Raw genomic sequence first — 111379 nt, 5'->3', positions numbered from 1 at the left:
AAGGCGTTGCCGCTCGATGAGAAGATCTACTTCACCGGGGCGTTCATCGCCCAGGCAACACCAAAGGGGTCACGCAACTGGCCCCAACGGTCGCCCCAGAACATCACCTGCAGCGGCACCACTTCTGCGCAGCCGGCGTCGATGGCGCGCTGCCACCAGCTTTCGATGGTGTCGTCCTGGAGATGCAGCTGCATGGTGTAGCCCTGCGGGTTCTGATGCGGGTGGCCGTGCTCGGGATAGGCGTCGCCCAGCATAAGCGTCGAGCCATTGATGTAGAGATGGATGTGCATGGTGCGGCCTTTTTCATCCGGCGGATAGGCAAACACCTGCTCGGCGCCGAAGGCCTTCTTGTAGAATTCAGCCGCCTTGAAGGCGCCGTCCACCTGCAGATAGGGGGTCAATCCGCCGAGCACTTTCGGCGCGGGCTGAACGGGGGTCTGGTCAGTCATCTCTTGCTCCTCTTTGCGTTTGGCTTGGCCTTGCGGACCATAGGACGCATGAGGTGACGGCAATCCTACAGGGCCGCGAAATTTTTCTCGGCCGGGCCCGGAAAGGCCGGGCAACCGGCGGGGTCGAGCGCCAGTCGCATGGGTTGACTGGTCGCGCTCATATGACCTTGGCCGAGGACATGGCTGCACAACGGCTCTTCTGCGCGTCGAAGATTTCCGGAAAGCCGATGTCCTTGCGCAATTCGATCGGCAGAGAAAGCAGCTCGCGCTCGGAGCGGTAGCGGGCGCGGGCCGCCGCGTAACGGGTCGCGATGCGACCGATGGACGACAGGTTGAACATGATGCATTCTCCTTGCTTGAAGCCGGCATCATCGTGTCGGCATCCCAAGGACGTGGCGGGCTGAGGCGATCCGACAGATCGCCGGAACTTTTTTCGCGGCACCAGATTTGGTCGAAGAAGATTTCGTCGGACCTACGCAACCTTGAGCGTCGGGATCGCCGAAACATCAACTTCGCGCTCCGCATGCCAGGCGTCGAAAGCCGCCTGCATCCGAAGCCAGATCGCGGCGCCGTCGCCGAACAGCTTCCCAAGGCGGGCGGCCACAACCGGCGAAACCGGCTTCTTTTCGCGGATGATGTCGTAGAGTTGCTGCCGGGAGATCCCGAGCAGATTTGCAATTTCCACCTTGGTCTTTCCAGTTGCCGGGATAATGTCCTCAAGCAGCGCTCCCGGGTGGGAGGGGCAACGCTCAATCGGACGCGTCGGCTCGTGCACGGTCATAAGTCGAACTTCTCCAATCTGGCCGCCTCAGTGATATTGCTCCAAATCGACGCGGGCGGCGTCCTTGCCGTCGAATTCAAACGTAATGCACCACGGGCCATTGACGTGGACCGTGTAGCGGATGGGGTCGAAGCCTTTCAGCGGGTGGAAGTCGAAGCCAGGGAGATTCATCTCCTCCGGCTTTTCTGAAGCTTCCAGGCGGTCAAGCCGGACAAGAATGCGCTTGTGCATCTTTGCATCGATCTTGCCGGTTTTTCCGGTTTGAAAGAGGTCCGACAGCGCCTTGCTCTTGAACGACTTGATCATGATGTATGTAAACAGATTGCTTACATACGTCAAGAGTCTGTAAGCAAATAATTTACAGGCATAGTGCCCTTCAAAACGGACCAGGAATCGCGCTCGATACGTCGCCCTCAGCCGACTAGTTCGGCCACCGAGCGGAAGAAATCCTCGGGATCCTCGACTTCGGTCAACCGCCGCTTCTCGATCAACCAGAAGCGGTTGCCTACGGCGCGGATGAAGGAGCGGTCGTGCGAGGCGAGCACGCAGCTTGCCTGATGCGCCAGCAGCTCCGCTTCCAGGGCCTCCTGGCCGTCTATGTCGAGATGGTTGGTCGGCTCGTCGAGCAGATAGAAATTGGGGTTGGCGAGCCTGAGCGCCAGCATCATCAGCCGCGCCTTCTGACCGCCGGACAGCGCGCGGATCCGGCGCTCCTGCATATCGATGCCAACCCCGGCACCGGCGAGCAGCGAGCGGGCGCGCTGTTCGCCGACATCGTAGCGGCGCGAGACCATCGCCAGCGGCGTGTCGTCGCCGCCGATGCCGGACAGCGCCTGGTCGCTGTAGCCAAGTACGGTCGACGGCGTCACCTTCACGTTGTGCACCGTCTCAGGCTCGAGGATGGCGTTGCGGATCAGGGTGACGAAGCGCGACTTGCCGACGCCGTTGCGGCCGAGCAGGACAATGCGATCGCCCTGGCAGATGTGGCGCTTGCCGGTCCTGAACAGCAGCGTTCCATCAGGCGTTTCCACCGCGGCGTCCTCAAGCGTGATCAGCACCTTGGCATGGGTGCCGCGATTGGCGAGCCTGATCGCGCCGGCCGATTTCTCGCGATGCGCCGGGGCGGCCGCCTCTTCCAGGCGCTCCGCCCGCTGGTTGAGCTGCTTGGTCTTGACCGTCAGCAGGTCACTGCCGGAATTGATGCCGATGTTGTTGAGCTTGGCCGCCTGCCGGCGCAATTGCTGCGCCACCTTCATGTCGCGCTGGAACTTGCGCTCCGTCGAGGCGTCAACGTCGTCGAGAGCCTGCCTTGCCCTGGAGTAGGGCAGGGCAAACACTGGCGACTGTTCCGCGCGCAGGAACAACGTGCGGTTGGTGGTGGCGTCGAGGAAGGCGCGGTCATGGCTGGCGATGACGACGGGCACCTCGCGCGGCAGAGTGTTCAGCCAGCTTTCAAGCTGGCTGATCCTGGCCAGGTCGAGATGGTTGGTCGGCTCGTCGAGCAGCAGCACATCCGGATCGGTGACCCAGGCGCGGGCGATCAGGGCCAGCCGCTGCCAGCCGCCGCTGAGCGCCTGCATTTGCCGTTCGCGCATCGGCTCGGGCACGTCGAGCGAATCGAGAACGACGTCGACCCGCCACAGCTCGCTCCCGGCCTGTTCGGGCGGCAAGGCGTCGGCCGCCACCTGGTGGAACGTACGGTCGAGAAGGGCTGTGGCAACGGACTGTTCGACATGGCCGACGCGCAGGCCGCGCGTACGGGTGATGTCGCCAAAGGTCGGCTCCATCTCGCCGGTCAGGCACTTCAGCAGCGTCGACTTGCCACGGCCATTGGCGGCAACGATGCCGAGCCGGTCGCCGGTGCCGATGGTGAGGTCGAGATTGGCAAAGAGCGGCGCACTCTTGGTGACGCCGAGGGATTTGAGGCTGATCAGGGCCATTTTGATTTCTCTGGTCTTGCCGGAGGAAAACTCCGGTTCAATGCACTTTGACGGTGCGCGTGCCGGCCATCAGAACAGGCGTTGCAACACCACGAAGGGCAGACCAAACAATCGAAGCGGGAAAACCCGGACCGTCCCTGGTCAGCCCTGCAAGCTGGCTCGCAGGGCAGAAATCGGGCCACGCTGACGATGGTGACGAAAAAACGTAAACACGTGAGCCCTCCTTTCAAGACGTTCGAGTGCGGGAGATGACTACACCAAGGGCGAGACCGATGGCAAGGCTACCGCTTTCACCCGGCGCGGGAACGGATCGAGCACCAGCACGCAGCCGGCGATGATCGCCACCGCGCCGAAGGCCTGGATGATGGTAAGCGACTCGCCGAGCATGACCGTGCCGACCAGCACGGCGATCACGGTCACGGCGAACTCGACACTGATCGCCCTGGTGGCGCCGATGCTGGCGACCAGGCGGAAATAGACGACATAGGTCATCGCGCTCATGACGCAGGCAAGGATAGCGAGATAGAGGAAGTCGATGGCGCGCGGCATCGCCGGAACAGGCACGGCCAGCAGCAGCGGCAGCGTCATCAGCCCGCCGAACAGGAAGGCGGCGCTGGTGAGTTCGAGCGAGCCGGTCGAGCGCAGATGGCGGTTGGCGTAGTTGCTGCCGAAGGCTGCCGAGAAGGAACTGAACAGCGAAGCGGCACAGCCGAGCGCGAAGGACGCGGTGACGGGCACTGCCGGGAAGCCGACGAGAATGATGATACCGGCGGCGCCGAGCAGCAGCCCGGCCAGTCCGCGAACGGTGATGCGCTCGAGCCCCCACAACTGGCCGATGATCATCGAGAACAGCGGGATGGCGGCAACGAGGATGGCCGCCATCGCCGTGCCGATGCGCGGGGTGGCATAGGACAGGCCGATCAACTGTGCCGCGACCGTCGTCGCGCCGACCATGGCGAAGTGCGACCAGCCGGCGCTGAAGTCGAGCCGGCGCCTCGTTGCCGCCGCCAGCAGCAGAAGCGTGATGCCGGCGATCAGCGAACGCAAGGTGACCGCACCGATCCAGCCAAAGGCATGCACCACCTTGAGCAGCACCAGGAACGACAGCCCCCAGGTGATGGCCAGGAAGACGTAGGAAACGATGTCTTTGGACTTCATTGTGTGGGGCGCCGTCGGGCTTGCAGGTGGAAGCGGAGAAGCTGCCACGGCCCGTATCGTTTCGACCGGCAACTGACAAGGGCGGGCGCATGGTCCAGCCGTGCGGTTCGGAGATCAGACAGGTCTCAAGTGACCGCCGCTCAGTCCATATTCTTTGTTGAGGTCGACAAGGAAATGCCCGAACACCGTGCTTCTGCCAAGATCAACAACGATCGCCAGAAGGGCGTTGAACCTGCCGGTGCCAATCAAGACTTGATCAAACCGGTTTTGGGCGTCTCGGTAAACATAGTGAACGTCGTTCAAATAGGGCACGCCGATTTCGTCGAGATTTAGTGCCTCGACATAAGGCCATATGTCCACGATGGCATTCGCGGTAGCGGTGACATTGGTCATCGGCTCAGCGAAGCAAGCCCTGAACTCTTTTTCATCAAGTCTGCGAACGACAAGCATCACTTATTCTAGGTGATGGCTTTGGCAGTTCGCAACTGATTGAACCTGACGTTCAAACTGGCCTTACCGCCCCGGCCTGCCCGTCTTGCCCGGCCGGCGTTTTTCGCGGCGGGCGTCGCCTGGATCCTCATAGGAACCAATGCCGGCCCGCTCGCGCTTGACCGGCTTGTCGCCCTCGATCGGTGTTTCCGTGCGTCGCACGGTCATCTCATCGAGCGAGTTCTTCTTGAACAGCGGCTTGGTCGAGTCGCCGGGAATGCCGAAGTCGGAACCGTGCGCCTCTTCGGCCGATTGTTTCTTGAACAGCGAACGCGACACGGCGCCGGCAGGCGTCGGCATGTCGGTGCCCGGACCCATGGCGTCGAGCGACGGCTTGCGGAACAGGGCGGATTTGACGCGATCCTGTGCACTCTCTTTCGGCTTGCTGACCGCCGCAACAGGGATGTTTCCCGTGTCGTCGGCCGTGCGGTGGATGGCGCGGCCCTTGTTGTGCTTGCCCTTTTCGCGGCCCGAGACCGGGCTTTCCATGTCGGCATATTTGGCCAGCGGGTCTTCGGAGATCGACAGCTCCATCTCGCGCAGCCGCTTGATCTCGTCGCGGATGCGGGCCGCCTTCTCGAAGTCGAGATTGGCGGCGGCGTCGCGCATCTGCTTGTCCATGGCGTCGAGATGGGCCTTGAGATTGTTGCCCATCATCGCGCCGGCGCTGTCGGTGAACTGCGAGATGTCGGCGCGGACATGATCTTTCTCGTAGACCGAGTCCAGTATGTCCGAGATGCGCGACTTGACTGATTCTGGCGTGATGCCGTTGGCCGCGTTCCACTCCATCTGCTTTTCGCGGCGGCGGCCGGTTTCGGCCATCGCCCGTTCCATCGAGCCGGTGACCTGGTCGGCATAAAGGATGACCTTGCCGTCGACGTTTCTGGCGGCGCGGCCGATGGTCTGGATCAGCGAGGTTTCCGAACGCAGGAAACCTTCCTTGTCGGCGTCGAGAATGGCGACGAAGCCGCATTCGGGAATGTCGAGGCCCTCGCGCAAGAGGTTGATGCCGACCAGCACGTCGAAGGCGCCGAGGCGCAGGTCGCGCAGGATCTCGATGCGCTCCAGCGTGTCGATGTCGGAGTGCATGTAGCGCACGCGGATGCCTTGCTCGTGCAGATATTCGGTGAGGTCCTCGGCCATGCGCTTGGTCAGCACTGTCACCAGCGTGCGGTAGCCGGCCTTGGTGGTGTCGCGGATCTCGCCGACGACATCGTCGACCTGGGTCTTGGCCGGGCGCACTTCGACCGGCGGATCGATCAGCCCGGTCGGGCGGATGACCTGCTCGGCGAAGACGCCGCCGGCCTGTTCCATCTCCCAGCCGCCCGGCGTTGCCGAGACCGCGACGGAGAGCGGGCGCATGGCATCCCATTCCTCGAAGCGCAGCGGCCGGTTGTCCATGCAGGACGGCAGGCGGAAGCCATACTCCGCCAGCGTCGCCTTGCGCCTGAAGTCGCCGCGATACATGCCGCCGATCTGCGGCACGGTGACGTGGCTTTCATCGATGAAGACCAGCGCATTGTCGGGAATGTACTCAAACAGTGTTGGCGGCGGATCGCCCGGCTGGCGGCCGGTCAGATAGCGCGAATAGTTCTCGATGCCGGCGCAAGAGCCGGTAGCCTCGAGCATTTCCAGATCGAAACGGGTGCGCTGCTCCAGCCTTTGTGCTTCGAGCAGCCGGCCGGCGCGCTCAAGTTCCACCAGCCGGTGCTTGAGCTCTTCCTTGATCGACTTGATCGCCTGGTTGAGGGTCGGGCGCGGCGTCACATAGTGCGAGTTGGCGTAGATCTTGACGCTCTTCAACTCACCGGTCTTCTGGCCGGTCAGCGGGTCGAACTCGGTGATCGCCTCGATCTCGTCGCCGAACATCGAAATGCGCCAGGCGCGATCCTCAAGGTGGGCCGGAAAGATCTCGATCGTATCGCCTCGCACGCGGAACGAGCCGCGCACGAAGTTGACGTCCTGGCGCTTGTACTGCTGGGCGACAAGATCCGCGAGCAGCGCGCGCTGGTCGAGCCGGTCGCCGATCTGCATCTGGAAGGTCATCGCCGTGTAGGTCTCGACCGAGCCGATACCGTAGATGCAGGACACCGATGCGACGATGATGACGTCGTCGCGCTCGAGCAGCGAGCGGGTTGCCGAATGGCGCATGCGGTCGATCTGCTCGTTGATCGAGGATTCCTTCTCGATGAAGGTGTCGGTGCGCGGAACGTAGGCCTCCGGCTGGTAATAGTCGTAGTAGGAGACGAAATACTCGACGGCGTTCTCTGGGAAGAATTTCTTGAACTCGGAATAGAGCTGCGCGGCCAGCGTCTTGTTCGGCGCCAGGATCAGGGCAGGGCGCTGCGTCTCCTCGATCACCTTGGCCATGGTGAAGGTTTTTCCGGAGCCAGTGACGCCGAGCAGCACCTGCGTGCGATCGCTGTTGTCGACACCTTCGACCAGATCCTTGATGGCGGTCGGCTGGTCGCCGGCCGGCTCGAAATCCGACACCATCTTGATGGCGATGCCGCCTTCGGATTTTTCCGGGCGGGCAGGGCGGTGCGGCGTCCACAGCACGCCATCCTTGTGCAGCGGATTGCCGGATTCGATCAGCGCCGACAGCGCGGCCACGGTGGCAGTGACGCTGCCGGAGGCCATCGTCTCTGCGTCTTCCAGCGAGATGTCGAGGCCAGCGACCGGGTTAAGGCCGGCTGCGGTGCGTTCCCTGGCTGTCGCCGCGCCACCCATCGAGGTACCGCGCGCGGTACGGCCGGGCGACGACGAACGCTCGGGGATCCTTTTCGATGGCTTCGGCGATTTGCCGCCGTCGCCCTTGCCGACGAGACGTCCTTCCTTTTCGGCCTCCTGCTCGATCTGCTCGGCCCAATCGACGATCGAACCGGTCAGCGGCGTGCCCGACAGCTCTGCTTGTGGCATCTCGGCAAAGCCGCCTTTGTGCAGCGGCTCCGAGGCGTCGAGGAAATCGGTCAGCGGGCTGCGCCGCATCGGCGCGGCGCGGTCGTCACTCGCCGTCGGCGGCGTTTTTTTATCGGGGGATTTGGCCATGTCCCGAATATGGGATTTCCTGGCCAAAATGGAAAGAGCGCGGTGGGGAGAGGCGTATCGGACAACGCGGCTCCTGACAGCAGGCTGTCAGGAGCAGCGCAGAAAGTGCGGCCGAATGCTTCTTGGTATTACGCGCCCCTGGCGGCGGATGCGACCCGCGTCGGCGAAGACGACAGGCGCGGCACCACAACGAGGCGCTTGATTTTGCCCTTCTTGAAGGCGGCGAGGAAGCGCGCATAGTCCTTGAAGGCGACGCAACCGCTCGACTGGGCGTAGCGGCCCCGAAGCAGGTAGGTATGGGCCAGCAGGCCGTCGCGATTGTATTTGTTGCGGCCATCGACCGGTGTCAGGCGCAAAGCCTCCACACCATGAAAGCGCGACTCGCGCAGCGACAGATTGTAGGTGTTGGGCGGTGTCGGTCCGCGGTTCTTCTGATCGGCATAGCGCGGCTGGTCCGCCATGGCGCCAACGCCCGAATGCGCCTCGAGCCTCGAGCCGTCAGGCATGTAAACGGTCCCGGCGCTGATGTCGTAGACGGCGACGCCATTGCTGGGTCCACTGCTGGAGCCCGGCGAGTTGAACAGGTTTTTGAATGCCTGGCCAAGGCCGCCGGAAGGTGTGTCGGGCTTGGCATAGGCCAGCACGTCGCCCTCGCCGGGCCTGCCTTGCCGCGCCGGCCTGGAGGGCTGGGCCTGTTGAACCGTCTCACGGGCGGGCTTCTGCTGCTGGACGGGCTTCGACTGTTGCTGGATGGGTTTCGGCTGTTGCTGGATGGGTTTCGTCGACTGCTGTACGACCTTGGGCTGCTGCGGCGCGTCGAATTGCGGGCGCCGGGTCGGCAACGGCACGTCGTCGGTCAGCGCATCCGGCAGGGAAGCAGCATCGCCGGGCTGTTCCTGCTGGGTTTCGGCAGGCGAAACCGCGACATCGGCCGAGGATTCCTCAATCGGTAGCGGCGAGGCAAACGCCTCGTCGTCGACCGGCAGCGACTGGATGAGGGCAAGCGCCAACTGTGCGTTGTCTGGCGTCTGCGCGCCCGACTGGGCAAAGCCCATCGGCTGCGGTGCCGTCTGCACGACGACGGAGCCGGTATCCATCCGGGCGAAGCGTTCGGCCGCTGGAGCCGGCATGTCATCCGACAGGCTGGCCATGACCTTGACGGATGGGACCAGGGACGCTTCAGCAATTTGCGGCGCGACGGTGGAAATGACCGGGCGCGCGGATGCGTCGGCCGCGATGACAGGTTTTCCGGCGCCGGCAAAGGCAGCGGCGAGCTTGGCCGGCGACAAAGACGCCTCCATGCGCTCGAAACGCTCTTGCGATTTCGACTTTACAACCATCGGGGCAGGCTTTGCCTGCGCCACGAGGCGAGCGGATTTCTCAGCCTGCGGGCTTAACGCAGCCAGCTTGAAGCAACTCGCACCGCATTGCACGGCATGATCATGCAGCGCCTGCGTGCCGCCATGTGCATTGGCCAGCATGAACGGCGCCGAAGATGTCAGGATGCGCTGCTTCAACGGATCGGCAAGGGCAAGCGCCCTCGGCATCGAAAGCGTCTGCGGCAGGCCGCCCGATGTCGCCGACAGCGAGGCGCCGACGGAACTCAGGCCAGCCATGGTACCGACCAGCCACAGGCCAATGGCTGCGCTGACACTGGGCACCGCGACCCAGCGGACGATCCGTTCAGGGTTGAAGGAAGAGGACCGTGGCGCGTCGCAGGCGGTCTCGCCGTCCCAACGCTCGTCCCCGCCAATTTTTTTACTCAAGAACGCCATGCACCAATCTTGCTCCAATCGGCTCCCACGTCCGCGGCTGTGATAGCCGCGACGACCATTCTGTGAGTGATCCCAGGTGGTCCCCGACGCGTTTGTCGCGCCTGTCGTTAGTTGCCGATTGCTTCAAAATATGGACAAAGTTGGTTAACCAATCCCTCTCAAAACCAAACGAGCGACGTGGACTTTGTGCCTCAAAAGGCTTGTCCACGACCATGAACGCGGCATTGGAGCCCCTCCAATGCTGTTTTGCTGCCTGTTTTTGCCGCCCAAGTCAAGCAAAACAGCCTTTGCTAATTTACCAAAAAGGCCGTTCAGCGGGTCATGCGACAATGGCGCGCGCCCTTGAGTGTCGCTGAGCAGGTCGCCGGCACCGGCAAAACTGTTGCCCGCCTGCCACAAATTCATCGCCCGGACGGTCGCCCCTCGACGGCCATTGACTCGTTTTGGGAGGCAGTGCAATCGGATTGAAGTGCTTGGTTTGGGGTGGCAAAGCCCACTTTTGGAGGCTTTTTCCATGAAGCGTCGGGACTTCTTGGCGCTGTCGGCGGGGGCGGCGGCATTTTCCATTCTTCCGGGCGCCGTCAAGGCGAATGTTCCGGTGCCGTATGATCGCAACGCCGAAGTGCCGGTGAACGACAAGAAGGCGTTCATCGAGTGGATGGTGGCCAATCGCGGCGAGGACCCGAAGTTGCTGGCCGAGCGCTTCGATCGCTTCCAGATCATGGTCTACAACAAGGACGTGCTGGACGACCGCAACAAGCGCGCCTTCCTGTTGACGCCGCGCGAGGAGTTCGTCCTGCCGCAGAATCTAGCGCGCGCCTATGATCACGCCTTCCTCGACATCGGCTACGGCGTGACCATTTCCGGGCCGCATCTGGTCGGACGCATGACGACGGCCATCGACGTCAAGCCCGGCGAATCCGTGCTCGAGATCGGCACCGGCTCCGGCTACCAGTCGGCCTATCTGGCCAATCTGACCGACAAGGTGCACACGATCGAGATCATCAATCCGCTGGCGCAGCGCACCCGCCGCACCTATGACGCGCTGATCGAGCGCGGCTACAGCGAGTTCGGCTCGGTCACCAGCCGCAACGCCGATGGTTATTATGGCTGGGAAAGCGTCGGCTCGTTCGACAAGATCATCGTCACCTGCGGCATCGACCACATTCCGCCATCGCTGTTGCAGCAGCTCAAGCCGAATGGCGTCATGGTCATCCCGGTCGGTCCGCCAGGCGCCCAGCATGTGCTCAAGGTGATCAAGGAGCAGCTCGCCGACGGCACGTTCAACATCGTCCGCTCGGACATCTACAATGGCAAGGTGGTGCCTTTCGTCCCCTTCACCAAGCTGGAAGGCGACCAGATCGTCGGCACGCACAACAGCTGAGCTGGCCGTTTGGTAAGGCCTTGCTGAACCGCCAGATAAAAAGGCCCGCATGGCAGCCGTCGCACCGATCTCCCGACCAAGCATCGCCTCGCTGGAGGCGCCTGGTCTCGCGCATTACCTTGCAATCGGACTGATTGCCGGCGCTATTATCGCGCTGCAGATATCGGTCATGCGGGTGTTCGCCGTCGGCAGCTGGTCGCATTTCGGTTCGCTGGTGGTCAGCCTCGCAATGCTTGGCTTCTCGCTGTCCAGCGTCGTCATCTTCGCCGGCAAGGACTGGTTCGACCGGCACTGGCAAGGGGCCGCCACGGCGGCGCTGCTGCTGGTCGGCCCACTCGCCGTCGCCTCCAACCTCGCTGCCCAGACGGTGCCGTTCAACGCCATCTTCCTGGTCTCCGATCCCGGGCAGAAATGGCGGCTGCTGGCCAATTTCCTGCTCTATCTCCTGCCGTTCCTGGCCGGCGCATTCTTCCTCGGCATCGTCTTCCTGAAAAGCCGCACCGCCTTCAGTCGCGTCTATTTCGCCGACCTCACCGGCTCCGGGCTCGCTGGCCTCGTCGTGCTGGTGTCGATGTATCTGTTCTCGCCGGAAACCATCATCGTGGTGCCGCTGCTGTTGTGGGCCGCCGGTGCACTGCTGTGGTTCTTCGCCTTCGGCGCCTGGAAGCGTGTTGTCGCCGGCGCGGTCGTCGCGGCGCTATCGATCGCCGGGTACCTGATGCTGCCCGGCCTGCTCGGCATACCCGACATCGCGGTGTCGCAGTACAAGGGCGTCGCCTATGCCCGCAACTTCCCGGACGGCAAGCGGATCTACCGCAGCGTCTCGCCGTTCGGCGACCTGCAGGTCTATGCCAGCTCATACATGCATTTCGCGCCGGGCCTGAGCGACAATGCCGCCTTCGGCATGCCGGAAGTTCCAGCCAACACCTATGTCGGCATGTATCGCGACGGCGACGGGCCGGAAGGCATCATGCGCAATCTGGCGCCGGCCGACCAGGTCTATTTCCGCTACCTGCCGATGCACTATCCCTATGTCATCAAGAACAAGCCGAAGACCTCGTCGTGCAGTTCGGTGGCGGCATCTCCACGCAAGCCGCGCTCAACGCCGGGTCGACCTCGGTGACCGTCGCCGAGAGCAATCCGATGACATTGCGGGCGTTCCGCGACCCGGTGCTGAAGGATGTGACCGGCGATATCCTGGCCGAGCCGCGCCTCAAGGTGATCGACTATGACGGGCGTCTGTTTCTCGCCAACACCGGCGAGCGCTACGACGTCATCGACCTCAGCCTCGCCGACAGTGTCGGCCTGTCCAATCCGGGCGGCTTCGCCATCTCGGAGAAATACGCCTACACGCACGAGGCAATGCTGAGCTACATGCATGCGCTGGCCGATGGCGGCGTGCTGTCGGTGACCCTGTGGAACAAGGAAGAGCCGCCGAAATCGGTGCTGAAGCTCTATTCCACCATCGCCGAGGCGGCTCGAACGTTCGATCCTCAACGTGCCGCCGACGATATCTTCGCCGTGTCGAGCTATCTCTCGACAACCACGGTGTTGTTCAAGCGCGGCGGTTTCAGCGCGGCGGAAATCAAGACCTTGCGCGACTACACCAAGTCGATGTCGTGGGAAGAGGTCTACTACCCCGGCATGCCCTATGACGGCTCGACGGCGCAGAAGATCCTCGACGACTATCGCGCCTCGATCTTTGGCAGCGGACAGGATGCAACGCTGACCCAACCCGCCGCCGATGCGACGGCGCCGGCCGACCCGACCGCTCCCAACGCAGCCTGCGACCCGACAGCGCTGGCCGATCCGACCCTCGATGCCTGCGCCGATACTGGCGGCGATGCCGGCCCCGACGTGCTGCCGGCCACCGCGCTGCAGCGCATGACCTGGCACGCGCTTTTGACCGGCGGCTGGGCGAAGCTTGCCAGCGATTATGTCTTCGACGTGCGTCCGCTGAGGAACGACCAGCCCTACTTCGCCGCCTATGTGAAGGTCGCAGATTTGCCGCTGACGCTGGACCGGCTCGACCTGTTCCAGGACGACTGGGGCTATCTGCTGATCTGGGCGACGCTCGGCATCGCCTGCATCACGGCGGCGTCACTGGTGGTGCTGCCGGTCATCTTCGGCTGGCGCATCGTGTTCTCGCACTCGCGCGGCAAGCTCGGCACCATCCTTTATTTCGCTTGCCTCGGCCTCGGCTACATCATGGTCGAGGTCGGGCTGATCAGCCGTTTCACCGTGGCGCTCGCCAATCCGACCGTGTCGGCCTCGGTGCTGATCTCGTCGATGCTGGTGTTTTCCGGTCTCGGCAGCCTGTTCGCCGCGCGCATCTTCGACCGCGCCCGGACGCTGTTGCCTGTCGTGCTGTTGGCGATCTGCGTGCTGCTGCTGGCCTACGGCGTCACTCTGTCGCCGGTGCTCGACTGGATTGGCGCCTATCCCTATGCCGTCCGGCTGCTGCTCTGCTTCCTCCTGGTATCGCCGCCGGCCTTCCTGATGGGCATGCCGATGGCAACCGCTATGACCTGGCTGGCGCGGCTCGGCAAGGAGCACCTTTTCGTCTGGGCCTGGGGCATCAATGGCTGCTTCTCGGTGATTGGCTCGGCCGCCGTGCCGATCGTCGCCACCAGCTTCGGCCTCAGCGCCGTGCTGCAATGGGCGGCGATCGCCTATCTCGTCGCCATCCCGGCCTTCTTTACCGTGCTGTTGCCGTCGAAGGCGCCAGCAATCCGGCTGGTGACGGCCTGATGCCCGACCGGCGCGCCATCGTCGCCGGACTGCTGGCCGCGGCGGCGTTCCCGGCCGCGGGCGAGGGCGCGCGCTTGCGCAAGACCATATCGGCCATCGTACCGTTCAAGACATCGCCGTTTCCCTATCGCGGAAAGCTGCCTGATGGCTCCGGGCCATTTCTCGACGTGACGGCCAACGGCCGGCGCGGCCACACTTCGCCGCGTGGCGGCGTCTATTGGGAAGACGAGACCTATTCCGACCGTAGCACTCTGCTGGCGGCGCCACGAGGGTTCGATCCGGCCAGGCCGGCGGTCATCGTGGTGTTCTTCCACGGCAATGGTGCGACCTTGCAGCGCGATGTGGTCGGCCGCCAACGGGTTGTCGCGCAGGTCGAGGCGTCCGGCCTCAACGCCGTGCTGGTGGCGCCGCAATTCGCCAGCAACGCGCAGGATTCCAGCGCCGGCAATTTCTGGACGCCCGGTCATTTTGCGATGTTCCTGGCCGAAGCAGCGCAAGGACTGGGCAAGTTGACCGGCGCTAAGGCGGCAAAATTCGACGCCATGCCAGTGGTGCTCGTCGCCTATAGCGGCGGCTACAATCCTCCAGCCTTCGTGTTGGGGAATGGCGACATCGGCAATCGCCTGCTCGGCGTCATCCTGCTCGACGCCGTGTTCGACGAGGCCGACATTTTCGCCAACTGGGCCGCGCGCCACAGGAAGAGCTTCTTCGTCAGCGCCTATGGCCAATCCTCCGCCTCCGGCAATGCCGAGATCAGACAGTTGCTGGCAAGCCAGGGCATCGACGCCAGTTCGGACCCGCCGCGCCGCCTCGAAACCGGCACCGTCGCCCTCCTTGCCTCGGACGCTGCCCACGACAGTTTCGTCACGCGTGCTTTCGTCGGCAATCCATTGCAATGGTTGCTCGGCCGGCTGCACGGATTTGCGCGTTAGTTGAACCACAAGGCAAAGGTCAGGAACCCTGCGCCGCCGAACTGGCGCTGGATCTGGTCGAATTCCTCGCTGGTCAGGATCTTGCCGCTTTCGAGATAGGGCGCGATGGCCGGGCCGGTGATCGACAGCACCAGGTCGAAGGGTTTTGGCTCGTCGAAGAAGCGCTTCATATTGATGCCCTTGCCGGTGATGCGGAAATGCGGCAGCAGCACACGGCCTTCCAGGAGATCCTCGGCCATGGTCAAGGTGGCGAGCCAGGCCTCGACCTGCTCCTCGCCGACTTCGAGGCCGGTGAGATGGTTTTCGCCCTTCTGCTGCGGCCCGGGCAGCCATTCGCGATCGTTGTCGGTCTCGGCTCGGATCGCTTTCCAGTCCTCGCGCGACAGCCCGATCATTTCGAGCAGGTGGCGACGCGCCGCTTGCCGGCGCTCGGGTTCGACCACCGGCCAGTTGACCAGATGCACCAGCGAGATGAAATCGGCGATGCGCCATTCCGACGAGAAGATGCTGCTGCCCGTCTCGCTGCTCGGCGGCACGAGAATGTCCTGCAGCGGCAGTTCGGCGCGCGGGAACAGCATGTGGAAGGACCCGTCGAAGGTGCTCCTGAAATCATGCGCCAGCCAGAAATCGGCCTGCGCCATCAGGAATTCGGCATAGCCCTGCAGCCAATAGCCGTCGGCGCGGTCGAAACGGAAGGTAAGCGTGGGGGCTGCTCCGTCCGGCGCGCTGCCGCCGCGCGACAGCGAGGCCATGATGGCGGCCATGCTCTCTTCCGGCGTGATCGCGCCGTCCTCGTTGAGGTCGATGCCGACATGGGTGAGATCGAGCACCATGCCGATATCGGCATCGGCCGGGACCGAGCCCAGCGTGGCGGCGGATTTCTCCAGCCGGTCGCGGAAGCCGACCAGAATGGCGCGGAACTGCTCATAGGTCAGCGGCTCTGGGTTGGGATTGTCGGGCACCGGCAGCCGCATCAATGGCAGCATGAAGGATTGCGGGCTTTCGAAACCATGGCGATGCAGGCCGCTGGCCAGCAGCTCCAGCGCGGTGAAGAACTCGCCGGCGCCGGCCGCGTAGGCTGACGCCGGATCCTTTGGCGCGGCGGCCTCCAGCGTCGACAGGGCCGTGTCGCGCGCGGCCACGGTCTTGGCCTCGAACAAGGCGGTTGCCGCTTCGGGCGTGGCGGCGCGCGCGGACGACAAAGGCACAAGCAGAATGAAAGCGGATGCCAGCAGGCTTGCTATTCGTGTCATCTTTTACTCCCATCCGTTGGTCGCGCCAGGGACCATACACATATTTGCGGCGCCGCGCCTGTCAGCGCCGAGGCGGCCAGCCGCCATCGTTGCACGATTGTCGACGGATGCGCTTCAACCCTCGAGCCCGACGGTTTACACAGGGCAAACGATTGGGCTTGGGCGTGTCGAACTATCCGCTTTCCTACAAACTGTCGTGGCTGCCGCGCTTTCTGAAGCCCTCGCTCGGCGGTGATGCCTGTGGTTTCGCGCCTATTGCCGGGACGACGATGACACCGCCGCCGAAGCGGATGGTGCGGCTCGCCTTCATCGGCGACATCTCGGCGGTGGCCAACCGCGGCGCGCCGGACTGCGATCCGGCGATCAGGGCGTTGCTCGGCTCTGCCGATCTGGTGATCGGCAATTGCGAAAGCCCGATCGTTGACGGACCAAGTGCGGTGCTGGGGACAAAACTCGGCACGCACCATGCGATGAGCGAGCGCTTTCTGGCCGAGGCGTTGGCGGCGGTGGGTGTTGCTCGCGATAAGTTGGTGCTGTCGCTGGCCAACAATCATGTGCTCGACCAGGGCGTCGCCGGTTTCGACGCGACGGTGGCGGCGCTGAAGCGGCTGGGCATCCGCACCATCGGCCTGGCCGCTAATGATGCGGTGGTGCCTGTCACCGTCGGGCCGCTGAACGTCGGCTTCGCGGCCTTCACGCTATGGCGCAACGCCGATGAAAACCTGTTCGCTGGCCGCGTATCGATGGAAAGCGATCCAGCGCAGTGGCCGCGCGATGCCGTCGATCTTCTCTGCGCGGTGCCGCACTGGGACTGGGAGTTTCGGCATTTTCCCCGCGCCGAGACGCAGGCACTGGCCAGGCGGCTGGCCGGGCAGGGCGTCGGGCTGATCGCCGGCCATCACGCCCATGTCGTACAACCGGTGGACCGGATCAGCAGGACGATCGTCGCCTATGGGCTCGGCGACTTCCTCGGCACGGCCCATGCCCGCCAGCCATGGCCGGGGCGCATTGGAGGAATATTCATCGTCGATGTCAGTGCCGATGCCGGCACGCGCGGCTCGATCGCGTCTTACCAGCTGCATCCCTTTGTGCGGCTGCGCGCAGGTGATCATGAGCGGCTGCTGCCGGTGGAAGGGTTGAAGGGGCGAATGCGCGACAAGGTCAAAGGTCGGCTGAGCGCGATCTTTCCTTCTCCCACACGCGAGGAAGGGGTCTCCGCCTAACCCGCTGGCGGCCTCGGTAAAACCGACTATCATGCGCCGGCACTGGCACGCTTGCGGGGGATGGCGATGGAAACGGCGGATTTCATGCCGAGCGAGGCGGTCACGGCCGGCATCCGGAAAGACATCGAGACCTATGAGGCGGTGAGGGCTTCGGCGGTTCGGCAGGTGCGTTGGCGGGCGCCGCTTTTCGTCGGCCTAGTGCTGGTGTTCGTGGTGCTGGTCGCCTGGCTGTTCAACAAGGTCGCCGACCCCAACGAGCAATGGTTCTCGACGCCGCATGTGTTTCTCTACGTCATCGGCTTCGCGGCTTCGATCCTGCTCTACTTCCAGGCCATGAAACCGGCGACGCGGCTGCAGCAATCGTTCCGCGAAACGCTGCTGCCGATCATCTTCGGCTTCATCACGGATATGCGCTACCAGCATGGAGGCAGGCCGAACTCCTTCGACCGGCTGCCGCGCGAGGCGGTCGGGCCTTTCAACCGGCAGTCGTTCGACGATGTCGTTTCGGGGCGCTACGAAGAGTTTCCGTTCGAGCTTTACGAAGCAGAACTGCGGGAAGGGTCGGGCAAGGGTTCATCGACAGCCTTCAAGGGTGTCATCGTCGCTTTCGAAGCGATCGATCCGTTCCCGGGAATATTGGTGGCGACGCGGCGAACCAATGCGGTCGTCGGCTTCTTCCGCGGCATGTTCGCCAGCAAGATGCAGGACTTGTCGTCCGGTGTGCCCGAACTCGATGCCGCCTATGAATTCCGCACTGACAACATCGAGGCCGCACGGCCGCTGGTGACCGGCCGGCTGGCGCAGGCGCTGAAATGGCTGGGCGAAACCTGGCCGGACGATCCGGCCCGCGTCGCGCTCAACGGCAGCGATGGTTTCCTGCTGCTGCCGCAGACGAAGAATTTCTTCGAACTGCCGGCTATCTCGGTTCCGCTCGACTACACCAGGCATGTCGCGCCGATGATCGCGGACATGGGCGCCATGCTGGCGACGGCAGCGCTGGTGCGCAAGATCGGCGCGAAGGACGAGATCGGCTGATCGCTATCAGCAGTCGAAGCCGTATTTGTCGCGCATGTAATCCGCTTCTTCTTTCGACATTTTCTTGAACATCACACAGACAGTGAAGCTGCCGACCTGACGCCCGTCGCGTGTGTATCCCCAATCGGAAATGTCGTTCCTGGTGAATTCTATGTTCTGGCCGAGGACGACGCTCTGCACCTCTTCCGGCTGGTTCGCCAATATGCCGACAAAACCGGTCTCGGTGCGGCGGAACGGTATGACCCAGAAGTGTTCGGTGACATTCCCGTCCCGCACCTTGACCTTTAATTTGAACCGATCTGTGCCGGAGGGAGGAGCCTCGGACAAAGCCAGGAATTCATCTAGGCTGGCGAGTGCCTTCGCAGTCGCTGCCGCCATTTCGGGATCGCCGGGAGTAAAGATAACCGTCTTGTCGTCGTCGGGATCTATGCCTTGTGCGCCGGCCAATCCCGGAGCAAACGCCAGCACCAAGGATATCATGGTCCGGACTGCAAGCGTCATGGAAGGTCCCCTTCATCGCGACGGTCGACACCATCCTGCATCCATTCCCGGATTGCAACCGGAGCGCGAGTTTCATCCCGCATTTGGGGGCGGTTTGAACTGATCTCTGAAACAATATTTGTACCGATGATCGGCCAGCAGTCTGTTTCGTGATGCCGCACGAGGTGGATTGCGGCTGCCGCGTGGTGATCGAAAAGCCGCCGCCACAATCAGCCAAGTGACTCTTTTCATGGAGAAGTGCCCTTGTCAGGGGAAACCGAAGTGGCCAGAGTTTGCATCGACGGCAGGCAATGTGTCGGAATTAAGCCTATGATATTGTTTGCGAAAATACACCCAACGTGATTTGCGAAGGAGAGCTTTCCGTTCCAGTTTCAGGCCGTTCGGTGCTGTCGTTTCTCAAAATGGTGGCGCCGGAAAACCGAAACAGCACGGAGTGCTTACCGATGAAGAAGACCCTCGCAACCACCGCCGCTCTGCTCGCCTTCCTCGGCACGGCCTATGCCGCGACCGTTCAGGGCACCATCCAGTCGGTCGATCCGACTACCAAGTCGATTACTCTCGACGACGGCAAGATCTACCAGCTGTCGCCGGAAGCGACGGTCGGCAAACTGAAGGTCGGCGCCAAGGTGGCGGTGACGGTCGATGACAAGACCGGCATGGTGACATCGATCAAGAAGTCTTCGTAAGCCCAATCTTTAATGGGCAGGGCGCTGTCCCTCGTCGCCAAGCAGGCGGATGAGGGGCAGCGCAACTCTTCGAGATCACCTTTGTGACGCCTGAACCTCATCGCTGGCCGCTTTGATGCCGTAACAGCGCCTCGGCTCCGCCATGCAATGCTATGGTTTTTGCCAAAGCGCCGCGCTATCCCTTGGCCAACGGGGGGATATCGATGGCCGAGGAACAAAAAGGGTTTCGCCTGTCGCGGCGATTGCTGCTGGGTGCGGCTGTCTTCGGCGGCGCGGTGCTGTGGGGCGGCACCACGGTGGCGCGGCTGGCGCGAGGGCCTTCGGGACCGAAGAACGCCGGACGCATCGCCGATGTCGATGGCATCGCACTGCCGCTGAAGCCGATTGCCAGCCCGCCGGCCTTCGATCCTTCGCTGCCCTGGTCGGCAAAAGGTGGCGACATCAACGATGCCAGCGGCCTGTCGAAGACACCGGTCTATGGGGTGGTCGAGGTCAGCGAGGAAGAGCACATCGCCAAGGCGCTGGCCTTTGCGCGCGCCAACGGGCTGAAAGTCTCGTTGGCCGCCATCCGCCACTCTATGGGCGGACACGCCTTCGACGACAACGCGCTGGTGCTCGACCTGAGAAAGTTCAACAAGGTCACCGTGGATGCCGCGGCGAAGACCATGACCCTGCAGCCCGGCGCGCGCTGGCATGACATCCAGAACCTCTTGCATCCGCGCTTCGCGGTGAAGGCGATGCAGTCGACCGACATCTTCTCGGTCGGCGGCTCGCTGTCGGTCAATGCGCATGGCATGGACCACCAGGCGGGTTCGGTTGCCGGCTCGATCCGTTCGATGCAGGTGATGCTGGCGGATGGTTCGGTGATGACCTGCTCACCGAGCGAGAACATTGAACTGTTCCGCCATGTCGTCGGCGGCTACGGCCTGTTCGGCGTGGTGCTGGAGGCGACGCTCGATATCGTCGATAACACGGTCTACCGCACCTCGCGCGAGATCATCAAATCGGACGATTTCCCGAAATTCTTCGCCGACGTGCTGGAACCGAACAAGGAGATCGGCCTGTTCTACGGCCATCTGTCGACGGCGCCGGGCAATTTCCTCGAGGACATGATCATCTATCGTTATGACAAGGTGGCCGACCAGCCGCCGGCCGACCAGCCGGAGATCGGCGAGCCGGGTTCGGTGGGGCTGAAGCGGGTGCTCATCAATCTGGCGAAATGGGGCAGCCTGTTCCAGGAATTGAAGTGGTTCACCGAAAAGACGCTGGAACCGAAATTCGAAAGCTGCACTGTGGCGCGCACCTCAGCCATGGCCGAAGGCGAGGCCTGTCTCGTCACCCGCAACAACCCGATGCATGATTCGGTGCCCTATCTGTTCAACGACCTGATGGATGAGACCGATATCCTGCACGAATATTTTATTCCGCGCGCCGCCTATATCGAGTTCATCACCGAAGCGCGCGAAATCCTGCGCAACCAGACGCTGCCGGTGCTCAACGCCTCGGTGCGCATCGTCCACAAGGAGGATATCGCGCTGACCTACGCGCCGGAGCCGGCCTATTCCCTGGTGCTCTACATCAACCAGCCGACCGATGCCGACGGCAATGCGAAAATGCGGGCGCTGACACGGGCGCTGATCGACGTGACGATCAAGCATGGCGGGCGGTTCTTCCTGCCCTATCAGCTGCATTACACGGCCAGGGAATTGCTGGCCTCCTATCCCGAGTTGCCGGCCTTCCTGGCGGCCAAGCGGCAATATGACCCGACGGAACTGTTTTCCTCGACCTTCTACCGTGCCATCAAGGCGCTGAGCGGGATGGTATAGACGTCAGGAGAACAACCATGCGAATGGTATCAGCGGCGGCACTCACCCTCATCGCGCTGTGCGCTGGACCGGCCGGAGCCGAGGATCTCAAGGCTTTCAAGCTGACGATCGACGGTGTCTCGGTCGATATCGATCCGGGCGAAAGCACAGATGTGACGCTGCCCGGTGGCAAACAGAGCAAGGTGACGCTCGAGCGCAACGACTTCGCTACATTTTCCGGCGGCAGTTTCTCCTTCGTTCATCCAAGCGACATTTCGGTGACCAAGACCGATCTCGGCGAGAACATCACGCAGTATCTGATGGCGTCGGCGCTGGGCACGATCGTCGTCGTGCAGGAATACGGCAAGATGAATCCGGTGTCGCTCAACCAGCTGATGCTGCGGGAAATGACCAAGGAATCGGTTCAGGCTGGTGCGAAGCTGACGCAGGAGCCGACGACGCGCAAGCTCGCCGACGGCAAGGAACTGACCGGCATTCTCGCCAAGGTGAAGACGCGCACCGACACCGCCGATTTCGAGATCGTCGGCTTCGGCCTTGCCGATCAGGGGTTGCTGTTCATCACACGCGTTGCCGGCGAGGATGCGGCCGCCGAAAAGCCGCTGATCGACAAGTTCTGGCAGAGCCTCAAGGTCAAGTTGTAAGGGCGTTGTTTCGGCGCAATTCCCTGAGGGAAAGCGCTATGCGCTTTTCCCGAGAGAATCGCTCCACACTTGTCCTGGGATTGCTCTACAGCCCCTTCGGCACCAGTCCGGCCAGCCAGTTCGCCGACCGTTTCGCCATGTCGGCAGTCGCCGAGGCGGCGCGGCCAAGATCGGTCTTGACCACGGCATAGCCATTCTTCGTGCGGTAGAGCACGCCGGTTCCGCCATCGACCACTTGTTCATAGGCGACGGGCCGGGCGGCGGCGGCTTCCATGGCCGTCGTCGGCGAGCCAACCGGGACGCTCGGCCGACGGCTCAATTCCGGCGGCAGCGGGCTTTCGGTTTCAACGACCCTGCTGGCGGGCTTCAGGTCCGGGCGCGACGCGGTCGCGGTCAGTTGCGCCGCGGACGACGAGCCCTTGGCACGGCAGATGCCGGAGATGAGCGGATAGTTGAAATTGCGCTCGTGCAGCATCTGGCTCTTCATCGCCGCTTCGCATTCGGCAATCGTCGACCACTTGGCCGGCGTCTCGCCGATATATTCGCAAAGCCTGGCGTCGCAGTCGCAGCCGACAATGGTCATGGCGACAAGGGCGGTCTTGATCACGGTCTTGTCCCTTCCATATGCGCCCCCGACATGCAAACGATCCATCGCGCGCGAACAAGGCGGGATTTGGCCGCGATTGTGGAATGAGCGTGGCGGAGCGCCGAACCGTCGATCTATCGAGTGGCCGGCAAGATTCGTTTGAGGAAGTTCGCGATCAGCCGCACCACATCGTGCGGACGTTCGACCTGCGGGATGTGGTTGACGCCATCGAGAACCGCCAGTTCGGCGTGCGGAAACAGCGCAGCTATCTCTTCGCCCTGCTGGAGGGGCGTGGTCGTATCGTCTCGTCCCCAGATGACAAGAACGGGCGGCGTGAAGGTGCGATAGTTCGCGGGGTTGGCGGCAAGGGATTTTCGTTCGTCGTTGAAGAGGCCGCTGAACAGCCAATGGCCGACCGCATCGGTGGTGCCATCGACATTGAGGGGCCGTGCGTAGATCGCGATGCGTTCGGCGGTGACCACGTCGTCGTTGCCGATGAAGGAGCGCAGACCCGGCCCGACCATAAGAGGGTTGGTGAAGGTCGAGGCAGTCAGCAGTTCGCGAGGCCATCGCAGGTTCAGGAGAGCAGCAAACGGCATTGTCGGCGCTTCGGTCCGGCCGAGGCCAAGTGCCACGTCGAGCAGGATCAGCGAGTCGACGCGAGCCGGAGCCTCGAACGCGGCTTCGATCACGCCACCGCCGCCATAGGAATGGACACCGACGCTGAAATGGCGCAGGCCGAGCGCGTCGGCGAAACCGAGGACGCGTTTTGCATGGGCAGCGCGCGAATAATCCTGGTCGGCCGGTCTTTGCGAATAGCCAAAGGGAGGCATGTCGGGTGCTATGACGCGAAAGCCCTGTTCTCCCAATGGCGCGGCGACATCGCGGTAGGTCTCGGACCAGGAGGCCGTGCCGTGGAAAAGAAGCAGCGGCGGCCCGTCCTGCGGTCCCCAGACCTGGTAGTGGATCTCCAGGCCATCGACAGTGGCAAACAGCGCTCCCGCCGGGGCTGCCTCCTCGGGTGACAGGTTCTCCCGCAGCGCAGCCGCGCCGCGAAAGCCGACAGGCACGACCACAATCAGCACGACCAGCGTGAGCGCAAGCCAGCCGACGATGCGGATCAGTCTGCGCATTGCCTGGCTATCGTCTCAATAGTCATAGACATGTTCGAGCCTGGCGCCTGACTTGATCAGAGCCGGCAGCACGAGATGCAGCTTGCGCACGGCGACGGTCAGCCCGGTTCGGCGCGTGGCCGGGTCGGCCGGCAGCGGATAGCTGAACAGGATGCGGATGCCTTCGGGAACGGCGATCGAGTCGGTCGAAAGTACGGTGACCATGATCTCGTCATTGCCGCCGATTTCGACGAAGGAGACGCCCTTGTCGATCAGGCGCGGAATCATCTCGGTAAACACCTGGTAGCGCTTGGTGACGAAGACGGCGCCGTCGGCGCCGTAGTCGCGCTCAAGCAAGGTATCGGGCTCGTTGCGTGTCGCTTCGCCGACCGGCCCTTTGGCCCAGACATGGATGTCGAGGAAGGCTGGTGGGGACGTGGCCGCGAGTGCCTGCTTGATCAGGTCGGCGTAGCCCTGCTTGATGGTGTCGGCAAGGCCGAAGGCAAGCTTGCGTTCGCTGGTGCGGATGGAGCTGTCGCCCGGCGCCGGCTGCACGGCAAAGAGGCCGGCGCGCTTCTCGGCATAGGGAAATTGATACCACGGCACCTGGTCGAGGAAAGCGGCATAGTCGGCCGCCACCTTGGCCTGATAGATGTCGGCGGCGGTGCGCTTGCCGGCGGTCGCCTCGGTGATGCGGCCGACCGTGTTCTCATAGGCCCATTGCAGGATGTGTTCGATGCTGTGGCTGGTGCCGATGATGACCAGCATCTGGTGGTTTGCGAAGTTGAACTCGTAGCCAGAACTGGCGCGGATCACCATGGCGTAGTCCTGCCAGAAGCGACCGACATAGGACCAATAGGGAAAGCCGCTCGGCTGGTTCTTGTCGACGAAGCCGGCATATTCGCGCGCGGCGTAGACGATCGCCCATTCCGGGTAGGTGAGGAAGGTCGATTCCTCCGGCCGCTGGTAGCCGGGGATTTCGGCGCGAACCTTGTCGGCGAGCGCCTTGGGCGGCGCGCCGTCGGCGATGCCGGGCAGCGGCGCCTTGTCGAGTGACGACGTTGTCAGGAAGCCATAGCTCAGCCCGACGACCGGGATCAGGACGACCATGACAATCAGCCACAGAATCGCCTTGACGATGCGCTTCAGCCAGCGAAAGAGGATCATGGCCGATCAGGCCGTGGCGAAGTGGTCGTGTATTCGCTTCGACAGCCAGAAGCCGACATAGACTGCGAAGCCGCCAATGACGATGTGCGGCAGATTGGCGAAGAAGCGGGCCGGGAATTCGATATCATTGAGAGAGCGGAAGCCGTTGATGAAGATGCCGGCATCGAGGCAGCCGGAACCGGTGATCAGGCCAAGCACGCCGTCGAACAGATAGACCGAGCCGAACAGCTTGAAATAGAACACCGCCTGGCGGTGCGAGATGAAGGCGGCAGCCAGCGCCCAGACGCCGGAGAAGGCGTGCAGCAGGTCGTCGTACCATTGCAGCGAGAACAGGCCGAACAGATTGCCGCTGGCATCGTTGAACGCCGGTATGTAGCCGATGGCGACGACGCCGAAGAACAGGAACGCATAGGCAACGGCAAGCTTCTGGATCAACGTCATGAAGTATCCCCCTTCAGGGAGCCCATTCGCTAACGCTACTCTGCCGGACGCCTGACGCGGTTTTCTGCGCTTCCGATGCTCACGGACCCAAATGTCCGCTGCGCTTCGGTTCTCGAAACCCACGCCATACGCCTCTGCAGAGCGCGTTATCAAACGGACTCCGACGACGCCGGACGTTAGCTGATTTCAGCGCCGGTTGCAGCCATATCCGGAAACAGCGTAAAAATTGTAGGGGATAGCCAAAAGACAGTCGGCGCCGGGATCTCTCCCAGCGCCTCCCTGTCAGATCAGGACACGGTCGCGGCAGCAGCTTCCGTAAAGTCGTCGCGCCATGCCGGCCTTGATTTTGACGGTCCTGCCAGCCCGCCACCCGAGAGCAGCGCCCGTTCGGGACCACGCCGGTCTCCGCCCTTGCGGGCTTTGCCCTGCGCACCATCGAAGGTTTTTGCCGTCCTTCATGGCAGCATCGGTCCGCCGTCGGCGTTGGCACGCTTTCCGCGGCCCCGTAGGTCTCGGCATCCATCCCTCCAACAGGCAAGCCTGCTCTCGCTCAGGGCCGTACGGGCCTCAGGAAATCCGCCTTTCACTCCGCCTTTCGGCTGGGCGATCGGTAGCCGCCTGAGATGGGTTCAATGTACGCCGGGTAAGTGGTTGGCGAAACTGCGGCAGGCCTGTGGATAGTGGGATTATCGGGGATCAAGCAAGGACAACGGATTTTCCGGTCCGCCATGACGGGCGGCAGCGGTGGACATTCGCCCTTGCCCTGCCGGCGGGCGCGGGTTTCAATGCCGGCAAAGGAGTCGAGGCGCCGGGCGCCTTGATGTCCTTGCGGGAGGGTGTGCTTGAAAGTCGGGGTGGTCCTCAATCCGATTGCCGGTGGCGGCCGGCTGAAACGGCATTGGCCGGAGGTCGCCGCATCGCTGAGAAAGCATTTCGGCGAATTCGAGCTGCGCGAGACGCAGGCCGAAGGTGATGCCGAAAGGCTGGCGCTCGATCTCGCGGCAAACGGTTTCGACCTGGTGATCGCGGCCGGTGGCGACGGCACCGCCAGCGAGGTGGCCGATGGGCTGCTGCAGGCGTCCGAGGAAGGCCGCAGGACAACCGAGCTTGGTCTCTTGCCGTGCGGGACCGGTATCGATTTCGCGCGGGGGCTCGGGTTGCCGAAAGAGGTGGATGCGGTGCTGAAGCGGCTCGCGGAGGCCAAGCCCCGCAAGGTCGACGCCGGACGCATTTGCTACATCGACGACCATGGCGCGCTGGCCAGCCGGCATTTCATCAACATCGCCAGCCTCGGCCTGTCTGGCGCCACCGACCGCGCCGTCAACGCCGACAAGCGCAAGGGCAAGATGTCGGCGAAGTCACTGTTCCTGTGGCGCACCGTGGTCGAGTTCATCCGCTACCGCTTCCAGCATGTCAGGATCACGGTCGACGACGGCACGCCGGTCGAGGCGCGCATGGCGCTGGTGGCGGTCGCCAACGGCAAGTTCTTCGGCGGTGGCATGATGATCGCGCCGGATGCGGAACTGGCCGACGGGCAGTTCGACATCGTCATCCTGCGCGCCGCCGGCAAGCTGAAGCTGATCTGGGACATCCGGCTGCTCTACGGCGGTCGGCAACGCAATCATCCGGCGATCACCATCCTGCGGGGCAGGAAAGTGGTGGTCGAGCCGCTCGGCGATGTCGAGGCGAACGGCGCGCTGGTCGACATAGATGGCGAGTCGCCGGGACGCATACCGGCGACCTTCGAGATCCTGCCCGGCGCGCTGACGCTCAGATATTGAATCAAGTCGTTAACGGATCGATTCAGGTGAATCCGGCGATGGGTACAACCCACTGAAATCGCTAAATTTCTTGCCTGTGGTCAGACTTCGAGTTTGGCCGGGAAACCGGGAGCGCGTAGCTCCGTGCCAACGGCATCTTCCAGCAATTTGACGATCTGGGTGGACCAGGCGCTGCCGCCATAGGCAGCCTTGCCTTGCTCAAAGATCGCGTTGACCCGCGTGGCAAGCTCAAGCGGCACGCCGGATTGTTCGGCCATGGCGAGCGCGAAGCCGAGGTCCTTCAGCGCCAGGTCCATGGTGAAGCCGATGTCGTAGGAGCCGTTGAGAATGAGCTGGCTTTCGGTCTCATGGACGAAGCTGTTGCCGGAGGAGGCAACAATGGCGTGGTAGGATTGGGCGAGGTCGAGCCCGCCTTGCTTGGCCAGCATCAATGCCTCGCCGGCGGCGACAAGATGGATGAAGGCGAGCATGTTGGTGATCACCTTTATCACCGCCGCCGAGCCGACCGGTCCCATCAGGAACGACTTCGCGCACATCGCTTCGATGGCCGGGCGATGGCGTTCATAAAGTGCTGCATCGCCACCGACCAGTGCGGTGATTTTTCCGACCGCCGCCAGATGCACGCCGCCGGTGACCGGGCATTCCAATGTTTCGATGCTCTTGGCCGAGGCGAGGGCGGCCAGGCGCACGATCTCGTCGCGGCCGTTGGTCGACATCTCGATCCAGGTGCCGCGTTCGGGCAGGCCCTCGAGCAAGCCGCCTGGACCGGCCAAGACCGCTTCGCTGACCTTAGGCGAGGGCAGGCACGTGATGGCGTTGCCGGCTTTAGCAGCGGCTTTGGCGGGACTGTCGGCAGCGGTGGCGCCGAGCGCGACGAGGCGCTCGACGGCGGTGGGGTCGCGGTCGAAGACGGTGACCGCAAAACCGTTGCGGATCAGGCTGGCTGCAAGATTACCGCCGAGATGGCCAAGGCCGATGAAGGCATAGCTTTCGCTCACGGCATCAGCGGCGTCTGCATCATCTGCAGATGCAGTTCCTTGCCGGTGTAGGGATGCGCATCGCAGACCGCTTCGTTGAGCTCGACGCCGAGGCCGGGCTCCTTCGACGGGATGACATTGCCGTCCTGCCACTCGATCTTCTTCGTAAGCAGCGTCGCGTGGAACCCGTCCCACTGCTTCAGCGATTCCAGGATGAGGAAGTTGGGTAGCGTCACCGCCAGCTGGATGTTGGCGGCGCCGACGATCGGCCCGCAATAGCAGTGCGGGGCGACCTGGATGTGGTAGGCCTCGGCCATGGCGGCGATCTTCTTGGTTTCGAGGATGCCGCCCGAGCGGCCAAGGTCGGGCTGCAGGATGGTCGCGGCTCGGTTCTCGATGACCCGGGCGAATTCGAACTTGGTCGTCAGCCGCTCGCCGGTGGCGATCGGGATCGAGGTGCCTCGCGCCACCTGCGCCATCACTTCGGGCATGTCGGGCGGCACCGGCTCCTCGAACCACAGCGGGTCATAGGGTTCGATGGCGCGGGCCATGCGCAGCGCGCCGGAGGCGGTGAACTGGCCGTGGGTGCCGAACAGGATGTCGGCGCGGGTGCCGACCGCCTCGCGGATCGCCTTGATCATGCGCGCCGAGAGGTCGATGTCGACGAGACGCGGCTGGTGGCCGTCGAAGGCGGTGTAGGGGCCGGCCGGATCGAGCTTGACGGCATTGAACCCCTGCTCGACATATTCGAGCGCGCAGGCGGCGGCGAGATCGGGGTCGTTGTAGACGTTCTTGCCGCGCGCATCCTCGGAGTGGACGCTGCCGGTGTGCGGGTAGAGGTAGGTGTAGGAGCGCAGCGTCTCGTGCACCTGGCCGCCGAGCAATTTGTAGACCGGCTTGTTGGCCTCCTTGCCGATGATGTCCCAGCAGGCCATTTCCAGCGCCGAGAAGCAGCCCATGCCTGACACGTCAGGGCGCTGGGTGAAGCCGGACGAATATGCACGGCGGAAGAAGTTCTCGATGTCGTGCGGATCGCGGCCGATCAAATAGCGCTCGGCCATGTCCTCGACCATCTTCGCCGTGACATGGGCGGAGAAGGTGGCGTTGTAGGCCTCGCCATAGCCGACGACACCGCCATCGGTGGTCAGCTTGACGAAGATGAAATACTTGCCGCCGATGCCGGGCGGCGGGTTGCCGACAACCCAGGTCTTGACGTCGGTGATTTTCATTTTTGGTCCTCCAGAACCAGTTCGGCGCCCTTCCAACCGGTCATGATCGAGGCGGCGTTGGTGTTGCCGGTGATGTTGTCGGGAAAGATCGAAGCGTCGATGACACGCAGGCCCTCGATGCCGTGCACCTTGAGGCGCGGATCGACGACGGCGCGCGAGGGATCGGGGCCCATGCGGCAGGTCGACACCGGATGATAGACCGTGCCCGAGCGCTTCCGGAAATCCCGGATCAGATCGGCGTCTGATGTGATCGACGGGCCCGGCAGCACCTCTTCCTTGATGATCTCGGCCATTGCCGGCATCGAGGCGATCTTTCGCACGAACTTCACCGCATCGAGCATCTCGGCGACGTCGGCCTCGGTCGAATAGGCATTGGCCGATATCCTGGGATAGTCGCGCGGATTGCTGGAACGGATCATGATCTCGCCGCGGCTCGACGGGCGGCAATTGGACAGGCCGATGGAGAAGCCGGGCCACGGGTCGGGCGTCAGTATCGGACGCTCGCCACTTTTCGGAATGACGGTCGAGAAGGCCTGGAAATAGAGCTGCATATTGGGGCGGGTCGCCGCCGGGTCGGTGCGGAAGAATCCGCCGGCATTGTTCATCGACAGCGACAGCGGCCCCGAGCGCGTCAGGATGTATTGCATGCCGACCAGGAGCTTGCCCCACCATGGGCGCAGCGTCTGGTTGAGCGTCGGCAGCCTGCCCTTGAAGATGTAGTTGATGCCGACATGGTCCTGCAGATGCGCGCCGACATTGTCGTTGGCATGGACGACGGGGATGCCAAGCCCCTTGAGCAGCGCCGAGGGGCCGACGCCGGACAGCTGCAGCAATTGCGGCGAGTTGACCGAGCCGCCCGACAGGATGACCTCCCGGCCGGCACGCGTCGTCTTGGTCTCGCCGTTCTGCAGATATTCGACCCCGACGGCCCGCTTGCCTTCAAACAGCACCCTGGTCGCCAGCGCGTTCATCTCGACGCGAACGTTCTTGCGCTTCATCGCCGGACGCAGGAAAGCGCGCGCCGCCGACATACGGCGGCCGTTCCTGGTCGAAATCTGGTAGACGCCGACGCCTTCCTGCGCAGCACCGTTGAAATCCGGGTTGAGCGGCAGGCCGGCCTGCTGGCCGGCAGCGAGGTAGCGCTTGGTCAGTGGGTGGACGGCGTCCGAACAATCGGTGACATGCAGCGGGCCGCCGACACCGCGCCAGGCGTCGGCACCGGCCTGATTGTCCTCCAGCGCCTTGAAGGCGGGCAACAGGTCGTCATAGCCCCAGCCGGGATTGCCGGCGGCTGCCCAGGCATCGAAATCCTCGCGCGCTCCCCGGATCCAGACCATGGCGTTGATCGAGCTCGAGCCGCCGAGCAGCTTGCCGCGTGGCCAGTGGTCGGCATTGCCGGCGAGTCCCGGGTCCGGCTCGGCCTTGTAGTTCCAGTTCACCGCCGGATCGAAGAAGGTCTTGCCGTAGCCGAGCGGCATGTGCACGTAGAAGCGGCGGTCGGTGCCGCCGGCTTCCAGCACCAGCACGGAGAAGCGTCCGGAGGCCGACAGTTTGTCGGCCAGGACCGAGCCGGCCGAGCCGGAGCCGACGATGATGAAGTCATAGGTCTGCATGATTGGTGGGCGGCTCCGGAAATCTGGCCACAGCCTAGACGCGGCGGGTCCGCCGCGTCGCCGCGCCTTCCGGCATCGGTTGTGAAAAAAGCGACCGCGATGCCAGGTCGAGTTGCGGGAAATCCCGACAATCGCGCTTGATATGCATGGGGTCGACAGCTTATGCGATGATATCAGCAATCTGCGGAAGGCAGGAATCATATGCGCACCTTGCCTGATGCTTTCATTCCCGAGTTGCCGGGCCATTACAGCGGCAAAGTCCGCGAAAACTACGATCTGCCGGACGGCAAGCGCATCATCATCGCCACCGATCGTCTCAGTGCCTTCGACACCATCCTGACCTCGATCCCGTTCAAGGGGGAGATCCTCACCCAGACGGCGCGGTACTGGTTCGAGGAAACCGCCGATATCTGCCCGAACCATGTTCTCGAATACCCCGACCCGAACGTTGTCGTCGGCACAAGGCTTGACATCCTGCCGGTCGAAATCGTCGTGCGTGGCTATCTGGCGGGAACCACCAGCACGTCGATCCTGACAAGGTACCGGCGCGGTGATCGCGATATGTATGGAATGACCCTGCCGGACGGACTGCGCGACAATGAAAAACTGGCCGAGCCGATCATCACGCCGACCAGCAAGGCCCTGCACGGTGGCCATGACGAGCCGCTCTCCAAGGCCGAGATCCTCGACCAGGGCCTTCTTACGCAGGCGCAGTGGGATACCGTATCGGGCTATGCCTTGCGGCTGTTCGCCCGCGGCCAGCAGCGCGCCGCCGAACGCGGCCTCATCCTCGCCGATACGAAATACGAATTCGGGACCGACAAGGACGGGACCATAATCCTTGCCGACGAAATCCACACGCCGGACAGCAGCCGGTACTGGATCGCCAAGAGCTATGAGGAAGCCCTCGCCAGCGGCAGGCGGCCGGAGAGCTTCGACAAGGATTTCATCCGGTCGTGGGTCTCGGCAAGGTGCGATCCTTACAGCCAACCGATTCCCGACATACCCGACGAGATCGTCGAGCAGGCATCGCGGGTCTATGCGCAGGCTTACGAGGCAATCACGGGCAGAGAATTTTCTCCCGACCTTTCTGGGAATAGCGTTCTGGATCGCATTCGCTCGAACCTCAAGCGTTACTTCTAGCGGTCAAGCGAGACTTCGGTGGGTGGCGCGTTGACCTCTCGGCGCCATGACGCTACGGGATCGAGGGCATTGACCTCGAAGGATTTCCCCCATGGTTCACTACGCTGAAGGACGGCCGCTCGGCGATCTGACGCTGCGCACGCTGGCCATGCCTTCGGATGCCAACGCGGCCGGCGACATCTTCGGCGGCTGGGTGATGGCGCAGATGGACCTTGCCTGCGGCATCCGTGCGGCCGAGCGCGCCAAGGGCCGCGTGGTGACGGCGGCGGTCAAGGAGATGTCATTCGCCAAGCCGATGAAGATCGGCGACACGCTGTGTATCTACACCCATGTCGAGCGTGTCGGCCGCACCTCGATGACGCTCAAGGTCGAGGCCTGGGCGCAGCGCTATCTCTCAGACCTGATGGAGAAAGTCACCCATGCCGATTTCGTCATGGTGGCGCTGGATGGCGAGGGCAAGCCAAAGGCGGTTCCGGCGGAAGGCTGACCATGCCGGGGTGCACACGCGGCAGATGCGAGACGGGCCGCGCACGGTCTTTTGATGAACGAAGACAATCAGTCAACGATTGCTGAACGCAGCGCTGGCAGGTACCGCCGCGGCTTTGCCCCTGTCCGCTGATGGCGTTCGTCTGAAAGCCAGACCCGAAACAGTCAACAGCCGCCGACCAAATGCAATGTCGCTAGCGCAGCCATCGGCGAAAACCCTTGTAATACAATGGCTTCAGGCATGTGTTGCGTCGAATTTCTCACGTGCTGCCCGCACGCGCGTGGTGTTGACGCGCGCCCATTCACCGAGTGCGCTGACCGGGATCAGCAATTCATGGCCGAGTTCGGTCAGCTCGTAATCGACGCGCGGCGGAATGGTCGGGAACACCGTGCGGGTGACGAAGCCATCACGCTCCAATCCGCGCAAGGTAGTGGTCAGCATCTTCTGCGAGATGCCGCCGACAGCAGCGCGTAACTCATTGAATCGCAACGGTCCTTGGCCGAGCTTGCCGACCACCAGAACGGTCCATTTATCGCCGACGCGCTGCAGGATTTCCGAAACGGCGCGGCAATCTTCGGTGTTGAGCGGGTTCCTCAGTAACAAAAAGGTGCCTCCTTGCATCGCGAGTTGACAGTATCTCATATAGCGCCGGTATCCAAACGATACCAGCTTTACTTGCAAGGAAGAGCCCCATGTCAAAACCCAAGATCGCCATCGTTGTCGGTTCCACGCGCGCCGCGCGCTTCGCCGACGTACCAACCCAGTGGATCGCCAAGATCGCCAAATCGCATGCCGATATCGACGTCGAGATCGTCGATCTGCGCGACTTCCCGCTGCCGTTCTTCGACGAGGTCGCATCCTCCGCCTGGGCGCCGTCGCAGAACGAAGTGGCGAAGCGCTGGCAGAAGAAGGTCGCTGAATTCGACGGCTTCATCTTCACCGCCGCCGAATACAATCATGGTCCGACGGCCGTGCTGAAGAACGCCATCGACTACGCCGCCAACGAATGGAACAAGAAGCCGGCCGGCTTCGTCGGCTATGGCAGCGTCGGCGGCTCCCGCGCCGTCGAGCAGCTGCGCCTTCATGCTGTCGAATTGCAGATGGCGCCGGTCAAGTCCGCCGTCCATATCGCCTGGGGTGACTTCCTCGCCGTGCGCCAGGGCGAGAAGAAGCTCGAAGAGCTCGAGCACCTGAACCAGGCCGCCACGGCGCTGGTCAACGACGTCGCGTGGTGGGCCAAGGTGCTCAAGGCAGCGCGTCAGGCCGACGCGGTCGCCGAGGAAGTCAAGGCGGCCTGACCGCCGGTACGAATTGTCCTCCCAAGGATCCGGGGCGGCGCCAGCGCCGCCCCTTTTTCAATTGTGGGAGGCGTGCGCCTCCCGCGCCGGCCTTGGGCGGATGATGCAATCGGCGAGGCGATCCATTTCGTTGAGCTCATCGGCGTGGTGCTGGCCCCATTGGCAGAGCGCCAGCAGGATCGGCTCAAGGCTGAGGCCGAGACCTGTCGCGGAATATTCGACGCGCGTGGGCACTTCGGCAAAGATCTCGCGGCTGACGAGGCCGTGCTCTTCCATTTCGCGCAGCTGCTGGATCAACACCTTCTGGGTGATACCGGGCATCATCGCCTTCAGCGCCGACAGCCGCCGCGGGCCGTCGAAGAGATGGTAGAGAATGACCGCCTTCCAGCGCCCCGCGATCACTTTCAGGGCGCGCTCCGCCGGCAGCATCGGCAGTCTCTTGAAGGGTGTGGCCATGGTCACCTCCTGGTCAGCAGGGGACAAATGAGTGTGTAGTCGAGGCTCCGCAGATAGTGGCAAACCGTGGCCGATGCCATAGCGATCGGAGTTTGCCATGAAAGCCATTCAACTCAGCCGCTTCGGCGGTCCCGACGTGCTGGAGGCGGTCGACCTGCCGTCGCCGGTGCCCCAGTCCGGCGAGGTTATGATCCGCGTCCATGCCGCCGGGATAAATTTCTTCGAAGTGCTGATGCGCCGGGATGGCTACGCGGTGACGCCGCAACTGCCGATGATCCTTGGCGTCGAGGCTGCGGGCTTCGTCGAGGCCGTTGGACACGGGGTGGATGCGTCGCTGCTGGGCGCCCGTGTCGCTGCGCCTTTGTTCGTGTCACAGCGTCCTCACAGCGGCTATGCCGAGCAGGTGACGATCGACGCCGATCTCATCGTGCTGCTGCCGGATGCCTTGTCGTTCGAGGATGCAACGGCGTTGATGGTGCAGGGGCTGACGGCCCTTCACCTGCTGCGGCAAAGCCCGCCCGGCGGCAAGTCGGTGCTGGTGCCGGCCGCGTCGGGCGGCGTCGGTTCGCTGCTTGTCCAACTGGCCAGGCTAAAGGGCGCACGCAAGGTGGTCGCGGCCGCTGGCAGCAAGGCCAAGCTCGATCTCGCTTTGTCGCTCGGCGCGGATGTCGCCGTCGACTATGTCAAGCCGGATTGGCCCGCCCACGTTCGCGACATCACGGACGGGCAGGGCGCCGACATCATTTACGACACGGTCGGTGGGGCGCTGACCGCTGCGTTGCTGCAGGCCCTGGCACCCGGTGGCGAACTGGTGTTCGCGGCACTTGGCCGCTATGCGCTCGCGGCTTCCGACCTCGAATCGATGATCGGCCGCAGCCAGTCTTTGAGAGGTTTCGCGCTGCTGCCGTTGCTGTCTGCGGACACACTGAAAGCCAGCCTGTCCGAGCTGTTCCAAATGGCGGCAAGCGGTCGGCTGCAGGTTACGATCGGCGGCCGCTTCCCGCTCGACCAGGCTGGCGAAGCCCACCGCTTGCTCGACGAGCGCCGCTCGACGGGGAAGGTGGTGCTGATACCCTAATATTGTGGTCGATCGATCGCTTCAGACTGAGCGGATTTCATTTTTTTGTCTGGGACAGTGTCGCCTTACTCGATGTGACACCGCCTTTTGGTCGAGGCGCGCCGGAGCCCCACAAGGCGCGCCCGATCAAGTTGCGTCTGCCCTTGCGTGGGACAAGATCGATATCGCTGACAAGCTTTGCACCGCCCTCGCGCCGCTCCAATGTGATCTTGCGGCTATGGAAGACTTCGAGCTCGGCGCGATGCGCAACGCTTATAATGGTGACCTTCGGCAATTCTTGAATGAGCACCTCCATCATCTTGCCCTGGCTCTTCTCATCGAGCGCTGCGGTTGCTTCATCCAGCACGATGATGTCGGGGCTGTGCAGCAGGAGACGCGCGAAGGCGAGACGCTGCTTTTCGCCACCCGACAAGGTCTGGTCCCATGGCGCGTCTTCCTCGATCTTGTCGGCAAGATAGGCGAGCCCCACTCTATCGAGCGCAGCCTTGATCTCCTTAATCGTCCAGTTGTCGGCGGCGGCGGGATAGGCGACTGCGCGGCGAAGCGTGCCTGAGGGGATGTAGGGTCGTTGCGGCAACATGAACAACCGTCTGTCGGCGTGGAAATTGACGCTGCCGCCACCCCACGGCCACAGGCCCGCGACGGCCCGCACCAGCGTGCTCTTGCCTGAACCGGATTCGCCGGCCACCAGCACCCGCTCGCCCGCTTCGATCACGACCTTGGTTTCCTTGACCACGGACGTGCCGTCGTCGAGCGTCACGGAGAGATTGTCGATGCTGAGCATCGCACCGTCTTCGGTTTCGCCACGCTGGATGCGTCCCAGGGCGTCGCTCTGCTCGGCGCGCTCGAGCCCATCGAGCGACATCATCAGCGAAGCAATGCGCCTCGCCGAGGCGTTCCAGTCGGCGAGACGGGGGTAGTTGTCGACCAGCCATCCGAATGCGCCCTGCACGATGGCAAAGGCGGAGGCAGCCTGCATGACCTGTCCAAGTGTCATGCTGCCTTCGAGAAACTTTGGAGCGCAAAGCAAAACCGGCACGACCGGCGCGAACAGGCTCGACCCCTGCGACACCAGTGCCGTGCGCATGTGCTGGCCTGTGAGGAGCGCCCATTGCCTGAGCACATGGGCGAACCTCTTGTCGATGCCGCTGCGCTCCTCCTCCTCGCCGCCGAGCAATGCGATACTCTCGCCGTTCTCGCGCACGCGCGTCAGCGTGTAGCGGAATTCGGCTTCCGCCTGGTTCTTTTCCTCGGAGAGGTGGACGAAATGGCGGCCAATCACCGCCATCGAGGTGGATGTGATCGCGGCATAGATGATCGCCGTGATGACGAGGAAGCCGGGAACCGTGATGGTCGAACCCGAGATTGTGAAGCTCAGGGCTCCGCCGATCGTCCACAGCACCACGATGAAGGTCGAGGCCGACAGAAACGCGTTGATGACACCGGCGGTGAAGTCGACCGGAGATTCGGTGGCAATCCGCAAATCCTCCGAAACGCGGGCTTCGGGGTTCTGGTGGTCGCCGCCGACGAGGTTCAGCTGATAGTAGCGGCCGTTCGCGAGCCAGCGCGCGATGACCGACGTGGTGAGCCAGGAACGCCAGCGGCGCTGAATCGTCATGCGAAGGAAGACTTGCGTAACGACAAGGCTTCCACTCCCGAGCACCAGCGGCACGAAGACGGCGCTCAGGAAATACACGGTGTGGGCATCGCGTTGCTCAAGGGCGTCGAAAATCGCCCGGTTCCATCGATTGATCCCATACTGGAAGCCGACGTTCACGCATATCAGGATCAACAGCCCGATCGTGAACGGCCAGGCGAGCCTGTCGCCGCCGCGGCCCCAGTAACCGCGCGCGCTGATCCAGAAGCGCTTCAACAAGTATCTCTTGCGCGCCTGCTCGGCCTCTTCTGGCGTCAGTTCCGGATCGGGTTCGATGACATCCGGCGGTGGCGCGGCCTGGCCGTTGACCTCGGGCGCGGCATGCCCGTCGACCTCAGGCCCGGCATGCCCGTCGGCCTCGGGCGCTTCGACAGTCGATGCCTTTTCCTGCCGCGACTTTTCAGCACCGCGTGGTTTGGTGCCATCGACAGATTTCGGCTTGGATTTGGCCCCGGACATAGGCCGATAACGGCTTAAAAATCAAAAGGTTTCATGATGTCAACGGATCGCGCTGATTATCAGCGCACGGCTGTGGGTGAGCTCTGGGCAGGCGGGTGGCGAGGAGCCTGTGATGAAATGCGCGCGGGCCGGCGTGGGGTCGGCCCGTCGCGGCCATTCAGCCTACCGCCGGGACGTGGCGCGGGCCGACGAGCATGCCGGAGCCAAAGCCTTCGATCGAGCACGTGACCCAATAATTTTTGGCGTGACGTCGTCGCGATCCGTATCCACGGCGTAGCGCACGGCGCCGCCGTCCATCCGACGGGGCGGAATGGACGTCTTGGTGGTTTAGCCGATCTCCATTGAAAACCGGGTTCCAGTCCTCGATCCTCATAAGTCACTTGCATAATGCAATCTACTAGGTTATGAGTCACTTTCATTTTGAAAGAGACTCCTGATCATGGTTGCCAAAACAAGCTTCGAAACCCGCCCGTGCCCCATCGCGCGCAGCCTCGACGATGTCGGCGAGTGGTGGAGCATCCTGCTGTTGCGGGATGCATTCCAAGGCCTGACACGCTTCGACCAGTTTCAAAAGAGCCTGGAGATTGCGCCAAACATTCTCACGCGGCGGCTGAACAGCCTGGTTGAGCGCGGGCTGTTCGAGAAGCGTATCTACTGCGAGCGGCCGCTTCGCCATGAGTATGTCCTGACCTCAAAGGCTCGCGATTTCCGCCCGGTCCTGCTATCGCTGCTCGCCTGGGGCAATCGACACCTGGCCCCTGAAGGACCGAGCCTGGTGGTGGTGGACAAGGCGGACGGGCGCTGGGCCGAGCCGGTGCTGGTCGATCGCCACAGCGGCAGGGAACTCGACAGCGAGGATTTCACCATGGCGACGGGACCTGCGGCTACCGATCGCATGCGGCAGCGCTATCGCTTCGCCAGCGACGGCTCCGGCCTTCCGCTGGTCGACAACGCGCTGCACCAGCACAGCCAGGACGAGGCGCGGGGGAGATGAACAAGGTTCTTTCGCCGGCCGAATTGCAGCCATCGGTCGCCCAAAATCCCACGCCTGCCATTTCCGTGGCCACGACCCCGATGCCCGCCACGAAGCGTCGCAGGCCATTGCTGATGTTGGCGGGCCTTGTCGTAATCGGCGTCGCCGGCTGGTACGGAGTCCAGTGGTGGCAGGCCAACCGCTTCCTCGTCTCGACCGATGATGCCTATGTCGGCGGCAACGTCACGCCTCTGGCCCCAAGGGTTGCCGGGCATATCGACCAGATCCTTGTCGAGGACAACCAGCACGTCGCCGCGGGCCAGGTGGTGATCCGCATCGACGATCGGCCCTTCAAAGCGGCGTTGGAACACGCCGAGGCGTCGGTCCAGCAGCAGCAATCGGCCCTCGACAATCTTCATGCCCAGGTCTCGCTGCAGAATTCGATGATCCAGCAAGCCGAGGCGGATCTTGACGCCAAGAGTGCGGCGGCCGTTTTCACCGATCAAGATGCGAAGCGCTATGAGGTGCTTGCCAGCACCAGGGCCGGTTCGCAGCAGGACGCACAGAGAAGTTTTGCGGCCGATGGTCAGGCCAAGGCATCGGTCGCTGCCTCCCGTGCGGGACTTGCGGCAGCGAAGCAACAGCTCGACGTCCTCAACACCCAGATCTCGGAAGCGACCGCGGCGGTCGCGGCAGCCAAGGCCGATGTCGACACCGCGCAGCTCGATCTCGGCTTCACCGAAATCCGCTCGCCCATCGATGGGATCATCGGCAACAGGCTAGCGCAGGTCGGTACCTACGTTTCACCCGGCAGCTATCTCCTGACGATCGTTCCGGCATCGGGGCTATGGGTCGACGCCAATTTCAAGGAAGACCAGCTGCGCCACATGGCCGACGGGCAGGCGGCGACGGTCTATACGGATATTGCACCCGACGAGCCGCTCAAAGGACATGTCACCAGCCTGGGTCCCGCCACCGGAGCCATCTTCAGCGTGATCCCGCCGCAGAACGCGACCGGCAATTTCACCAAGATCGTCCAGCGCGTTCCTGTCAGGATCACGATCGACCAGGACCAGGTGCAGAAGGTTGCGCTCAGGCCAGGCCTGTCGACCGCCGTGACGGTCGATACCGCGTCGCGCTGAGGACGCCATGCCAGAGCGTGCCGTCCCGCAGTCCTTCTTCGCGAGCATCCTGCCGTTCATGGTGATGTGCGTGGGGATGTTCATCGCGCTTCTCGACATCCAGATTGTCGCGTCCTCGCTCCAGGACATCGGTGGCGGCCTGTCGGCTGCCCAGGATCAGATCGGCTGGGTGCAGACATCCTACCTGGTGGCGGAAATCATCGTGATCCCGCTGTCGGGCTGGCTTACGCGCGTGTTCTCGACCCGATGGCTTTTCACTATCTCGGCTGCCGGCTTCACCCTGGCAAGCATGCTTTGCGGATTGGCCTGGAACATCGAAAGCATGATCGCCTTCCGTGCACTGCAGGGGCTGCTCGGCGCGTCGATGATCCCAACGGTCTTCACCTCGTCGTTCCACTATTTCCAGGGTCCGAGGCGTGTCTATGCGGCCGCGGTGGTTGGCAGCATCGCTTCGATCGCGCCGACGCTCGGCCCCGTCATCGGCGGCTGGATCACGGATACGTTGAGCTGGCATTGGCTGTTCTATGTCAACGTCATTCCCGGCACCATCATCACCATCCTCGTCGCGGCCCTGGTCAAGATCGACGAACCCGATCCTTCCCTTCTGAAGGGCGCCGACTACATCGGCATCGTCCTGATGGCGGTCAGTCTGGGCACACTTGAATATGTTCTTGAGGAGGGTTCGCGCTGGAACTGGTTCGATGATGCGACAATCCGCAATGGCGCCATCCTCGCCGGGGTCACCGGAGTTCTGTTCATCGTCCGCAGCCTGACCTATTCGCAGCCGGTGGTCGATTTCCGCGCCTTCGGCAACCGCAATTTCGCGATCGGCTGTTTCCTCTCGTTCATAACCGGTGTTGGCATCTTCGCCACGATCTTCCTGACGCCGTTGTTCCTCGGTTACGTGCGCGGCTACGACGCCCTGCAGACCGGCCTGGCGGTCTTTTCCACCGGCGTTGCCTCGATGGTCGGCGTCCCCGTCTACATCTTCCTCGCCAAGCGCTTCGACACGCGCTGGCTGATGATGTTCGGGCTTGCCTCCTTTGGCGCGTCGATGTGGAGCTTCAGTGCGATCACCAGCGAGTGGGGCGCCGCGCAGCTGCTTCTGCCGCAGATCTTTCGCGGCTTCCCGCAGGTTTTCGCGGTCGCGCCAAGCGTCAATCTCGGTCTCGGCAGCCTGCCGCCCGAACGGCTGAAATATGCCAGCGGCCTGTTCAACACGATGCGCAATCTCGGCGGTGCGGTCGGCATCGCCGTCTGTGGCGCGATCCTGAACGACCGCACCAACTTCCATTTCCTGATGATCGCATCGCATTTGACGCCGCAGAATGAGGCTGCCATGCGCCTCGTCGACAACGTCGCGCTGCGCTATGGCCAATTGCCCGGCGCCGTCGGCGACGGTCACACCGCTTCGCTGAAGCAGTTGTGGGCGCTGGCCTATCGCGAGGCGTCGACCATGGCTTACGCGGATGCGTTCCTGGTGATCATGGTGGCGTTCGTCATCGCGACGGCGCTCGTTCCGTTCCTGCGCAACGTCACGCCGAAGGCGCCGCCTCCGGACGCGCACTGAAGCGGACCGACGCGACGACCGAACCAAACCGACAGGAGCCGGAAAGCTGGTCGTCAGCGCACCGGCTCGCGGTGCGTGCCGGGCAGGCGGGTGGCGATGAGTTTGTCGATGCGGCGGCCGTCGAGATCGACCACTTCGAAGCGCCATCCCTGCGCGTCGACGCATTCGCCGGTCGCCGGCAGGTGGTGCATGTGCGACAGCACGTAGCCGGCGACGGTCTCGTAGTCGCGGTTTTCCGGCAGGTCGATGCCAAGGACATCGGCCATCTCGTCGGCCTGCATGTAGCCGGCAAGCAGCCATGAGCCGTCGTCGCGCTTGACGGCATTCTCCTCGTCGCCGGCGTCGGTATCCGCCCGAAACACGCCGGTGATGGCTTCGAGAATATCGGCCGGGGTGACGATGCCTTCGAAGTGGCCGTACTCGTCATGCACCAGCGCCATCGGCACGTCGGATTCCTTGAGCTTCTGCAGCACATCCAGCGCGTCGGCCTGGTCGTAGACTATGGGCGCGGCGCGCACATGCCGGCGTGGGTCGAGCACGCGGCCGGCAAGCAGCGCGGCGAGCACGTCGCGCGTCTGGACGACGCCGACCATGACATCGACGCCACCGTCGCCCGCCGGCAGTCGCGAATGCTGGGTCTCCATCAACAGCTTGCGGATGGCGCTCTCGTCGGACTGCAGGTTGATCCAGTCGACCTCGGTGCGCGGCGTCATCACGGCGCGCACCGCGCGGTCGCCAAGCCGCATGACGCCTGCGATCATGCGCCGCTCGTCGGATTCGATGGTGCCGTGGTGCTCGGCCTCGGCGACCAGCATCTTGATCTCCTCGTCGGTGACCTTCTCCTCGCTTTCGCCGCGCTGGCCGAGCAGCCACAATATGGCGCGGCCGGAAATGTCGAGCAGGAAGACCAGAGGGGCCGAGACGGTGGCGAGGATGGTCATTGCCGGGGCCGCCCGCGCGGCCACGCGCTCGGGATCGCGCAAGGCGATCTGCTTGGGCACCAGCTCGCCAACGATCAGCGAGAAATAGGTGATGATGGCGACGACGATGCCGACGCCGACCGGATCGGCGACGTTTTCGCGCATGCCGGTCGAGGCCAGGAAGGTGGCCAGCCGGTCGCCCAGCGTGGCGCCGGAAAACGCGCCGGAGAGAACGCCGACCAAGGTGATGCCGATCTGCACCGAGGACAGGAACTTGCCGGGATTGGAGCCAAGCTCAAGAGCCCGGCCGGCGCCGTTGACGCCGCGGTCGATCATCGCCTTGAGCCTGGCCGGGCGCGACGAGACGATGGCGAGCTCGGACATCGACAAAAGGCCGTTCACACAGATGAGGACGACCACGATAGCGATTTCGACGTATAGCATGAGCGGTCAATAGCATTGCGGCGCAGCTTTCGAAAATAGTCCGCCAAGATTTTTAGAAAATGACAGTGGCAGCTCTTAGCCGATATCGTCTGCGGCATCACACAGCTCACGGCCAATTTTCAGGTCGGCCCCGGACCATCTGGTCTCGGACATCTCACGGCAGTTGCTTCAACACGCCGACAACTGCCTCGCCGTCGGTGAAGTAGGGATCGCCGCCGCCATTGCGCCCGCTGCTGGTGGCGCCGATGCCTGCCATGTCTCTGGTCGAAATCAGCGTGCCGGCGGTGGCCAGATCGTGCATCAGGAAATTGCGTTCGGCATCGATGTCGGGGCCGATGTGATGGGTGATGGCGCCGGTATCGTGGCTCAGCCCCACGCCGCGATCGAAGCTGGCCGAACCTAGCCACAGCGGCCGGCCGTCATCGCCGCTCGCGCCGGTCTGCCAGAAGCGGACATGATGACGCCGGTCGGCGCTGGCTCCCACCGGCTTTTCGAACGCAAGATCCTGGGCGCGGCCGTCGAACAACAGCCGGCTGACCGGCGCATCGGGATAGGGATGGTCGAAGAGCACGCTTTCACCGATCTCGATCGCCGTCTTCAAGGTCACGGCGTCGGCAGTGTCCCAGCCGGCGACGGCGAAGGCATGGACCACTTCCTTCTTGGTGCCGACAAGGCCGACATTGATCGGATCCCCCGGAATGCCCTGCGGCGTGTGGGTCACCATCTCGAAGCGTTGGGTGCGAAAGCCGCGATCCCGGAAGGTCCAGAATTCAGGCGCGGCGAAATAGGCGAGCACCAGATAGGCGGCCAGGAAGGCCGTCACCCAGATTGCAATGCGTCGCCGAAAACTTCGCTGGCTCATCACCGTGGCCCGAACGTTCCGGCATCACTCTATGCGATGTCGTGTTTCGCCGGCAAAGGGCGTCGACATGCTGTTGTCCGACGCTCTAGCGGCAGGCTCGGTAACCGTTCTTGCGGTTCTTGATGTCGAAGTGGAAGTGGTTGCGGTGGTCGTAATTGTAGCCGGGGCCAAGCACGGTGGTGAAATACTGGCAGCCGTCGGCGCGCACGTTGTTGAGGAAACCGCGGGTGCGGAAGGCGAACAGGCCGGGCTTGCGCACGTCGATGTCGTCGCCATTGTTGAGCTCGATGCTCATCACGTCGAGCGCGTTGCCCTTACCGTGCTCCGACAGCACGCCTTCGCCGGCAATGTTGCGGCAGGAATAGCTGGAACCCTGGTGGATGGTCTTGACGCCGGAGAAATAGCGCCAGCGGGCGGAGGGAACGAGTTCGTTCCTGGTCCAGCCGGCGAAGGTCGCGGCCATGTCGCATGTCAGCGTGGCGGCGGGCTTCATCTGGATGCTGCCGATGGCCGAGACCTTGACCGGATAGTCGATGCCGCACTGACCTTCATGGATCGGCGCCAGGTCGGTGTAGGCGACGTCGAGGCGCTTCAGCTGCTGGCGGCAGTCGGTTTCGCTGGCCGGCATCTGTTCGACCGGCGACATCGGCTCATCCATGCGCGGATAGGCGGCGCTCGTCATATAGGGATTGGACGGAACAAGCTTCTGCATGCCCGTGTATTGCGGCACGGCAGCGGTCTGCGAGCCGACATCGACGGCCGGTTCAAGCGACAGCACGCTGCCGGTGTTGCAAGCCGAAACCGCCGCGAGGGCAAGGCCGGCGGCGACCATTGCCGCATGTTTCGATTGGCGCGCGGCGGTGGAAAACACGACGCGAAATTTGCCGGCCATTGGCGGAAATCCCATTTACGGATATCCGGCATTTTAACGATCAAGGGTAAAGGAAAACTCAGCGCCCGTGTTCATGCCTGCGGCCGAATTGCGGCACGCGGTCCCGGCGGGCCCATGCTCACTGGCAGAAGGTGCCGCCATGGCGGCGCGGTTCGAGATCGAGATGGAAATGCAAGGCATGGTCGGCGTCGGCGCCTGGTCCGAGCACCGTCTTGAACGGTCCGCAGGCGGCCTTGCGCACGGCGTTGAGGAATTTCGCGTCCTTTTCCGGCGGCGTCGGGCCGACTTCGATCTTCTTGCCGTCCGACAGCGTGAAGCTGGCGATGTCGAGCGCGTTGCCGAAGGCGTGTTCCGAGAGTTTTCTGGTGCCGTGGCGCGGCCGGCAGACAAAGGCCGATGCCTGGCCGATCGATTTCAGATCCGCGCCGAATTCGGCTTTCGCCTCCGGCTGGATGACATTGGCGGCGAAACGCGCCGCCGCTTCGGCCATCGGGCAATTGAGCTCGGTGCCGGGGCCGATGGCGATCGACTTGCCGAGTGTCTTCAGCACGATCGGGTAGGGGATCGAGCAGCCGATTTCGGCATTGCTTTCCGCCTTGTGTTCCTCGAACTCGACGCCGAGCGTCTTCAGCCGCTCCCGGCAAGCGACTTCCTCGTCGGGCATCTTCTCGTCGGGCAGATCGGCCGAGCGCGGATCGGGCAGCATTTTCTCGTCGCCTGCATCCGCCGGCTTTTGCGGCGGCTGCGGGGCGACAACCGGCGGCTCAACTTCGGGCTCCGCGGTCCCAGGCTTTGGTGGTGGCGTCGGCGCCACAGAAGGCGGTTCAGGGGTGTTTTCCGTATTGGCCGATGGTTCGGGGCGCGCCTGCTTTTCTCGATGCGGCTTTTCTTGATTGGACCGGTCAACCGCTCCGCCGCTCTTTGGAGCTTGCGTCTTCATCTCCTCCTTCTTTGAAACGTCGGCCTTCTGCGCGTCTGCGGGACGTGGCTCCGGCACCGGAACCTCAGTTGGGGATGTCAACGGATCCTGCGTTTTCTGCTGTACCTTTGTCGGGCCCGGCGTGACGTGCTGGGAGCCCCGCCGTTTCAGACGATGCTTGCCCCGCGGTTCCAGCGGCTGATCGGCCCGCAGCGACATCGGCTGCTCCACCTGGGGCTTGTGGTGCCGATGGCGATGTCTGGCGTCGGCGGGCGTAACCAGCACAGCCGCGATGGCTACGACCAGTGCAATCCTGCAGGTTTGGGAAAAAGCAATCGACCCCATGGCCGTCAACGGCGCGGACGCAAGGTGGTTGCCTTGGCCCCATCACGAACGGTAACCACGGTGTTACGCGCCGATCGCTTCCAGCCCTTCCTCCAGCCAGTCGGCAAGCAGCGGCATGCCAAGCAGGTACTTCGCCGTGCGTTTGTTGGCGCGCTCGCGCGCCGCGGCAAGCGCATCCGCCCACTCGGTGCCATCGTAGTCGCCGCGACCGATCCAGGCCAGGGCGATGAGTTCGGCTGCTTCATCGACATTGAGGTCGTTGATCAGCTCGCGCAACTCTTCCTCGGTGAGGTTTTCGGAACTTTCCTCGGCGAGGCCGTCATGATGGTGGTTGGCATGCGCCTCGCCGTCGAGTTCGACCTCGTGCTCGGCGCCACCGGCATAGTCTTCATTGACGGCGGCACTCAATGCCTTGGCCTTGAGGATGAACAGGCGCACGGTGTCGGGGCCGATCGAAAGCTCCCAATCCTTTTCAAGGCGCCGCTGCACAGCCCGTCTCCGTCAGGTCGTTTGCTCGAATGATAGCGGATTTGCAGCATCCGTCACCTGATGTTCTCCGATATGCTTTTTTTCCGGGATGAAACCCAGGGCGTCCGGCGTTAGTGTTGCATTCTCACCCCTCAAGGAGGCTTCGATGCATAAAAGAATTCTGATCCAGGCGGCGACTGCCCTTGTCGCGCTGCAGTTCTTTGCTGTTCCGGTGTTCGCCGCCGGCAGTAGTGGCGGCAGCGATCAGACCGTGACGCAGTGCAAGAAGGGCGAAGTCTGGGACAAGAAGAAGAAAAAGTGCGTCGCACCCCAGGAAGGTATGCTGGACGACGACAGCATCTATGATGCCGGTCATTCGCTGGCGCTGGCCGGGCGCTATGACGAGGCGATCGCCGTGCTCAGTCTCGCTGCCAACAAGCAGGATCCGCGCATCCTCAACTATCTCGGCTATTCGCACCGCCATTCCGGCCGCGTCACCGTCGGCCTCGGCTATTATGAGGAAGCGCTGCGCATCGACCCCAACTACACGCTGGTGCGCGAATATCTCGGCGAAGCGCATCTGCAGATCGGCGATCTGGCCGGCGCCCAGCAGCAGTTGATGGAAATCGAGAAGCGGACCGGCAAGGGTTCGCGCGAATACGGTATGCTGTCGGAGCAGATCGACCATTTCATGCGGAGCTGATTTCGGCGCCTAATATTTCTCAATCCGGCCGCGAGCGATCGCGGCCGGATTTTTTGTTGCCGGCCATTGCCGGTTCGTATCTGCCGCGACCGCATGTACGAAAGCAGCGACGGCATTTGTGAAAGCAGCGGATCATTTTCGCAAAACCGATTTTTGGGCGTGAAAAACCCGCGAAGATTGCTATATTCAGGGAAATTGCGGTGAAACGGTTCCGTTAGCCCGAGGCTCTCGGACCGTTTTCTTTTTGTACCCATCGACAAGGCTTTCCCCGAAACGCGGGGGTGGCAGCAGGAAAGGTCAGGCATCATGAACAAGGTCCCGATGACAGGCGAGGGGTTCGCGTCATTGAAGGAAGAGCTGCGCTGGCGCCAGCAGGAGGAGCGGCCGCGCATCATCGAGGCGATCTCCGAGGCGCGCTCGCATGGCGACCTTTCCGAAAATGCCGAATACCATGCCGCAAAAGAGGCGCAGAGCCTCAACGAGGGCCGGGTCAACGAGCTTGAAGATTATATCGCGCGCGCCGAAGTGATTGATGTCAGCAAGCTCAGCGGCGACAAGGTCAAGTTCGGCGCCACCGTGGTGCTGGTCGACGAGGACACCGAGGAAAAGAAGACCTACCGGATCGTCGGCGATCAGGAAGCCGACGTGAAGTCCGGCCGCATCTCAATCTCCTCGCCGATCGCGCGCGCGCTCATCGGCAAGGAAGTCGGCGACGCCATCGAGGTCAACGCGCCAGGCGGCGCAAGGGGTTACGAGATCGTCCAGGTGCAGTTCATCTAGGGGATTTGAGAGGCCCGATCTGCCCTTCAAGCGAAGGCTGCGCCGCCCCTCATCGCCCTGCCGGGCACTTCTCCCCGTATAGTGACGGGGAGAAGGACGCCTTGTCCGATGATTTCCCTAATTTTCAGCGTTCGCAAATATCCGCCAACTTTGCGCTCCGCTCCCTTCTCCCCGTCACTATACGGGGAGAAGGTGCCGGCAGGCAGATGAGGGGCAGCACTAACATTTCCAATTGAATTGATTGAATAAATCAATCCGCCTGGCTAAGCGCCAGCAGCCTCTCTGCCTCCGCCACCACTTCCGCCGGTGTTAAATGGTCCCCGGGTGCGGCTAAAAGCGTCGATGCATACGGTCCGCGCGGCCCGGTCAAACCCGGCTCGGTGGCAAGAAAAACCGCGACCGTCGGCAGGCCGAAGGCACTGGCGAGATGGGTTAGGCCGGTGTCGGCGCCGATGACCAGCGTCGAGCGGCCGATGATCGCGGCGATGTCGGCGAGCGGCGATTTGGGCACCACGACCGTTGACGGAATGGCTCCGGCGATCGCTTCGGCGACGGCCTTCTCGCGCCCGTTCGACCATGTGGTGACCGGCGTCATTTCCCGCTCAGCCAGCAGACGGGCGGTTTCGATCCAGTCTTGGACCGACCATTTCTTGTCTTCGCGGCTGGTGCCGTGCAGCAGGAAGGCGATTTTTCCGGCGACGCCGGCCAGATTGCCGGGCGGCGGGACGATGCCGGAGTCCAAAGTCGAAAGATCGGGCTGGTAGCCGAGCGCCTGCCCGAACAGCCGCCGCGTGCGTTCGATGGCGTGCAGGTCACGCGGCACGGCGTAAGTGACGTCGTAGAACAGCGTCGCTGAAGGTTCGCGCGCGCTCGACCGGTCGAAGCCAGCGATCGGCGCGCCGGCCTGCCTGGCCACCAGGGCTGATTTCAGCAGGCCTTGCGCATCGATGACGAGGTCGTAGCGGCAATCGCGCAAGGTGCGGCGCAAGGCGGCCGCTTCGCACCATGTGCCGCCGTCGAGCAATGTCTTGCGCCAGCGCCGGATCGCCACCGTGTGGATTCTGTCGATCGCCGGATGCAGCGCCACGATGCCGGCGAATGCCTCTTCCACGCACCAGTCGAAGGAAATGTCCGGCCTGACAAGGCGGGCATCCTCGACGGCCGGAAAGGTGTGGATGACATCGCCCATCGACGACGTCTTGACGATGAGGACCCTCATGCGGCTGCCGGGATTTCCAGCAGGCGTTTCGCCGCCGCCGCGACCTGCTCGACTTCAAGCGTCTTCAGGCAGTTGAGATGGCCAAGCGGACACACCTTCTGGTGGCAAGGCGAGCAGGACAGGCCGAGCCAGACCAGTTCGCGCCGTTCCGCCAGCGGCGGCGTATTTTGCGGCGAGGTCGAGCCGTAGACGGCAACGATCGGCGTGCCGACGGCGGCGGCGACATGCATCAGCCCGCTGTCGTTGGACACCGCCAGCCTTGCCGCCGAGATCAGGTCGATGGCGTCCTCCAACCGGGTCTGGCCGGCGAGGTCGACAACGCCGGGGGCGAGAGCTGCGATCTCCGCCGCCACGTCGCGGTCGTTCTTCGAGCCGAACAGCGCGACCTTCAAACCCTTCGCCATAAGATCACGGGCAAGCCCGGCATAGTTTTCGCTGGGCCAGCGCTTTGCCGGGCCGAACTCGGCACCAGGCATCAGTGCTGCGAATTTCTGCGGCGCGAGCCCGAAGCGGTCGAGCAGGGCGGCCTGGTTGTTCGCGTCTACGGTCAGGTGTGGCGGCCGGAAATTGCCGCCCTGGGCAAGGCCGAAATAAGCCTGCGCCGTGCGTCGTTTGACGCTGTCGGGCAGCGGCACGATGTCGGTCAGCAGGCCGTAGCGCATTTCGCGCAAGTAGCCGAAACGGCGCGGAATGCGGGCAAAGAACGGGATCAGCGCCGATTTCCAGCTGCCCGGCAGGACATAGGCCATGTCGTAGCGGCCGCGCAGCAGTCGGCCAAAACGCCGGCGAATGGTGAATTCCAGCGCGCCGGGCTTGAGCGGAAAGTCGATCTGCTGGCGGATTTCGGGCATGCGCTTGACCAGCGGTGCGGCCCAGGCCGGCGCCAGCACATCGATCGCGGCGTTGGGATGAAGCTCTTTCAGCGCCGAAAACAGGCACTGCGCCATCACCATGTCGCCCACCCAACGTGGGCCGATCACGAGGATCGTTGGGCTTTCAGCCATTCGACATAGTCTCTGACACCGGTTTCCACTGTCCGGAATTGGCCATTGTAGCCGACCGCGCGCAAACGGGACATATCAGCTTGCGTAAAGCTCTGGTAGCTGCCCTTGAGATGGTCGGGGAATTCGATGAACTCGATCTCGCCTTTACCCAACGTGTCGATGACGGTTTCGGCAATGGCGCGGAAGGCCTGGGCGCGACCGGTGCCGCAGTTGAAGATACCGCTCGATCCGCGCTTCCACAGCCACAGATTGACGTCGGCGACGTCGCCGACATGGATGAAATCGCGGCTCTGCTCGCCCGGTCCGAACCCATCATAGGCGCCGAACAACTTCGGGTTCTCGCCCCGCTCGACCTGGTTGAACAGGTGGAAGGCGACAGAGGCCATGGCGCCCTTGTGCGCCTCGCGCGGGCCATAGACGTTGAAGTAGCGCAAGCCCGCAACCTGCGCATGATCGGTATCGAAGACGGTGCGCCGGACATAGTCATCGAACAGCTTCTTGGAATAGGCATACACGTTGAGCGGCCGCTCGAGCGCCGGGTCTTCGCGAAAATCGGCGCCACCGCCATAAACGGAAGCCGAGGAGGCGTAGAGGAAGGGCACGCGCAGCGCCTGGCAGGCATGCAGCAGCCGCTTCGAGAAGGCGTAGTTCACCTCCATCATGAACTTGCCATTCCACTCGGTGGTGGTCGAGCAGGCGCCCTGGTGGAACACGGCCTCGATGGGGCCGAACGAGCCTGCCTCCATGCGGCCCAGGAAATCGTCCTTGTCGAGATAGTCGGCGATGCGCAGATCGGCGAGATTGGCGATCTTGTGGCCATCGGTGAGGTCGTCGACGACGAGGATGTCGTCATGGCCTTCGGCATTCAGCGCGACGACGATGTTGGAGCCGATCATGCCGGCGCCGCCCGTAACGATGATCATGTTGTTGGCCCTAATACGCGTTTCGCTTGCCGATTCCGGCCCTTATAAGGGAGGTAGGGTGGGCTGTCGATAAAGCAGGCAGCGAAGCGGATGTCACAGTGGCGCCGCAAAGCTTCCGCTTCAGTCGGTTTGTGCCGCCCGGCATGATCGTGAGGGACAAAAGAATGCCGTCGACCGAACTGCTCATCGCGTTTTTCGCCACCACGGCGATCTTCGCCTACATTCCCGGCCCGGCCATGCTCTACGCCGCCGCGCAGACAATGGCGCGCGGCCGCTGGTCCGGGCTGACGGCAGCACTAGGCATTCATCTGGGCGGTTATGTGCATGTCTTTGCCGCTGCCGCAGGTCTGTCGGTGCTGTTTCACGCCGTGCCGACGCTCTACATGGCGGTCAAGCTGGTCGGCGCGCTCTACCTGATCTGGCTCGGCGTTTTGCTGTTCCGCAAGCGCGTCGAGGGCGACATGGCGCTGCCCGCAATCGAGCGGAAATCGGCGCGGCGCGCCTTTTTCGAGAGCATCGCCGTCGAGGTGCTCAATCCCAAGACGGCGATCTTCTTCATGGCCTTCCTGCCGCAGTTCATCGATGCCTCGGCGGCGCTACCGGTCTGGCTGCAGTTCGTCGTGTTGGGCACAATCGTCAATCTGATGTTCTCTTCGGCCGATATCGTTTGTGTGTTCTTGGCCGGTGCCGTGATCGGCCGCTTGCGGCGTTCGAGCCGCGCACAGCGCCTGATGCAGCGGGCCGGTGGGGCGGTGCTGGTCGGGCTGGGTGTCCATGTCGCCCTGCAGAAGAGCTGACCCGCCGGCCGTCACAGTGATGGCCAGCCGTTGCGCTGCGTGGATTTGCGGTATATCGGCTTCGCCATGAACGATCCGGCCCGTCAATTGACGACTACCCGCAAGATTGAAATCGGCCTTTTCCACGCGTTGCCAGTGACATGATCAAGCACAATCCGCCTTCTCCTGAACCCCTGCACCGCGCCATTGCGCGGTTCGGCCAGGCCACCGTGCTGGTGGTCGGCGACTTCATCCTCGACCGGTTCGTCAACGGCGTGATCGAGCGGATCTCGCCGGAAGCGCCGATCCCGGTGCTGCACGGGCGCGGCGAAACCTCGACGATGGGCGGCGCCGGCAATGTCGTCGCCAACATCGTCTCGCTCGGCGCATCCGCTGTTCCCGTGTCGGTGATCGGCGCCGACGCTGCCGGCGACAATCTCGTGCGCATGCTGCGCGAACTCGGTGCCGACACAGCGGGCCTGGCGCAGGAGCGTGGCCGCATGACCTCGTCAAAGAGCCGCTTCAGCGCGCTCAACCAGCAGGTGCTGCGCTTCGACGAGGAGGAGATCAAGCCGCTCGACGCTGCGGAGCGTGACGGCCTGATTCAGCATTTCCGCGCGGCGCTGACGCGCGCCGACATCGTCATCCTGTCCGACTATGGCAAGGGCATATTGCTCGACGGCGTCGCCGGCGACTTGATCACCATCTGCCGTGAGGTGGGGAAGCCGGTGCTGGTCGATCCGAAGGGCCGCGACTATGCGCGTTATGCCGGGGCGACCGCCATCACCCCCAACCGCAAGGAGCTTGGCGAAGCTGTCGGCCGTGCGGTGTTCGCCGACGACGAGATCGTGGAAGCGGCACGCCAGCTGATTTCCGCGCATGGCTTCGACTTGGTCGTGGCGACGCGCAGCGAAAAGGGCATGAGCGTGATCGACTCGACCGAGGCGCGCCACATCGCCACCCAGGCGCGCGAAGTGTTCGACGTTTCGGGCGCCGGCGACACGGTGATCGCGAGCTTTGCATTGGCACTGGCGGCCGGCGCCGACCCTGCCGCGGCGGCATCGATCGCCAATGCCGCCGGCGGCGTCGTGGTGGGCAAGCGCGGCACCGCGCGGCTGACGGTCGAGGAACTCACCGGTGCGCTGTTCCGATCGCACGGGCCGACCGCCCACAAGGATGCCATCCTCGACGCTACGTCGGCCGCGCGCATGGTCGCGGCGTGGAAGGAGGAGGGCTTGAGCGTCGGCTTCACCAATGGCTGCTTCGACATCCTGCATGCCGGTCATGTCAGTCTCTTGCACGCGGCGCGAAGCCAGTGCGACCGGCTGGTGCTTGGCCTCAACAGCGATGCTTCGGTACGGCGGCTGAAGGGCGCCGGGCGGCCGGTCAACGACCAGCATGACCGCGCCTGCGTGCTCGCCGCCCTTGCCTCGGTCGATGCGGTCGTGGTGTTCGAGGAGGACACGCCCTTGGCACTGATCGAAGCGCTGCTGCCCGATATACTGGTCAAGGGCGCCGACTACACGATCGACACCGTGGTTGGTGCCGATGTGGTGCGGAAGGCGGGCGGCCGCGTCGTGCTGATCGATCTCGTCGCCGGCAAAAGCACCACCAACACCATCGGCAAATTGCGCGCCGGCGGCACCACAAGCTGAGGAATTCATGTCTGACCTGAACGACTACCTGGTCCGCTCGGCGGCCGCCATTTCCGCCATGGTCGAGCGCGACCTGACCAGCGAGATGGAGCGGGCGGTGAGCGCCGTCGTGACGGCTCTTTCGCAGGGCAAAGCCTTGCTGATCTGCGGCAATGGCGGCTCTGCCAGCGATGCCATCCACATCGCCGGCGAACTGGTCGGCCGCTTCCTCAAGGAGCGCAAGGCCTATAATGTCATCGCGCTGCCGGCCAATGCCGCGGTGCTGACCGCCTGGGGCAATGACTATGGCTTCGACACGGTGTTTTCGCGCCAGGTCGAGGCGCATGGCTCTGCGGGCGGCGTGCTGCTGGCAATCTCGACCAGCGGCAATTCGCCGAGCATTCTCGCAGCCGCCGAACAGGCGCGGATGATGGACATGACGGTGATCAGCCTGACCGGCGACACCGGGGGCAAGCTCAAGCCGCTATCGGACATCCTGCTCAACGTGCCCTCGACCTCGACGCCAATCATCCAGCAGGGGCATCTTTGCCTCTATCACCATCTGTGCGAAGTGGTCGAAGCGCGCCTCAGCAATGGCTGACGGGGTGCGGTCGTGAAGCCCGAACCCTATCCGCTACAGGAGCCCGGACTGTGGGTCGAGCGGATCGATACCAGGATTTTTCCGACCGGCACGCCGGCGCTGTTTCTCGACCGCGACGGCACCATCAATGTCGACACCGGCTATCCCGATGACCCGGCCAAAATGGTGCTGCGCGACGATATCGCCGCAGCGATCGGTGCCGCCAATCGGGCCGGCATTCCCGTTATCATCGTCACCAACCAGTCGGGCATTGCGCGCGGCTACTACGGCTGGAGCGATTTCGCCGCCGTCAATGGCCGCGTGCTCGACCTGCTGCGCGCCGACAAAGCGTTGGTGGATATGGTCCTTGCCTGCGCCTATCACGAGGCGGGCGAGGGGCCGCTGGCGATCGCCGATCATCCGATGCGCAAACCCAATCCCGGCATGCTGCTGGAGGCGGCCAAACGTCTCGGGCTCGATCTGCAGAAATCGCTGATCGTCGGCGACAAGCCGGCGGACATGGAAGCGGGACAGCGCGCCGGCCTCTCGCGGGGCTGGCTGGTCGACGGCGAAGCAGCTGTTCAATCGGGCTTTACAGTCCGGCCCTGGCGCGACCGCGAGGATTTGGGTGGCCTGCTCGCCGCAATATCGGCACTCGGTGCTGCGTCATGATCCCGAAAAGTGGAACCCGGTTTTCGGACAAGATCGTGCTCAAACACCGTCCGTGACGGTTCAAGTCGGATCGTTGTCTCGCGAAGCTTCATAAAGCTTGGCCTCGGTGGCGAACGAATACACCATCACCATCATCGAATAGACGAAGCCATGCCGGCCGCACAGGAAGTAGCGCTTGGCCAGGTAGAATTTCAGGAAGTTGCCGAGCGGCGACAGGACCAGCCTTATCAAGCCTGGCTTCTTGCCTCTCTCGACCAAAGTGGCAACCTTGAGGCTGGAGTAGGTGTTGGCCCTTGCCAGGTCCTCCGCGATAGTCATTTCGCGGCGATGCAGCAACACGCCATTTTCAATCGTGCCGGTTTCGCCCGGCACCTCGAACGATTCATGGACCCGCAGGTCAACATCCATGGTGGCCTTGTCGCGGCGGAAAAGACGCAGCAGCCTGTTGTGCAGCACCCAGCGGTGCGCATAGCCATAACCTTTCAGCTTGTCGCGGCGCCTTACGAACCATCCGTCGATGGTGTTGTTCTGAGGCTGCGTCACGGTCATGATCGACTGCCTGAGCAGGTCGTCAACGGCCTCGTCGGCTTCAATCGAAAGGCACCATGGCTGCGTGGTTTGATCAAGCGCGAATTGCCGCTGACGTGGGAAACCCGGCCAGTCGTTGTGAAACAGCCTTATCGGGTAGCCCTTGGCGATAAACTCCTGAATGATGTCCAGGGTGCTATCGGTCGAACCCGAGTCGACGACGATGATCTCGGCGCAGAAGTCGACGCTTTCCAGGCACTGGCCGATCATGTCGGCTTCGTTCATGCAGATAACAAGCGCCGAAACCGGGCTAGAAAATCGAGTCATGATCCCCACTCTACGGCACACGGTTCTGGGAAATTACGCTGCTTGCGCCACCTGTCTTTACTCAATCCCGGACGAAAAACCCGTCACACTTCCTGAAATGCCTTAGGAACCAACAAAGCACCACATCTGGCAGAACGTTCCGGCTTTCTACACCAGAGCCTGTCGATTGCGAAAGCGGCCCTGATATGGCGAAGCCGGGAATTCGCATCGACCGGGCACGATGTGGTGCTGCCGTCGACCAGCCTCAAGGCTGTGCAAACGAGACCAGGCCTTCGTCCTTGACCCGGCGGATGGTGAGCGCGGTGCGCACCGTGTCGACATTCGGGGTCGAGGTCAGCTCCTCGATGACAAAGGTCTGGAAGGCGCCGAGGTCGCTCGCCACGCAGTGCAGCAGGAAATCGGATTCACCCGACACCATCCAGGCGTCGCGCACGATGGGCCAGCCGCGGGTGCGCTCGGCAAAGGTGCGCAGTTCGGCGTCGGCCTGGTGATGCAGGCCGATCAGGCAGAAGGCGACGACATCGAGGCCAAGCGCTGGCGCGTTGAGCAGGGCGCGGTAGCCGCGGATAATGCCGGCTTCCTCCAGCCGCTTGACGCGGCGCAGGCATGGCGGCGCCGAAATGCCAACGCGGTTCGACAGTTCGACATTGGTCATGCGCCCATCGGCCTGAAGCTCGCGCAGGATCTTCCAGTCGATGGCGTCGAGATCGGCCTTGAGCGGCATGAGGGCTCTCGATAAGTCAGGGGCAATACGCAAGAATCTTGCGTGATCTTGTAATTAAACGACTTCGCTGTCCATTCCATCCCTTGCTCGGATTAATTCGGCCGATCAAAGCGGCGACAGGGTGCGACAAAGCTTTCCGGGGACGAATGCCAACCTGCCTTGCTGGCGTCGTGAGCAACACTTACATTACGCGCGATATCGACGAGTTTTCCATGCCGCAATTGCCGGCAGCCCTCCGCAGAGGCTTCCAGATGACCACCAAGCACGCGCCCGTTCTCATCATCGGTTCCGGCCCCGCCGGCTATACGGCGGCGGTCTACGCCGCCCGCGCCATGCTGAAGCCGATGCTGGTCGCCGGCTTACAGCAGGGCGGGCAGCTGATGATCACCACCGATGTCGAGAACTATCCCGGCTTCGCCGACCCCATCCAGGGTCCGTGGCTGATGGAGCAGATGCTGAAGCAGGCCGAGCACGTCGGCACCGACATCATCAACGACATCATCACCGAGGTCGACCTCAATGTGCGACCGTTCCGCGCCAAGGGCGATTCCGGCACCACCTACACCGCCGACGCGCTGATCATCGCCACCGGCGCCCAGGCCAAATGGCTGGGCATTCCGACCGAACAGACCTTCATGGGCTTCGGCGTGTCGGCCTGCGCCACCTGCGACGGCTTCTTCTACCGCGGCAAGGATGTCGCGGTGATCGGCGGCGGCAATTCGGCGGTGGAAGAGGCGCTCTACCTGTCGAACCTCGCCAAGAGCGTGACGGTCATCCACAGGCGCAACGATTTCCGCGCCGAGCGCATCCTGCGCGAGCGGCTCCTGAAGAAGGACAATGTCCGCGTCATCTGGGACACGGTCGTCGACGAGATCACGGGCCGTCCCGGCAAGGCGCCGCTGCCGCCTTCAGTCGAAGGGCTGAAGCTGCGCAACGCGGTCACCGGCCAGGAAACGCATCTCAAGGTCGACGGCGTGTTCGTGGCCATCGGCCACGCGCCGGCTGTAGAATTGTTTGCCGGCAAGCTGAAGCAGAAGCCGAACGGCTATCTATGGACGGCGCCGGATTCGACCCGTACGGATGTTCCGGGCGTGTTCGCAGCTGGCGACGTGACCGACGACATCTACCGCCAGGCGGTGACAGCGGCGGGGCTCGGCTGCATGGCGGCACTCGAGGCGGAGAAGTATCTGGCGGGTATCGAAGTGCACCGCGAAGCGGCCGAGTAGAGAGTTCAGAAGGCGACTTAGAAACGCCGTGTAAAAGCCTGATTTTTCATTCAGACGCCAAAAACAGAACGAGGGGTAGCATGGCGTTGGACTGGGACAAGCTACGCGTGTTTCACGCTGCGGCGGAGGCGGGGTCGTTTACCCATGCGGCCGAGACATTGCATCTGTCGCAATCGGCGATCTCCAGGCAGGTTAGCGCGCTCGAACATGATGTGGGCGTGCCGCTGTTCAACCGCCACGCCCGCGGGCTGGTGCTGACCGAGCAGGGCGAAATGCTGTTCCGCACGGCGCATGACGTGCTGATGAAGCTCGAAACCATCAAGTCGCGGTTGACCGAGACCAAGGATCGCCCGTCCGGCGTGCTCAGGGTGACGACCACCGTCGGGCTGGGCGCCGGCTGGCTAACCGAGCGTGTGCAGGAGTTCATCGAGCTCTATCCCGAAATCAGCCTGCAGCTGATCCTCGCCAATGAGGAACTCGACCTCACCATGCGGCAGGCCGATTGCGCCATCCGGCTGCGCCAGCCGCAGCAGCCGGACCTGATCCAGCGCCGCCTGTTCACCGTGCACTTCCACCTCTATGCCTCGCCCACCTATGTCGCCAAGCACGGCAAGCCGGCTTCGGTGGCCGAGCTGAAGAGCCATCGCATCGTCACCTTCGGCGTGCCGGTGCCGTCGCATCTGTCGGAGCTGAACTGGCTGGAAACGATTGGCGATTTCGAAGGCGGACAAAGGGTGCCGACGCTGCAGATCAACGACATATTGTCGATCAAGCGCGCGGTGCAGGGCGGCGCGGGCATCGCCATGCTGCCCGACTATGTGATCAGCAAGGACTCCGACCTGGTGCAATTGCTGCCGGAAACCGAGGTGCCGTCCTTCGACACCTATTTCGCTTATCCGGACGCGATGAAGAACCAGGCCAAGCTGCACGTCTTTCGCGATTTCATCATAGCCAAGGCCCGTAGCTGGTCTTTCTGATCCACCCCTGGCGTTCGACTTTCTGATCTTCATCCTGTTCTAAAATCACCCCCGCCAGGGCGTCAGCCGCGGCAGCCAGCCGGGCACGCCGCGGCGATAGGCCTCGTATTGCGCGCCGTAGCGGCGGGCCAATGTCGGCTCCTCGTAGAGCCGGACGAACGACACCATGGCGACCGCGCCGATGATCGCGTAGGCGGCAAGCGTCCAACTCGAGAACAGCAGCGCCTGGCCGAGGATGATCGACAGCACCGCGACATACATCGGGTTACGGACATGGCGGTAGATGCCGCCGATCACCAGTCTCTCGGTCGGCGCAACCGGAGCGGGCGTGCCCAGCCCCTCGAGTGCAAAGCGGCTGAAGGCATGCAGCAGTGCAGCGATCGCGGCGACGATCAGGAGCCCGCCAACAGGCACAAAGCCGGGCAGGCTCGACCATGGCAGGCCCCAGCGATCGGTCAACAGCCAGGGCACCAGCCCGGCAACCACGCCGGGTGCGGCGATGAAGAACGCCGCGCTGCCGGCGATCGCCGAAAACGTTCGCATTGGGTGCTTCCTCCCCGATTGCCTGATAAATGAACGGCTGCTGCCTGCTTCCACATCATTGCGCGGTTTTGGCATTTTGGGACAGAAACCGATCGCGATTGGCGATTCTGTAGTGAGAATCGAGCCTCCGTACGCTCCGTATCGCTGATTTTGCTGGTCCTATTGGTCTCGGATATGGGTTAGACCACAGCCTGCGTCTTTTTGCATGCGTGTGTTGCAAAATAGATGCTTGTTTCTTGGGCATGATGAGCAGATATATAGATCATCTCCTGGGCGCGTTCTCCTCCCATTAGCGCCCTAGAGTGTTCCCCTCTGGAGGTTAGCCTTAACAGGCACTTCCAATCAAACTCAGCCGGATCTTCATTGATCCGGCTTTTTTGTTGCCCGGGCCCTGCCGGAGCAACTCGAAAATTCATCAGAATTGCCACGTAACAGTGACATGTAACCTCAGGTAACATGACATGGACGCCCGACACGTGCTATTCAGACCATAGGACGCGGTGTGGTCGTGCGGGAGATGGGGGCATCACTCGAACGGCCCGGGCTCAGGCGGCTACCGCGTCCGAACCATTTCCGCCGCCGAAGCCCGGCGGCGCCAGATGCGGCGGACCTTCCGTTTTGCCTCCTGGGAAACGGTCCGCGAATAAAACGACGTCCGGTCCCCGCCGGGCGTCGTTTTCATTTTGGCCCCCCTCGAACCCGGGTTCGAGGGGGAAGACCGAATCAGGCAGCCTTGCCGTTGGCATTCATCGCTTCGTCGGCGAGACGCCCGGTGAGTTCGGCCATGTGGTCGAAGACGGCGCGGTAGCTGGCGACGCCAGCGGTCGCCGAGCGCAACTCGATGATCAGGTCGCCGATCTCGGCCTGCGGCATGGTTGCCTCGACAACATCCCATCCCGGCCAGTCAGGCCGCGCATCATAGCCGAGGATCTGGCCGCGCCGCTGCGGGATGAGCGCGATGATCTTCGAGGTCGCGTCGGAGGGCGTGACGATCTCTACCTTCATCACCGGTTCCAGAAGCACCGGCGAGCAGGCGGCCATGCCTTCCTTCATCGCCAGCCTGGCCGCCATCTGGAAGGCCATGTCGGAGGAATCGACCGCGTGGTAGGAACCGTCCGACAGGTTGACGGCGACATCGACGACGGGAAAGCCGAGCGGGCCCGACTTCAGATAGTCGCGCACGCCAGTCTCGACCGACTGGATGTAGGTCTTCGGTACGACGCCACCGGTGATGGTGTCGGTGAACTGGAAGCCGGAGCCGCGTGGCAGCGGTTTGATCTCGATCACCACGTCGCCGAACTGGCCATGGCCGCCAGACTGTTTCTTGTGCCGGCCGCGCTGCTGCGCCGATTTTCGGATCGTCTCGCGATAGGGCACCGCCGGCGCATGGCCTTCGACCGGGATCTGGTTCTTGCCTTCCAGCCGCTCGCGCACGACGCGCAGATGCATCTCGCCATGGCCAGACAGCACGGTCTCGGCGGAGTCCTGGTTGTGGCGCAGACTAAGCGAGGGGTCTTCCTCCGCCAGCCGCTGGATGGCGGCCGACATCTTCACTTCGTCCTTGCGCTCCTTGGGGCGTAGCGCGAATGCGAAGACCGGCTGCGGCGGCTCGAACTCAAGCAGCGGCTTGATGCCGCCCTTGGCCGAACTCAGCGTCTGGCCGGTCTTGACCTCATCCAGCTTGCCCAGCGCCACCGTGTCGCCGGCCTTGGCAATGGTGAGCTTGAACTGGTCCTTGCCGAGCATTCGGTAGATGCCGGAAACCTTCGCCGTGTTGCCGCCGGGCAGCCAGAGTTCGGAGCCGTCGACGACCTGGCCGGACAGGATGCGCGACACCGACAGCTTGCCGCCATGCGGCGTGTGGATGGTCTTCATCACCTGAGCCACTGTGGCCGCGCCGTCGGGCGCGCCGAGCCGCTTGCGGGTCGCCTCGATGTCGGGCGCGTCGTGGCGGATCGCCTTCAATAGGCGCAGCACGCCGTTGCCTTTCTCGGCGGTGCCGATCAGCACCGGCGTCACCGCGCCATCGCGCAGATCGGCGGCGAGGTCGTCGAAGACGGCGTCCTTGGGCGGCTCGATCTCCTCAAGCAATTGTTCCATCAGCCGGTCGTCATGGTCGGCCAGGGTCTCAAGCATGGAGAAGCGCGCCTCCAGTTCGCGCGCCTTGTCGTCGCCAGGTATCTCGGCCACTTCGCTTTCGGCATATTCGCGATAGATGTAGGCGCGCTCCAGCGCCAGGTCGATCGAGCCGATGACGACGCCATCCTTGCGCAGCGGAATCTGGCGCAGCAGCAGCGGCACGGCGCTGGCCGGCTGCAGCATCTTCAACGTGTCGCGCACGCCGGCGATTGCCTTGTCGACCTTGTTGAGGAACAGGATGCGCGGCACGCCGAGATCGTCGAGCCTGCGCATGATGAGCTGCAGGGCAGGAATCTTCTTTTCGTCGGCCTCGGCAACGACCACCGCGAGGTCGCAGGCGGCCAGCACCGGCTCGGCCTCGAAGGAGAATTCGATGGAGCCGGGACAATCGACGAAAGTAAGCTGCTCGCCCATGAATTCGGTGGTGGCGAAGGTCGCCTCGACGCTCATCGCGTGGGCCCGCGCCTCTGGCGAATGATCTGAAACGGTGTTGCCCGATGAGACGGGGTTTTGTCGGGGGATTGAGCCCGTGCGGGCCAATATGGCTTCGAGAAGTGTCGTCTTACCGCTGGCGAAGGGACCGATTATGGCAATGCATTTCGGTCCCGTGCGTCGTCCTCCGGCGCGAGTACCCATGACTGACCTCCACTCAGGCGTTTCCCGTAGGACCGACTGGCATGCATGGTTCAGGCGTGGTCAATCGGTCCTGAGCGGCGGCCGGCCTGTTCGACCGTCGCGGGCGGGGTTCTTTTGGTTTCGCCACCTGCCCGAAACCATCGTCCCACTTGTTTGCCGGCAGGGCAAGAAAAATAGAAACTCTTCGGCGTGGCCTCAGGCGCTTAGTGCCAGCGGCTCGGCATTGACGACGCGCAGCTGACCAAGCTTGTCGCGCGGCGCCGGCCGGCCGAAGAAATAACCCTGGAAACGATTGCAGCCGGCGGCCTTGGCCAAGGCGAAAAGCCCTGGTCTTGCGGCGGTGCGCGAAACGGCCGGTTGCGCCTGGGATGATATCGGCCGAGAATGCATTTTGCGTCAAATGTACCGCGTCGTTTGATACCGATCGCTTCACCAGTTCCAGGATCACCCGATGAAGATCATTGCCTGCGGCAGCGTGCCGACCATCATAGCGCCGGAAAAGTACTTCACGGGCCGTGTGTTGCAGACGCCCATCATCGAGAAGGAGGCGCCGGCGCGGCTGCGGGCCACGCTGGTCAGCTTCGAGCCGGGCGCGCGCACCGTCTGGCATACGCATCCGCTCGGCCAGACGCTCTATGTCACCTCAGGCGCCGGCCTTGCCCAGACATGGGGCGAGCCGGTCCAGGAGATCAGGGCCGGCGACGTGATCTCGTTCGCGCCTGGCGAAAAGCACTGGCACGGTGCGGCGCCGAAATCGGCGATGACGCATATCGCCATGCAGGAGGCGCTGGACGGTGTCCACGCCGACTGGCTGGAAGAGGTGACGTCAGTCCAATATGGCGGCTGAGTGCGAGCCTGTGAGGCGGCGTCGTTGCCAACAAAAAACCCGGCGGTGAAGCCGGGTTTTCAATTCCAAGACTGGCGCGATCAGGTCAGCGATGCCGTGAAGCGCTGGATGCGCGTGCAGGCTTCTTCAAGCAGCGTCTCCGAAGTGGCGTAGGAGATGCGGAAGTTGGGGCCGAGGCCAAAGGCCGAGCCGAACACCACAGCGACGCCCTCGGCCTCGAGCAGTTCCGAGCAGAAGGTTTCGTCGGTGTCGATCAGCTTGCCGGCTTTGGTCTTCTTGCCGATCAGCTGGGCGCAGGACGGATAAACGTAGAAGGCGCCTTCCGGCGAAGGGCAGGTTATGCCGCGCGCCTGGTTGAGCATCGACACGACGAGATCGCGCCGGCCCTGGAAGATCGCCTTGTTCCTGGCGATGAAGTCCTGCGGGCCGTTGAGCGCCTCGACCGATGCCCATTGCGCGATGGTGCAGGCGCCCGAGGTCTGCTGGCCCTGGATCATGTCCATAGCCTTGATCAGCGCCACCGGACCGGCGGCATAGCCGATGCGCCAGCCGGTCATGGCATAGGCTTTCGACACGCCGTTCATGGTCAGCGTGCGCTCGTAGAGCTTCGGCTCGACTTCGGCGATGGTCTTGAAGACGAAGTCGCCATAGGTCAGGTGCTCGTACATGTCGTCGGTCAGCGTCCAGACATGCGGATGCTTCAACAGCACGTCGGCCAGCGCGCGCAGTTCAGCCTCCGTATAGGCGGCACCCGACGGGTTCGACGGCGAGTTCATCAGCAGCCATTTGGTGCGTGGCGTGATTGCCTTTTCCAGCACAGCGGCGGTCAGCTTGAAGCCGTTGTCGATCGAGGTGTCGGCAAACACGGAGGTGCCGCCGCAGATCGCCACCATCTCGGGATAGCTGACCCAGTAGGGGCGCGGGATGATGACCTCGTCGCCGGGGTTCAGTGTCGCCATGAAGGCGTTGAACAGGATCTGCTTGCCGCCGGTGCCGACAATGGTCTGCTCGGGCTTGTAATCGAGATTGTTCTCGCGCTTGAACTTCTTCGCGATCGCCTCGCGCAGCGGCACGATGCCGGAAACCGGCGGATACTTGGTTTCGCCACGGCGGATCGCCTCGATCGCCGCATTCTTGATGTTGTCGGGCGTATCGAAATCCGGCTCGCCGGCGCCGAGGCCGATAATGTCACGGCCGGCATTTTTCAGCTCGCGCGCTTTCTGCGTCACCGCAATGGTCGCGGAAGGCTTTACGCGGGAAAGGGCGTCGGCGAGAAAGGCCATGACCGGATATCTCCAAATAGGGTCGGCGCGGGCCGGGAGCGGCCGCGGCGCTTCTCATGTCGCATGATTTCGCGCAGTGCAAGCATTGTCGGCTGATCCAGGCCTCAAGGACCCGTGATCGGCAACGATAAATTCATTAACGGGCGGTAGAGGCTTGCGTGACAGGATCACAGTTGACCGCCAGTTTGCGGAGCGAGGAACCGTGTCGCGCAGCATCGGGCTTGCCCACATCATCCGTCAGGACGACGGCACCTCCACCGGTGTCTGGGGCATCTACACGCTGCAAAGCGCCTTCCAGCCGATCTTCGCCTTCAACGAGGGCAAGCTGTCGGTGGCCGCGTTCGAAGGGCTGATCCGGCCGTTCCGCGACGGCGAGCCGCAATCGCCGATGAGTTTTTTCAGCACCTGTCCGGCCGCCGACCGCCTGCATATCGAGGCGCTGACTAGGACGCTGCATCTTCTGAACGCCGGCGCTTGTTTGCCGGAAGAGGCATCGGTCTTCGTCAATTTCGACCCGTCGGTGTTCACAGAGCGCACCGTTGCCGACATTGCCTTGCGCGAAATGCGGCTGGTGTTGCACGAGGCTGGCATCGATCCGCGCCGCGTGGTCTGCGAAGTGACCGAGCAGCGGTCGGCGTCGCAGGAGACCCTGCACAGTTTCGTCGCCGCACTGCGGGCCAACGGCTTTCGCATCGCCGTCGACGACTATGGCGCCGATGATTCCGACATCAACCGCATCAAGGAGCTGAAGCCCGACATCGTCAAATTCGACGCCTTCTGGATCACGCAGCTGATGGAGTCCGGCGCCGGCTTCGCGCTGCTGACCACCATGGTGAAAAGTTTCGAGCAGCAAGGCATCCGCACGGTGTTCGAGGGCATCGAGGAGGGCTGGCAACTGGAACTCGCCGAGAAATCGGGAGCGTCGATGGTGCAGGGTTTCGTGCTGGCGCGGCCGGAACTTGCGCCGACAAGCTTTCGCGTCTTCGGCAAAACCACGCACCAAACCGGGCCCGCGGTCGTTGAAGCCGCGCCTGTCCAACCTGCCTCACCGCACGCGACACGGCCGGCGAAAGCCTTCGGGCGCAGGGTGGTGCCATGAGGCGCGAGCGGCGGCGCGATGTCGGCAACGCGATCCAGGTCGACGAAGTCGGTATCGAATACGGCATCCATGGCGAGTTCCGGCTGCGCAGCGCCTATCAGCCGATTTTCGCGCCGCGCGGTCGCTTCCTTCACGCTGTCGCGGTCGAGGCCCTGATCGAGCCGCACCGTGCCGGCCGCCCCGGTGCGCCGAAGGTGTTTTTCGAAAGCATCGCCGCTGCGGACCGGCTGTTTGTCGAGACGATGTGCCGGGTGCTTCATCTCAGGAATTTTCATAACATCGGCGTCGATGGGCTCGATCTGTTCTTCAACTACAATCCGCTGATCAACGACCATCCCGGGCGGGCGCTGGCCGAGATCCGGCTGATGACCAGGTATCTCGGCGATTTCGGCCTCGCGCCGGGGATGCTGGTCTGCGAAATCACCGAACAGGCGGCCGACGACGCGCTTCTCATCCGACTGGTGCGCGAAATGCGGCGCGACGGCATCCGCATCGCCATCGACGATTTCGGCACCGGCCACTCGACGGAGGAGCGGGTCAGCCTGCTCCACCCCGACATCGTCAAGATCGACGGCACCTGGTTCGCCGAGTTCTGCCGCCATGCCGCCGCCGAACGGTTCTTCCGCCCGCTGGTTTCGACCTTGCACGACCGTGGTGCCAAGGTGCTGGTCGAAGGCATCGAGCAGCCCACACATCTCCGCGTCGCGCTCGAAGGCGGCGTCGACCTGCTGCAGGGGTTCCTTCTCGCCCGCCCGGCGCTGGCCGGCACGATCTTCAACGAAGAGCCGCTCGCCGTCGACACGCTGCTTGGCAGGGACAACAAGGTTGTGCCGCTGTTCGGCTAGGGCGTGTCGATATTCAGGTGAGGCCGGCCTGCAAACGGCAGCTTCCTGCGCTTCCGGTACTCACGTACCTAAAAGTACGCTCCGTTCCGGTTCTCGGAACCCACCGTTCTCGACTCGGCCTGACCTGAATCTCAACACGCCCTTGAACGCCCTCATACGTTCACACATCAGCTGCGCTGATGGTCGTGCCAAAACAAATCATTGGTTGTGGCGGGAGCCGCTGCGATAATCGCGACGGCAGAGGCAGCGCACGGGGGCACGGCAATGATACTCTACAGCATGATCGACAGCGGCAATTGCTACAAGCCGCGCCTGCTGATGGCCAAGCTTGGCCTCGCCTTCACCAATGTCGAGGTGAGTTCGCATACAGGTGATACCCGCAAGCCCGACTATGTCGCCAAGAACCCGAACGCCATGGTGCCGCTGCTCGAGCTCGACGACTGCCGGCGGCTGGCCGAATCCAATGCCATCCTGCTCTATCTCGCCGAGGGCACGCGCTTCCTGCCGGCGGACAGATATCAACGGGGGCTGGCCTATCAATGGCTGTTCTTCGAGCAATATAGCCACGAGCCCTATATTGCCGTTCGCAAAGCACTGCTGACCTTTCCCGAACGCGCCCGGGATGCGACGCCGGAGCGGCTGGCGGTGACGCTGGAGCGTGGCAACAAGGCGCTCGGCGTGATGAACAAACATCTGGAAACCAATGCGTTCTTCGCTGGCGGTGCCTACAGCGTCGCCGACATCGCGCTCTATGCCTATACGCATACGGCAGGGCAGGGCGGCTTCCAGCTTGACGCGTATCCAGCGGTGGCAGACTGGCTTGGCCGGGTGGAAGCGGATCCGGGGCATGTGCCGATGGACTGGGTGGGGTGAGCAACTTAGCCAATTGTCGGCGTCTGAACCCCAGACAAACAAAAAGGCGGGATAAATCCCGCCTTCCCATTTTCGGTAGCCTGATCGGGAGCGTCCGGTCCGGTCTGGCAGCTATCTGCTGATCCAGTCTGTCGGGTCTTTCCGCTCCGGCGCGCTTCTCGCGCGACTGTCAGTACATCCGTGACTTGCCGCGCGCCCCGGGCTCTCGCCCGGCGCGCGCCATTCGCAAAATCAGGCTGCCTTGCTCAGAGATCCAGCGGACGACTTGCCAGTGCGGCGGTCCTGCTCGATCTCGAAGTTGATCTTCTGGCCTTCGACCAGGGTCGACAGTCCAGCACGCTCGACAGCGGAGATGTGGACGAATACGTCCGCGCCGCCCGCGTCAGGCTGGATGAAGCCGAAGCCCTTGGTGGCGTTGAACCACTTGACCGTTCCAGTTGCCATTTAGATAATCCTTCACATTTGCTTTAGATTGACCGGACCGAAGTCCAGCCGGTGTGCATCGAGATTTTGGAGATAGACGTCAGCAAACGCGATTATCGCGAGGCCCGGATCGATCGGCCGAAATATCAATGGAACGCATATAGGCTGCTTTCGCACGAAAAACAAGACTGCGTGAGAAGGCCGTGATCAGGATCCGCCGCATGGCGGCCCCAATCGCGTGAGAGCGTCGCAACAGGATTACGCCCCGGCGGTGTTCAATCCGGGAGGAGCTTGGGGGGAGAGAACCATGAAAACAATTCTGCTTGCCGCCTGCCTGACGCTGGTGGCCGCCGAGGCGCAGGCGATCTCGCGCTATGACCCGACGCGCATGAGCTGCGGACGTGTGCAGTCGACGATCGCGCGCCACGGAGCCGTTATCCTGCGTTACCAGTCAACGCGGGTGCCGGGCCTGCCGCTCTATGACCGCTATGTGCAAAGCGAGCAGTTCTGCACCATGGGCGAAGTGAGGACACGCGCCTACGTGCCGAGCGCCGACACGAAGTCCTGTCCGGTCTATACCTGCAAGCGGCCGGACTATGATCGGCATTTCCGCCGGCGCTTCTTCCACAATGACTAGGCGCCTCGTTGGCGCATGTCTTGTCGCGTCTTGGGCACACCTCGTTCAGAACCCGAAGGAAACCTGCGCCGGTGGCGGCGGGCCGACGCGCACGCCTTCCATGGCCAGCATCTTTTCCTTGGTGTTCGAGCCGCCGGGTGCGGAGAAGCCGCCTATCTTGCCGCCGGCGGCAAGGATGCGATGACAGGGAATGACCAGCGGCACCGGATTGGCGCCAAGGGCAGCACCGGTTTCACGCGGCAGACCGCCATGGCCGGCACGTTTGGCCAGTTCTCCGTAGGTGGTGGTTTCGCCGTAGCCGAGCTTTCGCGCCGCGTCGTAGATGGCAAGGCGGAAGTCGTCGATGCCGTCGAGATCGACCGGGACGCCGGTGAAGTCGACATCCTCACCGGCCGCATAGGCCTTGATCGACGCGATCAGGTCGACGACCCATGGCGGCTGGGCGGTGGAGGCTGAAACGCCGGCATGGCGCATCAGCCGCCGCTCCACCGCCTCGCGGCTGCGTTCGGGCAGGCAGAGCCGGATCAGGCCCTTTTCGCTCCAGGCGATGCCCATGAAGCCGATCACTGTTTCTAACACTGCGTGGCCGGCTGTGATCGAAGGCGTCGTTTCCATGATGCGTTCCTTTCCGCAAAGTGGCGAAATCCGGCATTCGTCCCGGTACATATCCAGAACAATATGGCATCCCGACCGGAGTCTCGCCACCCGAAAACCACCTGAGGGCCCCGATTGCCGGTCGTGAATCGCTGGTGTAAGGAATTTCTTAATAACCCGACAAATCGGACCCGAGCGCGGCTTGCCAGCAAAACACACTCTTATCGCGATCGGCGTGATCCTGGCTGCCGCCGGCATGAGCGGCTGCACGTCGACCTCGCAGATGAAGCCCGCGCCTGCTCTGACCGAAACCGCGACTGCCGCCGGCGCCGACGCCGGCTTCACGATACCGCTGCCGGACACGGTTTCGGTGCTGCCGCAATCCTCGGGCATCGCGCCCGTTCAGACGGCTGAACTGACGCCCGGCCCGGCCACGCCGGCACCCGATGCAGCCGTCCAGCCGGCTGCCGCGACCGCCGCCTTTGCCGGATCGACCCCGGCAGCGCCAGCAGTACCCGCCGTCATGACCGCCAATGCCTGGCAAGCGCCGCCGCCGACGACTGCAGGTGAGACCGTCAAGACGGCCGAGACTTACACGACCGCCGGGCTCGTCATGCCGGCGACCGCCAAGGGCGACCGGAAAGTCGTGCCAGGCGTCCAGCAGGTCGCCTATATGGTGCCGCAGAATCCGGCTGCCCTCGTCCAGTTCCCGATGGCACCCGTGGAGGAAGAGCACGCTCCGGGCGTGCGCGGCGACGTCGAGCGACTTATCGAGAAATACGCCGCTCTCTACCAGGTGCCGGTCGATCTGGTGCGCCATGTCGTCAACCGCGAGAGTACGTTCAACCCGAAAGCCTACAACAATGGCCATTGGGGGCTGATGCAGATCAAGCACGCGACGGCGCGCGGCATGGGCTATGACGGACCGGCCAAGGGCCTGTTCGACGCCGAGACCAATTTGAAATACGCGGTTAAATATCTGCGTGGCGCCTGGCTGGTGTCCGGCGGCAACGCCAAGCGGGCCGACTGGCTCTACCAGACCGGCTACTATTTCGACGCCAAGCGCAAGGGCCTGCTCGAGGCGACCGGGCTTGGCCGCGACCGCCAGCGCAGCCGCCTGCAGCCCGACGCCTGAGCGCGATGCCTGAACCGCGGCCGCCGGCGTTGAACGATATCCGGCTGCGCAAGATCCTCGACGACACGCTGGTTCCCGCGCACTGGCCGGAGGGCTTTGTCATGCGCTGCTTCGAACCCGGCGATGCGCCGGCCCTGCATGCGCTGTTGACCGAAGTGTTCGACGACGGTGCCGATGGCCCGTTCGACGAGTGGTGGCCGCGCATATCGGACGATCCCGAATTCGACCCGGCGCTGTGTTTCCTGGTCATCGATGCCAAGGGTCGGCTGGCGGCGGCCGCCCTGTGCTGGAAATCGGCCTTCGTCAAGGACTTGGCCGTCCATCCCGAGGCGCGCGGCAAGGGCATTGCCGAAGCGCTGATGTGGCACGCCTTCGCCACCTTTCGCGCACGCGGCGCTGACCGTGTCGACCTGAAGACGAACACCGAAGAGAACGCCGCCGCGGTGCGGCTCTACGATCGGCTCGGCATGTTCGAGGTCGATTGGTACAGCTGAGCAGGGCGCTCAGATATCCGGCGCATTGCCGATCTTGCGCTTGAGGTCCAGCGCCCAGGCACGGCCCTCGTCGCCGCCCCACAGCAGCCAGGCGATGTAGCCGGCCGACGGGTTTTGCTCGTTGCCGTAGGTCCTGCCGCGCTTGTCGACCTCGTGGCGGGCGAAATAGCTGACCATGCGGCGGATGGTGGAGGGCGCGAGCTTTTCCCGGTTCTTCAGTTCGGTGGCGCGAGCCACGCCGATCTCGGTGCCGCCACGGCCGAATTCTGCGCGCAGCCTGAGGCCCTTGGCGGCATTGTCGGCCACCGCTTGCGGGCAGCGCAGGTCGATCTCCTCGCCATCGCTGTCGTGCATTTTGTCCCCCCAGATCCGTCGGCTTATCCTGTGGGGAGAATGCTGGGAAGACAACGAGGTTCCACCACGAGGAATCGTCCGCGCTCTGCGCAAAAATGTCGGCGCCGATCGCCGCCAAACGTCCTTGGGTCGCAGAGCAAACCGCGCCGGGACGCCGGCGCCGCGACCGAAGGAGCCGATCATGATCACCTTTCCCAACGAATCCGCCAAATACCGCACCGCCCGCGAAAAACTGCTGCAGAAGGAAATCGGGCTGCGCCGCGCCATGGAAGAGGTTGCGGTTGCGCGCCGCGCCTTGCCGCCTGGTGGGCTGGTGCCGCAGGATTATGTGTTCGATGCGCTCGGACCGGACGGCAAGCCCGCGAAGGTAAAATTGTCGGAGCTGTTCGCACCTGATAAGAATTCGCTCGTCCTCTACAACATGATGTTTCCCCGCCACCCGCAGGAGAAGCGGGAGGTGGCGACGAGCGGCGGCACGGCGAAGCTCGCTCGACCGGACCAGCCATGCCCGTCCTGCACGGCGCTGCTCGACCAATTCGACGGCGCGGTCGGCCATCTCGAAGCCGCAGGCTTCAATTTCGCCGTGGTGGCGAAAACCGCGCTCGAAAACCTGGTCACGCTCGGCCGCGACCGCGGCTGGCGCAACATGCGGCTGGTGTCTTCGGCCAACAACGGCTTCAAGCGCGACTACAATGCCGAGACGGCCGACGGTGCACAGTCGCCGCTGCTGTCGGTGTTCCACCGCGACGCCGACGGCATCCGCCATTTCTGGAGTTCCGAACTGGATTTCGCGCCAACGGACCCAGGCCAGGATCCGCGTGGCCTCGGCACCTGCGAGACACTGTGGAACCTGATGGATTTCACACCCGAGGGCCGGCCGAACTGGCACGAGCAGCTGCAATATGGCGAGGCTTGTTGTCACTAAGAGGCAGGGGCTCGCTCTGTACGGCGGGCAATCGCTTCAGGCTGGTTCGCACCTTCCGGACGCTGGCTCCGCCCCTCACCTGCCTGCCGGCATCCTCTCCCCGTAGAACGGGGAGAGGGGAGCTGTAATCGACGCTTTCGCCAATCACCAGCGCTGCTGGAAGAGAGCCGACGTCGCGGCCGGCTTCTTTCTCCCCGTTCCACGGGGAAAAATGCCCGGCAGGGCAATGAGGGGCAGCGCCGACGTTGACAAGGCCGTCTGTGTGGCAAGCGGTTCTTGTCTACAATGTCGGCACAACCCGAGGAAGCACCCATGCCCAAGATCGACCTGTCAGCCGTGCCCGTCCGCAAAGGCTCCGGCTACCCTGCGCCGTTCGATCAACCCTGCGCCGGTCGCACGCGGCGGCGGCTGGGCGATGCGGGTGGGCTCACCGATTTCGGCGTCAATCTGATGACCTTGCCGCCCGGAGGCTGGTCGAGCCAGCGCCACTGGCACAGCCATGAGGACGAGTTCGTCACCGTGCTCGAAGGCGAACTGACGCTGGTCGAGGACGGCGGCGAAACGCTGCTCAGGGCAGGCGACTGCGCGACCTTCGCCAAGAACAGCGGCAACGGCCATCACCTGATCAACCGGTCGTCCACGACGGCGCTCTATCTGGAGGTCGGCTCGCGCAACCCGGACGATGTTATCACATGTTCCGACATCGACATGATGAGCCCGAGCTCCGACGGCCGTTTCCTGCACAAGGATGGCACGCCGTATCCGGGGCAGGATTAGCTCTGGCCCATGCATCCGCGCTGGCGTTCACCGGGCGGCGCGATAAGCTCCCGGCAACCCCAGGGAGGATTGCCGTGAAGAAAGAAATCATCGAAGTGCCGGTGCTGTCGGCGGCCGTGCGTGCCTTAGGCGTGCCGCTGTCGCTGGTGACCAAAGCCGCCGGGCTGGTCTTCGTGTCCGGCACGCCGCCGCTCGATATCTTGACCGGCAGACTGGTCAAGGGCGACATCGAAGCGCAGACCGAAGCATCGCTGAAGGCGTTGAAGCATTGCCTGGAAGCGGCCGGCACCTCGCTGGACAACGTGGTGATGGTGCGTATCTACGCCGTCAATTCCGGCTTCTACAACGCCATCAACCGCGTCTATGCCAGGCATTTTCCCGAGAACGCGCCGTCGCGGACCTTCGTGCCGGTGGCGTCATGGCCGATGGAGTTCGATATCGAAATCGAATGTGTGGCGGTGGGTTGAACAGAGCGGCTCTGGACCATGGCTCGGCGCTGGCGTTCGGCCGGTGGCGCGATAAGCTCCCTGCAACCACAGGGTTGTCGCAAAGAGCCCCCTCATCCGACCGCTTCGCGGCCACCTTCTCCCCGTCGGGGAGAAGAGGTTTCGTGCTGACGCTGACAGGCTCCTCTCCCCTCGGGGAGAGGTCAGCCGAGCGTAGCGGAGGCTGGGTGAGGGGGCCTTTGCGCCAACCCGGCTTAAACAAACAAAGGGAGTATCACCGTGAAGAAAGAAGTCATCGAAGTGCCTGTCATGTCGGCCAAGGTGCGGGCGCTTGGCCTGCCCTGTTCGACGGCGGTGAAGGCCAACGGCTTCGTGTTCATCTCGGCGACGCCGCCGGTGGACATGGTGACCGGCGAGATGGTGCGCGGCGACATCGAAACGCAGACCGAGGCGTCGCTGAAGGCGCTGAAACATTGCCTGGAGGCAGCGGGCACTTCGCTGGACAACGTGGTGATGGTGCGCATCTACGCCGTCAATTCCGGCTTCTACAACGCCATCAACCGGGTCTATGCAAAGTACTTCAGCGTCAACCCGCCGGCGCGCAGCTTCGTGCCGGTCGCGTCATGGCCAATGGAGTTCGATATCGAGATCGAGTGTGTGGCGGTGGCGTGAGGGTGAGAAACGGTCCGCACAGCGGTCGAAACCCAATTGCTTGGCTTTTCGAACTTCGAACGTGCTGAGCCTGCGAAGGGCCAGCAATCCCTAACATAAGTTTTCACTTGTCTTTCAAGTAAACTCGTCCTCAATTCATATTGGGGGCAGGGAGGGCGAGTCATTGAACAAATTGCCGAAGAAATTCATCGAACGCGTTGCGTCGAATCTCAAGAAATATCAGCGGATCACGCTGGCTCAGCAAAAATCCGATGTCGCGGAAGCCGACACGGTTACCTTGATCAAGGACATCTTGGCCGAGGTTTTCGGCTACGACAAATATGACGAATTGACCTCAGAGCACCAGATCAAGGCAACATACTGCGACCTTGCGATCAAGATCGCAGGAAAACTGCGATTGCTTGTCGAGGTAAAATCAGCTGGCAGCAGCCTAGCCGATAATCACTTGAGACAAGTGATTGACTATGGGGCTCATCAAGGCATTCACTGGGTGATCCTGACCAATGCCGTCGAATGGCGGCTGGTCCGTATTTATGTGGCAAATCAGATCAGCCACGAAGAAGTCTGTCGCATCGTCCTTGCCGATATGAATCCCAAGAATGAGGATCATCTGCAGTGCCTCTTCCTGTTCGCCAAGGAAGGGCTAACGACCGATGCAATGGATGCCTTTCACCAGCAAGCCCAGCTGTTCAACAAGTTTACTGTATCGGCGATCATCCGGTCAGAACCTGTGATTTCGGTCGTGCGCCGCGAAATCCGGAGGCTCTTTCCAGACATCAAAGTTGGCAACGAGAACCTGTCGCTGTTGGTCGAGAATGAAGTGATCAAGCGAGATACGATCGAAGGTGATAAGGCGAAGGAAGCTGTCGCCAGAATTCGAAAGGCTATCAATAAGTTGGAAAGAACAAAGGCCAAGGCTGCGAAGGTTGGGCTCCCTGAGATTGCGAGCTAACGTCACTTTGGCAATTTTGGGTTTAAGACGGTGAAAATCCTATCTTGCACGCGTCAAGGGCTGACGATGCTTGAGGAGCCGGAGAGATGAGCACGAGCCCGCTACGTGTGGCGGTCATCGGCGGCGGCATCGGCGGCGCCGCCGCTGCCGCCGCCCTGCTTCAACGAGGCATGGACGTCCGCCTCTACGAACAGGCGACGGCCCTGGCCGAGGTCGGCGCCGGCGTCGCGATCCAACCGAACGGTGTCCGGATGCTTCGGCGGCTCGGCCTTGGTGACGAGCTGATCCGTTCGGGGGCCAGATGGATCGAGCCACAGTTTCGTCGCGCCGATGGCTCCTATGCCGCCGCGATGTGGCCCCCCGAACTTGCCAGCCAAATCGAGTTCTACGGCATGCACCGCGCCGATTTGCTGGCAATGTTCGTCGACCGGCTACCGGCCAACACAGTGAAGGCCGGCCACAGATGTATCGGCTTCGAACAGGACGATGAGCAGGCCGTCATCACTTTCGCCAATGGTTTGCGCACCACGGCCGACGTCGTGATCGCGGCTGACGGCATCCATTCTACCCTTCAGCAGTTCGTCATCGCCCCGTCCGCCCCGGTCTATTCGGGATCGATCGCCTATCGAGGGGTGATCCCGGCGGCTGATGTCTCGTGGCCGCCAGGAGCGATGCGCAACTGGCTCGGTGCAGGCAAGCATTTTCTGGTCTTTCCGGTGCGCGCCGGCCTGCTCATCAACTACGTGGGCTTTGTGACAACCGATGAGCCGATGAAGGAGTCATGGTCGGCGCGGGGCGATCCCCATGCCCTTGCTCGAGAGTTCGCCGGCTGGGCCCCAATGGTCGAGACGATCATTGCCCAACTGAACACAACGTTTCGGTGGGGCCTGTTCGATCGTGAACCACTCGCAACCTGGACTCGCGGACGCCTGACCTTGTTGGGAGACGCCGCCCATCCGATGCTGCCGCATTTGGGACAAGGAGCCAATCAGGCCATCGAAGACGCGGTTGCCTTGGCGACCGTGCTGAATCACGCAGACCGCAAGTCAGCCCCACGGGCACTGCTGATTTACGAGCGGCTGCGGCGCGAGCGGACGGCCGGCGTCCAGCGCATGGCGCGCGTGAGTGGTGCTCGCTATGACGCCAGCGGCAATTTGCATGCCCGCGACCGCAAGCTTGATGCTCAGCCGCAGGAACGTGCCTGGGTCTGGAATTACGACGCCGATGCCGAAGCGGAGACAGCCGCCGCTTCGCTTTAGGCAAAATACTCCTGCAGCGGCCGAACCTCGAGGCTCCCGGCCTTCAGCGCTGCAATCGCCTCGGCCACCGCAGCGGCACCCGACAGCGTCGTGTAGTACGGCACTTTCTGCATCAGCGTCGCGCGCCGCAGCGATTTGGAGTCCGACACCGCCTTCTGGCCGTCCGTCGTGTTGAAGACGATCTGCACCTGGCGGTTGCGGATGGCGTCCTCGATGTGGGGGCGGCCTTCCAGCACCTTGTTTATTTTCTCGGCGACGACGCCGTTTTCGGCGAGGAAGCGGGCCGTGCCTGAGGTTGCCATCACCTTGAAGCCGAGGCCGGCGAGGCGCTTCACCGCCGACAATATGCCTTTCTTGTCCTCGTCGCGAACCGAGACGAACAGCGTGCCGGAGCGCGGCAGGTCGACGCCGGCGCCCAGCTGGCTCTTGGCGAAGGCGAGCGCAAAATCGCGGTCGAGGCCCATGACCTCGCCGGTCGAGCGCATTTCCGGGCCGAGCAATATGTCGACGCCGGGGAAGCGGGCGAAGGGGAACACCGCTTCCTTGACCGCGATGTGGCCGGGGTTCCTGGGGTCGGGCATGGCGCCGTAATGGGCGAAGGCGTCTTCCAGCGTCTCGCCGGCCATGATGCGGGCGGCGATCTTGGCAATGGGACGTCCGATGGTCTTGGCGACGAAGGGCACGGTGCGCGACGCCCGCGGGTTGACCTCCAGCACATAGACCGTGCCGTCCTTGATCGCATACTGCACGTTCATCAGGCCGCCGACATTGAGCGCGCGGGCGAGTGCCGCCGTCTGGCGCTCCAGCTCATCCACCAGCTCCGAAGGCAGCGAATGCACCGGCAGCGAGCAGGCACTGTCGCCCGAATGGATGCCGGCCTCCTCGATGTGCTCCAATATGCCGGAGACGAAGGTGGCCTTGCCGTCGCAGAGGCAGTCAACATCGACTTCGATGGCGCCGGAGAGATAGGTGTCGAACAGCAGCGGGTTCTTGCCCAAGAGGGTGTTGATCTGGCCGGTCTTGTCGTTGGGGTATTTCTGCTTGATGTCCTCCGGCACCAGGCCAGGCACGGTGTCGAGCAGGTAGGATTGCAGCATGCCCTCGTCATGGATGATCTGCATGGCGCGGCCGCCGAGCACATAGGAGGGGCGAACCACCAGCGGGAAGCCGAGCTCGCCGGCGACCAGGCGCGCCTGCTCGACCGAATAGGCGATGCCGTTCTTCGGCTGGGTCAGGCCGAGCTTGTGCAGCAGCTTCTGGAAGCGGTCGCGGTCTTCGGCGAGGTCGATCATGTCGGGCGAGGTGCCGAGGATCGGGATGCCGGCCTTTTCCAATGCGTCGGCGAGCTTCAGCGGCGTCTGGCCGCCGAACTGGACGATGACGCCGACCAGTTCGCCTGACGCCTGTTCGGCACGCAGAATCTCCAGCACGTCCTCCGCCGTCAGCGGCTCGAAATAGAGCCGGTCCGAGGTGTCGTAGTCGGTCGACACGGTCTCCGGGTTGCAATTGATCATGATCGCCTCATAGCCGGCGTCCCGCAGCGCGAAGGCGGCGTGGCAGCAGCAATAGTCGAACTCGATGCCCTGGCCGATGCGGTTCGGGCCGCCGCCGAGAATGACGACCTTCTTGCGCGACGAGACCTGCGCCTCGTTGGCGAGCGCGCCGGCGAACGGCACTTCATAGGTCGAGTACATGTAGGCGGTGGGCGAGGCGAACTCGGCCGCGCAGGTGTCGATGCGTTTATAGACCGGATGAACGTCGAGCTTTTCGCGAGCCTTCTGGATCGTCTCGATGTCGGCCCTGGTCAGTGACGCCAGGCGGGCGTCGGAAAAACCCATCGCCTTCAGCATGCGCAGATTGACGGCGTCGCCGGGGATGCCGTGCTCGCGGATGCGGGCTTCCATGGCGACGATGCCGGCGATCTGCTCGAGGAACCACGGGTCGATCTTGCACATGGCGTGCACGTCTTCCAGCGAGGTGCCCATGCGGATCGCCTGCGCCACCATGCGCAGCCGGTCGGGCGTCGGCGTGCCGAGTGCGGCGCGAATGGCGTTGCGGTCGTCGGCATGGTTGGCGATCGCGGTCCCGTGGCCGAGGCCGGGGATCTCGATCTCGTCGAGGCCGGTGAGGCCGGTTTCGAGACCACGCAGCGCCTTCTGCAGCGATTCCTGGAAGGTGCGGCCGATGGCCATGACTTCGCCGACCGACTTCATGGCGGTGGTCAGCACCGGCTCGGCGCCGGGGAATTTCTCGAAGGCAAAGCGCGGGATCTTGGTCACGACGTAATCGATCGACGGCTCGAACGAGGCCGGCGTGGCGCCGCCGGTGATGTCGTTCTCCAGCTCGTCCAGAGTGTAGCCGACGGCGAGCTTGGCCGCGATCTTGGCGATCGGGAAGCCGGTCGCCTTGGAGGCGAGGGCGGACGAGCGCGAGACGCGCGGGTTCATCTCGATGACGACCAGGCGGCCATCGGCCGGGTTGACGGCGAACTGCACGTTGGAGCCGCCGGTCTCGACGCCGATCTCGCGCAGCACCGCGATCGAGGCGTTGCGCATCATCTGGTATTCTTTGTCGGTCAAGGTGAGGGCAGGGGCGACCGTGATCGAATCGCCGGTATGCACGCCCATCGGGTCGATGTTCTCGATCGAGCAGACAATGATGCAATTGTCCGCCTTGTCGCGGACGACCTCCATCTCATACTCCTTCCAGCCGAGCACGCTCTCCTCGATCAGCACTTCGGTGGTCGGCGAGGCGTCGAGGCCGGACTGGACGATCTCGTAGAATTCGGCGCGGTTGTAGGCGATGCCGCCGCCGGTGCCGCCCATGGTGAAGGACGGGCGGATGATAGCAGGCAGGCCGACATGGTCGAGCGCTTGTGCTGCGATCGCCATGCCGTGGCTGATGTAGCGCTGCTTGCGGTCGCCTTCGCCGAGGTTCCAGCGGGTTTCCAGCGCATCGAGCGCGGCGTCGAGATCGGCCGGGGCCTCGGCCTTGACGGCGGCGCGCTCGGCCTCATGCGTCTTGCGGTCGGTGTTCTTGACGTCGGTGGCGTTGGCCAGCATCGACTTCGGCGTTTCCAGCCCGATCTTCTTCATCGCCTCGCGAAACAGCGCCCGGTCCTCGGCCTTGTCGATTGCCGTGGCATCGGCGCCGATCATCTCGACATTGTAGCGGTCGAGCACGCCCATGCGGCGCAGCGACAAAGCGGTGTTGAGCGCGGTCTGGCCGCCCATGGTCGGCAGCAGCGCGTCGGGCCGCTCCTTGGCGATGATCTTGGCCACGACTTCCGGGGTGATCGGCTCGATATAGGTGGCGTCGGCCAGTTCCGGGTCGGTCATGATGGTGGCCGGATTGGAATTGACCAGGATGACGCGGAAGCCCTCTTCCTTCAGCGCCTTGCAGGCCTGGGTGCCGGAATAATCGAACTCGCAGGCCTGGCCGATGACGATGGGGCCGGCCCCGATGATCAGGATCGACTTGATGTCAGTGCGTCTTGGCATGGGCGATAAGTTCCGTTCGGCGGGCGGCTTGCACAAAAAACCGGGACGGGAAGACCCGGCCGGTTGTGCTCGCGATTCTGGTATCAGGCTAGGAGGGCCTTATAGGGAAGAGTTTTGGCGGATGTAACCCCGAAAATGAGGGGAGTAGGGCAGTAGGGCAGTAGGGCAGTAGGGCAGTAGGGCAGTAGGGCAGTAGGGCAGTAGGGCAGTAGGGCAGTAGGGCAGTAGGTAGAGTTTCGAGCGCGCTGCAAACATACTGCCTTACTGCCCTACTCCCTTATTCCCCTGGGAACCTAATTCCCCAGCGCCAGCCGATCCGTGATCTCGAAGCGTTCGGAGACGCCGATGCGGATCATGTTCAGGCTGCCTTCGCGAGTGAAACGGAAGTCGGTCTGCCCATCCGAGCCGGCCGGTTTGCCGGCGACGAAGGAGATGACGCGCGTGCCGCCATCGGGCCAGGTCACGGTGACGTCGGCCTTGTCCGTGCCGGCTCGCACGACGCTGATGGCACAACGCGTCATCGGCTCGCCGACATAGCGGGCACAGGGAATTTCTTTGGTGGCATGGTCAGATGGGGTGGCATGGTCGGATGGCGGTTCCAGCCGCGCGACGGCTTGCGAGTCAGGCGGCGGGGCAAAGGATGCCCGGGGCGCGGCTGGCGGCTCTCCAATCTCGCCGGTCGTCGGGTTTTCCTGCACCGCGAAGGCCAGGCCGTAGGCATCCCGCATGGCCGTTTGGCCGATTTCGACGGCTGATTTCTGGGTGCTTTCGGCGCCAGCCTCCGGATCCGCGCCACCCAGGCGCGTCGCCAGGTCGGGCGGCGGCTGTGGTTTGTCCGGCGCCGATGCCTGATCGGCCTCATTGCCAGTGGAGGCGACCATAGGCGCGTCGGCCGGTTTTGCCTGGCCTTCGACATAGGGGGCCGGATTGAGGGGCGTGAGGTAGCGTGCCGGCGCCCATCCGCTCAGCTTGTCCTTGCCGGTGCTCTCGATCTTGCACCATTTGTGGCCGTTGACATCGTTGCAACCGAGATTGGTGACGCTGGCGCCGCCAACCAGGCGCGCTTCGACCTTGGCGATCGGCGATGCGGTGGTGCGGACGTTGAGAAGATCGTCCGGCGCCAGGCCGATGACGATGGAGATGACGAGATCCGGCGATTCTTCGGCCATGGCCGGCCATGCCGCCATCAGAAGCGGAGCGGCAATCAGCGCATGCAGGGTTGTTCGGAGCGTAACTGTGCGCCTCATCGTTTGGCCGTGCGCTGATACTCAAAGACGCGACGCACGCTGCGGGTGGACCCGCTGCATGCCCGGCCGGTTTTATAAGGGACGACGCGACGCCATGTAAGTGCGAAAATTCGACCTTGGCGGCAAGAACGCAGGTGCGTTCAGCTTGGCATAAACGCAAGGGCGTTTAGCCGGGCGGCATAAACGCATTTGCGTTTAGCCGGGCATGAGCAAGCTCAGCCTGGCATGAACCCTGTCCTGAGCGCGTGGGCCCATTCCGGGCGTCCTGCCTGTTCGGCCTGCCGGGCCGCCGCCTCGTGGTCGTAGTCGACGGCGATGGCCTCGAAGCGATCGGGCTGGCCGGCGTTGCCCAAGGTGACGATGCCGTAGCGCGCATGCGGCGAGCCCTGCTCCGAGACATGCGCCGGCGGGGTCGCATCGTCATAGGCGGGGCAGCCGATGCTGCCGGGATTGAAGATGACCGGACCACCGGGAATGCGGATCAGCTCCGGGCGATGGCTGTGGCCGCACAGCGCGATGCGGCAGGCGGGGTCGAGCGTCTTCAGCCGGCGCCGGATCGCCGACAGCGGCGCGCGCACCAACTGACCATCGGTGATCGCATCGAGCAGATATTTCTCGTCATGGTCGGGGCGGGCGTGGAAGGCGATGATGCCGGGCGCGATCTCCAGCGTCAGCGGCTGCGCGAACAGGGCCTCGCGCTGCTCCTGCGTCAGCCGCTCCTGCGCATAGGCGTCGGAAGGCCACATCTCGTCGCTGGCCGGATCGGCGGCGACGCGGCGGTCGTGGTTGCCGCGCACCGTCGGCAGGTTGAGCGCCTCCAGCCGCGCAAACGTCTCGCGCGGCCACAACGGGCCGGAAACGCTGTCGCCGAGATTGACGGTCAGGTCGGCGCTGCCGCGCTGCTTCAAATCGTCAAGCACGGCGTCCAGCGCCAGCAAATTGCCATGGATATCGGCGAGGACGGCGATGCGCATTTTGGGTGGCTCCGGGGGTGAAGCATCATTTCTCAAGCGGGAACGAGGAACAGCCTCAGGCCGGCATTTCAAGGTCGTGGCCGCCGACCGCCGGCAGCGCGGGATCGTCTCCAGCGGCGGCGATGACGCTGTCGAGCAGGCCGGGGAAGCGGGCGTCGAGGTCGGCGCGGCGCAGCGTGATCATCCGGTTGGTGCCGACCACTTCGGCGCGGGTGACGCCGGCCTCGCGCAGTTTGGCGAGGTGGTAGCTCAGATTGGTCTTGGAGCCGAGATCGAGGAACTGGCTGCAGTTCAGCGCCACGCCTTCCTTGCTGGCGAGATAGCGCACGATGGCGAGCCGCGTCGGGTCACCGAGCACGCCGAGCACGATCGGCAGGCTGATCTGGTCGGTATTGGGGTGTGGCAAGGTCATGGCTGGAAACTAAGCACAGTTCGGGCCGATTTCAACGCATCCATCCTGCCCTGCGCGTGCACAGTGTTTCTCCCGTTGCGATCCGTGCTGACCGACTGTGCTGACACAGGGCTGTCAGGAGGGTGATGCTATTTTTCCCTAGCTTCATTGACATCATGCCCTGTTATGTCCAATTGTTCAATAACTTTTGAACTAAGGACACGCCCCATGGACAAGCGCCTCTTCTGGCTTGCGCTCGGATCGTTCACTATCTCGACCGAAGGCTTCGTCATCTCCAGCCTTCTGCCCGACATCGCGGCAGACGCGGGCATCTCCATTCCGTTGGCCGGCACGCTGATCACCGCCTTCGCTCTGGCCTACGCGGTCGGCACGCCGATCCTGGCGACGCTGACCGGCGAATGGGACCGGCGCCGCGTCATCCTGTGGACCCTGGTGTTCTTCGTCATCGGCAATATTGCCGCCGCGTTGAGCTCCTCCTTCGAACTTCTGCTGATCGCGCGCATCGTCATGGCGCTGTCGTCGGGCCTGTTCGCAGCGACCGCACAAGGCACGGCGGTGGCGCTGGTCGATGACCATCATCGAGCCCGCGCCATTGCCGTCGTTGTCGGCGGCACCACGGTGGCCGTCGCCGTCGGCGCGCCGCTTGGCGCGCTGGTCGCTGCCTTCGCCGGCTGGCGCGGCACGTTCTACGCCATTGCCGGGCTCGGCGCGCTTGCCGGCGCGATCCTGTGGTACCGGCTGCCGCGTGGCATCGTCGGCACCAGGCTGCCCCTGAAGCGCAGGCTGGCAGCGGCCCTGCGTCCCGGCGTCATGCCGATCCTCCTGACGACGCTTCTGGCACTGACCGGCGCCTTCACCGTCTTTGCCTATGTCGCGCCGCTCGCCATCGAGGGCGGCGGGCTCAGCCAGATCGCGCTGCCCGGCATGCTGCTCGCCTTCGGTGTCGGCGCCGTCATCGGCAACATTGCCGGCGGCCAGGCGGCCGACCGTTTCGGCGCGACGCGCACCGTCGGCTGGTCGCTGACGCTGAGTGCGGCCATGCTGGTCATGCTGTCGGTCATCCCGACCTTCCTGCCGCCCCATATTGCCGGGCCGGCGTTGATGGCGATGATGGTGCCGTGGGGCATCGTCGGCTGGGCGTTCCCGCCGGCGCAGGCCAGCCGCATCATCAAGCTGGCGCCCGACGCCGCGCCGATCGTGCTGTCGCTCAACGGCTCGGCGCTCTATCTCGGCGTGGCGCTGGGCGCCGTGGTCGGTGGTGGCGTGCTGCGCTACGGCGCGCCGGCCGATCTCGGCCTGGTCGCCGCGGCCTTCCCGATCATCGGGCTGGGCATCGTGCTGGCCGGGCGCTGGGCGGCGCGGCCGGTCGCCGTGCCGGCTGAATAGTCTTTCAGAAGCCCGTCGGCTGCCCTAGCTGGCCGGCGGCAAGTCGAAATCCAGCGCGGCGATGTCATCCAGCGCCGCGCGTAGTTTTGCAGCCTGATCCTTGCCGACCACGTCCTCGAAACGCTGCTGGGCGACGTGCCACAGCTTCATCGCCTCATCGAGCTTGACCAGACCCTGCGGCGTCAGCCGCACGCGCTTGATGCGGCGGTCGTCCGGATCGGCGAAAGTCTCGACATAGCCGTCGCGGATCAGCGGTTTCAGCGTGTGGCCAAGCGCCGACAGGTCCATGATCAGGGACGCGGCAATGGCGCCCATCGCCGGCTCGTTGCCGATATGGATCTGATACAGCAGGCCCTGCTGCGTGGCCTTGAGGCCCGAAGGCGCTAGCACGTCATCATAGAACTGGCCGAGCTTGCGCGCCGCGCGACGCAGCATGGCGTTGTTGCAGAGGATCAGGCCGGGCAACGTGTCTTTTGACATTTTTTCTCTCGGCTCTTTCTCTCGGCGATGGCTGCAGCACGCCCGACCGCTGCCCCTTAAATAATCCCCGCTCCGATCATTGACAAGATAGTGGCATATGCCTATTTCCTCAATAGTGGTATATGCCACTAAATGAAATCAGATGGCTTTGGCGGCAGAGCGGGGGCTGTTGCCCACGGTGCCGGCAGCCGAAGTCGAAGCGAAGCAATCAGTCGAAGAAGGAACAGGACAATGAGTGGACAGAGCAACAAGGGCACGGCGGTGGTCACCGGAGCTTCGGCGGGCATCGGCGCGGTCTATGCGGACAGGCTGGCAGGGCAGGGCTATGACCTGCTGCTGGTGGCGCGGCGCGCCGACCGGCTAGAGGAATTGGCGGAGAAGCTGCGCTATGCCTACGGCCGCAAGGTCAGCGTGATCAGCGCCGATCTCGCCGACGACAATGACGTGCGCCGCGTCGAGCAGGCGATCGCCGCCGACGACAGCGTGACGGTGCTGGTCAACAATGCCGGCATTGGCGGCCAGCAGGTGGTGGCGACAGCTGACGCCGACGCGGCCGAGCGCATGATCAAGGTCAATGTCATTGCCTTGACCCGCCTGACCCGTGCCGTGCTCCCAGGTCTGGTGGCGCGCAACCGTGGTGCCATCGTCAACATCGCCTCTGTGCTTGCCTTCGACACCTCGTTCGGCGGCATCTACAGCGGCACCAAGGCCTATGTCGTCAATTTCACCGAAGCGCTGCAGCGCGAAGTTGCGGGTACGCAGGTGAAGGTGCAGGTCGTGCTGCCAGGCGCGACCCGGACCGATTTCTGGGAAATTGCCGGCAGCGATATCGATAGCCTTCCGAAGGAGATCGTCATGACGGCGGACGATCTGGTCGATGCCGCACTTGTTGGCCTGGCCAAGGGCGAAACGGTTACCGTGCCGGGGCTTGCCGACGCCTCCAAGCTCGACACTTTCCTCGGCGCGCGGCAAGCCTTCTACGGCAGCCTGCATGCCGACAAGCCGGCGGCACGCTACGCGGCTTGAGCCGTGCGTGGCGGTTGGCGTTCAGGCCGACCGCCACATTGGAATGATCGAGGCCGCAAGCACCAGCGCCAGCACAATGTTGAGCGCCCGCCATTGCCACTCGGTTTTCAGCAGCCGGGCAAGCAGCATGCCGGCCACGCACCACAGCGACAGCGAGGCAGCGGCCGCCAGGCCGAAGGTCGCGCCGAGCAGCAGCGCAAGCTGCAGCGGGCCGCTGGCCAAAGCAGCGAACGAGGCTGCCGCGCCCAGCCCCATCGCCCAGCCCTTAGGGTTCATCCATTGAATGCCGGCGCCGCCGAGAAAGCTGTTCGGACCGGCCATGGTCACGTCCAGGTTGGGCGGTCCACTGCGGCCGATCTTGATCGCCAGCCAGACGAGATAGAGCGAGCCGACGACCTTCATCGCCAATTGCAGTGACGGCACCGCAAGCAGCAGGCCGGCGAGCCCGGCAGCGGCCGCTCCCGTCACCGTGGCGAGGCCGGCGGCGCTTCCGACCAGCAAGGGAACGGAACGGCGAAAACCGAACTGCGCACCGGACGCCGTCGACAGGGTCGTGGCGATGCCGGGCGTGGTGGTGGCAACGATCGCAAACAGGATGAGGGGGATGATCGGCTCGAGCATGCGGCTTCCTTTGAAGCGCGTCGACGCGTTTCAAGTTTTCGTTTCATGCATGTCGTTCTCCCAAAACCGCTGCGCACATTTGGGCGACATGCATCGTCGGACACCCCCATCGTAGACGCGCACGAACTTCAGTAAATGCAATGTTTGCCATGGTTGGCATTAGCGATCATAATGCCACCATGATCCGAAATCTCGACATGGCACTGATCCGCACCTTCGTCACCGTCGCCGACAAGGCCAGCATGACGGGGGCTGCCAATGCGCTGCACCTGACGCAAGGTGCCGTCAGCCAACAGGTCAAGCGGCTGGAGGAGGCGCTAGGCTCCAGCCTGTTCGAGCGCAACCGGCGCGGCCTAAGGCTGACGCGCGCCGGTGAGCGGCTGTTCACCAAGGGCAAGCGCCTGCTGGCCTTGAACGACGAGATCTGGGGCGAGATGGCGGGTACCGCGGTGGCCGGCCAGGTGCGGCTCGGCGTGCCCTACGATCTTGTCGGCACCTTGCTGGCGCCGGTGCTGAAGCGCTATGCCGAGACCTATCCGCAGGTCGAGATATCGCTGGTCTGCGCCTCGTCACCGGAGCTGACCTCGGCGCTTGCGGCCGGCACCATCGACCTCGCGGTGATCGAGGAACGGGTCGGTCCATCGGCCGGCGAGTGCCTGGCTATAGACCGGCTGGTCTGGGTCGGCGCCAAGGGCGGCGTTGCCGGCGCCAAGCGGCCGCTGCCGGTTTCGATCGTTGCCGACACCTGCGCCTTCCGGCCGGCAGTGCTGTCGGCGCTCAGCGAGCACGGGCTGGAATGGCGCACCGTGTTCGAGAACGGCAACATCGACGCAACGACAGCGACCGTGCGCTCGGACCTTGCCGTCACCACATGGCTGGCCTCCACCGTGCCAGCCGATCTCGACATATTGCCGCTCGATTCAGGCCTGCCGCCACTGCCGAATTTTGCCATCAACCTGCATTTGCCGAGGCATGGGGTCGGGCCTGCGGCACAGGAGTTCGCGCGGCATATCCGCGAAGGGTTGGCCAGACGGGCGCAGGCAGCTTGAGGGAACTTGGGATTCCTCGCCCCGCCAGAGCGGGGGGAGAGGTGGCCGCGAAGCGGCCGGAGAGGGGGCCTTCGTAGGGCGAATGCTTGCAGAAATTGGGTCACCGTCGCGCCAATCCCCCTCTCCGTCTCGGCTTCGCCGAGCCACCTCTTCCCCACATGCGTGGGGGCGAGCAATCCAGGTCCTGCTTCCGCTCTCGCTACTTCCAGGTCTTGCGCCGCTCGATCTCTGCCTCGGATGGCCTCTCCGGCGCGAACGAGCCGGTCCTGATCTCGCCGCCACGCTCATAAGTCGCCATGATGACGCCGGTGGTCGAGGCCTGTGAGCGGGTCAGCTTCAGGGCGGAAGGCATGGTGCCGTTGCCGAACAGCCGCTTGCCCTTGCCCAGCACCAGCGGGAAGATCAGCAGGCTGATCTCGTCAATCAGATCATTGGCGAGCAGGGTCTGGATCAGCTCGCTCGAACCCTGGATGAGCAGGTCCGGGCCGTCTTCCTGCTTGAGCTTGCGCAGCATTGCCACGACGTCGTCGCCCAGCGACTGGCTGTTGTTCCAGGTCAGCGTGTCGTGCCGGTGCGTCGCCACATATTTGGTGACGGCGTTGAAGCTTTCGGCGATCGGATCGTTGTCCTGGTACGGCCAGTGCGCGGCGAAGATGTCGTAGGTCTTGCGGCCGAGCAGCAGGTCGAAGGGCTTGGTGAAGGTCTCGCCCATGAACGCGCCCATGGCGTCGTCCCAGTAGTGGAACGTCCAGCCGCCGAACTTGAAGCCGCCGGCCGGATCTTCTTCCGGACCACCTGGGGCCTGCATGACGCCATCGAGGCTGACGAATGTCGCGGCGATGATCTTTCTCATTCCAATGCTCCGGTTTCTTCAATCCACGCCGTCGCGGCTGGACTTCAGCCCAAGGACGAGCGAACAGCCGCGCGTCCGACACCGCTGGCAAAAATTCGGCGCGCCCATCATCTGCGAGGCCTGACATCGAGGGCGCGCGACGAGAACCAGACCTCACCGAAGATCGCCGTGGCGGTGCGGTCGGGCACCTTGTCCGACGTCAGCCAGATCGAGCGGCTGCTCGCGGCCTGGTCGCGCGTAGGGATCTTCGCCGCAGGGTCCGCAACCGAAGCGCCGACACATGGAATGAACCATGAGCGCATGAAGGGGTCGCACGCGAAGCCTTTTGCGGTGCGGGTCACCATCACCGCCAGCGGAACGCGCTCGGCCGGGCGCCAGGGAAAGATCATGCGGCCGCCTGGGCGCAGCGCCTTCAGCCATCCTGCCGGCGGCGCGGCGACGCCGGCATTGACATAGACGATGTCGGAAGGCGGCAAGGGCGTCGTCACGGCATCGCCATGGACGACGGTCACATTGCGATAGGTTTCGAGATTTTGTCGTGCGAGCTCGGCCAGGTTTTTGTCGAGTTCGAAAGCGGTGACGGTGCCGCCGGGCGAAACCAGTTTGGCCAGCGCCGCGGTGTAGTAGCCGGTGCCGGCGCCGATGTGGCAAACGGCCTCGCCGGGTTTCGGCGCAAGCTTGCCGATCCACATGGCGTGCAGGAACGGCTCGCCATTGTTGATGCCCTTGTCGTTGTCGAGCGCCACCAGCACGTTTTGGTAGATGTGTGCCGGATCCGCGCTCGGCGTCGTGATCTTGCCGTTGCCGGCGATGATCGTCCACGGCCCGGGACCGAGGAAGGCTTCGCGCGGCACCTCGGCGAAGACCGCCTCCAGGCGCGGATCGGGCGAGCCGGCATTGGCGGCCATCAGCCGCGCGTAGAACTTCCTGACGTCTTCGATCCCGGTCATGACGCGAGAAGATAGCGCGAATTGCCGATTTGTCGCCGGACTATCTCTCAGCAGAGCAGTCGATTTCGGGTCTCAGCCGACTCCGAACATGGTGTCGTAGAGTAGCTTGAAGTTGAGCACCAGGATGATCGCAGCGACCACCCAGGCCAGTGCGGCGACGCCACGCGGAATGGCGAGGTTGCCCATCTTCTTCCTGTCGGAGACGAACTGCACCAGCGGGACAACCGCGAAGGGCAGCTGCATCGACAGGATCACCTGGCTGAACACCAGCAACTGGCCGGTGCCTTTTTCGCCATAGAGCGCGGTGACGATCACCACCGGGATGATGGCCAGCCCGCGCGTCAACAGCCGGCGCGCCCAGTTGGGGATGCGCAGGCGCAGGAAACCTTCCATGACGATCTGGCCGGCCAGCGTCGCCGTCACCGTCGAGTTCAGGCCGGAAGCCAGCAGCGCCACAGCGAACAGGATCGAGGCGATGCCGAGGCCCAGCAGCGGCGACAGCAGCTCGAAGGCCTGGCCGATCTCAGCGACATCCTGGTGGCCGGTGTCGTGGAAGGCGACTGCCGACACGATCAGGATCGAGGCGTTGACGAACAAGGCGAGCATCAGGGCGATGGTCGAGTCCGTCGTCGCCCATTTGATGGCGTCGCGTTTGCCCTTATCGGTGCGCTCATAGGCGCGGGTCTGCACGATCGAGGAGTGCAGATAGAGATTGTGCGGCATGACGGTGGCGCCGATGATGCCGATGGCGATGTAGAGCATTGCCGGATTGGTGACGATCTCGGACGACGGCACGAACATGGCATGCAGGATCGAGCCGGCCGGCGGGGCTGCGACGAAGATCTGGATGGCAAAGCAGCTGAAGATGATGATCAAAAGCGCGATGACGAAAGCTTCGAGATAGCGAAAACCCTTGTTCATCAGCAGCAGCACGATAAAGGCATCGAGCGCCGTCAGCATGGCGCCGCCGACCAGCGGAATGCCGAACAGAAGCTGCAGCGCGATCGCCGTGCCGATGACTTCTGCGAGGTCGCAGGCGATGATGGCCAGTTCGCAGGCGATCCACAGCATGAAGTTGACCGGTCGTGGATAGTAGGCGCGGCAGGCCTGTGCCAGGTCGCGGCCGGTGGCGATGCCGAGGCGGGCGGCGAGCGCCTGCAGCAGGATCGCCATCAGGTTGGACAGCATGATGATGAACAGCAGCGTGTAGCCGAACTGGGCGCCACCGGCGAGGTCGGTCGCCCAGTTGCCCGGGTCCATATAGCCGACCGAGACCATGTAGCCGGGGCCCATGAAGGCGAACAACCGGCGGAACCAGACGCCCGAATTCGGCACGGCGATGGAAGAATTGACCTCGCGTAGGCTGGGCTGGTCGTCCTCCTCGGGCCTGGCGAACCGCCATGTAGACCGGGAGGCTGTGGCTTCGACTTCAGACATAAGGGGCTTTCCGCGAGACGTGTCGATGTTCGCCTAAGGTATGCCATGGCTCAACATTATGCAATATGCTATATTTCATTGTCGGTGCTTTTTGTCGAGGCCGTGACCTGGCGCGGGGGCGGTCGCCGACAACGCTGGTTGCGCCCGTGGCGGAATGCAAATAAACGGCCTGAAGAATCAGAGCCCGTGCTATAAATGCATGGACGGCTAAACTCCCAGGAGGAGCGCGCATTGGCGCTGAAGAACAGACCGGTCCCGCGCGAAAAGCCGCTGCCTGACGCCGACGTCCATTCGGAGGGGTTCAGGCACACGCGCGAAGCGCGCCGCAGCGCGCTGGTCGAGGATTATGTCGAGCTGATCGCCGACCTGATCGAGGATGGCAACGAGGCGCGTCAGGTCGATATCGCCGCACGGCTCGGCGTCGCCCAGCCGACGGTGGCCAAGATGCTGACCAGGCTGTGCGCCGACGGCCTGGTGTCCAGAAAGCCCTATCGCGGCGTGTTCCTGACCGATGCCGGCCGCAAGGTCGCGGTGGAGAGCCGCATCCGCCACCAGACGGTGGAAGCCTTCCTGCGCTCGCTCGGCGTCAGCGCCGAGACCGCGCGCATCGATGCCGAGGGCATCGAGCACCATGTCAGCGCCGAGACGCTCGAAGCGTTTCGCAAGGCGATGACGGCGGCGCGCTGAGCTGCGTCAGCGCCGAGTTTCCCGAACGACGAAGCCGCGCCGGAACCGCCTGATGTTATGCACGTTGCTCCTGACACCGCGCGATTGGCGCGCAAAGGGAGGAAACGATGGGCGTTGAACAGGCACCGACCGCAAAAGGCAAGCAGGCGGCCAAAGGACTGAAACAGGCGGCGGCGAAGGACGAACGCAAGACCGAGGCCGAGACCGGCCATCCGTTGAAAAAGGGCGCGGCGCGCTTCGAGGAGCGCTCGAAGAGTTCCGACGGCAAGAGCGCCGGCGCCAAGCAGAGGGACTAGGCGCCTACCGAGCAGACGTCAGTGGTTCTCGGCGAAAGCCGTCTGGCGAGACGCAGTAACGACGCGCCTTCGTTGCGGCAGCATCGCTTGCCCTCCGGGCGTTCGAGTCCTTGAAAGGTCCACCGGACCTTCAATTTGCCTGCAGCAAAACCGGTCTCTCATTCCCTGACGTCCTGCACCCAGCTACGCGGGTGGCCGTCGACACGGAACTGGAAGATGAAATAGGGCGGGATGCAGGTGCCTTCGCCAGGTTTGGCCTGGGGCAGGTCGTCATAGCCGGCGGTGCAGATATAGTCCTCGCGGCAGGGATGCGCCTTGTCGCAGGCGCGCAGGCCGGCGGTCTTGGTGAATTCCTTGGTGCAGAATTTGTGGTCCTTGCCGGACGCGATGCAGTCGTTGAAGCCGGTCTTGGCCAGCCGGCCGCACGTCGCCTCGTCGGGAAGCTTGTCGCAGCTCGCCTTGCGCAGCATGCCGCCGGGAAAGCCGCCGGTCTTCTGCTGCGGATTGTCGTAGCGTTGGCGTGCGGCGCCATAGCCGGCAAGCTTGACCGGCGGCTTCTTGTCCCGCGCCGGATCGATGGCGCATGCCTTGGCGGTGGCCGGCGACAGCCGGCAATACTGGTCGTTGCCCCATGTCGACATTTTTATCTCGCCGAACTCGACGGGGTCGCCGACCGCCGTGCCGGCCTCGCTGACGCAGGTGCCGAAGCCCGGATGGATGGCGCTTTCGTGGACGCCGGCGCAGCGCAGGCCTTCGCCGCAGCTCCAGTCCTTGAAGCTCAAATCCTCGCCGCGATAGCAGATCGAGCCCCAGCCATTGTAGAGGTCGGTGCCTTTCAGCGCCTCGGCATATTTCTGGTCCGGACGGGCGGCGAAGCCACGCGTGAAATCCGGATGGCCGCCGGCGGCGAACTGCTCGACGATGGCGCGGCGGCGCGGCAGGTCGGCAAAGAACACGGCGGAGCCCGGCACGAAGACGGCGTTGCGGCGCGGCTCGCTGGCCGGGTCGGCGCCGGTATAGTGGAAGCCGGCGATGCCATGCGTCTGGTGGCAGCCGGTGCAGGTCATCTCATTGAGCCGCAATTCGAAGCCGGCCACCGACTTGACCGTGGAGAGCGTGTTGCCCCTGGCGGCATAGTCCCTCAGCGCCTTGTCGATATCGGCGTCGTCGACCAGCCCATAGGCGATGTTGTTCTGCGACCGGCTCAGGCCGCCGGGTGCTACTGAGACGGCGCTCTTGGCCAGGAACTTTTCGTCGATGACCAGCCGGCCATGATCGAGGTCGTAGATGTTGCGGTCGGTGAGCAGCCATTTTGCGAAGGACGGTTTGTCGGCCAGCACGATGGCCCGGTCGATCTGGTTCTCCATCTTCGATTCGTAGAAGCTCGAGGTGGCCGGATCCCATTTGAAGATCTTCAGCAGATATTCGGCGTGGCCGCCGAAATCGCGCCGCGTCGAGGCCGATAGCCTGAGCACTTGCATGTTGAGTTCGAGTCGCATGATCTGCGACGAATTCAGCATGGCGCCGGAGAGCGGCCCTTCGTCGGAACGCAGCCACGCCGCCAACTGGTCTGGCGGCAGATTCTTCTGCCCGGCGGCAAGCCAGCGCTTGGCGATTTCGGCGCAGGATACGTCTGTTGCGCTCGGCAAATCCCTTGAAGCGCGGGCCTGCGCGCGCGTGGGCTTGGCGTTGAACACCAGGCTCATGGTCAGCGGCAGACGCGAGGATATGCGCTGGCCCGCCTTTCCCTTCACCGGCTTTTCCGCGACCGAATAGTGAAAGCGGTAGATCAGCCGGATCTCGCCGCATTCGGTATGGCCGAGATAGCCGCGATCCATGCGGTTGACGACACCGGTCAGGTCGAGCGTCGAGCCGTCGTCATCGATGTACTTCGGATTGAATTTCTGGCTGGTGTCGTTCGACCTGGCCATGGCCGCGACATAGGGGTCGGGGCTGGTCTTCGGTTCGTCGGCGATCTGCTGCTTGACGGTGTCGCGCATCGTCGCCAGCGCTGGCACCGAAAACAGGCCGCGATTGTCGACCTCGCGGGTGAGGCCGAGCGCCGGACCCAGCAGGCGGCTGATCGACAGCCCGCCACGCTCCAGCGCCTGCAAGGTGGCGGGATCGGTGACGGCGACACTGGAATCGAGCGTCACCGCGCCGGCACTTGCGAGACCAAGGCAGAGCACGGCCGCGAGCAGCGACACGAATTCACCGATCGTCTTCAAGCCTCGATCACCCCTCCGATTGCGGCGATGCTACAGGCCTTCCGTGGTCTCTGCCAGAGCGGCGGGGCCGCCATATCGGCAGGGCGCAGTCTCGAAAAATGCTGTGACTTGGTGCAACCATTGGGATAATTGTTTGTTGGGTTGAGCCGGCCATGCCGGAACAATGGGGAAGTTCGCAGCGCGAGGAGTTGCCATGCTCTGGAGAGGCCGTCGTCAGAGTGATAATATCGAGGACGACCGCAGCGACAGCGGCGGCGGGCTCGGCGGCGGCAGCCCCGGTCAATTCCGCATTCCGATCGGCGGTCGCGCCGGGGGCGGCGGCAGCATCTTCCTCGTCATCCTGGTGGTGCTGGCCGGATGGTATTTCGGCTTCGATCCGTCGACGATCCTGGGTGGCGGCGACGGCGGCCTGCTGCCGGGCGGCGGCGGCCAGATCACCGACGACAGCGGTGGCCAGGACAGCGGCGCGGGTGCGCCCGCCAACGACGAGATGAAGCAGTTCGTCGCCACCGTGCTGGCCGAGACCGAAGACACCTGGACCGGCATCTTCAAATCGCAGGGCCTGACCTACGAAGACCCGAAGCTGGTGCTGTTCAGCGGCCAGATCCGCTCGGCCTGCGGCTTTGCCTCCGCTGCAGCCGGACCGTTCTATTGTCCCGGCGACCACAAGGTCTATCTCGACATGACCTTCTTCCAGCAGCTCGACCAGCAATTCGGCGCCTCGGGCGAGTTCGCCCGGGCCTATGTGGTCGCGCATGAGGTTGGCCACCATGTGCAGAACCTGACCGGCATCATGTCTAAGTTCAACCAGATGCGGCAAGGCATGAGCGAAGCCGATGCCAACCAACTGTCGGTGCGCATCGAGCTTCAGGCCGACTGCTTTGCCGGCGTGTGGGCGCATTACACCGCGCAGAAGGGCATATTGGAGCAGGGCGACATGGAGAGCGCGCTGAACGCCGCCAAGCAGATCGGCGACGACACGCTGCAGAAGAAGACGCAAGGCTATGTCGTGCCGGAAAGCTTCAACCACGGCACCTCGCAGCAGCGGCAAACCTGGCTGGCGCGCGGTTACAAGAGCGGCAAGCTTTCGGATTGCAACACGTTGAGCGGCCCGATCTGAGCGACGGTTTTCCCAGACTGTCCTGACGGCGAAGGTGTCGTCAGGGGATGTCAGGATGAAAAAATCCGGCCTGTTCCCTCATTGTTCCTTGCGGCAGGCTCGCCTATAAGGTGCGTCCGCCTGCGCCCCAGGGCGAGCAGAGGAGCTTGACCCTTCATGATCGACCCTAAAACCGCCAGACGGGGCCTTGCGCTCGTCTTCACCACGCTGCTGCTCGACATCATCGGCTTCGGCATGATCATGCCGGTGCTGCCGGCCTATCTCAGGGAGTTGACCGGCGTCAGCATCAGCGGAGCGGCGATCGAGGGCGGTTGGCTGTTCTTCGTCTATGCGGCGATGCAGTTCTTCTTCGCGCCCATTATGGGCGGCTTGAGCGACCGGTTCGGACGGCGGCCGATCCTGCTCGCCTCGGTGCTGACCTTTTCCATCGACAACCTGATCTGCGCCATCGCCTGGTCCTACCCGATGCTGTTCATCGGGCGCGTGCTGGCCGGCATTTCCGGCGCCAGCTATTCGACGACATCCGCCTTCATCGCCGACATCTCCAACGATGAGAACCGGGCGAAGAATTTCGGCCTGCTCGGCATCGCTTTTGGCGTCGGCTTCGTCATCGGGCCAGTTCTGGGCGGGCTGCTCGGCACGTTCGGGCCGCGCGTGCCGTTCTATTTCGCCGCCGGGCTGGCTTTCGTGAACTTCCTGATTGCGCTGTTCCTGTTGCCTGAAACGCTCGACGACAAGCATCGTCGCCGCTTCGAGTGGAAACGCGCGAACCCGGTTGGGACGCTCCTGCAGATGCGCCAATACAAAGGCATCGGCTGGATCGGGCTTGTCTTCTTCCTGATGACGCTCGGGCACATGATGTATCCGGCGGTGTGGTCGTTCGTCTCTAACTACCGCTATGGCTGGAGCGAGCAGCAGATCGGCTTTTCGCTCGGCGCCTTCGGCCTGTGCGGGGCGATCGTCATGGCGACGGTGCTGCCGCGCGCGATCCCCAGGCTTGGCGAGTGGAAGACGGCAGTCATCGGCCTTACCTTTACGGCGCTCAGCGCCTTCGGCTACGCCTTCGCGTCGCAAGGGTGGATGATCTATGCGGTGATCGTCGTCGGCTGCCTGGAAGCGCTGGCCGATCCGCCGCTGAGGAGCCTCGCCGCCGCCAAGGTGCCGCCTTCGGCGCAAGGCGAACTGCAAGGCGCGATGACCTCGATCTTTTCGATCACCTCGATCATCACTCCGCTGCTCTATACGGCGATCTTTTCATGGTTCACCGGGCCGAATGCACCCGTGACCTTCGGCGGCGCGCCCTATCTGCTAGGCGCATTTTTCCTGACGCTGGCGCTCATCGTCTTCGTCACCAAGGTGGCAAAGCCGGTGGCGCTCAGAAGCGTCACCACCAGCGTGGCGGAAGATGGAGCGCAGATATGAGCCGTGACGGGCGCATCGCTCTGACCAAGAACGGGCCGTCGCTGTCGCGGCTGGTCTTCGGCGCCTGACGCCTGCTCGACGGTGCCGCTCGCGCGCTTGCTGCAGTGGCTGCCGAAATCGGTGCCGGCGATCTCGCTGCCGTCGCCATCGCCTAGCTGCAGCGCAATCCGGCGCGGCTGGTGCCGGTGCTGGGTTAGATGAAGCCGGAACGGCTGGCCGCTATGGTCAAGGCGCTGGAGATCAGCCTCGACCGCCAGCAATGGTTCGCCATTCTGGAAGTCAGCGAAGGCCGGCCGGTGGCGTAGTCATTTTGAAGACGACGTTGTTTGTGGCGTGGAGCGACGCAACGCTTCCGCTTAAGCCCGCTCCGCCAGCAATTCCTCGCCGCGCTTTTCGCGGATCAGGTTGACGAAGCGGCGGAACAGATAGTGCGAATCCTGCGGGCCGGGCGAGGCCTCGGGATGATGCTGGACCGAGAACACCGGCCGGCCGGTCAGCGTGATGCCGCAATTCGAACCGTCGAAGAGCGAAACATGGGTTTCCTCGACGCCTGATGGCAGCGAGTCCGCATCGACGGCAAAGCCGTGGTTCATGGAGACGATCTCGACCTTGCCGGTGGTGTGGTCCTTGACCGGATGGTTGGCGCCGTGATGGCCCTGATGCATCTTGGCGGTCTTGCCGCCCAGCGCCAGCGCCAGCATCTGGTGGCCAAGGCAGATGCCGAACACCGGGATGTCGGTCTTCAGCAGGTCCTGGATGACCGGCACGGCATAGTCGCCGGTGGCTTCGGGATCGCCGGGGCCGTTGGAGAGGAAGATGCCGTCGGGCTGCATGGCAAGGATTTCTTCAGCGCCGGTCTTGGCCGGCACCACGGTGACCTTGGCGCCGAGGCCGGCGAGCAGGCGCAAGATGTTGCGCTTGACGCCGTAGTCGATGGCAACGACATGCATCGAAGGCTCGGCCTGTTCGCCAAAGCCTTCGTTCCAGACCCATGGCGTCTCACGCCAGACCGAGGACTGGCCGGATGTGACTTCCTTGGCGAGATCGAGCCCGATAAGGCCCGACCATGCGGCGGCGCGCTGCTTCAGGTCGTCGAGGTCGAAGACGCCATCGGGCGCGTGCGCAATGACGGCGTTGGGCATGCCCTTTTCACGGATCAGCGCGGTGAGCGCGCGGGTGTCGATGCCCGACAGGGCGACGATGCCGCGCTTCTTCAGCCACTGGTCGAGACCGGTGCCGGCGCGGTAGTTCGACGGGTCGGTGACATCGGCCTTGAACACGGCGCCGACCGCACCGGCGCGGGCGGCCGGATTGAGGTCCTCGATGTCCTCGTCATTGGTGCCGATGTTGCCGATATGCGGGAAGGTGAAGGTGACGATCTGGCCGGCATAGGACGGGTCGGTGAGGATCTCCTGGTAGCCGGTCAGCGCGGTGTTGAAGCAGACTTCGGCAACGGCGGATCCGGTGGCGCCCAGGCCGCGACCCTCGATGACGGTGCCGTCGGCCAGAACCAGAAGGGCGGTCGGCTTTTCGGTTGCCCAAGCGGGGGTCATCTCGGCCATGGCGGCGCTCCTGTCAGTCTGCGTGCTGCAATCGGCCCGGCGGACCATCTGCGCGGCAAATAGCGCGAAGCGGCGATTTCGCGGCTTCCACGCAGTCAAGCTTCAGTTCATGCAAGGCCCAGTACATAGGGGAAGGGCGCAAAGCGGTCAATGATCATGCGAAATCGGACTCCGATTTATTTCGTCAAGCAATATCAGTGGTTTGCCTGGCAATATCAGGGTTTGCGTTGGCATGTCCCCGCCGCTATTGTCCGCGCCGATCGAAGGAGAAAGCACCATGCGTGGCAAAATCGCCGAATCCCTGAAGAACGCGATGAAGGCGCAGGACAAGCACCGGCTGCCGACATTGCGGCTGATCCAGGCGGCCATCCACGACCGCGACATCGCCAATCGTGGCGCCGGCAAGGAACCGGCGGGTGACGAGGAAATCCTGCAGATACTGGCTAAGATGGTGAAGCAGCGCGAGGAGTCGGCCAAGGCTTTCGACGACGGCAAGCGGCCGGAACTGGCAGCGCAAGAGCGTGGCGAGATGGAGATCATCCGCGCCTTCCTGCCGACGCAACTGGATGATGCTGCGGTGGCCGTGGCGGCACGCGAGGCGATCGCGGCGACGGGTGCGGCCAGCCAGAAGGACATGGGCAAAGTGATCGCCGCGCTGAAGCAGAAATATGCCGGCCAGATGGATTTCGGCAAGGCAAGCGGCATCGTCAAGGGTCTGCTGCAGTAGGCTTGCCGCCCATCGCTGACCGCGGCTTGCGACCGTCAGCGGTTGCCAATTCGGCCTGATCGTTCACGAATGCCTTCGACAACGATGCGGATCAGGTGCCTGATCTCGTCTTCGGTGAAAGGCCCTCCCGAGAGCGCCGACAGCATCGCCTGGCTGGGCGGCAGCCTATCCGGGTGTGGAATTCAAGACCCCTTGCAGATCGGCAGTGGCTGGGGCGGCGGTACCGGATGATCCGTCTTGTATTGGGCGATGATCGGCTCGAGGGTTTTTCTCGGCCAGAATTTCGGCGCGCCGATTTCCTTCAGGCAGGATGCGTTCCAGTAGGGCACACCGCCCGACTGCGAACGGTGTGCCACTACCGCGGCAATGTCGCGTGATTCCGGATAGATGTAGAGTGTAGTCGGATTGTCCTTCACCATCGAGATGATCTGCCGCGCGTCCGCCGGCGACCAGCTGGTGCAGCCATTGCTGCGGCCGCCAGGATAGTCCACCAGCTTGCCGAACGGCACCAAACCGTCATGGTCGGCATATGAGCTGTTCGGATTTTTGCGCATGCACTGGGCGCGCAGCACCTGCGCCGCATGGCCGCCGATCACCCGCTGCCTGGCGTTGGCGGCTTCGCCTTCGCCGTCGAACTGTATGAATGTGCGCAGGAAAGCCGCAGCCTGTTTGGCGCCGGTGCTATAAAAGCCCTTGAACGAGGTTTTTGCCTCGCGGGTCACGTAGGCGCCGCCTGCGGTCAGTTCCGAATCCATGGCGTTGCCGAAATTCTTCGAGCATCGCCTGCCATTTGAAAAATTGACAGTGCCTTTCAGATTGCGGCCGCCGCCGTGACCCGACGGAATTGCGCGAAACGACTGGCTGGCTTCGCAGATGACATAATACCGGCGCCCGAGCACGCCATTGCCGAGATCGCCGGGTCGTGTGGCGTCCATGGCGAAATAGCAGGGGTTTCTGACCGCGCCTTGCGCCACCTTTTTCAGGTAAAGCGCGCGCGCCCGCTCAAGGACCACCTGCGAGATCAGACCGTCGCTGTCGCCGACATGGGCCTGCAGCCAGGCGGGAACATCGGGAGGGGCGGCAAACGACCGCGCCGACACCGTCAGGGCGATGACAGCGAGGATGAGGCTGGCGACGACACCCAGAGGGACAGATCTCAACCGCACCGGATCACTTCTCCCGCCCGTTCGCAATTCCTCGCGGTGTTGCCGCCGCGAATCGATCATAGATCGCCTCGCGCCAATCGGCGAAACACATCTTGTTTAGCAGGCTCCCAGCGGTGTTTTAACAATTGGTCTAAGCAAGCCGCAAGCTAACACGCGAAGCCGGAGACCATGTCGTTTGTCAGGCGGTTGCCGTCAGGTTCAGCAGGTGCGCAAGCGGTGTCGGATTGTGCTGCGCGCGCAACGTGTCGGCCGACTGCCGAACGATTTCGGAAATCCGCAGCAGCTGCTTGGCGATCGGGCTGGTCTTGCGCCAGATCATGCCGATCGTCCGCGAGGGCTGGGGGCTCCTGAAGCGGGCGATGGAGACCGACGCCGAGCGCGTCTCCACCGGCACGGCCATTTCCGGGATCAAGGTGACGCCGATGCCGGCGCTGACCATCTGGACCAGGGTCGACAGCGAACTGCCGTCCAGCAACTCGCGTGGCCGCGCCGAATGCATGTTGCAGAAGGAGAGTGCCTGGTCGCGGAAACAATGGCCTTCTTCCAGCAGGAGCAGCCGCATCTCACGCAGCATTTCACGATTGGGGACCGGTTTTCCCTCGTCTTCGCCGGGCCGGACCAGGACGAACGTCTCGGCAAACAGCACAATTTCCGTCAATGACGGTTCGGACACCGGCAAGGCAACGATGGCCGCATCGAGCCGACCGTCCGCCAGTTCCTGGATCAGCTTCTGGGTCTGCGTCTCGCGCACATGGATATCGAGGCCATCATGCATGCTTGAAAGGTTGCCGATGATCGTCGGCAGGAGGTAGGGCGCGATCGTCGGGATAACGCCAATGCGCAGCCGACCAACCAGCCTGTCGCGCGAAGAGCGCGCGAGGTCGGCGAGTTCGTCCACCGAACGCAGGATGTCGCGGACGCGCAAGGCGAATTCTTCGCCGAAATTGGTCAGCCGGACCTGTCGCGGGCCTCTTTCGAAAAGCTCCGTGCCCAGCGTTTCCTCCAATTCCCTGATCTGCACCGAAATGGCAGGCTGGGAGATCGCGCAGGCGTCGGCCGCGCGCCCGAAGTGGTTGTGCCGCGCCAGCGCCTCGAAATAGCGCAGCTGCTTCAGCGTCAGGTTTGTCATAATGTCATCTTATCGCTGTAATCAGGAAATCCAACTTAAACTAATCGCGCAGCTTTGCTATAGGAGTTGCAAGGGAGATGAGGAGCAGCCGGGGCGGGTTCGTCCGGGCGCGCCCGTAGCGACAGGAACATCCAAGATATTCGGTCGCGTATATGGCATACCGTCATCGCAGCAGCCATGAAACGGACCGCTTCCAAGGACATCCATTGTCCTTGTTCACGCAGCAGTTGAAACAGCTCAACACAGCCACGATCGGAGAAAAACATGGACGCACAAACTGACGACCCCAGCACGGGCAAATGCCCGGTCGTGCACACAGCCGTCGGCAGGGTCAACCGCGACTGGTGGCCGAACCAGCTCAATGTCCAGATCCTCCACCAGCAGTCGCCGCTGTCCGATCCGATGGGCGAGGCGTTCGACTATGCCGAGGAATTCAAGAGCCTCGACCTCGACGCCGTGATCAAGGACCTGCATGCGCTGATGACGGACTCGCAGGAGTGGTGGCCGGCCGATTTCGGTCACTACGGGCCGCTGTTCATCCGCATGGCGTGGCACAGCGCCGGCACCTACCGCATCGCCGACGGCCGTGGCGGCGCCGGGGCCGGCCAGCAGCGCTTCGCGCCGCTGAACAGCTGGCCGGACAACGTCAACCTCGACAAGGCCCGCCGGCTGTTGTGGCCGATCAAGCAGAAATACGGCCGCAAGATCTCCTGGGCCGACCTTCTGATCCTGACCGGCAACGTCGCGCTGGAATCGATGGGCTTCAAGACCTTCGGTTTCGCCGGCGGCCGCGCCGACGTGTGGGAGCCCGAGGAGGACATCTATTGGGGTCCGGAAGGCAAGTGGCTGGCCGACGAGCGCTACAGCGGCGACCGCGATCTCCAGGATCCGCTCGGTGCCGTGCAGATGGGCCTGATCTACGTCAACCCGGAAGGACCGAACGGCAAGCCTGATCCGCTGGCCTCGGCGCGCGATATCAGAGACACCTTCGCGCGCATGGCCATGAACGACGAGGAGACCGTCGCGCTGATCGCCGGCGGCCACACCTTCGGCAAGACCCATGGTGCCGGCGATGCGACGCTGGTCGGCGTGGAGCCGGAAGGCGCCGACATCGAGCAGCAGGGCCTTGGCTGGGCGAGCACGTTCGGCACCGGCAAGGGCGGCGACGCCATCGGCAGCGGCCTGGAAGTCACCTGGACGACGACGCCGACCAAGTGGAGCAACAACTTCTTCGACAATCTGTTCGGCTTCGAATGGGAGTTGACCAAGAGCCCGGCCGGGGCGCACCAGTGGACACCGAAGGGCGGCGCGGGTGCTGGCAGCGTGCCGGATGCGCACAATTCGGCCAAGCGCCACGCGCCCTCCATGCTGACCACCGACCTCGCTTTGCGGTTCGATCCTTCCTACGAGACGATCTCGCGGCGCTTCCATGAGAACCCGGCTCAGTTCGCCGACGCGTTCGCGCGCGCCTGGTACAAGCTGACCCACCGCGACATGGGCCCACTCGTGCGCTATCTCGGCCCTTTGGTTCCGAACGAGAAACTACCCTGGCAGGACGTCATTCCGGCGGTCGATCATGTGCTGATCGACGAGGAGGATGCGGCGGCGCTGAAGGCCAATATCCTGGCGTCCGGCCTGTCGGTGTCGCAGCTGGTGTCGACGGCGTGGGCGTCGGCCTCGACCTTCCGTGGATCCGACAAGCGCGGCGGCGCCAATGGCGCGCGCATCCGTCTTGCGCCCCAGAAGGACTGGGCCGTCAACCAGCCGGCGGAACTCGCCAAGGTGCTCGACAAGCTCGAATCGATCCGCAAGGCGTTCAACGCTTCGCAGACCGGCAACAAGAAGGTCTCGCTTGCCGACCTGATCGTTCTCGGCGGCGGTGCGGCGATCGAGAAGGCCGCCGGGCAGGGCGTGACGGTTCCGTTTACGCCGGGACGCATGGATGCTTCGCAGGAGCAGACGGACATCCACTCCTTCGCGCCGTTGGAACCAACCGTTGACGGCTTCCGCAACTATGTCAGCGGCAAGCAGCGGCTGACCGTCGAGGAAGCGCTGGTCGACCGCGCGCAACTGCTGACGCTGACAGCGCCGGAGATGACGGTTCTCGTTGGCGGCCTGCGCGTTCTCGGCGCCAATGCTGGGCAGTCCAAGCACGGTGTCTTCACCAAGCAGCCGGAAACGCTGAGCAACGACTTCTTCGTCAATCTGCTCGACATGGGCACGGAGTGGAAGGCGACCTCGGACGCCAAGGATGTGTTCGAGGGCCGCGATCGCAAGACCGGCGAAGTCAAGTGGACCGGCACCCGTGCCGACCTCATCTTCGGCTCGCATTCGCAACTGCGCGCGCTAGCGGAAGTCTATGCGACCGCGGACGCCAAGGCGAAGTTCGCCAGGGATTTCGTGGCGGCATGGACCAAGGTGATGAACGCCGACCGTTTCGACATCGCCTGATATCGGCAAAAGGGCACTCTGGCGCGGCCTAGGAATGGTTGCGCCAGGGCGTCGGTCCTCCCAAGGGACATGACCAGGGCCGCGTTTCCAGCGATGGGAACGCGGCCTTGTCGCAACAGCGAACGCCTTCGTGGACCGTGCCTTCCCGGGCGATACTGCTATTTTAGCGGCGCAGCTCTTCCGCCGGTACACCATGGTCGAAATCGTCAAACCCGCGCTTGAACATTTGCCGTCCTACAAGGCGGCACTCGAGCGCGGCTGGTCGCCGGACAATGTGCGGCTCGAGCAAGCGACGCGCGAGCAACTTGCCGCCATCGAAAAGGATCCGGTGGCCTTTCTCGCCGACCTCGATGATCCCCTGGCCAAGGGCGGCCCTATAACCTTGCCCGACGGCAGAAAGGTGCCGCGCCTGCCGGGCTTCCGCCGCTGGATCTGGGACGGCGAAGCTTCAGGTTCGATCGGCTTTCGCTGGCAGCCGGGCACCGCGGCGTTGCCGCCGCATGTGCTCGGCCATATCGGCTATGCGGTGGTGCCGTGGAAGCGGCGACGCGGCTACGCCACCGAGGCGCTGCGGATGATGCTGGACGAGGCGAGGGCGGTCGGCCTGGCTTATGTCGAGATCACCGCCAAGCCGGGCAATCCGGCATCGCACAAGGTGATCCTGGCCAATGGCGGCAAGCTGGTCGAACGTTTCTTCGAGGATGCCGCCTATGGCGGAGCGGAAAGCCTGCGGTTCCGGATCCAGTTGTAAGGCGCGCGATCTATCCTTAGCCGTGCTCGTCGGCGCACAGCGCGTGGTCGGACAGGGCGCGGATGACATAGCAATCACCGACGGTCTTGCCGCCGCAGCATGAGGCGATGCGTTCGAGTTCGGCCTCCAGCCGCTGCAGCTGGGCAATCTTTTCCCGCACCGAACTCAGTTGCTCCTCGGCGATCCGGTCGGCATGGCCGCGACGGCAAAGCCGAGGTCGCGGGCGTGACGGATGAAGGCCAGCCGCTCCAGTTCCTGCCGGCCATAGCGGCGCTGGTTGCCTTCCGAACGCTCGGGTGTTGCCGTGGCGGTGTTCCTGGCTCACCACCGCCAACGCCATGCGCCTGCTGCGCTGGCGCGGGCAAGTCTACTCGGCTGGGGCCGTCAGCGGCGGCGTGGCGTTGCTGCGTCCTTCCCAGACATAAGACGCGAGCGCCACCGCGACGGCGACCAGCATGGCGATGGCGCCAAGCAGCGGCAGGCTGCGGTAGCCGTAGCCGGAATTCAGCATGGCCGCGCCCAGCGATGCGGCAAGCGCGATGCCGACATTGAAGCCGGATGGAATGAGCGAGGAAGCGAGATTGGACGCGTCCGCGGTCCAGGCCAGGATGCGGGTCTGGATCGGTGTACCGATGGCGAAGTTGAGACCACCCCAGATGACGATCGCCACAACCATCGGCAAGGGGTAGGGGCTAACGGCATAGATCACCGCCAGCGTCACCGCCTGCAGGGCCAGCATGGTGATCAGCGACGGCATCAGATTCCAGTCGGAGAGCTTGCCGCCAAGGAAGACGCCGAGCGTGGCGCCGACGCCGTTGAGCAGCAGCACCCACGGCACCAGGCTTTCATCAAGGCCGGTGATTTCGAGCAATGTCGGCGTGATGTAGGTGAACAGACCGAACTGGCCGATCATCAGCATCAGCATCAGGATCAGCGAGGTCCAGACCTGCTGGCGCGCCAGCACGCGAACCTCGCGCGCTAGGCCGGCGGGCTTGGTTTGATATCCGGTGGTGCGCGGCAAAAGGGCTGCCATGGCAAGCGTTGCCGCCACTCCCAGTGCGCACATCACCCAGAAGGTCGCGCGCCAGCCCCAGATGTTGCCGATCTCGGTGCCGGCTGGCACGCCGATGACGTTGGAGACGGTGAGGCCCGACAGGATGACGGCGACCGCCATGCCACGCTGGTCCTCGCGCACGAGACCGACCGCGACCACCATGGCAACGCCGAAATAGGCGCCATGCGCTACCGCCACGGCAATGCGCAGCAGCAGCATCGAGGTGAAGTCTGGCGCCAGTGCGCAGGCAGCCTGGCCGATGGTGAAGGCGACGGCAAGGCCGAGCAGCAAGCTCTTGCGCGACAGCGACTTGGTGGCGAGCGCCAGCAGCGGACCGCCGATGGCGATGCCGCAGGCATAACCGGAGACGAGATAGCCGGCCGATGGAACCGAGACGCCAAGCCCCTCCGCCACCTGCGGCAACACGCCGGCGATGACGAATTCGGTGGTGCCAAAAGCGAAGGCGGCAATGAACAGGGCGATGAGCGGAAGCGACATGGGGAAGGCCTTAGCTGGAACGGCCTCAAACCATGGATGGGTGTCGCGGGCAATCCAGAAATTGTTGGCGCCGCTTTAGCTTTTCTTCAGGGGGCGGTGAGGCGCTAATCTCCCCCACAAGGGGAGACATCGGCAGTTGTCAGCTCGCTTTCAGCCGCGATCCGGTGAGCAGGCCGCGCTCTTCCAGCACCGGATAGGCCATCGACGCCAAAAGCGAATTGATCTGCTTCAGGTCGCGGATGGTGTCGAGGTGGATCGAGCTGGTCTCGACGCTCTTGGCGGTGCCGTCGCGCAGCCGTACGAAATGGCTGGCGCTGGTTTCCTTCTCGCGGTCGCGCAGCTGGTCTTTTTCCAACACCAACTGGCGGGCGGTCTCGGGGTCGCGCGACACCAGCACGTTGAAGGCGAGCCGCGCATTGGCCAGCACCGAAGCGTGGAAAGCGCACAGTTCGCGCCAGCCCTCGGGCGTAAACTCCAGCCCGCGCTCGAGCTTCTTCTTCACATGCACCAGCATGTTGCGCACGATGATGTCGCCGACCTGCTCCAGCTTCACGCAGGCGCCGATCAGCTCCTGGCAGCGCAGCGCCTCGTCCTCGGTCAGCGGGTTCCTGGTAAGCTTGGCCAGATAGAGCTTGATCGCCGCGTGCTTGCGGTCGACGCGGTCGTCGAGTGCCGCCAGCGCCTTGATCTTGTCGCCGTCGGCGCTCTCATAGAGCTCGATGATGCGCTTGAGCATGATCTCGACGGTCTCGCAGACCCCCACCACCTCGCGCGTGGCATTGGCCAATGCCTGGCTTGGAACGTCCAGCGCGCTCTCGTTGAGCGCGGAGAGTTCGACGACATCGAGTGTGGCGGCGGGCGCCGGCTTGGTGCCAAGTGCCACGATCTTCTCCGAGGCGCGGTAGACGAACCCGGCCAGCGGCAGGCCGGCGAGCAGGATCAGCACATTGAACAGGATGTGAGCGTTGACGATCTGGTCCGCGGCGGTCGCGCCGAGGAAAGCGACATGCGGCCTGAAGGTCATGAACAGGATCAGCACCACCAGCGAGCCAAGCCCGCGCATCAGGAGATTGCCGATCGGCACGACGCGCACGGCAGGCCCAGCCGAACGGGTCAGCATCGGCGCGATGATCGAGGAGCCGAGATTGACGCCGAGGATGAGGACGACGCCGAGTTCCGGCGTGATCAGGCCACGGCCGGCCAGCGTCGCCATCAACAGGACCGCCGCGATGCTCGACTGGAACAGCCAGGTGATCAGCGCCGCCAGCAGATAGGCGGTAATGGAATCGCTGGAGAAATAATTGATGATGACCGGCAGGAGCTGGCTGTTGCGCAGTGGCTCCGATGCCTGGCCGATCATTTCCAGCGACAGGATCAAAAGGCCGATACCGACCAGGATGCGGCCGGACTGGCGCCAGTCACGCCGCTCGGTGGCCATGAACATCACCGTGCCGGTGATCAGGCAGAGCGGCACCAGCAAGGTGAGATCGAAGGTCAACAGCTTGACCACCAGCGCCGAACCGATTTCGGCTCCGCGCACGGCAAGCTGCCCGGCGGCGCCAGAGACGATGCCGGAACCGGCGAAGGAGCCAACCAGCAGTGTGACGGCGGTGGAGCTTTGCAGGGCGATGGCGAGGCCGGTGCCGGCCAGCACCGCCATGATCGGGTTGCGCATGGTGTCGCGCAATTTATGGCGCAGCACGTCGCCATAGGCGCGCTCGACGCCGGTTTTCACCATGCGGGTGGCAAACAGCATCAGCGCCACGGCGCCGGCCAGATGCAGAAGGACGACGGAACCGCTCATGTCGCCGCCCGCATGCGAACAGGGTGTGTGATGCGACCAGCGCGGCGATCAGTGGGGGAAACGACGGTGCGAATCATGTTCATGGCAGTAACCGAGAATGACTATAATACCTTAGCCGGGTAATAAAATCTTGTCGATTTCAAGGGCCGTTGCGGCGCGACAGGCGGTGTCGGAAAATGGACGGACGTGCAAATGGTTGCATTGCGAGGCTGCCGTGGAGCGGTGGATCGCGCGCGTTTGGTTGTGATCTTTGCGACGATGTTCAACTCTCCTGACTAAACGAATGAATTCATTACATAATTGTAATGCAGGTGTTCAGTTTCGGTTCATCGGCGGGTCGCTATCCCTTGGGCATCGACAACCAAGGAGACCTCCATGAAACGCATTGTCCTTTCCGCTCTCGCCTTCTCGATGCTGGCCGCCACGTCGCTCGCCGGCCAGGCCGCGCCGATGAATGCGCCGAACGTCTCGCAGTCGACCTACAGCCAGGTCGACTGGCAGAAACCCGGCAAGCATGTCGAGGTCAGGAAGCGTGTCGTGAAGAAGAAGATCGTCGTGAAGCGCACCCATTGGCGCAATGGCCAGAAATATTCGGGTTGGAGGCAGCACAAGCCGATCCGCGACTATGGCCGCTATGGCCTGCATCGCCCCGGCCGCGGTCAGGAATGGATCCGCGTCGGCAACGACTATGTGCTGGTCGGCGTCCTCTCCGGCGTCATTTTCGGCGCGCTCGCCGGGCACTAGATCCCGTCTGGGCCAGCAACCCCGCTGGAGGCGAAAGAAGAGCGGCCCGCAACGGCCGCCTTTTTACCCTGTGGAAACCGGGCATCGTCCGCATTAGGGGTCGTCGGATACCGCGGGCATGATTATATGGTGGCGAAACGAGTTTCCCGATGCGCTTTCCGCCCGCCTTCCTCGACGAGATACGCGACCGCGTGCCGATTTCATCGGTGATCGGCCAGCGCGTTGCGTGGGACAGGAAGAAGACCAACGCGCCGCGCGGCGACTATTGGGCCTGCTGCCCGTTCCACGGCGAGAAGAGCCCATCCTTCCACTGCGAGGACAAGAAGGGCCGCTACCATTGTTTTGGCTGCTCGGTGTCGGGCGATCATTTCAAGTTCCTCACCGAACTCGACGGCATGAGCTTTCCCGAAGCGGTCGAAAAGATCGCCGACATGGCCGGCGTGCCGATGCCGGTTCGCGATGCGCAGGAGGAGCGGCGCGAAAAGGAACGCGCCAGCCTGACCGATGTCATGGAGATGGCGACCGCCTTCTTCCAGGAGCGCCTGCAGGGGCCGGAGGGCGCGAAAGCCCGCGCCTATCTGCGCGATCGTGGGCTGACACCGGCGACGCAGCAATCGTTCCGGCTCGGCTTCGCGCCCGACAGCCGCAATGCGCTGAAGGAGCATCTCGCCGCCAAAGGTGTGCCGAAAGCCGATATCGAGGCCTGCGGGCTGGTGCGGCATGGCGACGACATTCCGGTCTCCTACGACTGGTTCCGCGACCGCATCATGTTCCCGATCCCGGACTCGCGCGGCAAGATCATCGCCTTTGGTGGACGCGCGCTGGCGCCCGATGCCCCGGCAAAATACATGAACTCGCCCGACACCGAGCTCTTCCACAAGGGCAACGTGCTCTACAATTTCGCCCGCGCCCGCAAAGCTTTGGCCAAGGGCGGTACGGTCATTGCCGTCGAAGGTTATATGGACGTGATCGCGCTGGCGCAGGCCGGCTTCGAAAATGTCGTGGCGCCGCTCGGTACGGCACTCACCGAAAACCAGCTCGAGCTGTTGTGGCGCATGGCCGGCGAACCGGTGCTGTGCTTCGACGGCGACAAGGCCGGCCTGAAGGCTGCCTGGCGGGCCGCCGACATGGCCCTGCCGGCCGTGCAGGCGGGGCGCTCGGCGCGCTTTGCGCTGCTGCCGGAAGGCAAGGATCCCGACGACCTGGTCAAGGCCGAGGGGCCGGATGCGTTCCGGTCCGTGCTGGCCGATGCGCGGCCGCTGGCCGACCTTCTGTGGATGCGCGAAACGGCCGGCGGCGTCTTCGATACGCCGGAGCGGCGGGCCGAGCTTGAAAAGACGTTGCGCGAACTGACCAGCCGCATCCGCGACGAAAGCCTGCGCTACCATTATCAACAGGAGATGCGCGAGCGCGTGCTGAGCTTCTTCGGCGCCCAGCGCGGTACAAGGCAAGGCCGCCAGGATGGGCGGCCGGGCCAGGGCAAGGCGCCGCCGCCGGGCGGACAGTTCGCCAAGGCCGGCGGCGGACGCACGCCGATCACCGAGAGCCTAGGCCGCTCGGCGCTGGTCAAGCGCGGCAGCGAGGGGATGTCGATGCGTGAGGCGACGATCATCGTCGCGCTGGTCAATCATCCGGTGCTGATCGACGAGAATTTCGCACATATCGAGTTTCTCGATCTCGCCAACTCCGATCTGAGGCGGCTGCACGCCGCCATCCTCGACGCCATGGCGCATGACATGGCCAATGACCGTCAAGCCGTGGTGGCAATGATCGAGCGCGCCGGCTGCGCCGAGATCTGGGAGCGGGCTGTCGGGCTGATCCGGCGAATGCGGCATTGGCCGGCGCTGGAGACCGCAGCCCTCGAGGATGCCCGCGACGCTTTCAGCCAGGCCCTGCACTTGCAGCGCAGCGCGCGCACCTTACATAAGGAGCTGAAACAGGCGGAAGCGGCGCTCGCCACCGATCCCACAGACGAAAACTACCGGCACCTGATCGAAATTCAGGCGCAATTTCAGGATGTACAGGCGACGGAAGCGCTGATCGAAGGATTTGGCGTATCCTCGGGCAGGGCCGGGCGGGCTTAAAGCATGATCCCGAAAAGTGGGTACCGGTTTTCTCGGACAAACGGAAACCGTTTGTCCGAGATCGTGCTTCCACCGAAAGAAAGACAGAGCCCTTGCCGGCCCATAGGGCAGGGACGGGCTCGGTAAGAAAGTGAAATGTGAAAGCGTTGTTGCGCGTCGAAATGGCGCGCGGCGGGGCTAAGTCGGGTAATTGATTCGCTTTTTTAAGGCGAATCATGCGAGAGGCGCTTGACCTTCCGGCAGAATGGCGGAATCAGGACGATTCGAAACGTTAACCCGCACCCGCGTCGACGGGAAATAAGTGATGTGAGGTACTGGTCACTGGACAGGCAGGCTGCCTGCCACAGATATCAGGGTTAATCTGGACTTAACGAGAGATGCAGTTACTGGCCCGGTGAAGCGCGACTCATAAGCGAGCGCATCCGATTTGACCGGTCCGACAGCTTACGCGGCTTTGATGTTCGGCCGCTAGGAGAAGATAAAGACTATGGCGACAAAGGAAAAGGAAGAGGTCGAAACCGAACGCGAAGGCGCCACCGATGGCCCGCTGCTCGACCTTTCCGATGATGCTGTCAAGAAGATGATCAAGGCCGCCAAGAAGCGCGGCTATGTCACCATGGACGAGCTGAATTCGGTGCTGCCCTCCGAGGAAGTGACCTCCGAGCAGATCGAGGACACGATGGCGATGCTGTCCGACATGGGCATCAACGTGGTCGAGGACGACGAGCAGGGCGAAGAGCCCGAGGCCGCAGACACCGCGGCCGATGCCGAGGAAGACGCCAACGAGCTGGCCGAGCAGACTGGCACCGCCGTTGCCGCCACCACCACCAAGAAAGAGCCGACCGACCGCACCGACGATCCGGTGCGCATGTATCTGCGCGAGATGGGCTCGGTCGAGCTTCTGTCGCGCGAGGGCGAAATCGCCATCGCCAAGCGCATCGAGGCCGGCCGCGAGACGATGATCGCGGGCCTGTGCGAAAGCCCGCTGACCTTCCAGGCCATCATCATCTGGCGCGACGAGCTCAACGAATCCAAGATCCTGCTGCGCGAGATCATCGATCTGGAAGCCACGTATGCCGGCCCCGAGGCCAAGCAGGCGCCGGTGGTCGAGCGCATCGAGGAAGCCAAGGTTGAGGACAAGCCGCGCCGTTCGCGCGACGAGGAAGACGACGTCACCAATGTCGGCGCCGACACGCGCGGGCTGGTCGATGACGATGAGGAAGACGAAGACGAGGCCAGCCTGTCGCTGGCGGCGATGGAAGCGGAACTCCGCCCCCAGGTGATGGAGACGCTCGACGTCATCGCCGACACCTACAAGAAGCTGCGCAAGCTGCAGGACCAGCAGGTCGAGAACCGGCTGGCCGCGGCCGGCACGCTATCGCCCAGCCAGGACCGCCGGCTGAAGGAGCTGAAGGACCAGCTGATCAAGGCGGTGAAGTCGCTGTCGCTCAACACGGCGCGCATCGAGGCGCTGGTCGAGCAGCTCTACGACATCAACAAGCGCCTGGTGCAGAACGAGGGCAAGCTGCTGCGGCTCGCCGAAAGCTACGGCGTGCGCCGCGAAGAGTTCCTGAAGGAATATCAGGGGTCGGAGCTCGACCCGAACTGGACGCGTGCGATCGGCAACCTGACCTCGCGCGGCTGGAAGGAATTCACCAAGAACGAGAAGGACGCCATCCGCGACCTGCGCGCCGAGATCCAGCATCTGGCCACCGAAACGGCGATCTCGATCCTGGAATTCCGCAAGATCGTCAACCAGGTGCAGAAGGGCGAGCGCGAAGCCGCGATCGCCAAGAAGGAAATGGTCGAGGCCAATCTGCGTCTCGTGATCTCGATCGCCAAGAAATACACCAATCGCGGCCTGCAGTTTCTCGACCTGATCCAGGAAGGCAATATCGGCCTAATGAAGGCGGTCGACAAATTCGAATACCGCCGCGGCTACAAGTTCTCGACCTACGCGACATGGTGGATCCGGCAGGCCATCACGCGTTCGATCGCCGACCAGGCGCGCACCATCCGCATTCCGGTGCACATGATCGAGACGATCAACAAGATCGTGCGCACCTCGCGCCAGATGCTGCACGAGATCGGCCGCGAACCGACGCCGGAAGAACTGGCCGAAAAGCTCGCCATGCCGCTCGAAAAAGTGCGCAAGGTGCTGAAGATCGCCAAGGAGCCGATCTCGCTCGAAACGCCGGTCGGCGACGAGGAGGATTCGCATCTGGGCGATTTCATCGAGGACAAGATGGCGATCCTGCCGATCGACGCGGCGATCCAGGCCAATCTGCGCGAGACCACCACGCGCGTACTGGCCTCGCTGACGCCGCGCGAGGAGCGCGTTCTGCGCATGCGCTTCGGCATCGGCATGAACACCGACCATACGCTGGAAGAGGTCGGCCAGCAGTTCTCGGTCACCCGCGAGCGTATCCGCCAGATCGAGGCCAAGGCGCTCAGGAAACTGAAGCATCCAAGCCGTAGCCGGAAGCTCAGGAGCTTCTTGGACAGCTGAGCTCGGACGGCGTCATCGCCGGCCAGCTCAATGGACGCCGATACCGATGCCTGCTGTCTTCGAAGGGCATCAGGCGGTCCGCAGTGAATGCGGCGAAGGCCTGGGGCGTCCGCCCGTTGTCGATCTACCACAACGGCACGTTCAGCCGCGTCCCCTTGACGATGATGCCGCCCCGGTCGCCGATTTCTATCGAGCCATAACGCTGCCTGAAGCACTCAGGCAGCGTTCGGTCGCCCGGCACCGACAGCCACAGCCGCAGCATGTGGCGCCGCTTGTCCGGGTCCGGCCAATCGCGAAAGCCGATGCGGTCGTGAA

At 63.5% G+C, this 111379-nt stretch carries 105 protein-coding genes and 1 pseudogene (1 of these 106 only partly in view); 51 read left to right on the top strand and 55 right to left on the bottom strand.

Annotated elements, in window-relative coordinates; translation table 11 throughout:
• Positions 1 to 26 precede the first annotated feature (26 nt).
• The 10 genes from HNQ71_RS21445 to HNQ71_RS21400 form a co-directional block, all read right to left on the bottom strand.
• Complete coding sequence (locus HNQ71_RS21445; RefSeq protein WP_184874641.1) at positions 27 to 449, bottom strand: VOC family protein; 423 nt, start codon at positions 447 to 449, stop codon at positions 27 to 29.
• Between the two features lie 157 nt (positions 450 to 606).
• Complete coding sequence (locus HNQ71_RS21440) at positions 607 to 789, bottom strand: hypothetical protein (protein WP_184874640.1); 183 nt, start codon at positions 787 to 789, stop codon at positions 607 to 609.
• A 132-nt stretch (positions 790 to 921) separates the two neighbouring features.
• Positions 922 to 1230, bottom strand: coding sequence for a HigA family addiction module antitoxin (locus tag HNQ71_RS21435; protein WP_184874639.1), 309 nt, complete (start codon positions 1228 to 1230; stop codon positions 922 to 924).
• A gap of 27 nt (positions 1231 to 1257) precedes the next feature.
• Positions 1258 to 1536: a type II toxin-antitoxin system RelE/ParE family toxin gene (locus HNQ71_RS21430; protein ID WP_184874638.1), complete on the bottom strand. Its 279-nt coding sequence runs from the start codon at positions 1534 to 1536 to the stop codon at positions 1258 to 1260.
• Positions 1537 to 1643: 107 nt separating this feature from the next.
• Positions 1644 to 3170 carry an ABC-F family ATP-binding cassette domain-containing protein gene (locus HNQ71_RS21425; RefSeq protein WP_184874637.1) on the bottom strand — a complete coding sequence of 509 codons (1527 nt, stop codon included), beginning with the start codon at positions 3168 to 3170 and terminating at the stop codon, positions 1644 to 1646.
• Between the two features lie 252 nt (positions 3171 to 3422).
• Positions 3423 to 4328 (bottom strand): DMT family transporter, encoded by a 906-nt coding sequence (locus tag HNQ71_RS21420; protein ID WP_184874636.1) that lies wholly within the window; start codon positions 4326 to 4328, stop codon positions 3423 to 3425.
• A 114-nt stretch (positions 4329 to 4442) separates the two neighbouring features.
• The gene (locus HNQ71_RS21415) at positions 4443 to 4778 is read right to left on the bottom strand and encodes a hypothetical protein (protein ID WP_184874635.1); all 336 of its coding nucleotides are present in this window, start codon (positions 4776 to 4778) and stop codon (positions 4443 to 4445) included.
• A 63-nt stretch (positions 4779 to 4841) separates the two neighbouring features.
• Entirely contained in the window at positions 4842 to 7865 is a 3024-nt protein-coding gene (gene uvrB, locus HNQ71_RS21410; protein ID WP_184874634.1) for an excinuclease ABC subunit UvrB, read from the bottom strand.
• A gap of 128 nt (positions 7866 to 7993) precedes the next feature.
• Entirely contained in the window at positions 7994 to 9640 is a 1647-nt protein-coding gene (locus HNQ71_RS21405; RefSeq protein ID WP_184874633.1) for a DUF2778 domain-containing protein, read from the bottom strand.
• Between the two features lie 144 nt (positions 9641 to 9784).
• Positions 9785 to 10156, bottom strand: coding sequence for a hypothetical protein (locus HNQ71_RS21400; RefSeq protein ID WP_184874632.1), 372 nt, complete (start codon positions 10154 to 10156; stop codon positions 9785 to 9787).
• Between HNQ71_RS21400 and HNQ71_RS21395 the strand changes: the two genes are divergently transcribed.
• From HNQ71_RS21395 to HNQ71_RS21385, 4 genes are read left to right on the top strand one after another with little or no spacing between them, the layout of a single operon-like run.
• Positions 10155 to 11024: a protein-L-isoaspartate O-methyltransferase family protein gene (locus tag HNQ71_RS21395; protein ID WP_184874631.1), complete on the top strand. Its 870-nt coding sequence runs from the start codon at positions 10155 to 10157 to the stop codon at positions 11022 to 11024. The genes HNQ71_RS21400 and HNQ71_RS21395 overlap by 2 nt on opposite strands.
• 49 nt (positions 11025 to 11073) lie before the next feature.
• Positions 11074 to 12147 (top strand): hypothetical protein, encoded by a 1074-nt coding sequence (locus HNQ71_RS34960; protein WP_246461765.1) that lies wholly within the window; start codon positions 11074 to 11076, stop codon positions 12145 to 12147.
• Positions 12087 to 13775 carry a hypothetical protein gene (locus HNQ71_RS34955; RefSeq protein WP_246461763.1) on the top strand — a complete coding sequence of 563 codons (1689 nt, stop codon included), beginning with the start codon at positions 12087 to 12089 and terminating at the stop codon, positions 13773 to 13775. The genes HNQ71_RS34960 and HNQ71_RS34955 overlap by 61 nt, the downstream gene beginning before the upstream one ends.
• Positions 13775 to 14707, top strand: coding sequence for a hypothetical protein (locus tag HNQ71_RS21385; RefSeq protein WP_184874630.1), 933 nt, complete (start codon positions 13775 to 13777; stop codon positions 14705 to 14707). The genes HNQ71_RS34955 and HNQ71_RS21385 overlap by 1 nt, the downstream gene beginning before the upstream one ends.
• Here HNQ71_RS21385 and HNQ71_RS21380 read toward each other — a convergent pair.
• On the bottom strand, positions 14704 to 15960 hold the full coding sequence (locus HNQ71_RS21380) for a hypothetical protein (protein WP_184874629.1): 1257 nt from the start codon (positions 15958 to 15960) through the stop codon (positions 14704 to 14706). The two genes, HNQ71_RS21385 and HNQ71_RS21380, sit on opposite strands and share 4 nt — an antisense overlap.
• 164 nt (positions 15961 to 16124) lie before the next feature.
• On the opposite strand from HNQ71_RS21380, the gene HNQ71_RS21375 reads away from it, so the two are divergent.
• Both HNQ71_RS21375 and HNQ71_RS21370 read left to right on the top strand, forming a co-directional pair.
• Positions 16125 to 17183, top strand: coding sequence for a CapA family protein (locus tag HNQ71_RS21375; RefSeq protein ID WP_184874628.1), 1059 nt, complete (start codon positions 16125 to 16127; stop codon positions 17181 to 17183).
• A 66-nt stretch (positions 17184 to 17249) separates the two neighbouring features.
• Positions 17250 to 18218 carry a DUF3137 domain-containing protein gene (locus HNQ71_RS21370; RefSeq protein ID WP_184874627.1) on the top strand — a complete coding sequence of 323 codons (969 nt, stop codon included), beginning with the start codon at positions 17250 to 17252 and terminating at the stop codon, positions 18216 to 18218.
• Positions 18219 to 18224: 6 nt separating this feature from the next.
• Here the strand turns inward: HNQ71_RS21370 and HNQ71_RS21365 are convergent, their stop codons facing one another.
• Positions 18225 to 18719 carry a YegJ family protein gene (locus tag HNQ71_RS21365; protein WP_184874626.1) on the bottom strand — a complete coding sequence of 165 codons (495 nt, stop codon included), beginning with the start codon at positions 18717 to 18719 and terminating at the stop codon, positions 18225 to 18227.
• Between the two features lie 443 nt (positions 18720 to 19162).
• Between HNQ71_RS21365 and HNQ71_RS21360 the strand changes: the two genes are divergently transcribed.
• The 3 genes from HNQ71_RS21360 (at position 19163) to HNQ71_RS21350 (ending at position 21872) form a co-directional block, all read left to right on the top strand.
• Positions 19163 to 19405, top strand: coding sequence for a DUF1344 domain-containing protein (locus HNQ71_RS21360; protein WP_184874625.1), 243 nt, complete (start codon positions 19163 to 19165; stop codon positions 19403 to 19405).
• A gap of 203 nt (positions 19406 to 19608) precedes the next feature.
• On the top strand, positions 19609 to 21231 hold the full coding sequence (locus tag HNQ71_RS21355) for an FAD-binding oxidoreductase (protein WP_184874624.1): 1623 nt from the start codon (positions 19609 to 19611) through the stop codon (positions 21229 to 21231).
• A 17-nt stretch (positions 21232 to 21248) separates the two neighbouring features.
• Positions 21249 to 21872 carry a hypothetical protein gene (locus HNQ71_RS21350; protein ID WP_184874623.1) on the top strand — a complete coding sequence of 208 codons (624 nt, stop codon included), beginning with the start codon at positions 21249 to 21251 and terminating at the stop codon, positions 21870 to 21872.
• Between the two features lie 85 nt (positions 21873 to 21957).
• Here the strand turns inward: HNQ71_RS21350 and HNQ71_RS21345 are convergent, their stop codons facing one another.
• The 4 genes from HNQ71_RS21345 to HNQ71_RS21330 all read right to left on the bottom strand — a co-directional run bounded on the left by HNQ71_RS21345 (position 21958) and on the right by HNQ71_RS21330 (position 25178).
• Positions 21958 to 22479, bottom strand: coding sequence for a hypothetical protein (locus tag HNQ71_RS21345; RefSeq protein WP_184874622.1), 522 nt, complete (start codon positions 22477 to 22479; stop codon positions 21958 to 21960).
• A gap of 113 nt (positions 22480 to 22592) precedes the next feature.
• Complete coding sequence (locus HNQ71_RS21340; protein WP_184874621.1) at positions 22593 to 23591, bottom strand: alpha/beta fold hydrolase; 999 nt, start codon at positions 23589 to 23591, stop codon at positions 22593 to 22595.
• Positions 23592 to 23606: 15 nt separating this feature from the next.
• Positions 23607 to 24737 (bottom strand): hypothetical protein, encoded by a 1131-nt coding sequence (locus HNQ71_RS21335; RefSeq protein ID WP_184874620.1) that lies wholly within the window; start codon positions 24735 to 24737, stop codon positions 23607 to 23609.
• 6 nt (positions 24738 to 24743) lie between these two features.
• Complete coding sequence (locus HNQ71_RS21330) at positions 24744 to 25178, bottom strand: DUF4383 domain-containing protein (protein ID WP_184874619.1); 435 nt, start codon at positions 25176 to 25178, stop codon at positions 24744 to 24746.
• 842 nt (positions 25179 to 26020) lie between these two features.
• Between HNQ71_RS21330 and HNQ71_RS21325 the strand changes: the two genes are divergently transcribed.
• A complete protein-coding gene (locus HNQ71_RS21325; protein ID WP_184874618.1) occupies positions 26021 to 26959 on the top strand; it encodes a diacylglycerol/lipid kinase family protein in 939 nt (312 codons plus the stop codon).
• A gap of 80 nt (positions 26960 to 27039) precedes the next feature.
• Here HNQ71_RS21325 and HNQ71_RS21320 read toward each other — a convergent pair whose 3' ends face one another.
• From HNQ71_RS21320 to HNQ71_RS21310, 3 genes are read right to left on the bottom strand one after another with little or no spacing between them, the layout of a single operon-like run.
• Positions 27040 to 27957, bottom strand: a complete 918-nt coding sequence (locus HNQ71_RS21320) for an NAD(P)-binding domain-containing protein (protein ID WP_184874617.1) — start codon at positions 27955 to 27957, stop codon at positions 27040 to 27042.
• Positions 27954 to 29165 carry a mandelate racemase/muconate lactonizing enzyme family protein gene (locus HNQ71_RS21315; protein WP_184874616.1) on the bottom strand — a complete coding sequence of 404 codons (1212 nt, stop codon included), beginning with the start codon at positions 29163 to 29165 and terminating at the stop codon, positions 27954 to 27956. Before HNQ71_RS21315 ends, HNQ71_RS21320 begins: the two co-directional genes overlap by 4 nt.
• Positions 29162 to 30778 carry a GMC family oxidoreductase gene (locus HNQ71_RS21310; protein WP_184874615.1) on the bottom strand — a complete coding sequence of 539 codons (1617 nt, stop codon included), beginning with the start codon at positions 30776 to 30778 and terminating at the stop codon, positions 29162 to 29164. Before HNQ71_RS21310 ends, HNQ71_RS21315 begins: the two co-directional genes overlap by 4 nt.
• A gap of 201 nt (positions 30779 to 30979) precedes the next feature.
• Between HNQ71_RS21310 and HNQ71_RS21305 the strand changes: the two genes are divergently transcribed.
• Both HNQ71_RS21305 and HNQ71_RS21300 read left to right on the top strand, forming a co-directional pair.
• A complete protein-coding gene (locus HNQ71_RS21305) occupies positions 30980 to 31921 on the top strand; it encodes a phosphoribosylaminoimidazolesuccinocarboxamide synthase (RefSeq protein ID WP_184874614.1) in 942 nt (313 codons plus the stop codon).
• Positions 31922 to 32012: 91 nt separating this feature from the next.
• Positions 32013 to 32408, top strand: coding sequence for an acyl-CoA thioesterase (locus HNQ71_RS21300; RefSeq protein ID WP_013530049.1), 396 nt, complete (start codon positions 32013 to 32015; stop codon positions 32406 to 32408).
• A gap of 234 nt (positions 32409 to 32642) precedes the next feature.
• On the opposite strand, the gene HNQ71_RS21295 is transcribed toward HNQ71_RS21300, so the two are convergent.
• A complete protein-coding gene (locus HNQ71_RS21295) occupies positions 32643 to 33011 on the bottom strand; it encodes a winged helix-turn-helix transcriptional regulator (RefSeq protein ID WP_167392347.1) in 369 nt (122 codons plus the stop codon).
• Positions 33012 to 33100: 89 nt separating this feature from the next.
• Here HNQ71_RS21295 and HNQ71_RS21290 point away from each other — a divergent pair, with 89 nt between their 5' ends.
• The gene (locus HNQ71_RS21290; RefSeq protein WP_095090908.1) at positions 33101 to 33706 is read left to right on the top strand and encodes an NADPH-dependent FMN reductase; all 606 of its coding nucleotides are present in this window, start codon (positions 33101 to 33103) and stop codon (positions 33704 to 33706) included.
• A 57-nt stretch (positions 33707 to 33763) separates the two neighbouring features.
• Here HNQ71_RS21290 and HNQ71_RS21285 read toward each other — a convergent pair whose 3' ends face one another.
• Entirely contained in the window at positions 33764 to 34162 is a 399-nt protein-coding gene (locus tag HNQ71_RS21285; RefSeq protein WP_246461761.1) for a winged helix-turn-helix transcriptional regulator, read from the bottom strand.
• A 97-nt stretch (positions 34163 to 34259) separates the two neighbouring features.
• Here HNQ71_RS21285 and HNQ71_RS21280 point away from each other — a divergent pair, with 97 nt between their 5' ends.
• Positions 34260 to 35240 carry a quinone oxidoreductase family protein gene (locus HNQ71_RS21280; RefSeq protein ID WP_184874612.1) on the top strand — a complete coding sequence of 327 codons (981 nt, stop codon included), beginning with the start codon at positions 34260 to 34262 and terminating at the stop codon, positions 35238 to 35240.
• Between the two features lie 37 nt (positions 35241 to 35277).
• On the opposite strand, the gene HNQ71_RS21275 is transcribed toward HNQ71_RS21280, so the two are convergent.
• Complete coding sequence (locus HNQ71_RS21275; protein ID WP_184874611.1) at positions 35278 to 37356, bottom strand: ABC transporter ATP-binding protein/permease; 2079 nt, start codon at positions 37354 to 37356, stop codon at positions 35278 to 35280.
• 439 nt (positions 37357 to 37795) lie between these two features.
• On the opposite strand from HNQ71_RS21275, the gene HNQ71_RS21270 reads away from it, so the two are divergent.
• Genes HNQ71_RS21270 through HNQ71_RS21260 form a run of 3 tightly spaced genes read left to right on the top strand, consistent with a single transcriptional unit; the run spans position 37796 to position 41041 of the window.
• Positions 37796 to 38350, top strand: coding sequence for a winged helix-turn-helix transcriptional regulator (locus tag HNQ71_RS21270; protein WP_184874610.1), 555 nt, complete (start codon positions 37796 to 37798; stop codon positions 38348 to 38350).
• Positions 38347 to 39471 carry an HlyD family secretion protein gene (locus tag HNQ71_RS21265; protein WP_184874609.1) on the top strand — a complete coding sequence of 375 codons (1125 nt, stop codon included), beginning with the start codon at positions 38347 to 38349 and terminating at the stop codon, positions 39469 to 39471. The genes HNQ71_RS21270 and HNQ71_RS21265 overlap by 4 nt, the downstream gene beginning before the upstream one ends.
• A 7-nt stretch (positions 39472 to 39478) precedes the next feature.
• Positions 39479 to 41041, top strand: a complete 1563-nt coding sequence (locus HNQ71_RS21260) for a DHA2 family efflux MFS transporter permease subunit (RefSeq protein ID WP_184874608.1) — start codon at positions 39479 to 39481, stop codon at positions 41039 to 41041.
• 53 nt (positions 41042 to 41094) lie between these two features.
• On the opposite strand, the gene HNQ71_RS21255 is transcribed toward HNQ71_RS21260, so the two are convergent.
• From HNQ71_RS21255 to HNQ71_RS21235, 5 genes are all read right to left on the bottom strand, one after another.
• On the bottom strand, positions 41095 to 42405 hold the full coding sequence (locus tag HNQ71_RS21255) for a hemolysin family protein (RefSeq protein ID WP_184874607.1): 1311 nt from the start codon (positions 42403 to 42405) through the stop codon (positions 41095 to 41097).
• 154 nt (positions 42406 to 42559) lie between these two features.
• Entirely contained in the window at positions 42560 to 43267 is a 708-nt protein-coding gene (locus tag HNQ71_RS21250) for an LssY C-terminal domain-containing protein (RefSeq protein WP_184874606.1), read from the bottom strand.
• Positions 43268 to 43352: 85 nt separating this feature from the next.
• The gene (locus HNQ71_RS21245) at positions 43353 to 44159 is read right to left on the bottom strand and encodes an extensin-like domain-containing protein (RefSeq protein ID WP_184874605.1); all 807 of its coding nucleotides are present in this window, start codon (positions 44157 to 44159) and stop codon (positions 43353 to 43355) included.
• Positions 44160 to 44277: 118 nt separating this feature from the next.
• Complete coding sequence (locus tag HNQ71_RS21240) at positions 44278 to 45309, bottom strand: extensin family protein (RefSeq protein ID WP_184874604.1); 1032 nt, start codon at positions 45307 to 45309, stop codon at positions 44278 to 44280.
• 177 nt (positions 45310 to 45486) lie between these two features.
• On the bottom strand, positions 45487 to 45912 hold the full coding sequence (locus tag HNQ71_RS21235; RefSeq protein ID WP_184874603.1) for a DUF3775 domain-containing protein: 426 nt from the start codon (positions 45910 to 45912) through the stop codon (positions 45487 to 45489).
• A 145-nt stretch (positions 45913 to 46057) separates the two neighbouring features.
• On the opposite strand from HNQ71_RS21235, the gene HNQ71_RS21230 reads away from it, so the two are divergent.
• On the top strand, positions 46058 to 46594 hold the full coding sequence (locus HNQ71_RS21230; RefSeq protein ID WP_184874602.1) for a tetratricopeptide repeat protein: 537 nt from the start codon (positions 46058 to 46060) through the stop codon (positions 46592 to 46594).
• A gap of 306 nt (positions 46595 to 46900) precedes the next feature.
• Positions 46901 to 47374, top strand: a complete 474-nt coding sequence (gene greA, locus HNQ71_RS21225; protein ID WP_095090920.1) for a transcription elongation factor GreA — start codon at positions 46901 to 46903, stop codon at positions 47372 to 47374.
• 250 nt (positions 47375 to 47624) lie between these two features.
• Here the strand turns inward: greA and waaC are convergent, their stop codons facing one another.
• From waaC to rfaD, 3 genes are read right to left on the bottom strand one after another with little or no spacing between them, the layout of a single operon-like run.
• The gene (gene waaC, locus HNQ71_RS21220) at positions 47625 to 48593 is read right to left on the bottom strand and encodes a lipopolysaccharide heptosyltransferase I (RefSeq protein ID WP_184874601.1); all 969 of its coding nucleotides are present in this window, start codon (positions 48591 to 48593) and stop codon (positions 47625 to 47627) included.
• Entirely contained in the window at positions 48590 to 49597 is a 1008-nt protein-coding gene (waaF, locus tag HNQ71_RS21215) for a lipopolysaccharide heptosyltransferase II (RefSeq protein ID WP_184874600.1), read from the bottom strand. Before waaF ends, waaC begins: the two co-directional genes overlap by 4 nt.
• Positions 49570 to 50520: an ADP-glyceromanno-heptose 6-epimerase gene (gene rfaD, locus HNQ71_RS21210; RefSeq protein ID WP_184874599.1), complete on the bottom strand. Its 951-nt coding sequence runs from the start codon at positions 50518 to 50520 to the stop codon at positions 49570 to 49572. Before rfaD ends, waaF begins: the two co-directional genes overlap by 28 nt.
• Positions 50521 to 50684: 164 nt before the next feature.
• Between rfaD and HNQ71_RS21205 the strand changes: the two genes are divergently transcribed.
• The 4 genes from HNQ71_RS21205 (at position 50685) to HNQ71_RS21190 (ending at position 54182) form a co-directional block, all read left to right on the top strand.
• Positions 50685 to 51317: a LysE family translocator gene (locus HNQ71_RS21205; protein WP_184874598.1), complete on the top strand. Its 633-nt coding sequence runs from the start codon at positions 50685 to 50687 to the stop codon at positions 51315 to 51317.
• 140 nt (positions 51318 to 51457) lie between these two features.
• On the top strand, positions 51458 to 52951 hold the full coding sequence (gene rfaE1, locus HNQ71_RS21200; protein ID WP_184874597.1) for a D-glycero-beta-D-manno-heptose-7-phosphate kinase: 1494 nt from the start codon (positions 51458 to 51460) through the stop codon (positions 52949 to 52951).
• Positions 52952 to 52958: 7 nt separating this feature from the next.
• Positions 52959 to 53531: a D-sedoheptulose-7-phosphate isomerase gene (locus tag HNQ71_RS21195; protein WP_184874596.1), complete on the top strand. Its 573-nt coding sequence runs from the start codon at positions 52959 to 52961 to the stop codon at positions 53529 to 53531.
• A 12-nt stretch (positions 53532 to 53543) separates the two neighbouring features.
• Complete coding sequence (locus HNQ71_RS21190; protein WP_184874595.1) at positions 53544 to 54182, top strand: HAD-IIIA family hydrolase; 639 nt, start codon at positions 53544 to 53546, stop codon at positions 54180 to 54182.
• A gap of 60 nt (positions 54183 to 54242) precedes the next feature.
• Here the strand turns inward: HNQ71_RS21190 and HNQ71_RS21185 are convergent, their stop codons facing one another.
• Together HNQ71_RS21185 and HNQ71_RS21180 are read right to left on the bottom strand one after the other, a co-directional pair.
• Positions 54243 to 55037 (bottom strand): glycosyltransferase family 2 protein, encoded by a 795-nt coding sequence (locus HNQ71_RS21185; RefSeq protein WP_184874594.1) that lies wholly within the window; start codon positions 55035 to 55037, stop codon positions 54243 to 54245.
• A gap of 244 nt (positions 55038 to 55281) precedes the next feature.
• Complete coding sequence (locus tag HNQ71_RS21180; protein ID WP_095090929.1) at positions 55282 to 55761, bottom strand: Lrp/AsnC family transcriptional regulator; 480 nt, start codon at positions 55759 to 55761, stop codon at positions 55282 to 55284.
• Positions 55762 to 56012: 251 nt separating this feature from the next.
• On the opposite strand from HNQ71_RS21180, the gene trxB reads away from it, so the two are divergent.
• Together trxB and HNQ71_RS21170 are read left to right on the top strand one after the other, a co-directional pair.
• Positions 56013 to 56987 (top strand): thioredoxin-disulfide reductase, encoded by a 975-nt coding sequence (gene trxB, locus HNQ71_RS21175; RefSeq protein ID WP_184874868.1) that lies wholly within the window; start codon positions 56013 to 56015, stop codon positions 56985 to 56987.
• A gap of 80 nt (positions 56988 to 57067) precedes the next feature.
• A complete protein-coding gene (locus HNQ71_RS21170) occupies positions 57068 to 57964 on the top strand; it encodes a LysR family transcriptional regulator (RefSeq protein WP_184874593.1) in 897 nt (298 codons plus the stop codon).
• 45 nt (positions 57965 to 58009) lie between these two features.
• Here the strand turns inward: HNQ71_RS21170 and HNQ71_RS21165 are convergent, their stop codons facing one another.
• Complete coding sequence (locus HNQ71_RS21165) at positions 58010 to 58507, bottom strand: methyltransferase family protein (protein ID WP_184874592.1); 498 nt, start codon at positions 58505 to 58507, stop codon at positions 58010 to 58012.
• 723 nt (positions 58508 to 59230) lie between these two features.
• Positions 59231 to 61282, bottom strand: a complete 2052-nt coding sequence (locus HNQ71_RS21160) for an elongation factor G (RefSeq protein WP_184874591.1) — start codon at positions 61280 to 61282, stop codon at positions 59231 to 59233.
• 451 nt (positions 61283 to 61733) lie between these two features.
• Here HNQ71_RS21160 and HNQ71_RS21155 point away from each other — a divergent pair, with 451 nt between their 5' ends.
• Positions 61734 to 62129: a (R)-mandelonitrile lyase gene (locus HNQ71_RS21155; RefSeq protein ID WP_184874590.1), complete on the top strand. Its 396-nt coding sequence runs from the start codon at positions 61734 to 61736 to the stop codon at positions 62127 to 62129.
• 80 nt (positions 62130 to 62209) lie between these two features.
• Here the strand turns inward: HNQ71_RS21155 and HNQ71_RS21150 are convergent, their stop codons facing one another.
• Positions 62210 to 63412, bottom strand: coding sequence for a pyridoxal phosphate-dependent aminotransferase (locus tag HNQ71_RS21150; protein ID WP_184874589.1), 1203 nt, complete (start codon positions 63410 to 63412; stop codon positions 62210 to 62212).
• 202 nt (positions 63413 to 63614) lie between these two features.
• Here HNQ71_RS21150 and HNQ71_RS21145 point away from each other — a divergent pair, with 202 nt between their 5' ends.
• From HNQ71_RS21145 to HNQ71_RS21135, 3 genes are all read left to right on the top strand, one after another.
• Positions 63615 to 64511, top strand: coding sequence for an EAL domain-containing protein (locus HNQ71_RS21145; protein WP_184874588.1), 897 nt, complete (start codon positions 63615 to 63617; stop codon positions 64509 to 64511).
• Positions 64508 to 65356: an EAL domain-containing protein gene (locus HNQ71_RS21140; RefSeq protein WP_184874587.1), complete on the top strand. Its 849-nt coding sequence runs from the start codon at positions 64508 to 64510 to the stop codon at positions 65354 to 65356. The genes HNQ71_RS21145 and HNQ71_RS21140 overlap by 4 nt, the downstream gene beginning before the upstream one ends.
• Before the next feature lie 264 nt (positions 65357 to 65620).
• Positions 65621 to 66229, top strand: coding sequence for a glutathione S-transferase family protein (locus tag HNQ71_RS21135; RefSeq protein WP_184874586.1), 609 nt, complete (start codon positions 65621 to 65623; stop codon positions 66227 to 66229).
• 231 nt (positions 66230 to 66460) lie between these two features.
• On the opposite strand, the gene HNQ71_RS21130 is transcribed toward HNQ71_RS21135, so the two are convergent.
• Positions 66461 to 66673: a cold-shock protein gene (locus HNQ71_RS21130; protein WP_010910991.1), complete on the bottom strand. Its 213-nt coding sequence runs from the start codon at positions 66671 to 66673 to the stop codon at positions 66461 to 66463.
• A gap of 286 nt (positions 66674 to 66959) precedes the next feature.
• On the opposite strand from HNQ71_RS21130, the gene HNQ71_RS21125 reads away from it, so the two are divergent.
• Positions 66960 to 67289 (top strand): hypothetical protein, encoded by a 330-nt coding sequence (locus tag HNQ71_RS21125; RefSeq protein ID WP_184874585.1) that lies wholly within the window; start codon positions 66960 to 66962, stop codon positions 67287 to 67289.
• A 45-nt stretch (positions 67290 to 67334) separates the two neighbouring features.
• On the opposite strand, the gene HNQ71_RS21120 is transcribed toward HNQ71_RS21125, so the two are convergent.
• Positions 67335 to 67904 (bottom strand): methylated-DNA--[protein]-cysteine S-methyltransferase, encoded by a 570-nt coding sequence (locus tag HNQ71_RS21120; protein WP_184874584.1) that lies wholly within the window; start codon positions 67902 to 67904, stop codon positions 67335 to 67337.
• 181 nt (positions 67905 to 68085) lie between these two features.
• On the opposite strand from HNQ71_RS21120, the gene HNQ71_RS21115 reads away from it, so the two are divergent.
• Both HNQ71_RS21115 and HNQ71_RS21110 read left to right on the top strand, forming a co-directional pair.
• A complete protein-coding gene (locus HNQ71_RS21115) occupies positions 68086 to 69018 on the top strand; it encodes a lytic transglycosylase domain-containing protein (protein ID WP_184874583.1) in 933 nt (310 codons plus the stop codon).
• Between the two features lie 5 nt (positions 69019 to 69023).
• Complete coding sequence (locus HNQ71_RS21110) at positions 69024 to 69512, top strand: GNAT family N-acetyltransferase (RefSeq protein ID WP_184874582.1); 489 nt, start codon at positions 69024 to 69026, stop codon at positions 69510 to 69512.
• 9 nt (positions 69513 to 69521) lie between these two features.
• Here HNQ71_RS21110 and HNQ71_RS21105 read toward each other — a convergent pair whose 3' ends face one another.
• Complete coding sequence (locus HNQ71_RS21105; protein ID WP_184874581.1) at positions 69522 to 69866, bottom strand: hypothetical protein; 345 nt, start codon at positions 69864 to 69866, stop codon at positions 69522 to 69524.
• A 181-nt stretch (positions 69867 to 70047) separates the two neighbouring features.
• Between HNQ71_RS21105 and HNQ71_RS21100 the strand changes: the two genes are divergently transcribed.
• The 6 genes from HNQ71_RS21100 (at position 70048) to HNQ71_RS21075 (ending at position 74897) form a co-directional block, all read left to right on the top strand.
• On the top strand, positions 70048 to 70791 hold the full coding sequence (locus HNQ71_RS21100; RefSeq protein ID WP_184874580.1) for a DUF899 family protein: 744 nt from the start codon (positions 70048 to 70050) through the stop codon (positions 70789 to 70791).
• A gap of 312 nt (positions 70792 to 71103) precedes the next feature.
• Positions 71104 to 71568, top strand: coding sequence for a cupin domain-containing protein (locus HNQ71_RS21095; RefSeq protein WP_184874579.1), 465 nt, complete (start codon positions 71104 to 71106; stop codon positions 71566 to 71568).
• A 74-nt stretch (positions 71569 to 71642) separates the two neighbouring features.
• Positions 71643 to 72035, top strand: a complete 393-nt coding sequence (locus HNQ71_RS21090; protein ID WP_184874578.1) for a Rid family hydrolase — start codon at positions 71643 to 71645, stop codon at positions 72033 to 72035.
• Positions 72036 to 72293: 258 nt separating this feature from the next.
• A complete protein-coding gene (locus HNQ71_RS21085) occupies positions 72294 to 72686 on the top strand; it encodes a RidA family protein (RefSeq protein WP_056595378.1) in 393 nt (130 codons plus the stop codon).
• Positions 72687 to 72849: 163 nt separating this feature from the next.
• Positions 72850 to 73638 carry a type I restriction enzyme HsdR N-terminal domain-containing protein gene (locus tag HNQ71_RS21080; protein WP_184874577.1) on the top strand — a complete coding sequence of 263 codons (789 nt, stop codon included), beginning with the start codon at positions 72850 to 72852 and terminating at the stop codon, positions 73636 to 73638.
• Between the two features lie 107 nt (positions 73639 to 73745).
• The gene (locus HNQ71_RS21075) at positions 73746 to 74897 is read left to right on the top strand and encodes an FAD-dependent monooxygenase (protein ID WP_343068205.1); all 1152 of its coding nucleotides are present in this window, start codon (positions 73746 to 73748) and stop codon (positions 74895 to 74897) included.
• On the opposite strand, the gene carB is transcribed toward HNQ71_RS21075, so the two are convergent.
• The 4 genes from carB to HNQ71_RS21055 all read right to left on the bottom strand — a co-directional run bounded on the left by carB (position 74894) and on the right by HNQ71_RS21055 (position 81030).
• On the bottom strand, positions 74894 to 78397 hold the full coding sequence (gene carB, locus HNQ71_RS21070; protein WP_184874575.1) for a carbamoyl-phosphate synthase large subunit: 3504 nt from the start codon (positions 78395 to 78397) through the stop codon (positions 74894 to 74896). The two genes, HNQ71_RS21075 and carB, sit on opposite strands and share 4 nt — an antisense overlap.
• Before the next feature lie 293 nt (positions 78398 to 78690).
• Entirely contained in the window at positions 78691 to 79566 is an 876-nt protein-coding gene (locus HNQ71_RS21065) for an SH3 domain-containing protein (RefSeq protein ID WP_343068204.1), read from the bottom strand.
• A gap of 293 nt (positions 79567 to 79859) precedes the next feature.
• Positions 79860 to 80618: a metallophosphoesterase family protein gene (locus HNQ71_RS21060; protein WP_184874573.1), complete on the bottom strand. Its 759-nt coding sequence runs from the start codon at positions 80616 to 80618 to the stop codon at positions 79860 to 79862.
• A 55-nt stretch (positions 80619 to 80673) separates the two neighbouring features.
• A complete protein-coding gene (locus HNQ71_RS21055; RefSeq protein WP_184874572.1) occupies positions 80674 to 81030 on the bottom strand; it encodes an ArsR/SmtB family transcription factor in 357 nt (118 codons plus the stop codon).
• A gap of 207 nt (positions 81031 to 81237) precedes the next feature.
• On the opposite strand from HNQ71_RS21055, the gene HNQ71_RS21050 reads away from it, so the two are divergent.
• Positions 81238 to 82416 carry an MFS transporter gene (locus HNQ71_RS21050; RefSeq protein WP_184874571.1) on the top strand — a complete coding sequence of 393 codons (1179 nt, stop codon included), beginning with the start codon at positions 81238 to 81240 and terminating at the stop codon, positions 82414 to 82416.
• 24 nt (positions 82417 to 82440) lie between these two features.
• On the opposite strand, the gene HNQ71_RS21045 is transcribed toward HNQ71_RS21050, so the two are convergent.
• Positions 82441 to 82896 (bottom strand): MarR family winged helix-turn-helix transcriptional regulator, encoded by a 456-nt coding sequence (locus tag HNQ71_RS21045; RefSeq protein ID WP_184874570.1) that lies wholly within the window; start codon positions 82894 to 82896, stop codon positions 82441 to 82443.
• A gap of 231 nt (positions 82897 to 83127) precedes the next feature.
• Between HNQ71_RS21045 and HNQ71_RS21040 the strand changes: the two genes are divergently transcribed.
• Positions 83128 to 83922 carry an SDR family NAD(P)-dependent oxidoreductase gene (locus HNQ71_RS21040; RefSeq protein ID WP_184874569.1) on the top strand — a complete coding sequence of 265 codons (795 nt, stop codon included), beginning with the start codon at positions 83128 to 83130 and terminating at the stop codon, positions 83920 to 83922.
• 21 nt (positions 83923 to 83943) lie between these two features.
• Here HNQ71_RS21040 and HNQ71_RS21035 read toward each other — a convergent pair whose 3' ends face one another.
• Complete coding sequence (locus tag HNQ71_RS21035; protein ID WP_184874568.1) at positions 83944 to 84543, bottom strand: LysE family translocator; 600 nt, start codon at positions 84541 to 84543, stop codon at positions 83944 to 83946.
• A 179-nt stretch (positions 84544 to 84722) separates the two neighbouring features.
• Between HNQ71_RS21035 and HNQ71_RS21030 the strand changes: the two genes are divergently transcribed.
• Entirely contained in the window at positions 84723 to 85592 is an 870-nt protein-coding gene (locus tag HNQ71_RS21030) for a LysR family transcriptional regulator (RefSeq protein WP_246461751.1), read from the top strand.
• Between the two features lie 199 nt (positions 85593 to 85791).
• Here HNQ71_RS21030 and HNQ71_RS21025 read toward each other — a convergent pair whose 3' ends face one another.
• From HNQ71_RS21025 to HNQ71_RS21015, 3 genes are all read right to left on the bottom strand, one after another.
• Complete coding sequence (locus HNQ71_RS21025; protein ID WP_184874566.1) at positions 85792 to 86445, bottom strand: dihydrofolate reductase family protein; 654 nt, start codon at positions 86443 to 86445, stop codon at positions 85792 to 85794.
• Positions 86446 to 86552: 107 nt separating this feature from the next.
• Positions 86553 to 87395, bottom strand: coding sequence for a protein-L-isoaspartate O-methyltransferase family protein (locus HNQ71_RS21020; RefSeq protein ID WP_184874565.1), 843 nt, complete (start codon positions 87393 to 87395; stop codon positions 86553 to 86555).
• A gap of 72 nt (positions 87396 to 87467) precedes the next feature.
• Positions 87468 to 88832, bottom strand: a complete 1365-nt coding sequence (locus tag HNQ71_RS21015; protein WP_184874564.1) for an Nramp family divalent metal transporter — start codon at positions 88830 to 88832, stop codon at positions 87468 to 87470.
• Between the two features lie 231 nt (positions 88833 to 89063).
• Between HNQ71_RS21015 and mntR the strand changes: the two genes are divergently transcribed.
• Complete coding sequence (mntR, locus tag HNQ71_RS21010; protein WP_167392353.1) at positions 89064 to 89519, top strand: manganese-binding transcriptional regulator MntR; 456 nt, start codon at positions 89064 to 89066, stop codon at positions 89517 to 89519.
• A gap of 107 nt (positions 89520 to 89626) precedes the next feature.
• Positions 89627 to 89815 (top strand): hypothetical protein, encoded by a 189-nt coding sequence (locus HNQ71_RS21005; RefSeq protein WP_095090960.1) that lies wholly within the window; start codon positions 89627 to 89629, stop codon positions 89813 to 89815.
• Positions 89816 to 89973: 158 nt separating this feature from the next.
• On the opposite strand, the gene HNQ71_RS21000 is transcribed toward HNQ71_RS21005, so the two are convergent.
• Positions 89974 to 92043 carry a hypothetical protein gene (locus HNQ71_RS21000; protein WP_184874563.1) on the bottom strand — a complete coding sequence of 690 codons (2070 nt, stop codon included), beginning with the start codon at positions 92041 to 92043 and terminating at the stop codon, positions 89974 to 89976.
• Between the two features lie 193 nt (positions 92044 to 92236).
• Here HNQ71_RS21000 and ypfJ point away from each other — a divergent pair, with 193 nt between their 5' ends.
• Together ypfJ and HNQ71_RS20990 are read left to right on the top strand one after the other, a co-directional pair.
• Positions 92237 to 93163 carry a KPN_02809 family neutral zinc metallopeptidase gene (gene ypfJ / locus HNQ71_RS20995; RefSeq protein WP_184874562.1) on the top strand — a complete coding sequence of 309 codons (927 nt, stop codon included), beginning with the start codon at positions 92237 to 92239 and terminating at the stop codon, positions 93161 to 93163.
• 156 nt (positions 93164 to 93319) lie between these two features.
• The gene (locus HNQ71_RS20990; protein WP_184874561.1) at positions 93320 to 94585 is read left to right on the top strand and encodes a TCR/Tet family MFS transporter; all 1266 of its coding nucleotides are present in this window, start codon (positions 93320 to 93322) and stop codon (positions 94583 to 94585) included.
• Positions 94586 to 94941: 356 nt separating this feature from the next.
• On the opposite strand, the gene carA is transcribed toward HNQ71_RS20990, so the two are convergent.
• Complete coding sequence (gene carA, locus HNQ71_RS20980) at positions 94942 to 96147, bottom strand: glutamine-hydrolyzing carbamoyl-phosphate synthase small subunit (RefSeq protein ID WP_184874560.1); 1206 nt, start codon at positions 96145 to 96147, stop codon at positions 94942 to 94944.
• Positions 96148 to 96424: 277 nt separating this feature from the next.
• On the opposite strand from carA, the gene HNQ71_RS20975 reads away from it, so the two are divergent.
• Positions 96425 to 96874 carry a GatB/YqeY domain-containing protein gene (locus tag HNQ71_RS20975; RefSeq protein WP_184874559.1) on the top strand — a complete coding sequence of 150 codons (450 nt, stop codon included), beginning with the start codon at positions 96425 to 96427 and terminating at the stop codon, positions 96872 to 96874.
• A 182-nt stretch (positions 96875 to 97056) separates the two neighbouring features.
• On the opposite strand, the gene HNQ71_RS20970 is transcribed toward HNQ71_RS20975, so the two are convergent.
• The gene (locus HNQ71_RS20970; RefSeq protein ID WP_184874558.1) at positions 97057 to 98040 is read right to left on the bottom strand and encodes a hypothetical protein; all 984 of its coding nucleotides are present in this window, start codon (positions 98038 to 98040) and stop codon (positions 97057 to 97059) included.
• 178 nt (positions 98041 to 98218) lie between these two features.
• Positions 98219 to 99169: a hydrogen peroxide-inducible genes activator gene (locus tag HNQ71_RS20965; RefSeq protein WP_184874557.1), complete on the bottom strand. Its 951-nt coding sequence runs from the start codon at positions 99167 to 99169 to the stop codon at positions 98219 to 98221.
• Between the two features lie 264 nt (positions 99170 to 99433).
• Between HNQ71_RS20965 and katG the strand changes: the two genes are divergently transcribed.
• Positions 99434 to 101620 (top strand): catalase/peroxidase HPI, encoded by a 2187-nt coding sequence (katG, locus tag HNQ71_RS20960; RefSeq protein ID WP_184874556.1) that lies wholly within the window; start codon positions 99434 to 99436, stop codon positions 101618 to 101620.
• Between the two features lie 193 nt (positions 101621 to 101813).
• Positions 101814 to 102371: a GNAT family N-acetyltransferase gene (locus HNQ71_RS20955; protein WP_184874867.1), complete on the top strand. Its 558-nt coding sequence runs from the start codon at positions 101814 to 101816 to the stop codon at positions 102369 to 102371.
• 16 nt (positions 102372 to 102387) lie between these two features.
• Here the strand turns inward: HNQ71_RS20955 and HNQ71_RS20950 are convergent.
• The 3 genes and pseudogenes from HNQ71_RS20950 to HNQ71_RS20940 form a co-directional block, all read right to left on the bottom strand.
• Positions 102388 to 102674: pseudogene (locus HNQ71_RS20950) on the bottom strand (MerR family transcriptional regulator); the annotation flags it as partial.
• 64 nt (positions 102675 to 102738) lie between these two features.
• Entirely contained in the window at positions 102739 to 103923 is a 1185-nt protein-coding gene (locus HNQ71_RS20945; protein ID WP_184874555.1) for an MFS transporter, read from the bottom strand.
• Positions 103924 to 104062: 139 nt separating this feature from the next.
• Positions 104063 to 105727 carry a Na/Pi cotransporter family protein gene (locus HNQ71_RS20940; RefSeq protein ID WP_184874554.1) on the bottom strand — a complete coding sequence of 555 codons (1665 nt, stop codon included), beginning with the start codon at positions 105725 to 105727 and terminating at the stop codon, positions 104063 to 104065.
• A gap of 375 nt (positions 105728 to 106102) precedes the next feature.
• Here HNQ71_RS20940 and HNQ71_RS20935 point away from each other — a divergent pair, with 375 nt between their 5' ends.
• The 3 genes from HNQ71_RS20935 to rpoD all read left to right on the top strand — a co-directional run bounded on the left by HNQ71_RS20935 (position 106103) and on the right by rpoD (position 111064).
• Positions 106103 to 106471, top strand: a complete 369-nt coding sequence (locus HNQ71_RS20935; RefSeq protein ID WP_184874553.1) for an RcnB family protein — start codon at positions 106103 to 106105, stop codon at positions 106469 to 106471.
• 149 nt (positions 106472 to 106620) lie between these two features.
• A complete protein-coding gene (gene dnaG / locus HNQ71_RS20930) occupies positions 106621 to 108555 on the top strand; it encodes a DNA primase (protein WP_184874552.1) in 1935 nt (644 codons plus the stop codon).
• 487 nt (positions 108556 to 109042) lie between these two features.
• Positions 109043 to 111064 (top strand): RNA polymerase sigma factor RpoD, encoded by a 2022-nt coding sequence (gene rpoD / locus HNQ71_RS20925; protein WP_095090975.1) that lies wholly within the window; start codon positions 109043 to 109045, stop codon positions 111062 to 111064.
• A 124-nt stretch (positions 111065 to 111188) separates the two neighbouring features.
• Here rpoD and HNQ71_RS20920 read toward each other — a convergent pair whose 3' ends face one another.
• A protein-coding gene (locus tag HNQ71_RS20920; RefSeq protein ID WP_184874551.1) for a TauD/TfdA family dioxygenase crosses the window boundary here: on the bottom strand, positions 111189 to 111379 show its 3' end. It continues 868 nt past the right edge of the window; the window shows 191 of its 1059 coding nt (coding positions 869–1059); its start codon lies off the right edge, out of view; its stop codon occupies positions 111189 to 111191.

The sequence above is a fragment of the Mesorhizobium sangaii genome, assembly GCF_014207355.1.
GTDB classification, from domain to species: domain Bacteria; phylum Pseudomonadota; class Alphaproteobacteria; order Rhizobiales; family Rhizobiaceae; genus Mesorhizobium; species Mesorhizobium sangaii.
The sequence above is the reverse complement of the archived record's forward strand: the minus strand, read 5'-3'. Positions and strand labels throughout refer to the sequence as shown.

Excerpts from the sequence above, each read along its gene's own strand:
- HNQ71_RS21445 (WP_184874641.1), bottom strand. The coding sequence starts at position 449 with ATGACTGACCAGACCCCCGTTCAGCCCGCGCCGAAAGTGCTCGGCGGA.
- HNQ71_RS21440 (WP_184874640.1), bottom strand. The coding sequence starts at position 789 with ATGTTCAACCTGTCGTCCATCGGTCGCATCGCGACCCGTTACGCGGCG.
- HNQ71_RS21435 (WP_184874639.1), bottom strand. The coding sequence starts at position 1,230 with ATGACCGTGCACGAGCCGACGCGTCCGATTGAGCGTTGCCCCTCCCAC.
- HNQ71_RS21430 (WP_184874638.1), bottom strand. The coding sequence starts at position 1,536 with ATGATCAAGTCGTTCAAGAGCAAGGCGCTGTCGGACCTCTTTCAAACC.
- HNQ71_RS21425 (WP_184874637.1), bottom strand. The coding sequence starts at position 3,170 with ATGGCCCTGATCAGCCTCAAATCCCTCGGCGTCACCAAGAGTGCGCCG.
- HNQ71_RS21420 (WP_184874636.1), bottom strand. The coding sequence starts at position 4,328 with ATGAAGTCCAAAGACATCGTTTCCTACGTCTTCCTGGCCATCACCTGG.
- HNQ71_RS21415 (WP_184874635.1), bottom strand. The coding sequence starts at position 4,778 with ATGCTTGTCGTTCGCAGACTTGATGAAAAAGAGTTCAGGGCTTGCTTC.
- uvrB (WP_184874634.1), bottom strand. The coding sequence starts at position 7,865 with ATGGCCAAATCCCCCGATAAAAAAACGCCGCCGACGGCGAGTGACGAC.
- HNQ71_RS21405 (WP_184874633.1), bottom strand. The coding sequence starts at position 9,640 with ATGGCGTTCTTGAGTAAAAAAATTGGCGGGGACGAGCGTTGGGACGGC.
- HNQ71_RS21395 (WP_184874631.1), top strand. The coding sequence starts at position 10,155 with ATGAAGCGTCGGGACTTCTTGGCGCTGTCGGCGGGGGCGGCGGCATTT.
- HNQ71_RS21400 (WP_184874632.1), bottom strand. The coding sequence starts at position 10,156 with ATGGAAAAAGCCTCCAAAAGTGGGCTTTGCCACCCCAAACCAAGCACT.
- HNQ71_RS34960 (WP_246461765.1), top strand. The coding sequence starts at position 11,074 with ATGGCAGCCGTCGCACCGATCTCCCGACCAAGCATCGCCTCGCTGGAG.
- HNQ71_RS21385 (WP_184874630.1), top strand. The coding sequence starts at position 13,775 with ATGCCCGACCGGCGCGCCATCGTCGCCGGACTGCTGGCCGCGGCGGCG.
- HNQ71_RS21380 (WP_184874629.1), bottom strand. The coding sequence starts at position 15,960 with ATGACACGAATAGCAAGCCTGCTGGCATCCGCTTTCATTCTGCTTGTG.
- HNQ71_RS21370 (WP_184874627.1), top strand. The coding sequence starts at position 17,250 with ATGGAAACGGCGGATTTCATGCCGAGCGAGGCGGTCACGGCCGGCATC.
- HNQ71_RS21365 (WP_184874626.1), bottom strand. The coding sequence starts at position 18,719 with ATGACGCTTGCAGTCCGGACCATGATATCCTTGGTGCTGGCGTTTGCT.
- HNQ71_RS21360 (WP_184874625.1), top strand. The coding sequence starts at position 19,163 with ATGAAGAAGACCCTCGCAACCACCGCCGCTCTGCTCGCCTTCCTCGGC.
- HNQ71_RS21355 (WP_184874624.1), top strand. The coding sequence starts at position 19,609 with ATGGCCGAGGAACAAAAAGGGTTTCGCCTGTCGCGGCGATTGCTGCTG.
- HNQ71_RS21350 (WP_184874623.1), top strand. The coding sequence starts at position 21,249 with ATGCGAATGGTATCAGCGGCGGCACTCACCCTCATCGCGCTGTGCGCT.
- HNQ71_RS21340 (WP_184874621.1), bottom strand. The coding sequence starts at position 23,591 with ATGCGCAGACTGATCCGCATCGTCGGCTGGCTTGCGCTCACGCTGGTC.
- HNQ71_RS21335 (WP_184874620.1), bottom strand. The coding sequence starts at position 24,737 with ATGATCCTCTTTCGCTGGCTGAAGCGCATCGTCAAGGCGATTCTGTGG.
- HNQ71_RS21330 (WP_184874619.1), bottom strand. The coding sequence starts at position 25,178 with ATGACGTTGATCCAGAAGCTTGCCGTTGCCTATGCGTTCCTGTTCTTC.
- HNQ71_RS21315 (WP_184874616.1), bottom strand. The coding sequence starts at position 29,165 with ATGAAAATCACCGACGTCAAGACCTGGGTTGTCGGCAACCCGCCGCCC.
- HNQ71_RS21310 (WP_184874615.1), bottom strand. The coding sequence starts at position 30,778 with ATGCAGACCTATGACTTCATCATCGTCGGCTCCGGCTCGGCCGGCTCG.
- HNQ71_RS21305 (WP_184874614.1), top strand. The coding sequence starts at position 30,980 with ATGCGCACCTTGCCTGATGCTTTCATTCCCGAGTTGCCGGGCCATTAC.
- HNQ71_RS21300 (WP_013530049.1), top strand. The coding sequence starts at position 32,013 with ATGGTTCACTACGCTGAAGGACGGCCGCTCGGCGATCTGACGCTGCGC.
- HNQ71_RS21290 (WP_095090908.1), top strand. The coding sequence starts at position 33,101 with ATGTCAAAACCCAAGATCGCCATCGTTGTCGGTTCCACGCGCGCCGCG.
- HNQ71_RS21285 (WP_246461761.1), bottom strand. The coding sequence starts at position 34,162 with ATGGCCACACCCTTCAAGAGACTGCCGATGCTGCCGGCGGAGCGCGCC.
- HNQ71_RS21280 (WP_184874612.1), top strand. The coding sequence starts at position 34,260 with ATGAAAGCCATTCAACTCAGCCGCTTCGGCGGTCCCGACGTGCTGGAG.
- HNQ71_RS21275 (WP_184874611.1), bottom strand. The coding sequence starts at position 37,356 with ATGTCCGGGGCCAAATCCAAGCCGAAATCTGTCGATGGCACCAAACCA.
- HNQ71_RS21270 (WP_184874610.1), top strand. The coding sequence starts at position 37,796 with ATGGTTGCCAAAACAAGCTTCGAAACCCGCCCGTGCCCCATCGCGCGC.
- HNQ71_RS21265 (WP_184874609.1), top strand. The coding sequence starts at position 38,347 with ATGAACAAGGTTCTTTCGCCGGCCGAATTGCAGCCATCGGTCGCCCAA.
- HNQ71_RS21260 (WP_184874608.1), top strand. The coding sequence starts at position 39,479 with ATGCCAGAGCGTGCCGTCCCGCAGTCCTTCTTCGCGAGCATCCTGCCG.
- HNQ71_RS21255 (WP_184874607.1), bottom strand. The coding sequence starts at position 42,405 with ATGCTATACGTCGAAATCGCTATCGTGGTCGTCCTCATCTGTGTGAAC.
- HNQ71_RS21250 (WP_184874606.1), bottom strand. The coding sequence starts at position 43,267 with ATGAGCCAGCGAAGTTTTCGGCGACGCATTGCAATCTGGGTGACGGCC.
- HNQ71_RS21245 (WP_184874605.1), bottom strand. The coding sequence starts at position 44,159 with ATGGCCGGCAAATTTCGCGTCGTGTTTTCCACCGCCGCGCGCCAATCG.
- HNQ71_RS21230 (WP_184874602.1), top strand. The coding sequence starts at position 46,058 with ATGCATAAAAGAATTCTGATCCAGGCGGCGACTGCCCTTGTCGCGCTG.
- greA (WP_095090920.1), top strand. The coding sequence starts at position 46,901 with ATGAACAAGGTCCCGATGACAGGCGAGGGGTTCGCGTCATTGAAGGAA.
- waaC (WP_184874601.1), bottom strand. The coding sequence starts at position 48,593 with ATGAGGGTCCTCATCGTCAAGACGTCGTCGATGGGCGATGTCATCCAC.
- waaF (WP_184874600.1), bottom strand. The coding sequence starts at position 49,597 with ATGGCTGAAAGCCCAACGATCCTCGTGATCGGCCCACGTTGGGTGGGC.
- rfaD (WP_184874599.1), bottom strand. The coding sequence starts at position 50,520 with ATGATCATCGTTACGGGCGGCGCCGGCATGATCGGCTCCAACATCGTC.
- HNQ71_RS21205 (WP_184874598.1), top strand. The coding sequence starts at position 50,685 with ATGCCGTCGACCGAACTGCTCATCGCGTTTTTCGCCACCACGGCGATC.
- rfaE1 (WP_184874597.1), top strand. The coding sequence starts at position 51,458 with ATGATCAAGCACAATCCGCCTTCTCCTGAACCCCTGCACCGCGCCATT.
- HNQ71_RS21195 (WP_184874596.1), top strand. The coding sequence starts at position 52,959 with ATGTCTGACCTGAACGACTACCTGGTCCGCTCGGCGGCCGCCATTTCC.
- HNQ71_RS21185 (WP_184874594.1), bottom strand. The coding sequence starts at position 55,037 with ATGACTCGATTTTCTAGCCCGGTTTCGGCGCTTGTTATCTGCATGAAC.
- HNQ71_RS21180 (WP_095090929.1), bottom strand. The coding sequence starts at position 55,761 with ATGCCGCTCAAGGCCGATCTCGACGCCATCGACTGGAAGATCCTGCGC.
- trxB (WP_184874868.1), top strand. The coding sequence starts at position 56,013 with ATGACCACCAAGCACGCGCCCGTTCTCATCATCGGTTCCGGCCCCGCC.
- HNQ71_RS21170 (WP_184874593.1), top strand. The coding sequence starts at position 57,068 with ATGGCGTTGGACTGGGACAAGCTACGCGTGTTTCACGCTGCGGCGGAG.
- HNQ71_RS21165 (WP_184874592.1), bottom strand. The coding sequence starts at position 58,507 with ATGCGAACGTTTTCGGCGATCGCCGGCAGCGCGGCGTTCTTCATCGCC.
- HNQ71_RS21160 (WP_184874591.1), bottom strand. The coding sequence starts at position 61,282 with ATGGGTACTCGCGCCGGAGGACGACGCACGGGACCGAAATGCATTGCC.
- HNQ71_RS21155 (WP_184874590.1), top strand. The coding sequence starts at position 61,734 with ATGAAGATCATTGCCTGCGGCAGCGTGCCGACCATCATAGCGCCGGAA.
- HNQ71_RS21150 (WP_184874589.1), bottom strand. The coding sequence starts at position 63,412 with ATGGCCTTTCTCGCCGACGCCCTTTCCCGCGTAAAGCCTTCCGCGACC.
- HNQ71_RS21140 (WP_184874587.1), top strand. The coding sequence starts at position 64,508 with ATGAGGCGCGAGCGGCGGCGCGATGTCGGCAACGCGATCCAGGTCGAC.
- HNQ71_RS21135 (WP_184874586.1), top strand. The coding sequence starts at position 65,621 with ATGATACTCTACAGCATGATCGACAGCGGCAATTGCTACAAGCCGCGC.
- HNQ71_RS21130 (WP_010910991.1), bottom strand. The coding sequence starts at position 66,673 with ATGGCAACTGGAACGGTCAAGTGGTTCAACGCCACCAAGGGCTTCGGC.
- HNQ71_RS21125 (WP_184874585.1), top strand. The coding sequence starts at position 66,960 with ATGAAAACAATTCTGCTTGCCGCCTGCCTGACGCTGGTGGCCGCCGAG.
- HNQ71_RS21120 (WP_184874584.1), bottom strand. The coding sequence starts at position 67,904 with ATGGAAACGACGCCTTCGATCACAGCCGGCCACGCAGTGTTAGAAACA.
- HNQ71_RS21110 (WP_184874582.1), top strand. The coding sequence starts at position 69,024 with ATGCCTGAACCGCGGCCGCCGGCGTTGAACGATATCCGGCTGCGCAAG.
- HNQ71_RS21105 (WP_184874581.1), bottom strand. The coding sequence starts at position 69,866 with ATGCACGACAGCGATGGCGAGGAGATCGACCTGCGCTGCCCGCAAGCG.
- HNQ71_RS21100 (WP_184874580.1), top strand. The coding sequence starts at position 70,048 with ATGATCACCTTTCCCAACGAATCCGCCAAATACCGCACCGCCCGCGAA.
- HNQ71_RS21095 (WP_184874579.1), top strand. The coding sequence starts at position 71,104 with ATGCCCAAGATCGACCTGTCAGCCGTGCCCGTCCGCAAAGGCTCCGGC.
- carB (WP_184874575.1), bottom strand. The coding sequence starts at position 78,397 with ATGCCAAGACGCACTGACATCAAGTCGATCCTGATCATCGGGGCCGGC.
- HNQ71_RS21065 (WP_343068204.1), bottom strand. The coding sequence starts at position 79,566 with ATGGCCGAAGAATCGCCGGATCTCGTCATCTCCATCGTCATCGGCCTG.
- HNQ71_RS21060 (WP_184874573.1), bottom strand. The coding sequence starts at position 80,618 with ATGCGCATCGCCGTCCTCGCCGATATCCATGGCAATTTGCTGGCGCTG.
- HNQ71_RS21055 (WP_184874572.1), bottom strand. The coding sequence starts at position 81,030 with ATGACCTTGCCACACCCCAATACCGACCAGATCAGCCTGCCGATCGTG.
- HNQ71_RS21050 (WP_184874571.1), top strand. The coding sequence starts at position 81,238 with ATGGACAAGCGCCTCTTCTGGCTTGCGCTCGGATCGTTCACTATCTCG.
- HNQ71_RS21045 (WP_184874570.1), bottom strand. The coding sequence starts at position 82,896 with ATGTCAAAAGACACGTTGCCCGGCCTGATCCTCTGCAACAACGCCATG.
- HNQ71_RS21040 (WP_184874569.1), top strand. The coding sequence starts at position 83,128 with ATGAGTGGACAGAGCAACAAGGGCACGGCGGTGGTCACCGGAGCTTCG.
- HNQ71_RS21035 (WP_184874568.1), bottom strand. The coding sequence starts at position 84,543 with ATGCTCGAGCCGATCATCCCCCTCATCCTGTTTGCGATCGTTGCCACC.
- HNQ71_RS21030 (WP_246461751.1), top strand. The coding sequence starts at position 84,723 with ATGATCCGAAATCTCGACATGGCACTGATCCGCACCTTCGTCACCGTC.
- HNQ71_RS21025 (WP_184874566.1), bottom strand. The coding sequence starts at position 86,445 with ATGAGAAAGATCATCGCCGCGACATTCGTCAGCCTCGATGGCGTCATG.
- HNQ71_RS21020 (WP_184874565.1), bottom strand. The coding sequence starts at position 87,395 with ATGACCGGGATCGAAGACGTCAGGAAGTTCTACGCGCGGCTGATGGCC.
- HNQ71_RS21015 (WP_184874564.1), bottom strand. The coding sequence starts at position 88,832 with ATGTCTGAAGTCGAAGCCACAGCCTCCCGGTCTACATGGCGGTTCGCC.
- HNQ71_RS21005 (WP_095090960.1), top strand. The coding sequence starts at position 89,627 with ATGGGCGTTGAACAGGCACCGACCGCAAAAGGCAAGCAGGCGGCCAAA.
- ypfJ (WP_184874562.1), top strand. The coding sequence starts at position 92,237 with ATGCTCTGGAGAGGCCGTCGTCAGAGTGATAATATCGAGGACGACCGC.
- HNQ71_RS20990 (WP_184874561.1), top strand. The coding sequence starts at position 93,320 with ATGATCGACCCTAAAACCGCCAGACGGGGCCTTGCGCTCGTCTTCACC.
- carA (WP_184874560.1), bottom strand. The coding sequence starts at position 96,147 with ATGGCCGAGATGACCCCCGCTTGGGCAACCGAAAAGCCGACCGCCCTT.
- HNQ71_RS20975 (WP_184874559.1), top strand. The coding sequence starts at position 96,425 with ATGCGTGGCAAAATCGCCGAATCCCTGAAGAACGCGATGAAGGCGCAG.
- HNQ71_RS20965 (WP_184874557.1), bottom strand. The coding sequence starts at position 99,169 with ATGACAAACCTGACGCTGAAGCAGCTGCGCTATTTCGAGGCGCTGGCG.
- katG (WP_184874556.1), top strand. The coding sequence starts at position 99,434 with ATGGACGCACAAACTGACGACCCCAGCACGGGCAAATGCCCGGTCGTG.
- HNQ71_RS20955 (WP_184874867.1), top strand. The coding sequence starts at position 101,814 with ATGGTCGAAATCGTCAAACCCGCGCTTGAACATTTGCCGTCCTACAAG.
- HNQ71_RS20945 (WP_184874555.1), bottom strand. The coding sequence starts at position 103,923 with ATGTCGCTTCCGCTCATCGCCCTGTTCATTGCCGCCTTCGCTTTTGGC.
- HNQ71_RS20940 (WP_184874554.1), bottom strand. The coding sequence starts at position 105,727 with ATGAGCGGTTCCGTCGTCCTTCTGCATCTGGCCGGCGCCGTGGCGCTG.
- HNQ71_RS20935 (WP_184874553.1), top strand. The coding sequence starts at position 106,103 with ATGAAACGCATTGTCCTTTCCGCTCTCGCCTTCTCGATGCTGGCCGCC.
- dnaG (WP_184874552.1), top strand. The coding sequence starts at position 106,621 with ATGCGCTTTCCGCCCGCCTTCCTCGACGAGATACGCGACCGCGTGCCG.
- rpoD (WP_095090975.1), top strand. The coding sequence starts at position 109,043 with ATGGCGACAAAGGAAAAGGAAGAGGTCGAAACCGAACGCGAAGGCGCC.